The organism is Arthrobacter sp. 08Y14, assembly GCF_002929455.1.
Classification (GTDB): Bacteria; Actinomycetota; Actinomycetes; order Actinomycetales; family Micrococcaceae; genus Arthrobacter_B; species Arthrobacter_B sunyaminii.
The window spans coordinates 290333-403512 of record NZ_PJIX01000003.1 but is presented as its reverse complement, the minus strand read 5'-3'; the positions used below and the strand labels follow the sequence as shown (position 1 = coordinate 403512).

The following is a 113180-nucleotide window of genomic DNA, read 5'->3' as shown; positions in this document are numbered from 1 at the left end:
CGGAAACCGGAGCCAGCTTTGCTGATTCCACGGTCCCCTGCTCCACGGTAATGGCCGGCACGGAGATCGGGTTCACTTCAACGGCGTCCGCCTCCGGGGTGACAACGGCTACCGGCTCGGGAACGGCAGGCTTGGATTCCGCGGCCTTTGAGGCCGGCCCGGATGCTCCCGACCCGCTGCTTTGGACGTCTTCAGCGACGAACGAACACGACGTGAGTGCACCGCCTCCGCCCAGCAGAAGCGTCCCTGCGAGCATGGGACCGACGATCCAGCTCCTGCGCCTTGTTGTGCCCTGTGCCATAACTGCTAACCAATGCTTCCCGGTGCTCTTTGACAGATGTTGGAGCGACCATAGCTCCCCCTGCGTCATTTTACGGTACGGCTGCCGATTACGATGCCACATCGAATGTCTGCCCGGACCCGGCGCGGCACCGGAGCCTAGTAGCGGTAATGGTCGGACTTATACGGTCCCCCCACGTCCACGCCCAGGTATTCCGCCTGGCTCTTGCTCAACTCGGTGAGTTCGACGCCGAGAGCATCCAGATGCAGGCGCGCAACCTTTTCGTCCAGCACCTTGGGCAGCACGTACACCTGGTTGGCGTAGCCCCCGTCCTGGGGTGACTTGCCGTGCTTGGTGAACAACTCGATCTGCGCGATGGTCTGGTTGGCGAAGGAGTTGCTCATGACAAAGGAGGGATGGCCGGTGGCATTGCCCAGATTCAGCAGGCGGCCCTCGGAAAGCACAATGATGCTGTGCTGCGCACCGGTGCCCTCGTCAAACACCCACTCGTGCACCTGCGGCTTGATTTCCACCTTGCGGATCCCGGGAGTCCTGGCCAGGCCGGCCATGTCAATCTCATTGTCGAAGTGGCCCACGTTGCCCACGATCGCCTGGTGCTTCATCTTGGCCATGTGGGAGGCCATGATGATGTCCTTGTTACCCGTGGCGGTGATGAAGATATCGCCCTGGTCCAGGACGGATTCCAGCTTCGCCACCTGGTAGCCGTCCATCGCGGCCTGCAGTGCGCAGATCGGGTCGATCTCCGTCACGATCACGCGCGCGCCCTGCCCGCGCAGGGCCTCGGCGGCACCCTTGCCAACGTCGCCATAGCCGCAGATCACGGCCACCTTCCCGCCGATCAGGGTGTCCGTGGCGCGGTTCAATCCGTCCGGCAGCGAGTGCCGGATGCCGTACTTGTTGTCGAACTTGGATTTGGTGACCGAGTCATTGACGTTGATGGCCGGGAACAGCAGCTTGTCTTCAGCGGCCAGCTGGTACAGGCGCAGGACGCCGGTGGTGGTTTCCTCCGTCACGCCGCGGATGCCCTTGGCGGTTTCGGTCCATTTGCCCGGGTTTTCGGCCAGGGAGCGGCGGAGCACGTCAAGGATGACCGTGTACTCATAGGAGTAGTCGGCGTCGCCCTCCCGGGGGTTCTCCGGCACCGCACCGGCGGCCTCGAACTCCACGCCCTTATGCAGCAGCAGCGTGGCATCGCCGCCGTCGTCCAGGATCATGTTGGGTCCGCCGGAACCCTCCGGCCAGGTGAGGATCTGCTGCGCGGTCCACCAGTACTCTTCCAGGGACTCGTTCTTCCACGCGAAAACGGGAACACCTGCCGGGTCCTGGGGGGTGCCGTTTCCGACCACGACTGCCGCTGCCGCTTCATCCTGGGTGGAGAAAATGTTGCAGGAAGCCCAGCGGACTTCGGCACCGAGCGCGGTGAGCGTTTCGATCAGCACTGCTGTCTGCACCGTCATGTGCAGGGAACCGGCAATGCGGGCTCCTGCCAGCGGCTGGCTGGGGCCGTATTCACGGCGCAGGGCCATCAGTCCGGGCATTTCGTGTTCGGCCAGGCGGATCTGGTGGCGGCCGGCTTCAGCGAGGGACAGGTCGGCGACTCTAAACTCGATGCTCACGCGGTGGAATCCTCACTCTGAAGTGTCGGAAGCTTAGCCGTCCCGCACTGCGGAGGGGGCCAGTAATACGGGGATGCCTTCCTCCAGGACGTAATGGACGAGATTACCGCTGGCGTCCGGGGCAGTCGAGACCAGTCCCGTGTCATCCTGCTCCAGTGCGGAGCCGGTCACGGGGCAGCGCAAAACCGCCATCAGATCGGCAGTGAGTTTAACCATGGATTGCAGCACTTCCTTGGGATACGTCGATGCCGTGCCTGAGAGTAAGAACGCGGCGCTGGCCCCCAGACTATCCCTTTAGGATGCGGCAGTGCAGGTGTCAGACCTCTTCGCGCAGGACCCGCAGGTGGGAGCGCCGGGCGCCGGGGGTCTCTGCCGGGGGTTCCAGGGCGTGCTTGCCGGCGCGCTTGGGTGCCTCAACTGCAGGCTTTTCGGCGGCCTCCCGCACGGCATCCACGAGTGCGGACAGATCGTCGCGGCTGGGAGTGCGCGGCTGTCCGGCCAGATCCAGGCGGACCACTTCCCATCCCAGCGGCACCGTCAGCCGGGCGGCGTGAGCGTTGCACAAATCGTAACAATGGGGTTCGGCGTACGTTGCCAGCGGTCCCAGCACCGCGGTGGAATCGGCGTACACATACGTCAGGGTGGCAACAGCTGCCTCTCGGCACGCTGATCTTGAGCACAGTCGTAAGGATTCCACGGAGGATCACTTTACCTGCCGCGGGCACCCGCAGCGGGCAGGCTCGCCGGGAAGACGGGTCCCATTAACAGTGCTTCCCGGCGGGTACAGCCGTTACAGTACTTGTATGTCCACCGGACCAACTCTCAGGGTGTATCTCGGCCCCGGCGAAGAGCCGTCCGGAAACGGGCCGGATGACGCCGTTTCCTCCGGGGCGGCTGACCCGCGCCCGTTCCGCAGCCGACGCCGGAACCGGCATGGACGCGGCTTGCGCGGTGAGCTTATTCCGGCGCATCTGGCCGGTTTCCGCTCCCGTTCGGAGCGCTTCGACACCTGGGTGCTGGAGTCCGCGCAGCGCCTGGAACGGCTGTGGGGCGAGAGCATCCAGTCCTATCAGTTTGTGGTGCAGGACATCCCCCCGGGACTCGAAGAGCTGGCAGCTGCCCACGGGAACATTCCGTTCGGTGCAGGCACCCCCGCAGCGGGACCAAAGCCGGCCGTCATCACGGTCTACCGGCATCCGATCGAATCCGCCGCCCGTGGCCTGGTGCCGGTCAGCGAACTGATCCACGACGTCGTGGTGGAACAGCTGGCCACACTCATTGGCATGGATCCCGAAACCGTGGACCCCACCTACGGCCGTTTCCGTCCGCTGTAGCCGGCGCCGCGCATAAGGCACGGCAGGGCACCGGCCAGGCTTAGTAGCCCAGGCTCACCGGAACCGAGGTGCCGCCGATGTTCCCCTTGGGCAGCGGCAGCACCGAAACGCCGCCGTCCTTACCCGTGAGGACCTGGGCACCGTACACCGGCTCGCCGGTGGTGCTGATCAGCACTGCCGCAAGACCTGACCCGACGCTCTGCGCCGGGACGTTGACCGTGGAGCCCTCCGGAACCGAGACGATCTGCTCCTCGGCGAGGCTGCCGTCCCTCGCAACGCCGGTCAGCCGCACTTCAGCCGCACCGGCCGGGGCAGCAAAACTCAGCACGGATGTGATGTCCGCGGGCAGCACCGCCAAATGTTCATTGCCCAGGCGCTCTCCCGACGGCGCGACGGCCAGGTCCACCGGTGCGTCAGGCTTGCTGCCCCGGCTGGACACGGTGCCGGCAACCACCGACACATCGGCTGTGACCTCCACCGAGTACGTCCCTTCGGGCAGCGAGTCCAGGGGAAGCTGCCCCACGCTGCCGGCAGGAACGGTGAAGACTCCCCCGCCCGGCAGGGAAACATCTCCGTCCTTGCCCAGGATCCGCACCGACACCACACCGTTGGTGCTGCCGGGAACGGCCACCTGGACCACCGGTGCCGCTGATTCATACCCGCGCTTGGCGGTCAGCGCCTTGGTGGCAGCGGGGCTCTGGATGCGGACGCCGCTGATGACCTGCTGCGGCGACGCCGCGGCTGACGGCTGGATCAGTTCCACGCCTCCGGGCGTCAGTCCCCGCAGGACGCTCTGCTGCACCATTGCCGTGACCGGCCCGCCGGAACTGCGCACCCGGACCGCCAATCCGGGGTCATTCGCCGCCAGGCCGGCCAGGACAATTGCTTTGGTTGCGCCGGGCGGCACCAGGATCCCGCGCGTGCCGGTCCCTTCCACCGGCCCCTTGGAACCGTAAAGCTCCAGGTCCACCGTGGCGGCGCTTTCCGACGGATTGGTGAGGCGCAGCACCGCGGTGGCACCCACCGTGGTTCGTGCCCCCAGAATCCACATGTCGTTGCCCGGAGCCTGGCAGTTTGCCGCGGCGAGACCGGCAAGGTCACCGTCCTCGGCGGAGAAGCCCACCACGGCATTGGCCGTGGCCTGCAGGGTGCCCGAGGGCTCGGCGCTGAGGACCGTGGCCTCAGTGACGTTCTCCTTGGCCAGAACCCCCGCGCTCCTCACGCCGGCCAGTGGCTGCTCTTTCGGAGCACCGTCTGCGATGGTTTTCAGCACGCTCATCCCGTCAGCCTTCAGCAGCGACGACGCCGGAACGGGATTCCCCGCGCCGCTCAGCACCACCGCGCTCAGGTTGGTCGTGGCGGATTCGGATACCGGGCTGAACTGGGGATCAGTTCCCGCAACGGCACCGGACAGCAGCCGCAGCGGCTCCGGGCAGACAGCGGTAAGCGGTCCTGCCGGTACGTCAGCCGCGGCAATCTCCACGGATCTTCCCGCCTTGCCGGATTCAACGGCCTCGGAACCTGCCACCACGGCCGTTGCAGCAGCAAGGATCAGCACGGCAGACCCCGCAGTGACAGCCTGACGGCGGCGGCGCTGCCGCCGCACCCGGGCCTCGGCCCGGCCAGCCGGAAGCGGGCCGGACTTTGACGGCTCCGCACCAGCAGCAACCGGAGAACCAGCCCCGGCGGCAGCATCCCCGGTTGCCCGCTTCCGCGCCCGGCGGTCCGGGGATTCCTTCTTGCGGCTCATCAGCGCTGCCCTTCCGTTGCGCCGGATTTCCCCGAGGCTTTGAGTTCCTCTGTCCGGACCGGCGCACCTGCGCCGACCGTTGCCGTCTTGGACGGTTCCGCCGGCACCGCAGCGGCACCTGGATCTGCCTTTGCGCTGCCTCCGGCAGCACTGCCCCCGTCCGCCGGATCAACCGGTCCGCTACGGCGCGGAAGCTGCCGGCCGGGCAGCCGGACCGCGCCTCTGCGGGAGCGCGTGGGCAGGGCCAGCAGCACCGTCAGCGCAATAACCAGGACTTGAAGTGCACCAAGCCAGGGTTCCCAAACTGTGTCATACCGGATTTCCAGGTCCCCGCCGTCGGCAGGAAGCGTCCAGGCCTGTGCCCAGCTGTCCGCCGTTGCTGCCAGCGGCACACCGTTCAGTGTTGCCTGCCAGCCCGGGTCCGAGCGTTCAGCCAGGACAAGAATGCGGCCTTCAGCTCCGGCGGGGATGGCGGTACGAACGTCTGTGGCCCCGGACTGAACCACGGATTCCACGGAGCCGTCGCCGGCCAGGATGCGGACCCGGGCGGTGTCCTCGGAAAGCTCCTCAGTCCCCTGCTCATCCAGCTGGCCGACAACCCGCCACAGCCAGCCCGAACCGGTCTGGCCCACCGGCGCGAGGCCCGGAACGGAATCCATCTTCCCCGCCAGCAGCTCCGCGGACGTGTCCGACTGTTGAAGGACCACGTAGCCAACACCAAGCCGGGCCAGCTCCGCGCGCGGATCCACTCCGGTCCCGACGGTAATGATGGCCACGGCACGGCGCACGTCTGCCGCGGCGTCGTCGTCGGCCGCGAGTTCCTCGGCATTGACCGCACCCGTGATCGTGCGGGCTGCGTAAATGGCGGACATGCCGTCCATGGTGGTGCCGCCGTGGCGCATCAGTGCCGCAGTGACGTCATCGTTGGCGTCTGTGCGCAGCACCAGGGTGCGGGTGCGCTCGTCGCTGCTGCCCTTGTCCGCTGCGGTGGCGGGCAGCGTGCGTTCTGCTGCCGGGGCTACCAGGGGCTGCGCTCCGTGCACGCCGTTGGCGCCTTCGGCGGTGGTGGAGCCCGTGGCCAGCGGAACGCTCCACAGGGCCAGGCCCGCCGCCGGCCCCATGGCGAGGAGGATTCCCAGCAGGACGGCTACCGGCCGGCCGGCCTTTCGGGGACGTCCGTCCGCGGCATGGTCCGGGGTTGCCTGGCGGTTGAGCAGGGTGTTTCCCGCCAGCAGCGCCGCACACAGCTGCAGGAAGACTGCGGCTGAAACCAGTGGACCGGGGAACGGCGTCACAAGTCCGCCCGGAGCTGCACCCGTGGCGACGAATGCCGAGAGCCAGCTAAGGACAAGCGCGGCGAGGCTCAGGATCCAGGCCAGGCGGGCCAGCGCGGTGCGGGGACCGGCGAAAAGAGCGGCAACGGACAGCAGCAGCACCGGGCCGCCAATGACCAGGGCCAGCACCAGCGGCCAGGGACCGGCCGGCAGGAAGTCCAGCAGGGGAAGTTCCCCGTTGACGTCAAAAGTGAGGGGGAAGCCGAGCAGCTGCTGCCACAGTGCGGCCGGGTCGAAGCCCAGCGGAACCCCGGGGTCTGCGGCAAGCGCACGTGGACGGTCCAGGGTGGAGAGAACCACCGGCAGGAGCAGCGCAGCCGCCGGGATCAGGGACCACCACAGCGTGCGGGCACGGCGGCCCACCCGCAGGGAGACCAGCAGCACCGCAAACGCGGCCAGCACAAAGAGCGTGGGCGCGGACGCCGTGACAACGGCCAGCAGCAGCCCGGCAGCACCGGCAGCGGCCCAGCTGGATTCCTTGCCGGTCCATTGAACCGGCGTGCCCGGAAGAATCAGCCGGTCGTTGACGTTGCGCGGCGCCGTTCCCACGGCCCGCAGCATGGCCAGCACCAGCAGCGGCAGCAGGATGTGCGCAATCAGCGCTCCGAGCCGGCCTTCACCCAGCGCCACCTGGAGCGCGGGTGTGCTGCCCCAGAACAGTGCGGCCCAAAAACGCAGGCCCCGGTGACGGGTCAGCGCACCTGCGGCGAACCAGGCACTGAGCCCGGCGAGCGGCATGGCCGTCAGCACCAGGGTGACGACGGCGATGTTGGTGTTTCCGAGTCCGGCGGCACCGAGCAGCCAGAGGACATAGTCGAAGGGGTCGCCGTGGCCCGGGTAACCGGAGCCCAGATCGATCCACCAGGACGAAGCATTGGACCAAATCTCACCCAGGCTTCCGGAGAGCGGCAGCAGGGACCCGCCGGCCAGCGCGGACGCTCCGATGAAGCGGTGAAGCCCGGCCAGTGAAGCGACGAGCAGCAGCAGCGCTGCCGCGACGGCTCCCACCCCCACCCAGGCACGGGACGGGGCAGCGAGGGCGGCGAAGTCGTGGTTGGAATCACCGCTGGGTTCCAGGGATCCGGCTTCCTGCGCCGTTCCGGCCAGTGCCGCCGTCCCGTGTGTCTGGGTTCCGTGCGTCTGGGTTCCGTGAATCAGCGCGTCGTCGGCGAAGAGCGCCGGTTCCGCCTCAAAGAGTGACCTGCGGTGTTCGCGTACTTCCCGCCGTCGGGTGCGCAGGGCACGGACCGCGCTGCGCGGCCGGGTCCGGGTGGCTGCGGCGGCGCGGCGGGACCGGTACAGGTCCACCGGACGCAGGACAGCGCCGATGCTGGCCGCGAGTGAGCTAAAAGCATAGGCGGGGTCTTTCGCGAGCATCCCCAGGATCAGCCGGCCGAAGCCGCCCAGGACTGCACCAACGGCAAGGAACGGAACCTGCCACAGCGGCGCGTGTTTGAGCCGCAGGAAGATTTCGGCCCGGCGGGAGGCGGCGGCGGTGGCTGCGGTGTTGGGCCGGCGTCCCGCGTGGCGCATCTTGGCTGCGGGGACGACGACGACGCGGTGGCCGGCCAGGCGGTTGCGCCAGCACAGGTCAACGTCGTCACCGGTGCCGGGCAGTGCCGGGTCGAAGCCGCCCAGGGCTTCCCAGACATCGCGCCGCACCAGCATGCCGGCGGAGTTCACGGCAAAAAAGTCGCTTCGCGCGTTGTACTGGCCCTGGTCCAGCTCATCGGCATCGATCAGCGTGAGGCGTTCCGCCCACCGGCTGATCGAGACGCCAACGTCCACCAGCAGCCGCTGGTTGTACCAGTCGACCTGTTTAGCGCCGGCAATAGTGACCGAGGGCGCCCGTTCAACGGCCAAAAGAAGTTCTTCAAGGGCTTCCGGGGCAGGCGCCGAATCATCGTGGAGCAGCCACAGCCAGTCCACGGTATCGCCGGGAGAAACGGGGGCTGATAGTGCGCTCAACCCCGCCTGCACGGCAGCACCGAAACCGGATTTGGCCGGAGCCTCGGCAATGGTGGCTCCGGCCGGGAGGCCGCTGCGCAAAAGGGAAAGGGAATTATCGGCGGATCCGGTGTCAACGCCGACGAATTGGTCAGCCGGCCGGGTTTGCCCGGCCAGCGCGGTAAGTGTTTCGGGGAGGTACTGTGCGCCGTTGTGGGAAACAACAACGGCACAAACGCGAACGTGCGAAGGAATTAGACTGCCTGCTTCCGGAGCCGGCGGCGTTCGCGCTCGGACAGTCCGCCCCAGATGCCGAACCTCTCATCATTGGCCAGTGCGTATTCCAGGCACTGGGACCTTACGTTGCAGGCAGCGCAGACTTTCTTGGCGTCCCGCGTGGAACCGCCTTTTTCCGGAAAGAAGGCTTCCGGGTCCGTCTGTGCGCAGAGGGCGTCGGACTGCCAGCCGAGTTCGCTGTCGTCGTAGTCGCCAAGGCCGGGCAGGCCAATCCAGACCGGCCGGGTGTCTTTCTCCGCGGGGGGAGAAAACAACGCGACGGGCGGGTCCAGGAGCTCTGTTTCCTCAGTGTCCGGGGCGAGGGCTTCGTGGGCGGCCAGGAAGGCCGTTGCCTGGTCCTCCAGACCTGCGGTGTCCTGGCGGTAGCGCTCAGCGGCTCCCGGGTCCGCGGGGTCCACGTACCAGTCCACGGGTACGCCCCGAGCGCCGTAGCTAGCTGATGCCTGCGCGGCGATGGACTGGTCGTGCGTGTATTCTGCCTGCCCCATGGAGGTCCTCCCGGTGTTATTGTCCCTGCAACGGATCTTTGAGCCCTGCGTGGCACAATCAGCCTGCTTGGAATGCATCTTGGTGGTGGATTGCTGGAACAAATCCGATACCTAATTACACGCGTGTAATACGAAGACGTCAAGCTGTTTCGGCATCCTATAGAGTCAACTCCTCAGAACCCGTGCACGCCACGCCCGGATTTTCGGCCTCATCGTCGGCGCGTCGCAGTTGCGCTGTCCCGCCGGGAATCATCTTCTCTCCGCCTTCGGGCGGAGAACTGCCCGGGGCAGGCGCACGCTGTCCCCGTACTCCACAGAAAAGAGCTCCCCATGCCCGCCCAGACCTCCGTTCCCGCCATACTGTCCACGCTGCGCACGCGTCAGGCAACCTCTCCCGCGCTGACCTGGTACGGCCCGGACTCGGAACGGATTGAGCTTTCCGGCAAAGTGCTGGACAACTGGGTCGCTAAAACGTCCAACCTGCTGGTGGACGAACTCGACGCCGAACCCGGGATCCGTCTTCTGCTGGACCTTCCGGTGCACTGGAAAACCCTGGTGTGGGCACTGGCAGCGTGGCAGACCGGATGCACGGTGATTTTGGGCAATAACCCGTCCAATTCCGCGGCTGCGCCGGATATTACGGTCACCGCGTCGCAGGAGTCGCTGGACACGGTGGAAGGCACAGTCGTGGCGGTGGACCTGGGAGCGTTGGCGCTGCGTTTCTCCGGCACCCTTCCGGCTGCCGCGGTGGACTACGCGGCGGAAGTCCGCAGCTACGCGGACACGTACATGGCGGGCGATGAAGCCGGCGAGGGTTTCACCGCACTGCACAGTTCACTGGGAGCCGGGCTGACGCTGACTTACGGGCAGCTCGCGGAAGCAGCCGACGGCGGCGCCGCGCAGGCACTGCTGATTCCGGCGTCGGCGGATCTTCCGTCCGTCCTGGCCGCCTCACTCCGCACGTGGGCCGCCGGCGGCAGCGTGGTCCTTGCTGCAGCGGAAGTGGAGATCACCGAGCGGCTGCTCGCTGCTGAAAAAATTACGGGGCGGCTGGAGGCGTAGGCTCCGCGGCCAGGCGCGGGTTGCCTGCCCCATTGCCGGGTTTGTTGGCGGGCACACCGGATGCGGGGGCAGGCTTCCTGGCGCCGTCGTCGAGCAGTTCATAGTCGTCTTCGAACCCGGGCTCTTCATCCAGGACCGCGTTGAAGACCCAGAACCGGTAGGCGAAGAACCGAAGAATGGTGGCTACGCCAATGCCGACGATTCCGGCAAAGCCAAGCCACTTGGCATCCGTGATGCCCATTGGATACTGGGCAACCCAGGTGAAACCGCTGGAGATGACAATGCCCACGCCGTTGATGATGAGGAACAGAACCAGCTCGCGGGTCACATTGTTCTGGCGGCGGCGCCGAAAGGTCCAGAACCGGTTGGCCACCCAGGAGAACAGGGTTGCCGCAGAGGCACTGATGAGCCTTGCCTTGGTGGCGCTTCCCTCCAGGACACCGTGGTAGAGGAGCCACCACAGCCCGTTGTCCACAACAAAGGCGAATGCGCCCACAGTGCCAAACTTCGCTACTTCCCGCCAGAACAACGAGGCCAGGCCTCTGATGCGCGCAGACAGTGATGAAAACATGTTCCTCCGAGGCCGTTGGTGCGCCGCCGGCCGGGATTGCCGAAGCTGGACACAGTCACCCGCTGCACGTGGAAAGGCAGACGGTAAGACACAATATTACCCCCGTAGTGTGGGAGTTCCCTGAGGGCACAGCCGCTGGACCGTCCTGGGAAAAGGATTTGCGGTCTCTTTTCGGTAACCTAATGTCGTGAGCTTTCCTATAATTGGCGTTGTCGGCGGTGGCCAGCTGGCCCGGATGATGGCCCCCGCAGCAGTGGCCCTTGGTTTCGAACTTCGTGTTCTGGCTGAAGGGCCCGATGTTTCCGCCGTACCCGCCGTTGTCCGTTCAACGGTCGGGGACTACACCGATCTGGAAACGCTGAGCGTGTTCGCCTCCGGGGTTGACGTACTGACCTTTGACCATGAACACGTTCCGGGAGAGCACCTGCACGCCCTTGCCGCCGCGGGCGTCAACGTGCAGCCCTCCCCCGAAGCCCTCATCCATGCCCAGGACAAGCTGGTGATGCGTGCGGCCATTGACCGGCTGGGCCTGCCCAACCCGCGCTGGGCACCGGTATCCGGCGTCGCGGATCTGGTGGATTTCGGAAAGGCCGCCGGCTGGCCCGTGGTCCTGAAGACCCCGCGCGGAGGTTATGACGGCAAGGGCGTACGGATCATCAATGATGCCGAAGAGGCGGCCGCAGCTGCAGACTGGTTCACCGGCGAACCGCTGCTGGCCGAAGAGAAGGTCCCCTTCAGCCGCGAACTTTCCGCCCTGGTGGCCCGGACCCCCCAGGGCAGCTCCCTGCCCTGGCCGGTGGTGCACTCTATCCAGGTGGACGGCGTCTGCGACGAAGTCATTGCCCCGGCCCAGGACCTTGACCCACGGGTCGCAGCGGCCGCACAGGAGGCCGCCCTGCGGATCGCCGATGAACTGGGCGTCACCGGTGTGATGGCCGTGGAGCTGTTCGAAACACCCGGACGCGGTGCCGGCTTCCTCATCAACGAACTGGCAATGCGCCCCCACAATTCCGGCCACTGGACCATGGACGGATCCGTCACCGGACAGTTCGAGCAGCACCTGCGGGCCGTCCTGGACCTCCCGCTGGGCGCCACGGATGTCCTGGGCGGCGTCGTCGTCATGAAGAACTACCTTGGCGGTGCCAACCTGGATCTGTTCAGCAGCTATGCTCAGGCACTGGCTGCCGAACCGGCGGCCAAAATCCACAACTACGGCAAGTCGGTCCGGCCGGGCCGCAAGATCGGGCATGTCAACGTAGTGGGCCGCAGCGCTGCGGACCTGCCCCAGGTGCGCCGCAGCGCTGAACATGCTGCGGCCATCCTCCGTGACGGCACCGATTCCTTGAAGGAGAACTAATGAGCAGCCGCGACACCCCCCTGGTAGGACTCGTCATGGGCTCTGACTCCGACTGGCCCGTCATGGACGCAGCAGCGGCAGCCCTCGCCGAGTTCGGAATTCCGTATGAGGCCGACGTCGTATCCGCCCACCGGATGCCCACGGAAATGATCGAGTACGGCCAGCAGGCACACCGCCGCGGGCTGCGGGTCATTATCGCCGGAGCCGGCGGCGCAGCCCACCTGCCGGGCATGCTCGCTGCCGTTACCCCCCTTCCGGTCATCGGTGTTCCGGTTCCGCTGAAATACCTCGACGGCATGGATTCCCTGCTGTCCATCGTGCAGATGCCCGCCGGTGTGCCGGTGGCAACCGTGTCCATCGGCGGAGCCCGGAACGCCGGACTGCTGGCTGTGCGGATGCTGGCGGCCGGCACGGATCCCCTGGCGGCCAAGCTGCAGCAGCAGCTGCTGGAGTTCGCGTCCGGACTGCGCCAGACCGCCCTGGCCAAGGGCGCCAATCTGCGCACCTCAGTCACCGGCAGCGACTAGGACCCGAGCATGGATCCGAGGAACAGAGAGAATGACGGCGCCGGCCTGCTGACGGATCCCGTGCGGAATCCGCAGTCGGCACCGCCGCACACCCGCACCAAACGGGCATTCATCCTGCTGCTGCTCACACTGGTGCTGCCCGGATCCGCCCAGGTTGTGGCCGGAAACCGCCGGCTGGGCAGGCGGGCCCTGCAGGTGACATTCACGGTCTGGGCCCTGGTCCTCGCCGCACTGGTGCTGGCCATGACCAACCGGATCATGCTGGTGAACCTTGTCACCAACGGCTGGACGTCTTTTGCCCTCATGGTGGTCCTGGGCCTGCTGGCCGTGGGCTGGGCCCTGCTGTTCCTGAACACGCTGCGCATCATCCGCCCGCCCCTGCTGGAGAGGCGGATGCGTCCCGTGATTGCCGGGCTGCTGGCCCTCCTGGTGGTCGGCACCAGCGGCGGGCTGGCTTACAGTGCCTACATGCTCAACGTCGGCCGCCACGCTGTTGGCAGCATCTTCGCCTCCGGCCCGTCGCTGGATCCGGTGGACGGCCGCTACAACTTCATGCTGATGGGCGGCGACGCCGGTGAGGACCGGACGGGCCTGCGCCCGGACAGCATGTCCGTGATCAGCGTGGATGCCAAGACCGGCAAGTCCATCACTTTCAGTCTTCCCCGCAACTTCCAGAACGCGCCGTTCCCGGCTGATTCACCCCTGGCCGAGGTGTATCCGGACGGCTACAACTGCGGAGACGAGTGCATCCTCAACAGCCTCTACCAGACGGTCATGGAAAACTATCCGGACCTCTATCCGGGCTCTGCTGACCCGGGCGCCGAAGCCATGATGGATGCAGCCTCCGGCATCCTGGACCTGGAGGTCCAGGCCTACGTCATCGTGGATATGGAAGGCTTCTCCAAACTCATTGACGCCATGGGCGGCATCACCATCAACGTCGGAGGCTGGGTTCCAATCACCGCCGGGGAAATCCCCGGCACCAACCGGCACTATCCCCCCGACGGCTGGATTGCCCCGGGCACCCAGAAAATGGACGGCTACACGGCGCTTTGGTACGCCCGGTCGCGGGAATTTGTCACCGACTACCACCGGATTGCCCGGCAGCAGTGCGTACAACAGGCCATGGTGGCCCAACTGGACCCCGCCACGCTTCTGACCCGCTTCCAGGCCATCGCCTCCGCCGGAGAGCAGATCGTCAAGACGGACCTTCCCCAGGATCAGCTCGGCAGCTTCCTCGACCTGGCCCTCAAGGCCAAGGGCCAGCCGATGGAGCGTCTCACCATCGGCCCGCCCGACTTCGGCACCGCTGCGGACAACTTTGTCACCTACCCGGACTTTGACCAGATCCATGCCCGCGTGGCAGGGATGATCTCCGGCCAGGCTGCGGAACCGGAACCGGCTGCACCCGCCGAGGCTCCTGCGGAGGAAGCACCTGCCGAGGAAACACCTGCCGAGGACAGCGGTGCCTCCGCACCGGAGACCGGAACGGACACCGGCGCCGATATTGGCACGGAAACGGGTGAGCTGGCGGAACCGGGGGCCAGTGCAGCCGAGCAGCCCGAAATTACCCAGGAGTATCTGCAGTACCTGGCTGAAATCCAGGACGATGCCACGCTGGGAACCCTGCTCAGCAACAATGGGAACTGCAGCCCGGGATAGCACTGCCACACCTGACGACCGCCGAAAAGAGAGCCATGTATCTGCTGAACAACACCCTCCGGCCCTACGCCTGGGGTTCGGTAACCGCCATGGCGGAACTTTTTGGCCGGGAGCCCTCCGGCGAGCCGGAAGCTGAACTGTGGATCGGCGCCCACCCGGGTGCGCCGTCGGCCCTGGTGCCGCCGGTGCCGGAGGCACAGACCCTGGACGAGCTGATCGCGGCGGATCCGCAGCAGATGCTCGGCCGGGAGACGGCGGCCGCCTTCGGCGGAGTCCTGCCCTTCCTTGCCAAGGTCCTGGCCGCGGGATCGCCGCTGTCCCTGCAGGTCCACCCCACCCGGGAGCAGGCGCAGGCCGGTTTTGCCGCCGAGGAGGCCGCAGGTCTGGACCGCGGCGCCTCGGACCGCAACTATAAAGACGAGAACCACAAGCCGGAAATGATCTTCGCGCTGACGCCTTTCGAAGCACTCTGCGGCTTCCGCGAACCGGATGAGGCGGCGGAGATCTTCCGGACCGTGGTCCGCGCAGTTTCCACGCAGAACAGCGGGGTTCCAGAGTTGCTGACCTGGGCGGTAAATGAGCTCTCCAGCGGCCATCCCGCACCGGACCGTCTGCAGCGTGTCTTCCGCGCCCTGATCGAAGGCGGCGAAGAGGTGCGCGAAGCTGTCCGTTTGGCCGCCGCCGCCCTCGATGCCGCCGGCACCGGTGACAGTGCCGCCGGTGACAGTGCCGCCGCCCTCTCCGCCGACGGAGAGCCCGCGCCGTATGCGAAGGAACTGGCCACAGCCGTGGAGCTGAACGCCTACTACCCCGGCGACCCCGGGGTGCTGCTGTCCCTGCTGTTGAACCGCGCGTCCCTGCAGCCCGGCGAGGCGGTGTATCTGCCAGCAGGCAACGTCCACGCCTACCTCAGCGGCCTGGGCATTGAGGTGATGGCATCCTCGGACAACGTGCTGCGCGGCGGACTGACCCCCAAGCACGTGGACGTCCCGGAACTGCTCAAGACGGTGGATTTCCGGCCTCTGGGCATCCCCGCGCTGAAACCGGTGTTCACCCAGATGGGACAGGAGCTTTACCGTCCCCCGTTCGCGGAGTTCATGCTGCAGCGGATCGAACTCGAACAACGCGCACAGGACACGGGTGAGGGCTACTCCCCCGCTGCGTCCATGTCCGGCTCCGATGTGTCGGTGCTGCAAAACGGGCCAACCGTGGTGATCGTGGTGCGGGGCACCGTGGTCCTGGATTCCCCCAAGGGCGACCTCGTGCTGGAGACCGGACAAAGCGCGTTCATCCCGGCCGCCGAAGCGCCGGTCATCGCCAAGCTGTCAGCCCATTCGGCCCAGCATGACGACGGCGCCCTCGCCTTTGCCGTGACTGTGGGCTCCACGGACGCGGACCTGCCCGACCCCGCGGCCCCGCACCTGGACATCTAGCTGCCGCTTCGCGAGAGTTCCCGCATGGGCTCGACACTCGGCGGGCGAGGACACCCTACCGGCGGATTTTGGCCTTGGCCGCTCCGGCCAGTCCGCGCAGCTTCCGCAGGCCGTTCTTGGCCAGCGGCAGGGCCGTGGTGAAGACCGGGTACAGCGGAGAGAGCGGCTTGTCCCAGGTCCCGGCCAGCTGGTTCTCGTGCTTGGCCCAGCCCATCTTGAACTTGGACACGCCGTCATTGAGCAGTCCGTTGAAGTCGTAGCGGATAATGCCGCGTTCCTTCATGTCCCGGATAGCGTGCCACTTCAGCGCATAGTTGGCGCGCAGGTGCTCACCCTCTTCGGTCATGCCGCCATAGAGCTCAAACGAGGTGTGAGCGCTGGTGGACAGCCACAGGAAGGCGACGACGTCGTTCCCGCTGAATGCCGCGTACACCGGCGAATCCTCGCCCAGGTTGTCGAAGATATCCAGGTAATAGCCGTCTTCGTGGATGCCGAAACCTGCACGCTCGGCGGTCTGCTTGTACACCGCAAGGCACTGGGGAATCTCGACCCGCGTCACGCGGCGGTACTCCAGCGCCTCGCGCCCGGACTTGCGGATGTACTGGCGGTGTTTCTTGGACATGTCCGCAAGCAGTTCGTCCTCGGTCCGGGAAAGATCCAGGATCAGGGTGCGGCCAATCAGGATGGTATTGGGGGAAGCCTTGAACCCGGCGCCGGGCAGCCCGGCGGCGATCTCGCCGTCGGCGTCCCAATCCGGTTCAATGCTCAGCGCCACCGGACCGTGGGCTTTCTTGACATAGTCGCTGACCGAACCGAGGACCTCGAGCTCACGGCCGGGAACAGACTGCGGGCCGCGCGGGATGTAGGCGAGTGCCTTGAACGGGAACGGCAGCCGGCGCAGCAGCACCTGCGCGGCGCCCACCACCTTGCCGCCGTCGTCCTCGATCAGCAGCCGGTCCACGCTCCAGTTGTGTTCAGCCTTGGTCTTGCCCCAGCCCCACAACTGCTGCGGATGTCCGTTGAAGCTGTTGACGGCTTCGTTCCAGCGGGCGGAATCGGAACAGGGTGTAACGCGCAGTGTCATGCTTTCCAGCCTACCGGGGGTTGCCGAAGCTCCCGGCGCGCCTCCCCTGTGGTCCCGGCCACTTGTTACGCTCGACTATGACTACTTCAACTCCAGGCACCCGTCCCCCGGCCTCGCGAGGAAATGATCTTGCCCGGCAGCTAACGGTCACTGTCTGCTACGTCATCTGCATAGTCGGTTCCGTCATCGGCGTGGGCGTGTTTGGCGGCACGCCCATCGCCGAGGCGGCCGGCGGCGCACTGAACGCTGACGCCACCTATCTCGCCCCTGCCAGCGGTGCCTTCTCCATCTGGTCCGTGATTTACACCGGCCTGGGCTTGTACACCATCTGGCAGTGGCTGCCGTCCCAGCGGTCCTCCGAACGCCAGCGTTCGCTGGGCTGGCTGGTTGCCGCTTCGCTGGTCCTGAACGCCGCGTGGATCCTGACGGTCCAGGCCGGCTGGGTGGCCGTGAGCGTGCTGGTCATCGTGGCCCTGCTCGTGGTCCTCGCGGTCTGCTTCGCCAGCTACTCCCGGACGCCGGCGGCCAACTGGATTGAGGCCATTGCCGTGGACGGAACCCTGGGCCTGTATCTGGGCTGGGTGGCGGTGGCCACCTGCGCCAACACTGCCGCAGCCCTGACCGACGCCGGTTTCGACGGCTTTGGTCTCGCCCCGGAAGTCTGGTCCGTCGGTATCCTGGCCGTCGTCGCGGCCATTGGCGTGGCGCTGGCAGCCTTCGGCCGCGGACGGCTGGCCCCTGCAGCCGCGCTGTCCTGGGGCCTGTCGTGGATTGCCGTGTCCCGCCTCAACGGCGAACTGCTGTCCACCGGAACAGCCATTGCCGCGATTGCCGCGGCCGCCGTCGTCGCCCTTGCCGCTATTGTGTACCGGGTCATTGGCCGCAACCGGATTCCCGCCGCCGCGGCGGCATCCGGCGCATACCGGTAACCAGCCGCCGGGCAGCAAAAAGCCCCGGAATAGATTCCGGGGCTTCTCGCTGGTGGGCTGCTGCCTACTTCAGGCGGGCGTAGGACTCCCACTTGTGTGACTGGTGCTCGCCGTCCACCACACGGATGGTTCCGGACTTGGAACGCATCACGATGGACTGCGTAAGCACACGGTCCTTGCTGTAGCGCACGCCGCGGACCAGGTCGCCGTCGGTGATGCCGGTGGCCGCGAAGTAGCAGTTGTCGCTGGTGACCAGGTCATTGGTGGTCATGACGCGGTCCAGGTCGTGGCCGGCGTCGATCGCCTTCTGCTTCTCCTCATCCGAGGTGGGCCACAGCCGGCCCTGGATGACGCCGCCGAGGGTTTTGATGGCGCAGGCCGTGATGATGCCTTCGGGGGTGCCGCCGATACCCATCAGGGCGTCGACGTCGGTGCCCTCGCGGGCCGCTGCGATGCCGCCGGCAACGTCGCCGTCCATCAGCATCCGGGTGCGGGCACCGGCGTCGCGGATTTCCTGCACCAGGGGCTTGTGCCGGTCCCGGTCCAGGATCATCACGTTCAACTGGTTGATCTTCTTGCCCTTGGCCTTGGCGATCAGGTGCAGGTTCTGCTTGACCGGCAGGCGCAGGTCCACCATGTCGGCGGCTTCGGGGCCGGTGATCAGTTTTTCCATGTAGAACACGGCGGAGGGGTCAAACATGGTGCCGCGCTCGGCCACGGCCAGCACGGCCACGGCGTTGTTGAGGCCCAGCGCCGTCAGGCGGGTGCCGTCGATCGGGTCCACGGCGACGTCGCACAGGGCGCCGGTGCCGTCACCGACGTGCTCGCCGTTGTACAGCATGGGGGCTTCGTCTTTTTCGCCTTCACCAATAACCACAACACCGTTGAAGTGCACCGTGGAAATCAGGGAACGCATGGCGTCGACGGCAGCGCCGTCCGCCGCGTTCTTGTCGCCGAAGCCCACCCAGTGGCCGCCGGCAATGGCGGCTGCCTCGGTGACCCGGACCAGTTCCAGGGCCAGATTCCGGTCCGGCTCGTCGTCGCCTACTGCCAGGGCGGGGGAAAGTGTGGAGTACTGAGCGCCTTTGGACACGTCTAACCTCATCTTCGAAATTTCGATGCGAACCGCTTGGCGATTAACCAAAAACGGATGATCCTTGCTCCGATCATAGTCGGTGTGGCCTGCACCACCGCCAACCGCGCCACATTTGGCCTGTTGCGTTGACCGGCCCGACTAGGAGTTGCAGGCCCGGATAAGCGATCATGGAAAGGTGAGTGAGCAGCAGCAGGACCAAGAGACGCCCGTAACCCCGGTACTGACCCAGAAGCAGGCCAAGCGTGCCAATGCCACGGTGATCGGCATGCTGATCGCCACCGGCATTACGGTGCTGCTGGTCCTGATTCCGGTGCTGCTGAACCCCGCCCCCAAGATGCAGGTCCGCAGTGTCGACGTAAAGGCAACCGCGTCGCAGGCGGCCGGAGATGCCGGGTACGCACCCCTGGCGCCGGATCTGCCCGAGGGCTGGAGCGCCAACTACGCCCGCTGGGAAGCCACCGGCAGTGCCGGCGTACCCGTCTGGGAAGTGGGTTATGTCACTGAAGGCATGGAATTCATCCGCCTGTCCGAGACCGACGCCGGCAACCCCACCTGGATTGCCCAGACCTCCGGCGATGCGAAGGTTGCCGGAGAGCGCACTGCCGGCGGACAGACCTGGGAGCTGCGGGACTCAGCGGACGGCAAGGCCAGCATGGTGCTGGAGCTGAACGGCTTGACCGTGGTCCTCACGGGCGAGGCAGATCTTGCCGAGTTTGATGTCCTCGCAGAAGCGGTAGTCAGCGACCTTAGTAACGATTAACTGCCCGGTGCGGTGCCGGGGTTACGCTAAGACCTGTGAATGAACCCACCGCTTCAGCAATAACACCCGCCCAGGCCTGGCAGACGCTGCGGGAAGGCAATGCCCGCTTTGTCGCCGGTCAGTCCTCACATCCGAACCAGGACGCCAGCAGGCGCAGCTCCCTCGTCCACGAACAAAACCCCTTTGCCGTCATCTTCGGCTGTTCCGACTCCCGGCTCGCCGCCGAGATCATCTTCGACCTTGGCCTCGGCGACGCCTTCGTGATCCGCACCGCCGGTCAGGTGATCGACGACGCCGTCCTCGGCTCCCTGGAGTACAGCGTCGCCAAGCTCGGCGTGCCGCTCATTCTGGTGCTGGGCCATGACAGCTGCGGCGCGGTGACCGAAGCCAAGCGCACGGTGGACACGGGCGAGATGCCCGGCGGGCACCTGCGCAACCTCGTGGAACGGATCACGCCATCCGTCCTCGCTGCCCAGCGCAACGGACTCACCGAGGTCAACGACATGGTGGTGGAGCACACCAAGCAGACCGCCGCCCGCCTGGTCGAAAGTTCCTCCATCATTTCCGCAGCCGTCGAGGAAGGCCGAACCGCAGTCATCGGTGTCTCCTACCGGCTGGCCGAAGGCGCAGCAGACCTGGTCTCCGGATACGGCGCCCTCACCCACCCCGCCGTCGTGCGTTCACCCGCTTCCTGACCCCAGCGGCCCCGGATCACGGTGCCGGGGACGGAACAAGAGCGGCGTCACCGGACGACCGCGCGTTTCTGCCCCGGCGCCCTCGGATACTAGGCTTGGGACCATGACTTCTGACACTCCTGAATACCGCATCGAACATGACACCATGGGCGAGGTCCGGGTCCCGGTCAACGCCCTGTACCGCGCACAGACCCAGCGCGCCGTCGAGAACTTCCCCATCTCGGGCAAGCCGCTGGACGACGCACACATCGAGGCACTGGCCCGCATCAAGAAGGCGGCCGCCACCGCCAACGCCGAACTGGGAGTGCTCGACGACGAGCGCGCCAAGGCGATTGCTGCTGCTGCCGATGAGGTTGCCGCCGGACAGCACTACGACCAGTTCCCGATCGACGTGTTCCAGACCGGTTCCGGCACGTCCTCGAACATGAACACCAACGAGGTCCTCGCCGAACTCGCCAGCCGCGCGCTCAAGGCCGCCGGGAGCGAGACCACGGTTCACCCGAACGACCACGTCAACGCCTCGCAGTCCTCCAACGATGTCTTCCCCACCTCCGTGCACGTGGCCGCCACCTCGGCCCTGATCAACAACCTGATCCCGGCCCTGGAACACCTGGCCGCTTCCCTGGAGCGCAAGGCTGAAGAGTTCAAGGACGTCGTCAAGTCCGGCCGCACCCACCTCATGGATGCCACCCCGGTGACCCTGGGCCAGGAATTCGGCGGTTACGCCGCTCAGGTCCGCTACGGCATCGAGCGCGTTCAGGCCTCCCTCCCCCGCGTCGCCGAAGTTCCGCTGGGCGGCACCGCCGTCGGCACCGGCATCAACACCCCGGCCGGTTTCCCGCAGCGCGTGATCGAACTGCTGGCTGCCGACACCGGCCTGCCGCTGACCGAAGCCCGGGACCACTTTGAATCCCAGGCCAACCGCGACGCCCTCGTTGAGGTCTCCGGCATGCTGCGCACCATCGCAGTGTCCTTCTCCAAGATCGCCAACGACCTGCGCTGGATGGGCTCCGGCCCCAACACCGGCCTGGGCGAGATCGCCATCCCCGACCTGCAGCCGGGCTCCTCGATCATGCCGGGCAAGGTCAACCCCGTCATTTCCGAGGCCGTCATGCAGGTGGCCGCACAGGTTGTGGGCAACGACGCCGCCATCGCCTGGGCAGGCACCTTCGGCTACTTCGAGCTCAACGTCGGCATCCCCGTCATCGCCTCGAACCTGCTGGAATCGATCCGCCTGCTGGCCAACTCCTCTGTCATCATGGCGGACAAGATGATCGACGGCATCGAAGCCAATGTGGAGCGCGCCCGCTACCTGGCCGAGGCTTCCCCGTCCATCGTGACGCCGCTGAACAAGTACATCGGCTACGAGAACGCTGCCAAGATCGCCAAGTTCGCGGTCAAGGAAGGCAAGACCATCCGCCAGTCCGTCGTCGAACTCGGTTTCGTCGAGCGCGGCGAGGTCACCGAGGAACAGCTTGACGCTGCCCTTGACGTCCTCTCCATGACGAAGCCGCCACAGGCTTAGTCCCGCAGCTTTCCCCAGTAACACCGCAGGTCCGCCGCCCTAAGCGGCAACCGCGCGGCAGCAGGGCATCCGGCCGAGTGGCCGGGTGCCCTGCTGCATGAGTTGGCACAGAACCACCGGGATTGCACTCTGATTCACACGGTGCAAAACTTTACTTTGTGACCGATAGTGCATTAACAGAGGGCGTCGGCCTGCGTGAGCGCAAGCGCACCGCCACCAAGCTTGCCATCATTACCGCTGCCCGCATCCTGACCGCCGAATGCGGCTTTTCGGGTTACACCGTGGAGGAACTCTGCGAGAAGGTCGGCATCTCCCGGCGGACGTTCTTTAACTACTTTCCCGCGAAGGAAGACGCCGTCCTCGGTTCACCGGCGGATGAAATTCCCGCTGATCTTGCCGAGGAATTCATTGCGCGCGGCGCCTCGTCGGGCCGGGACACCATCTCGCCCTCCCTCCTGTCCGACTTCGTGGATTTTGCCGCTGCCATGATGGACCGGATGGTCATGTCCCGTGACCAAATGGTGCAGTTGAAACTGGCCGTCGCCGCCGAGCCCCGCCTCCTGGAAAAGGTACTTCACGGGTCACAGGAAGCCGAGGAGGCGTTCGCCGCCCTCCTGTCGGCGCGGGAAGGGCTTCCACCCGCCGACCCGAAGATCCAAGCCGCCCTGGCACTGTTCACCGCACTGGCCCAACGTGCCGGGCCTGCGTTCTTCGACCCGGGAAACTCCCGCCCCTACCGCGAAATACTCTCCGAAGCCGTCAACGCCATGCACGAAGTGATTTCCGCCGCTTCTCCCCTGCCCCACCCCTCATCCAAGGACCCTTCATGACCGCCACCGACACGCAGGGCTCCGCGCCGCTGCTGTTGACCCAGAAACGCATCTGGATCATTTTCTCCGCGCTGATCGCAGGCATGCTGCTTTCCAGCCTGGACCAGACCATCGTGTCCACCGCCATGCCCACCATCGTGGGCGAACTGGGCGGCGTTGAGCACCAGACCTGGATCACCACCGCTTATCTGCTGGCCACCACCATCGTGATGCCGATCTACGGCAAATTCGGCGACGTGCTGGGCCGGCGCAATCTTTTCCTCTTCGCGATTGCCCTGTTTACGCTGGCGTCCGTCGGCTGCGCCTTTGCCACTGACTTCTGGGGCTTCGTCATCTTCCGCGCCGTCCAGGGCCTGGGCGGCGGCGGTCTGATGATCCTGTCCCAGGCCATCATCGCGGACATTGTGCCGGCCAACGAGCGCGGCAAGTACCTCGGCCCGCTCGGCGGCATCTTTGGCCTCTCCGCCGTCGCCGGCCCCCTCCTCGGCGGGTTCTTCGTGGACCACATGACGTGGCAGTGGGCGTTCTACATCAACATTCCGATTGGCATCATTGCTTTCCTGGTCGCGTTCTTCACCCTGACCCTGCCGAGCAAGAAGGCGACCAAGCGCATTGACGTCGGCGGCGTGGTGCTCCTGTCGATCGCCACGACCTGCCTGATCTTCTTCACCGATTTCGGCGGCCGCGCCGACCACGGCTGGACGGACCCGCTGACCCAGTCCTTCGGCGCCGGCATGCTGGTTGCCGCCGTCCTGTTCGTCATGGTCGAAAACCGGGTGGCGGACCCGATCATTCCGATGAGCCTGTTTCGGAACCCGATCTTCATCAACAGCACCGCCATCGGTTTCACCCTCGGTATGGGCATGTTCGCAGCACTGGCGTTCGTGCCGACCTTCCTGCAGATGTCCACCGGCACCTCGGCAGCCGTATCCGGCCTGCTGATGCTGCCGATGATGGTGGGCATGATGGGCACCTCGATCTACTCGGGGCTGGCCATCACCAAAACCGGCAAGTACAAGAAATACCCGATCATGGGCGCTTCCCTGGTCATTGTCGCGATGCTGTGGATGACCACGCTGTCCGCCGAAACCCCGGTCTGGGTGATCTGCGCCCAGCTGTTCGTTTTCGGCGCCGGCCTGGGCTACATCATGCAGGTGGTGGTCCTGGTGGTGCAGAACTCCGTACCGGTGGATCAGATCGGTACGGCCACTTCCAGCAACAACTACTTCAGGGAGGTTGGCGCCTCCCTGGGCGTGGCCATTTTCGGTGCCATGTTCACCTCGCGCCTGTCCGAAAACCTGATGGATGTGTTCACCAAGGCAGGGTTCGATCCCTCCGCTGCGGACGAGGCCACCGCCACCCTGCAGCCGGCCGTGATGAACGACCTGCCTGAACCGGTCCGGGACGGGATCGTCACCGCTTACGCCGATTCCCTGGCCCCGGTGTTCTGGTACCTCATTCCGTTCCTGGTGATCGCCCTGATCCTGGCACTGTTCCTGAAGCAGATTCCCCTCTCCGATGTAGCCGGCATGGTGGCCCGCGGTGAAGCCGTGGGCGGTGCCGACGCAGACCGCCTCGAAGCCGAGCGATTGGCCGCCCTGCAGGGCGGAACGCCCGGAACCGGGAAGGCATCCGCTGCTACTGACACCGGTCCGGGGTTCCCGTCCGACTCGGGCGCCGGCTCCAATTCCGGCTCCAACCCCACTTCCGGCTCCAATCCAGGCTCCGGTCGCCCTGGCGCGGACTAGTGCCGCCTCCGGCCGTTTCAGGGCGGCAGTCCGCCCCGGGCAAAAGTGACCGGTTTGAGCAAGAGCAACAGGTTTGAGCAAAAGTGACCGGTTTGAGCAAGAGCGACCGTTTTGGGAATGTGCTGCCGCCGCGCACCGGTAGCACATTCCCAAAACGGTCGCGGAAGCCCAGAGCGGGTATGAAAATCCCCCGGGACCGACGGCGTTTAGGCCTCCGTCTCGACCTGTCGAAGCGGCGCTCAGCGGTCAAACGCGGGGACGCCGTCGGCCTTCAGCGCCAGGTCCAGCAGCATCCGGTGCCGTTCACTGAGCTCGGGCAGGTTATCCAGGGCAAACCAGCCGACGTCGGTGGATTCGTCGTCGTTCACTCTCGCCTGGCCGCTCACATAGCGGCAGCGGAACCCCACGTTCAGGAACGTGCACTGATCTCCGTTGGGAAACGTGATGGGTCCGTGGGAGCCAACGTGGATGAGGTGCTCAATTTCCGCTGTGACGCCTGTTTCCTCGTGGACTTCCCGCAGGGTGCCAGCCGCAGGTTCCTCCCCCGGCTCCAGCATTCCGGTGACCAGGGTCCAGCGGCCGTTGTCGGTCCGGCGGACCAGCAGCACCTGGCGGTCCTCGTTCAGGACAACACCGGTAATCCCGGGCAGCCACAGGAGTTCATGGCCGATTTTTTCGCGCAGGGACAGGACAAAATCTGGCGTAGGCATTGTCCTACTGTAGGCCAGGCAGTGCCATGGCGAGCGCGGCGCCGGCCAGCATGAACGGACCGAAAGCGATGGAGGTTTTCGCCGTTCCCCGCTTGGACAGGATCAGCCACATCCCCCACAGCCCGCCCAGGAGGAAAGCAGCAAAGGTGCCTGCCAGCACGTGCCCCCAGCTGAAAAAGCCCAGCCAGAGCCCCAGGACACCGGCCAGTTTCACGTCGCCGAAGCCCAGCCCCGAGGGACTGCCGAACCGCAGCAGGAAGTACGCGCTCCACAGCACGACGCCGGCCAGCACCATCCCGGGGATGCGGGACGCTTCGCCGGCGGCCAGGGCAGCTGCACCCAGCAGGACCGCTGACACGGGATAGGCCGGCAGCACGATCCGGTTGGGCAAGCGGTGGGTGGCCGCATCAACGGCGGCAAGGCGCACCGCCAGCACCACAAAGTACACGGCCGCTGCGCACAGTACCCAGAAGGCAGCTCCGCCCATTGACCAGTATTCCCCCAGGATCCCCACCATGGGCTCACGGTACGCCATCACCGCCGCCTCCGGCCCGGGGCGGTCCCGTCCTGTGGACAAGACCGCGGCGGGTCAGCCGATCTGCCCCTCCTCCAGCAGTTCCGTCACCAGCGCGGCAATCGGCGAGCGCTCGGAGCGCGTCAGAGTGATGTGCCCAAACAGCGGATGGCCCTTCAGCGTCTCAACGACGGCGGCCACCCCGTCGTGGCGCCCCACCCGCAGGTTGTCGCGCTGCGCCACGTCGTGGGTGAGGACCACGCGTGAGTTCTGTCCGATCCGGGACAGCACGGTCAGGAGCACATTCTTTTCCAGTGACTGTGCCTCATCCACGATGACAAAGGAATCATGCAGGGACCGGCCGCGGATATGGGTCAGTGGAAGGACCTCCAGCATGTCCCGGTCCAGGACCTCCTCCAGCACCTCCTTGGACACCAGCGCCTCGAGTGTGTCGAACACTGCCTGTCCCCACGGCCCCATCTTGTCGGCCTCCGTGCCGGGCAGGTAGCCCAGCTCCTGGCCGCCGACGGCATACAGCGGACGGAAGACCACCACCTTGCGGTGTTCCCGGCGCTCCAGCACGGCTTCCAGCCCGGCGCACAGGGCCAGGGCGGACTTGCCGGTGCCCGCGCGGCCGCCGAGGGACACAATTCCCACCTCCGAGTCCATCAGCAGGTCGATCGCCAGCCGCTGCTCGGCCGAACGCCCGTGCAGGCCAAACACATCACGGTCCCCGCGGACCAGCCGCACCTGCTTGTCAGCGCCAACCCGTCCCAGCGCGGAGCCCCTGCCGGAGAGCAGGACCACCCCGGTGTTCACCGGCAGTTCGGCCGCTGCCGGAATGAACACGGGACGGTGTTCATACAGGCCGTCCACGTCGGCTTCGGCAACATCCAGTTCGACGACGCCGGTCCAGCCCGTGTCACGGACAAGATCGCTGCGGTACTCGTCGGTTTTCAGTCCCACGGCGGAGGCCTTGACCCGCATGGGCAGGTCCTTGGAGACGACTGTGATGTTGCGCCCCTCGTCGGCCAGGTTCCGGGCCACGGCGAGGATGCGGCTGTCATTGTCGGTTCCGCGGATGCCTGCCGGAAGGACATCCACCGACACATGGTTCAGTTCCACCCGCAGGGTGCCCCCGGAATCGCCCAGCGGGATGGGCTTGCTCAGCCCGCCGTGCTCAATCCGCAGGTCATCCAACAGGCGCAGGGCGGCCCGGGCAAAATAGCCCAGTTCGGGATCATGGCGCTTTTTCTCCAATTCGGTAATGACGACCAGCGGAACAATCACTTCATGTTCGGCGAAACGCAGGATGGCCCTGGGGTCCGAGAGCAGGACCGAGGTGTCCAGCACATAGCCGGCCTGGTCGACGTCGGGAGCGGTTCGCGGGGAAGAAGAAAGGGCCACGGAGACTCCAGTCAGGGGCAGCGCCCCGGATAGCTGGGCGGGGAGGTCCGCAGGCCGGGAAAGGCCTGGCTGCGGCCTTTCTGCAACACTCTGTTGAGCATCCGGCCTCCGGTTCCATCAGCGGGTCGCTGATCAATAGCACCAAGGTACGCCGCTTAGGTCCCGGGCCGCAGCAGGACACGGCCCGGTTTTTATCTGCCCGCCCGGAGTTAATCTGCTGTTCACACGGCGGCGGTCCGGCGGGTCCGCAACCGGGAAAGGGTCCTTAAGAACCGAAGCGGCGCTGCCGGTTGGCGTAGTCACGCAGGGCACGCAGGAAGTCCACCCGGCGGAAGTCCGGCCAGAGTGCTTCACAGAAATAGAACTCGCTGTACGCGCTTTGCCACATGAGGAACCCGGAGAGCCGCTGTTCGCCCGAGGTGCGGATGACCAGTTCCGGGTCCGGCTGGCCGCGTGTGTAGAGATACTCCGAAATCTGCGTATCGCACAGTTCCTCGGTGATCTCCTCGATCGATTTACCGTGGGCGGCGGCGTCATGCAGCAGTTCTTTGACCGCGTCCACAATCTCCCGGCGGCCGCCGTAGCCAATGGCGACGTTGACGTGCAGCCCGTCGGCGCCGCTGGTGCTGGCGCCCAGTGCGTTGAGCTTTTCGGCGAGGTTGGCGGGGAGAATGTCCAGGGCTCCGACGGCGTTGACCCGCAGGTCCCCCTTCTCTCCCAGCCGGTCCAGGGTGTTGCCAATGATGTCCAGGAGCGGATCGAGTTCGTCCGGGCTCCGGTTCAGGTTGTCGGTGGAGAGCATGTACAGCGTCACCCGGCGCACACCGAGTTCCTGGCACCAGCCCAGGAACTCCAGGATCTTGTCCGCGCCGGCCTGGTGGCCGTCCGCCGTGGGGGCACCTGCCAGTTTCGCCCAGCGCCGGTTGCCGTCCACCATGACGCCAATATGCTCGGGAATGCGGTCCGGGCTGAGGCTTCGGCGCAGCTTGCGTTCGTAGAAGGCATACACAACGCCCGGGAACCTCATGCGGAGCTGCACCTGCCTGTCCTGTCCTGCGGAAAGAAAAACGTCTCCGCGGATGTGGGAGGCGCACTAAAAAGTGTATTCCTAAAAACCCGCGAACAGTTTCGGCGGCTCGGCCGGCCCGGCCGATTCCCCGCTCCCCACCGGTCCGGCGAGCGGCCCGCGGTCCTCCCGGGAGGTGCCCGATGAACCTCCCGCCAACCCGTAACCTACCGGATCGTAGGCTAGGATTTTCTCCATGACATCTTCATCGTCGTCCGCTCCGCCGGAGCACAATCCCAGCTCGCGAAAGGCTCCCGGTCCGGTTGAATCCGCCGTGGAACGAGCCGCGGACATCTTGGAGATCAAACCAAAGCTACGGGGCTGGCTTCATGCCGGTGCCACACCTTTTGTCCTGGCCGCCGGCATCATCCTGATCTGCCTGGCACCCACCAACGGAACCCGGATCGCCTCCGCGGTGTACGCGCTGACCGGGGTGCTGTTGTTTGGCGTTTCCGCCGTGTACCACCGCGGCAACTGGTCCCCCAGGGTCAAAATCATTCTCAAGCGACTGGACCACACCAACATCATGCTGGTCATCGCGGGGTCCTACACACCCCTTGCCTGGTCCCTGCTGCCGCCGGAAAAGGCCAAGGTCCTGCTGTGGTTCATCTGGTGCGGAGCTTTGGCGGGGGTATTGTTCCGGCTGCTCTGGCTGCACGCGCCGCGCTGGGTTTACACCCCGGCCTATATTGTCCTGGGTCTGGCGGCACTGATCTACATTCCGGATTTCTTCAGGATCAATCCCGCAGCGGCCGTGCTGGTGCTGGCGGGCGGGGCCATGTACATTGCCGGCGCCGTCATCTACGCCCTGAAGAAACCCAACCCCTCACTGGACTGGTTCGGTTTCCACGAGATTTTCCATGCCTTCACACTGGTGGGGTTCGCGTGCCACTATGCCGCCATTTTGATGGCAGTGCTCTCAGTCGGCGCTTCCGGCTAATCCGCCTTAGTCCCCGGTTATTCCCCCGTGATCAGTGCCTGCAGCTCAGCGGCTGAGCTGACCGGCCGGCGGCAGACCATCCCCCGGCACAGGTAAGCCACCGCAGGCGCGTCGCCCGGGTCCCGTCCCTGCAGCAGCGGCACCCGGGTTTCAAACACAGCACCCGCAGACCGGGGCGCCGCAATCCGTGAGGCGATCACCAGACCCGGCCCGCCGGCGTCGCGCGCTGCCCGCAGCAGCTCCGCAACGGCCCCAGCATCCGTACCGGTGACAGCCAGTTCCCGGGGCCCGTCCAGCAGGAACTGCAACACCGACATGGCCCATCCGGCGGCCTGCGGCGCCTGGGCGCCCACCACTTCGACATGTTTCAGGAGCGACTGCGCTAGCGCCCGGTGCCGCAGCGATCCCGAATACGCCGAGTATGTCAGCAAGACGCCCGCGAAGAGCGCAGCACCGCTGGGGGTGGGTCCGTCCAGGGGATCGGCAGCGGCCTGCGATCCCTGGGCATTGACCAGCTCGTTGGGCCGGACGGCGGTGTCCTGCAGCCCGCCCGCCGTTCGGAACCGGTTTTCCGCGGCCAGGACCAGGGACTCCGCCTCGGTGTACCAGTGCTCATCGCCGGTGGCGGCGTAGAGCGCGAACAGGCCTTCGGCCACTCCGGCGTAGTCCTCCAGCAGGCCCTCAATGCCCTGTGCGTGCCCGTCGTGGGAGACCCTCCGCAGAGTGGCGCCGGTTCGGTGCACACGCAGCAGGTAGGACGCGGCGTCCCCGGCGGCACGGAGGATACGCCCGGCTTCCCCGGCCTCTCCCGCGTCAGAAAGGACGACGGCGGCGGAGGCCAGCGCTGCAACGGCCAGCCCGTTCCACCCGGCCACTACTTTGTCATCTCGTTCCGGCTGCGGGCGGAGGTTCCGCGCGGCCGCCAGGGACGGCCGGTGCCGAAGCCACAGCCCCTCGTCCGCAGCGCTCAGCACCCGGCCGAAATGAAGGGTGCTGCCGGTGCCGCCATGGGCTGCCATGTTCCCGGATTCCAGGTCCAGCAGGCCCAATACGGCGTCCGCATGCTCCGGATCCAGGACCTCCCTCATCTGCTCCGGCGTCCATACGTAGGTGCCGCCTTCTACACGGTGTCCCTGGATAAGGGTGTCCGCGTCCAGGGAGGAAGCAAAGCCGCCTTCCTCCACCCGCAGGCGGCGGATCATCCAGTCAGCAGTCTCGCGTGTCACGCGCAGTGCCAGCCGGCGGTCCCCTGCACCGAGGGCTGTCCGGGCCCACTGCGCATATAGCGAAAGCAGCTGCACATTGTCGTAGAGCATTTTTTCGAAGTGCGGCACCGCCCAGCGGCGATCCACCGTGTAGCGGGCGAATCCGCCCTCCAGCTGGTCATACAGTGCGCTCCGGGCCATCGCGCCCAGAGTCCGGTCCGCGAGTGCACCGGCTTCGGCTGCCGTGGAGCCTCCGGCGGCGGCGTGAGCCAGCAGGAAGCGCAAAACGGTGGAGGGCGGAAATTTGGGTGCTCCGCCAAAGCCGCCGAACTGCCGGTCCTCAAGACCGGCCAGCGTCTCAACGGCGGCGGACAGAACGTGCTGCGCCGCCGTCGCGTCGGCTGCGTCGTCTCCTGCGTCCAGGCCGGTATCCAGGACCGGGCCGAGCAGCCGCCGGTTCCCCTGCTGGGCCGAGGCCAGGTGTGCCGCCAGCTGGGCAGCGCTTTCCCGGACCTCGCCGGGACGGTCATTCCACGCGGAGGCTACGGCTTCCAGGACGTCCCGGAAGGACGGCATTCCCTGGACCGGCCGGGGCGGGAAGTACGTTCCCGCATAAAAGGTCCGGCCGTCGGGAAGGGTGAAGACACTCATGGGCCATCCGCCCTGACCGGTCATGGCCTGGGTGGCTGCCATATACACGGCGTCCACATCGGGGCGCTCCTCGCGGTCCACCTTGATGGAAACGAAGTTCTCATTCAGGTAGGCGGCGGTAACGGGATCCTCGAAGGATTCATGTGCCATCACGTGGCACCAGTGGCAGGCGGCGTACCCCACCGAGATGAAGACAGGCACGTTCCGGCGCCGTGCCTCGGAAAAAGCCTCATCCCCGAACGGCCACCAATCCACGGGGTTGCCGGCATGCTGGCGCAAATAGGCCGAAGCCTCTCCCTGCAGTCTGCCGGCCATGGGTTGCTCCTATCCGCGCTTGTAGTAACCCGGGGTGGTGTCTGACCCGTCGGCTGCGGTGGTTGAAGCGGACACCCCGCCGGATTCTGCGGCTTTGCCGGCTTCGGCAGCCTTCACATCTTCAGTGCTGGGAATGAAAACGTCGGTGCCAACACCGGTAAGTGCCTGCTCGCGGTAGCGGACCCGGCGGATGCGCTTCACCATGTCACGGATGAGGAACACCACTGCCAGCGCCAGGAAGAGGGTCGCCAGGAAGCCGAGCAGGCCCGGGGTCACATCGGCAATGCTCAGTCCGGTTTTCAGCTCGCCGTCCTCGGGGCCGGGGGGAACGGTCAGGGGCAGGCTGTACAGGAAGTTCACGGTGATTCTCTCTCTTGGCAGCGGACGGCTGTGCGCCGTCCCTGCCCTCTATCGTAGGCCAGCGAACAGATCCGTTTCAGGAAGCTTGGTGTCCACCCTGGACATGATCAGCGAATAATCTTCCCAGGGCCAGATCCTGCGCTGGGTTTCGGCGTCAACGGCGAAGAAGAATCCGTTGGGGTCCACCTGGGTGCGGTGGCTCTTGAGTGCCCGGTCCCGGGTTTCAAAATAGTCTCCGCACGGGATCTGCGTGGTGGTCGGGTGGGTTGGGGCCGGCAGCTGGTGGCCCTCGGCGTCGGCTTCCTGCCAGGCGGCAATGCGCTCGGCGTAGGGAGAGTCCACGCCTGCTTCCATGAGGGCATTATGCAGAGCGGTGAAACGCTCCGGATTGAAGGCGCGGTCGTAGTACAGCTTCAGCGGTTCCCAGGGCTCGCCCGTGCCCGGGTACCGGTTCGGATCCCCGGCAGCATTGAAGGCCTCCACAGCCACCTTGTGCGCCATGATGTGGTCCGGGTGCGGGTAGCCGCCGTTCTCGTCGTAGCTGATGATGACGTGCGGGCGGAACTCGCGCACCAGCTTGATCAGGGGTGCCGCGGCCCGCTCGAGCGGCTCCAGCGCGAAGCATCCAAAGGGCAGGTCAGGCAGCGGATCGCCTTCCGGAAGGCCGGAGTCCATGAATCCCAGCCAGCGGTGCTGCACGTTCAGCTCACGCTGTGCATTGGCCATTTCGGTTCGGCGAAGACCGGCAAGGTCCCGCTTCGCTGCAGCGTTGTCCTCGAGTGCGGGATTCAGCACACTGCCACGTTCACCGCCGGTGCAGGTGGCGACCATAACGTCCACGCCCCGGGCGGCGTAGAAAGCCATCATGGCCGCGCCTTTGCTGGCTTCGTCATCGGGATGAGCATGCACGGCGAGCAGCCGCAGCGGTTCCTGGCGGCTGGAATTATCAAGCGGGGCGGTCGGCACGAAGCAGCTCCTGAGAAGGTTGGCGAAAATCGGACGGGGAAACTCGGATAAAATGAAGCAGTGAGCACTGAGGAAGGTCCTGTTAAGCAGCCCGCCCCCGAGCAGACCCCGGATGATTTTCCGTCCGCATCAAGATTAGCCAATCGTTACGGCGCGCCCAAGCCGGGCTGGTCCCGGCGAGCCAAGACCATTGCCGGCAGCGCCGCCGTCCTGCTGGCCTGCGGAGCGGCCGCTCTCATGGCGATGCCTTCCCCGCGCGGCGAAGTGAGTTTCAAGGATGTGGGCTTCAGCATTGCCGATGCCACACATGCCAGCGTGGACTTCCAAGTCACCAAAGACCCTGAAGACAGCGCGTCCTGCGCCGTTCAGGTCCTCAGCTCGAGCTACGCCGTGGTGGGGTGGAAACAGGTCACCATCGGCCCGTCTGAAGAAGCAACCACCGGGCACCGGCTGGACATACGTACCGATTCCCTGGGCGTTACCGGCGGAGTGAACGCCTGCTGGCTCCTTGACGACTAGGGCTGAAAACACGCTCTAGGCTTAACTTCACGGGCGCATTCTCCCGGTTCAGCGGCGCGCCTTCCGGTTCCGCTGCGCCGCGTTCCCGGCCGCCGGGGTGCAGGATTGGCCCGTTCCGTCAAATCCGGCGGGTTCTTGGGTAATTCGCTCTGGCTGACTAGTATGGAGCCTACGTTATGCCCCGCCAGGTGATCATCCCAGTGAACGGTCACCGCCCGGCGGGGTCTTTGCTTGTCAGGCCGTTCCGGCCCCGAAGCAATATCAGCCTGCCGAACCAGATTCAGTGGTTTGGTCGTCACTTAAAAGGAGAGACCCGTGTCTACCAACAGCGCACCTGCCGCTTGGCTCACTCAGGAGTCTTATGACCGCCTGAAGGCGGAACTGGATCACCTGTCCGGCCCCGGCCGCACGGAAATCGTTGCCCGCATTGAGCAGGCACGTTCCGAGGGCGATTTGAAGGAAAACGGCGGGTACCACGCAGCTAAGGAAGAGCAGGGCAAGGCTGAGGCCCGCATCCGCCAGCTGACGCAGCTCCTGGAAACCGCCCACGTGGGCGAAGCTCCGGCAGATGACGGCGTCGTTGAACCCGGCATGCTGGTGGAAGCCAAGGTTGCCGGCGACGTGGAGACCTTCCTGCTGGGAAGCCGTGAAATCGCCGGCGACTCGGACATCGACGTTTACAGCGAAAAGTCTCCTCTGGGCGCCGCAATCCAGGGCATGAAGGCAGGAGACAGCGTCACTTACAAGGCCCCGAACGGCAAGGAGATCTCAGTGGAGATCATCTCGGCCAAGCCTTACGCCGGCTAGTTTTCCGCACTGCCTGGTTTTCTGCGCTAGAGCGGGTCTTCCCAACGGGAGGGCCCGCTTTTGCTTGTGCGCCTGTTCTGCCGGTTGCGGCTCAGCAGCACCGCCGCCAGCACACCGCCGGCGGCACCGAAGAGGTGCGCCTGCCAGGACACACCAATGTTCACCGGCAGCACGCCCCACAGCAGTGACCCGTAGATCAGGAAAAGCACTCCGGCCAGCAGCAGCTGCAGGATGTCCCGGTTGTAGATTCCGCGGACCATCAGGTATGCAAACAATCCGAAGACAACCCCTGATATCCCCACGGTCAGCCCGCCGCCGAAGAGCCAGACACCCAGCCCTGACGCCAGCCAGGATGAGGCGATCACCACGGCATACCGCCGAACCCCTTCCAGCAATGTCAGGAAGGAAAAGACCACCAGCGGCAGGGTGTTTCCCAGCAGGTGGTTGAGGCCGGCATGCAGCAGCGGGCCAAACAGGATCCCGTCCAGCCCTTCGAGCCGCCGTGGCAGAACTCCGAACTCCCGCAGGGATGACGGGCCTATGAGCAGGGCAACGAAATAGCACGCCCAAATGAGTGCGGCCAGGCCGAGGGAAATGTACAGGGCCGTCCTGGCCCGCTTGGCGAGCATCGCCTACCCGTGCAGCACTATGGGTTGGAAGCCGGAGGCGCGGAGGTTGTTCAACACCAGTTCACAGTGCTCATGCCCCTTGGTTTCCATGTTGATGGTGATGGCCACATCCCCCATGCTGATGGAGCCGCCCACCCGGGTGTGGTCGACGCCGGTGACGTTGGCATCGGATTCGGCAATGATCCGGGAAATGGTGGCCAGCGAACCGGGACGGTCATCGAGCAGGATCCGCACAACCAGGTACCGGCCTGCGGCGGCCAGACCGCGCTGGATCACTTTGAGCATCAGCATCGGGTCGATGTTGCCGCCGGAGAGAATCACGGCGGTGTTCCCCGGGTTTTCAATCTTGCCGTCCATGAGCGCCGCCACGCCCACGGCTCCGGCCGGTTCCACCACCATCTTGGCGCGTTCCAGCAGGAAGATCAGTGCCCGTGCCAGCGAGTCCTCGCTAACGGTCACCACGTCATCCACCAGTTCCCTGATGATGGAGAAGGGCAGCTGGCCCGGGCGCCCGACGGCGATGCCGTCGGCGATCGTGGACACCTTGGTCAGCGGGACGAGGGCATCGGCGGCGAGTGAGGGCGGATAAGCAGCAGCGTTCTCGGCCTGGACTCCGATGATGCGCACTTCCCGGCCCAGTTCCTTGGCCCTCGCCTTGATGGCAACCGCGACGCCGGCCAGCAGCCCGCCGCCGCCCACGCCCATCAAGACGGTGTCCAGGTCAGGGATCTGGTCGAGCAGCTCCAGGCCGATGGTCCCCTGTCCGGCCACTACGTCCACGTTGTCGAACGGGTGCACAAACACGGCACCGGTCTCGTCCGAATACCGCTTGGCTTCCGCCAGCGCTTCATCCACGTTGTGGCCGTGCAGCACTACCTCGGCGCCGTGGCTCTGCGTGGCTGCCAGTTTCGGCAGTGCCACGCCGAGCGGCATGAAGATCCGGGCTTTGATGCCCAGCCGCGCAGCCGCAACCGCCACGCCCTGCGCGTGGTTGCCGGCGGAGGCCGCCACCACGCCCCGGTCCCGGTCGGACGGTGAAAGCTTGGCCATCCGGACATAGGCGCCGCGGACCTTGAAAGACCCGGCCCGCTGCAGGTTCTCACACTTGAAGTAGACATTGGAACCGGTTTGGCGGCCCAGTGCCCGGGAAACCTCAATGGGAGTGCGGGCAACCACACCGTCCAGCAGTTTGGCGGCTGCCTCGATGTCGTCCAGTGTCACGGGCAGGTCGGACAGATCGGTCACAGTTGTTTCTCTTCTTCTGCGTTGTCTTCCAACGCCTCAATGGATTCATTTGTTCTCGGTACCGGTCCGCCCGCAGCTCCGAAGACGGGGTCTGCGGCCAGCGCCGGGTCCTGTTCCCATCCTCGGGAGGCGATGTAGCGCACCACGGTGTTCAGGATGGCCAGCAGCGGTACGGAGAACAGGGCTCCGGGGATTCCGGCGGCCAGGGTGCCGCCGGTGACGGCAAGGATTACGGCCAGGGGATGCAGGGAGACGGCGCGGCCCATGATCAGCGGTTGCAGGATGTGGGACTCGAGCTGCTGGACGAGCAGCACAATGCCCAGCATGATCAGCGCATTGACCCAGCCGTTGGCGACGAGGGCAAGCAGCACAGCTACGAATCCGGTGACGAAGGCGCCCAGCAGCGGCACGAAGGAGCCCAGGAACACCAGGACCGAAAGCGGCAGCGCCAGCGGCACTCCGATGATGGCGGCGCCGGCTCCAATTCCGACGGCGTCGATGAACGCTACGAGCAGCTGCACCCGGACATAGTTGACCATGGATTCCCAGCCGTGGAGTCCGGCTCCGTAACCAGCCGGGCGGGCGCGCCGCGGCAGGAGTCCTGTCACGAAGCGCCAGATGCGCCGGCCGTCCAGCAGGAAGAAGACCAGGGCGAAAAGTGTCAGCAGCACGCCCGCGGCGAAGTGCCCGGCTCCGGTGCCGACCGACAGCGCCCCGGAAACGATGTTTGCAGAGTTCGACTGGAGCGCGTTGGTGGCTTCGCCCAGCAGGGAATCCATCTGGGTTGTGGTGATCTTCAGCGGCCCGTCTGCAAGCCATTCCTGAACCTGGTCCACGCCGGCAAGGGTCTCATCCCAGAGGTCACGGAACCCCAGCGCCAGCTGCCGGCCCACCAGAGTCAGGGCGGCCACGATCAAGCCCAGGAAGGTGACAATGGTGACGGCCACGGCCAGACCGCCGGGCACCTTGTTGCGCCGCAGCCACTCGGTCACCGGAGAGAGCAGGCCGGCCAGCAGTCCGGCGATCATCAGGGGAATGAGCAGCAGGGAGAAATCACGCAGGACCCAGATGAGCCCTGCCGCGACAATCAGCACCACACCCAGGCGCCAGGCCCAGGCTGCGCTGACGCGCAGGGCGTACGGGACGTCGTCGTTGCCCCGGCTGGAGCGGACAGCCGCAGCCTGCACCGCTTTGGGCGCGGCAATGCTGCGTGCGTGAGGTCTCATGGGGTCATCTTTCCACACTCGATGGCTGTTGTTCCCACCTTTACGTCCGCCTCTCAGCCGTCCAGACCGGGACGGATCCCCCACTCTGCGGCGAAGGAGTTTCCCGAGTCCAGCCAGCGCAGCCCCTCACCGGAATTCAGGGCATTGGCCGGTGCAGTCATGGGTTCGAGGGCAACGGCCCGGCTCCGTCCGGGAAGCTGGTCTGTGAGGAAAACATGGACGTAACCAAACTCGGGAGCGCTCCACAGGGTGACGCTTCTGCCGTCCGGTGCGGCCAGGCGGTGCCGGTGCTGCCCTTCCACCAGCTCCAGTCCGGTGAAGGCGCTGTCCAGCGCCTGGTCTCCGATCCGGCGGCCGGCCCGGAAGTCATAGTCCCCGGCAACCGGCTCCCGCCCTACGGGGATCAGACGCTCGTCAGCCGTTATCCGGGTTTCCGCAGCCACGGTAAGCGTCAGGTCTTCCACCGGTACCGAACCGATCCGCAGGAACGGATGCGCGCCGAGGGCAAACGGCGCCCGTTCCTCCCCCACATTGGTGAGGCTTTGGCGCACCCGCAAGCCGGCGTCGTCGTCCAGGCTGTAAGTGACCTGGTGGATGAGGTGGAACGGATAGCCGTGCTGGGGGAAGATCTCGGCCTGCAGGGTCAGGCTGTCCTGCCCGGCCGTGTCGCCGGCGGGCCGGTAGCCGGTGTTGCGAAGGAGCCCGTGGCTGGCGTTCCCCCGGGAAGGTTCGGTGATATCCAGCTGCTGGACCTTGCCGTCCAGGGTCCATTGGCCTCCGGCCACGCGGTTTGGCCAGGGTGCCAGCAGGATGCCGCAGGCCGACGGCGGCAGCGAGGTGTCCGGGTAGGTCTCGACGTACCCCGTCCCGGCCACGCTGTAGCTGCGCAGCCCTCCCGCAAGCGCCGCAATGCGGGCTTCGGCCCGGCCGCCGGGAGTCTGGCGTGTGATCTGGTACTGGGTGCCGGTGGCAGGATTTGGAACTGCGCCCGTGGCTGGGAAGCTCATCGTTCCAGCGTACCAACCGCTTACTCTTCGAAGTGGGTGCTCACCCGGTCTGAAACCACCGCGACCACACCGGCCGCGATGTCCCGGACCTTGACGTTGCGGCTGTTGGACACGCTGCGCAGAATGTCCACGGCGCTCTGCTGGCTGCAGTTGTTCTGGGCCATGATGATGCCGGCGGCGAGATCCACCACCGTCCTGGACTCCAGCGCCGCCTGCAGGTTCTCCGCGCGGTGTGTCAGGGCGTCCAGGCGCAGGGCGAGCGCCACTGCGGCTGCCGCCTCCGCGGCGGCACGCTCGACTGCCTGCACGGCCTCCGGCCCGAAGGCCCCCGGATGCTCCGAATACACGGTGAGCACCGCTCCCCCGGCCCCGGCCCCGGCGAGGGGAACCGGGACCGGAACCGAGGCAAAAGCCGCCGCGTCCGCGCCCGGTACAGCGCCGGGTGCAGCTGTCTGTCGCATTCGTCCGCCCAGATGTCGCACCACCACCGGCAATCCTGTCGTTAGGACGCCGGACGCGGGATCCGCAGCGGACTGTCCACTGGCTGAAACTCCGGGACCACTGCCCGCGTGGACCGTCTGCCGCCGGGGCCGCACAACGGTGATGGAGGCGCCGGAGACATCCCATTCCGCCAGATGGCCGGCAAGGTCACAGGCCAGCGCGGCCAGGAAGCCGTCGAGTGCAGGATGCTCCAGCAGCAGTTCCTGGAGACGCACCGGAGACAGTTCGGTTGTGGCGGGCTCTGGCACGGCAGCCCCTCCCCTCAGCACCTGGATCTCAAGACGTGCCAGAGCCTACGGTCCGGGGAGAGTGGTGCACAGGGTGATGGCCGTCTTTTCTCCGGGAACGGCGGATCCACTACTCCCGGGATTAAACGACAGAGGCCGGCAGGTCAATGCCTGCCGGCCTCTGTCGTTTACTCGCATGCCATCCGGACTAGCCGGAGAGGCAGCTCAGAGTTAGTCGTCGCCGCGGAGAATGGCGAGGATACGGATGATTTCCACGTACAGCCAGACCAGCGTGACGGTCAGGCCAAACGCTGCGGTCCAGGAATAACGCACCGGAGCGCCGGCCTGCACACCCTGCTCGATGGACGTGAAGTCCATGATCAGGGAGAACGCGGCGAGACCGACGGCGAACAGGCCAATGAGAACGCCCAGCGGGATGCCCATGATGGTGACCGAGTCGCGCACGCCGAACATGGTGTCAGTGGCGCCGAAGATCATCAGGCCAACGTTGACCAGGGAGAACACGGCGTAGCCGATCATGGCGATCATGAAGAAGCGCATGGCCTTGGGGGTGGCGCGGACCTTGCCGCTCTTGAACAGCACCAGCGTCACGGCGAAGACGGAGAGCGTACCGAGGACGGCCTGCAGGCCGATGCCCGGGAACATGTTGTCCAGCACCAGGGTCAGGCCGCCGAGGAACAGACCCTCCAGCGCGGCGTAGGCCAGGATCAGCGCCGGAGCGGGTTCACGCTTGAAGGAGTTCACCAGACCCAGCACGAAGCCGCCCAGGGCGCCTACGATCATGAGCGGTGCAGCCGCACCGGGGAGCACCAGCATCGGAATGGCAGCACCCACCAGTACCACGGCCAGGCAGGCGAGGGTCTTCATGATCACGTCGTCGTAAGTCATCCGGCCCGTCTGGGCGGGACCTGCGGAGGGAGCGGTGTAGAGCTCCTGCAACTGCTCCGGCGTCATTTGTCCATGGGGCTGGGTGGCCAGGGAACCCTGGTTCATCCTGCCGCCGCGAACCTGGGAATTGAAATTCTTTCCGTTAAAAACCGGATTACCGCCAAGTGCCATGAAATGTCCTCCATCTGGGGGGGGCTGTTTACCTAGAGCCTACCAATGTCAACGGCTGCGGGGCACTGAAGATTCCCTGCGGCAGGGTGAGCTGGGATAACAGTTCCGCATACCCGGCCCCTTCCGAAGCTCCGGCACTGGCATTCTGCGGCTTCACGATAAGTCGTTACCCGATCGCGACATTCGAGCCGGGCCAAACGTCACTGCATGAAACATTTCGTAGGTAGCATGATCCCCAGTCCGTGACAGACGTCACAATCAGATCCGCCTAAGTGCCGATTTCCTCGGTGCGCACGGCCTTGGCGTGGAGGTTTTCGAATTTGCTAAGAACATCGGCGCTGACCAGGTATCTGGGGATGCTGGCGGCGGTGGCGGCGATGTTCGCCGCCCTGCTGTTCTCCGCTCCTGCCGTCCACGCAACAACAGCCACACCGGCGCCGTCGCCGTCGGGGAGCACATCCGCAACTGCTGAAGGCCAAGATCCTGATGCTCCAACGGACGGTTCTGAATACAGCGACCGGATTAGCGGGGTGATCCGCAACGCGGGCGTTCCCCTCGAGGGAGTGAAAGTCACCGCCACCGGCAACGGCTATGAAGGCGAAACACTAACCGCAGCGAACGGTTCCTGGTCCATCGGTGTTCCCGAACAGGGTGCGTTTGAAGTGGAACTGGACGAATCCACGCTTCCGGACGGTGTGGCGCTGGCAGAAAACCAGCAGAACCCGCGCACCGTCACCTTTGCCGGCACCTCCAACATCACCACGCTGTTTCTGCTCGGCGAGGGCATTGTCTTACAGCAGGACAGCTTCCTTTCCACACTGACTGAGCGTGCCGTGGCCGGTTTGAGCTTCGGGATGCTGCTGGCGCTGAGCGCAGTGGGTCTCTCCCTGATCTTTGGCACCACCGGCCTGACCAACTTCTCCCACGGCGAGATGGTGACCCTGGGCGCAGTCCTGGCCTTCGGGTTCTCAGCTCTGGGCCTTTCCGCCTGGTTGGCGCTGCCACTCGCCGTCCTTGGCGGGGCGGCGTTCGGGTATCTGCAGGACGGGGTGCTGTGGAAACCGCTGCGGCGGCGCGGCACCGGCCTGGTGCCGATGATGATCGTCAGCATTGGTTTGGCGGTGGCCGTCCGCTACACCGTCCTCTTCTTCTTCGGCGGTGCCATGCAGCAGCTGCCCGGAGCGCAGAGCCCCACCCTCGAGCTCGGGCCCGTATCCATACCCCGGAACACCCTGATTTCCCTGTTTGTCTCGCTCGTGGTCATCCTGATCATCGCCGTTCTCCTGCTGCGCACCCGGATCGGCAAGGCCACCCGGGCGGTCGCGGACAACCCGTCCCTGGCCGCGGCCTCCGGTATCGACGTGGACCGCGTGATCCGTCTGGTCTGGGTAACCGGCGGCGCCCTTGCCGCCATGGGCGGCATCCTGTGGGCCTATTACCGGCCCGGAGTTTCCTTCAACATGGGCCAGCAGATTTTGCTGCTGATCTTTGCCGGCGTGACGCTCGGCGGACTCGGCACGGTCTTCGGAGCCCTGATCGGCTCCATCATTGTTGGGCTCTTCGTGGAGATCTCCACTATCTGGCTGGACGCGGACCTCAAATATGTGGGTGCCCTGGTCATCATGATTCTTGTCCTCCTCGTCCGGCCGCAGGGAATCCTCGGCCGCCGCGAGCGCATAGGTTAGGGGCTTAGCAGCGATGGACTTTGCAAATATTTTCCTGGGGGCTCTCAACGAGATCATCAGCCCCACGACGGCCGCCTACGCACTGGCAGCCCTCGGCCTCGCGGTACATTTCGGCTACACGGGGCTGCTGAACTTCGGGCAGGCCGGTTTCATGGCCGTCGGGGCCTACGGTTTCGCTGTTCCCATCCTGTCCTTCAACGCCCCGCTGCCGGTTGCGGTGCTGATCGCGCTGGCGGCATCCGCCGTCTTTGCCGTCATCTTGGGCATACCCACCCTGCGCCTGCGGGCCGATTATCTGGCCATCGTGACGATCGCCGCCGCGGAAATCATCCGTTACATCGTTACCACCAACAGCATGACGGCGGTCACCGGGTCAGCCAACGGACTGTCCGCCTTCACCGGAGACTTCTATGCGCTGAACCCCATTCCCCCGGGAAGCTACAACCTGGGACCGTTCGGCATGAATGAACGCGATGTGTGGGTTCGCATCGTCGCCTGGACCCTGGTCGTCGTTGCCTGCCTGCTGGTGTGGATGCTGATCCGCAGCCCGTGGGGCCGGGTGGTGAAAGGCATCCGCGAAGACGAGAACGCCGTCCGGGCCCTGGGCAAGAACGTCTATGCCTACAAGATGCAGGCCCTGATCCTCGGCGGCCTGCTGGGCTCCATCGCAGGCATCGTCTTCACCCTCCCCCGCGATGCGGTACAACCGGCCAACTACGGCACCGAGCTGACCTTCTACCTCTATACCGCTCTGTTGCTGGGCGGCATGTCCACGGTGCTGGGCCCCGTGATCGGCGCCATGCTCTTCTGGGTTCTGCTGTCCCTGACCCAGGGTCTCCTCTACGGAGCCATTGAAGCCGGCTACATCACGTTCATTGACACTTCCCAGGCAGGGCAGGTTCGCTACATCCTTGTGGGTGTGGCACTGATGCTGCTGATGATCTTCAGGCCCCAGGGCATCCTGGGCAATAAGAAGGAGCTGGCGTTCGCATGAGTTCCCAGTCAAACGAACCGCAGCGCGCAGAGCGTCCCCGCGGCGCGCACGCTGCTGAACCGGCAGAGGTTTCCCCCGTCGGCGCCAGTGATCCCGGCGCCAGTGATGCCGGCGCCACTGAGGCGCCAGCAGACCCGCTTGCGGCCAACGAGTATATGGCGGACAACCGTCCCATCGCCGAGGGCGCCGTGGAACCGGGGTGCCGCAAGCGCGATCCCATCCTGGTGGCACGCAACGTCACGCGGACCTACGGCGGAATCAATGCCGTGGATGTGGCGCATGTGGAGATTCCGCGGCACAAGATCACCGCCCTGATCGGTCCCAATGGTGCCGGAAAGACAACACTGTTCAACCTGCTCACCGGGTTCGACACTCCTCAGTCCGGCGACTGGCAGTTTGAGGGGCGGGACCTGGCCGGAGTCTCCGCCTACAAGGTGGCACGGCTGGGGATGGTCCGCACCTTCCAGCTGACCAAGGTCATGGGCAAGCTCACCGTCATTGAGAACATGCGCCTGGGCGCCGCGTCCCAGCCGGGCGAATCGCTGTGGCGGGCGTTCCTGCCGCCGTTGTGGCGCGGCCGTGAACGGGAGATCACCCAGCAGGCCGATGTCCTGCTGGCCAAGTTCAAACTGGACGCCAAGCGCAGCGACTATGCCGCCTCCCTCTCCGGCGGCCAGCGGAAGCTGCTGGAAATGGCCCGGGCCCTGATGGTCAAACCAAAACTGGTCATGCTGGACGAGCCCATGGCCGGCGTGAACCCCGCGCTCACGCAGTCTCTGCTGGACCACATCAAGAACCTCAAGGCCGAGGGCATGACCGTTCTCTTCGTGGAACATGACATGCACATGGTGCGCCATATTGCCGACTGGGTCATCGTCATGGCTGAAGGAAAGGTGGTTGCCGAGGGTCCGCCGGATGTGGTCATGAAGGACCAGGCCGTCATTGACGCTTATCTGGGGGCACACCATGACGTGGACCTGGGTGATTCCGAGGGCTTTGAAAAGCTGGAAGCCGAGCTGGAGCATGACCCCGAATCTTCAGTGGGAACCGAGCCTGACGGTGTTGTCGGCAGGCGTATTGATGAACGGAAGGGACAGGCATGAGCGCCGATGAATTCGACGGCGATTCCGTCGTCAAGGTAACCGATCTGGTGGCCGGCTACATCCCGGGCGTGAATATCTTGAACGGATGCAGCATCGAGGCCCGCCGCGGCGAGCTGATCGGGATCATCGGGCCCAACGGTGCCGGCAAGTCAACCCTGCTCAAGGCCATGTTCGGCCTGGTCAAGGTGCACTCGGGAACGGTTGTGGTCCGCGGTCAGGACATCACCGGGCTGAAGGCCAACAAGCTGGTCAGCCGGGGCGTGGGCTTCGTGCCGCAGAACAACAACGTCTTCCCGTCCCTGACCATTGAAGAGAATCTGCAGATGGGCCTGTACCAGGCACCGAAACGCTTCGAAGAGCGGTTTGATTTTGTCTCGACGCTGTTCCCGGAACTGCGTCAGCGGCGGGCGCAGCGCGCGGGCTCGCTCTCCGGCGGTGAACGCCAGATGGTGGCCATGGGCCGGGCGCTGATGATGGAGCCGGCCGTGCTGCTGCTGGATGAACCCTCCGCGGGTTTGTCCCCCGTCAAGCAGGACGAAGCGTTTTTGCGGGTTCATGAAATCAACCGCGCCGGCGTTTCGGTGATCATGGTGGAACAGAACGCACGCCGGTGCCTGCAGATCTGCGACCGCGCCTACGTCCTGGACCAGGGCAAGGACGCCTACACGGGGACCGGCCGGGAGCTCATGAAGGATCCCAAGGTCATCCAGCTTTACCTCGGAACCCTCGCCGACACCGCCTGAGCTCCGCCGACGGCGCCACCCCCCCCCCACACACACAAAAGCGACCCCCGCCGAACAAAAGCAATCCCCGCCAACAAAAGCAACCCCCGCCGGTACCGACCGGCGGGGGTTGCTTTGTGCGGTGCTGAAGGGGGTTCCCTAGAGCTTGCCCTCTTCTGAACGGCTCGGCACCGGCTTGTTGTCGGCGTCGAACTGGTAAATGCCGATGAACGCTTCGGTCGGGTCGCCGTTCTCATCGAAGGTCACCGGTCCGGAGTAACCGTCGTAGTCGATGTCGCCGCCGCCCCGCAGGATCGTGACGCAACCTGCGTAGTCGAAGCACTTCTCGCCTTCGGCGGAGACGCCCTGCAGCTCGGCTGCAATGGCAGCTCCCTCGGTGCTGCCCGCAGCTTCAGCGGCCAGCGCCGTCATGGTGACGGCGTCATAGCTCTCCCCGGCGTAGGACCAGTTCTTCAGGGTCGGGTCAAGCGCCAGCAGGGATTCCTTGAAGTTGTCCGAGGCGAACGGGCCAGGGATGGTTCCCTGGGCGCCTTCGAGGGTTCCCGGATCGAGGTCCTCGCTGAAGTCCGAGGTGTTGCCGTCCACGAAGAACAGCTGTGTGGGGTCAACACCCTTGGCCGTCAGGAGGGGAATGATGCTCGTTGCCTGCTGGAAGCTGATGACCACGATGGCGTCCGGCTCAGCGGCAGCGACGGCGTCAACCTGGCTGCTGAACTGAGAGTCACCTTCGTTGAACATCTCTTCCTCGATGATCTGGCCGCCCGCGGACTCCACCGAGCTGCGGATGTTGCTGGCCAGCCCGGTGCCGTACGCATCATTGAGGACAATCATGCCCACGGTCTGCGCGCCGCAGCTCATGATGTAGTTACCGAGGGTGCGCCCCTGCAGGACGTCCGAGGGCGCGGTGCGCCAGTACAGTCCGTTGTCATCCCAGGTCGTGAAATCAGGGGACGTATTGGCCGGCGAGAACTGAATGACGCCGGCGCCGGTGATCTGGCCGATGACGGTCTTGGACACCCCGGAGGACGCAGCACCGATGATCGCGCTGACGCCCTGGCTGAGCAGGTTGGTCACGGACTGGGTGGCAATGTCGGTCTGGGTGTCGCCGGAGTCGCGGTGAATGATTTCCACCGGCTTGCCGAGGACGCCTCCTGCCGCATTGATCTCCTCGACGGCAAGGTTGGTGCCCGCTATCTCGGGCGGACCGAGGAACGCGAGCTCGCCGGTGGTGGGCAGCAGGGTGCCGATTTTCAGCGGGACCTCGGTGGTGCCGGTGCTGGCCGGAACCGCAGTGGGATCGCCCTTCTCCCCCGGATCCGTGCCCTTGCCGCCTTCGTTTTCCGGGCAGGTCACGGCTCCTGCCGCCGCGGCGTCAGCGGAGGAGGACGACGGCGCTGCCGATTCATTCGAATCGGTCCCCGAGTCTCCCCCGCTGCAGCCGGAAGCGAACAGCGCAAAACCGAGCCCCAGCGCCGCGATCTTGGCCGCCCGGCTGTAACCTTCCAGGCCGGGGCGGCCCGTGGTGCGTAGTGCAGTCATAGATAATCTCCCAGATCGAAAGGCGGAGGCCTTTGATGCCGTTGTCAGGTGTTCCTGACCTAGGAGAAAAGCTAGTTGAATAATGAGTCAAAGATAAGAGTTTAGGGTTACGTCCTTGTAACACTCGTCACAGGGAAGACCCTAACCACTTGCTTCACGGGAGTCACTCAGGTTAGAACGTGACCCCGCTGCGCAGCATGACATTGGCGAAGGGAGTGGCCTCCCCCGTCCGCACGATCAGCCGTGCGGACGGGAGGAGAGCCTTGAACTCTTCATGGCTTACTGTTTCGGGCTTCAGCCCGGCCGACACGAGCGACTGCTCGACGCCGGTGCCTCCGGCTTCCTCCGCCATGAGCGCCCCTTCAACCTCGATGTCCTCCAGCAAGGCAGACAGCACCTGTTCAAAGGACGGAACGCCTTTTACCAGGGCAAGGTCGACGGCGGGCACACCGGCCGGGATGGGCAGGCCGCAGTCCGCCACCACCACCAGGTGGCCGTGGCCGAGTCCGGCGATTGCGGCGTTCAGGGGCGCGTTGAGGATGCCGGTTTTTTTCATGAGGCGAAATCAGCCACGTTCTCGGTGTTCACGGTGGTGACCGGAACGGGGATGGTGGCTTCAACAGTCTCACCGTTGAGCAGCTGGGCGAGGACCTCGACGGAGCGCTTGCCCAGTTCGGCGGGCTGCTGGGCGATGGTGGCAGTGAGGGTGCCGTCCTGGATGGCCGCAAAGCCGCCCTCGGTGCCGTCGAAGCCCACCACGGAAACCTCGGTGCCGGCGCGGTCACCCAGGGCCTGGATGGCGCCCAGGGCCATTTCGTCGTTTTCAGCGAACACACCGGTGACGTTGGGGTTCGCCTGCAGCAGGTTGGTGGCCACGTTCAGGGCTTCTGCACGGTCAAAGTTGGCCGTCTGCTGCGCTGCCACCTTGATGCCGGGGTAGGCCTTCAGACCTTCAGCGAAGCCGGCTCCGCGGTCGCGGCTGGCCGAGGTTCCCGCAACGCCCTGCAGGATGATGATTTCACCTTCTCCGCCCATGGCCTTGGCCAGTTCTTCCGCTGCCTGGCGTCCGCCGGCCACGTTGTCGCTGGAGACCAGGGACTGCACTTCGGCACCGTTCACCGTGCGGTCCGCAGCAACAATCGGGGTTTCGTTGGCCAGCAGCGGGCTGATGGACGCCGCTGCCGCATCGGAGTCCACCGGATTGATGATCACGCCGTCGGTGCCGGATGTGGCAGCCGTGGCCAGCTGGTTGGTCTGGGTCGCCGAGTCGTTCTGGGCATCAAGGACGTCAAGGTCCAGGCCGGCGGCTTCGGCTGCGGACTGCGCGCCGTCGCGGAGCTCAACGAAGAACGGATTGTTCAGCGTGGAGACGGCCAGGGTGATGTTGCCGCCCTCGGCGGAGGCGTCGTCGCCGCGGTTGCAGGCGGTGGCGGTCAGCAGCAGGCCCAGGGATACGGTCAGTGCCGCAGTCTTGCGGGCGGAGGAGAACTTCATTGTTGTTTCCTTTGAATGGGAGGGTGAACCGATCCGGTGCAGGTTCAGCGCCGGACCGCGGGGAGGGAGGAAAGAGGGGTCAATGGGTGGAGTTTTTGCGCCGCAGGGCATCTGCGCCAACGGCCAGGGCAATCACGAGGCCGATGACAACCTGCTGCCAGAACGAGGAGACGTTCAGGAGGTTCAGCCCGTTGCGGATTACCACCAGGACCAGGGCGCCGATGAGGGTTCCGCTGATCCGTCCGATGCCGCCGGCAAGGGAGGCACCGCCGATGACGACGGCGGCAATGGCGTCCAGCTCATAGCCGGAGGCGGCCTGCGGCTGGGCCGAATCGAGGCGACCGGAGAGCAGGAGCCCGGCCAGTGCGGCGAAGAGCCCGGACAGTGCGAAGACGGTCACCAGGACACGGCGCACGGGGATGCCGGAGAGGCGTGCAGCTTCGGTGTTGCCGCCGACGGCGTACATGTAGCGGCCAATCACGGTGTAGTTCAGGATCAGGGCGGCCACTATGCCGGCAATGATCAGGACCACGATGGGCATGGGGATCGGTCCCACGTTGCCGCCGAGGAAGGAAACCTCATCCGCGGTGGGAATCGGCCGTCCGTCGGAGAGGACCAGCGTCAGCCCGCGGGCAATGCTCAGCATGGCCAGGGTGGCGATGAACGAGGGCAGCCGGCCGTAGGCCACGGCGAAACCGCTGACCGCACCGCTCAGGGTACCGATCAGCAGGCCGCCCACCAGGGCCACCCAGCCCGGCAGGTTGCCCTGCGTGAACATCCAGGCCGATCCCATGGCGGACAGTGCGGCCACCGAGCCGACGGAAAGGTCGATTCCGGCAGCCACGATCACGAACGTCATGCCGAAGGCCAGCACCGCGATCACGGAGGCCTGGATACCGATGTTCAGGAGGTTCGGACCTGTCAGGAAGTCCGGGGTGGCAATGAAGAGCGCCAAACCCAGGACGACGAGTCCCACCAGGGCTCCGTTGTCGGCAAGAAACTTCTTGACCCGTGCACCTTTTGTCGGTGCCTGCTTCCGCACACCCGTTTCCGGTGTCTGCACCGCTGCCTTGTTCATGATCCGTCCTTCATCAGTTCGTCTTCCAGGTCACGCTGTATATCCCGCACCGCCAGTGACATCACGGCGTCCTGCGTGGCGCCGTCGGCATCGAGTTCACCGGCAATGTGTCCGCCGCTCATCACGAGGATCCGGTCGCTCATTCCCAACACCTCGGGAAGTTCGCTGGACACCATGAGGACGGCGCCGCCGGCTGCAGTGATGGCGTTGATCAGTTCGTAAATCTCCACTTTGGCGCCCACGTCCACGCCGCGGGTGGGTTCGTCCAGCAGCAGCACGGTGGACTCGGCGACGATCCAGCGGCCAAACACCGCTTTCTGCTGGTTGCCGCCCGAGAGTGAGCCCACTGCCTGGTCCAGGTTGTGCATGCGGATCTGCAGCCGGTCCGCCACGTCCTGCGCACGACGGCGCTGGCCGGCGAAGTCCACTACTCCCCCTTTGGCGGTGGAAGCCAGGGTGGCGTAGCCGATGTTGTCATTGACTGCTGCGCCGAGCACCAGGCCCTGGACTTTGCGGTCTTCGGGCACGTGTCCGATGCCGGCGCGGATTGCGGCTCCGATGTCGCCCTTGGGCAGCACCGTGCCGCGGACCTTTACGGTGCCGGAGGCATAGGGGTCGGCTCCGGCAATGGCACGCACCACCTCGGTGCGTCCCGCTCCCATCAGGCCGGCCAGCGAGACAACCTCACCGGCGCGGACCGAGAAGGAGACGTCATGGATCAGTCCCTTCGTGGAAAGCCCCTGCACCTCGAGCAGGGTCTGCTGCGGTCCGTCGTAATCACGGCGGCGCGGGAACTGCTGGCTGATTTCGCGTCCCACCATCAGGCGCACCAGCTCGTCTTCAGGGGTGTCGGCAGGCACTTCGGCAATGAACTTGCCGTCGCGCAGCACCGAAACGGAGTCGCCGATAGTGGCAATTTCGTCCAGGTGGTGGGAAATGAACACCATGCCCACGCCCTTGCGGCGCAGGTCTTCGACAACGGCGAAGAGCGAGGCAATTTCACGGTTGGTCAGTGCCGCCGTCGGCTCGTCCAGGATGAGCATCCGGGCGTTCAGGCTCAGCGCCTTGGCGATTTCCACCAGCTGCTGGCGTGCGATGCCCAGCTCCCCCACCGGCTGGTCGAGGTCAACGTCCAGGCCGATCAGGTTCAGCGCGGCGCGTGCCCGGGACTTCATGGCGCGGCGGTCCACGAGTCCGAATTTGCGCGGCATCCGGCCCAGGCAGATGTTTTCCGCCACGGACATGGATCCCACGAGGTTGAGTTCCTGGTGAATGGTGGCAATGCCCAGGGCTTCGGCGGCGTTGGTATCTGGCAGCGTCACCGGCTTGCCGTCTACGAGGATCCGTCCGCCGTCGGGCTGGTAGACCCCGGACATCATTTTGATCAGGGTGGATTTACCGGCACCGTTTTCGCCCAGGAGCACCTGGACCTTGCCCGGGCGCACATGGACTGTGACGCCGTCGATCACCGTCACCGGCCCAAAGGACTTGGTGACGCCCTCCAGCGTCAGGATGGATTTCTCGCTCATTCTGGGCTTCCTTCTGAAAGGCTCGGAGTCGAGCCGCGGATGATGAGCCTGCTGGGGAGCACCACGGACTGGGGCGATTCCCCGGCAATTTCCGCGATCAGCAGGTCAACGGCCAGACGCCCCATGGCGTGGACGTCGTGGGCTATGACCGTCAGCGCCGGGTTGACCAGCGTGAAGGCTTCAATGTCGTCGTAGGCCACAAAGGCGAGGTCGCTGCCGATGGAGAGCGTGCGTTCATTGCAGACTCCCACGGCTCCAATGCTCATCAGGCTGTCCGCTGCCAGCAGGGCGGCAGGCGGATTCTCCAGGTCCAGCAGGAAGCGTGCTCCGGCTGCACCGCTGGCGGCCTGGAAATCACCGAAGTACACGAGATCGGCGTCCTGGTCGCTTCCGGTTTCGAGGACGGCGGCGCGGAAGGCTTCCAGCCGCTCGCGCCCGGTGGAGGTGGCCTGGGGCCCGGCAATGTAACCGATCCGGGTGTGGCCGAGTCCGGCGAGATGGCGGACGGCGTCGGTGATTCCGCCGGCATTGTCCGCGGTGACGGTGGGGACCCCGGCGCCGTCGATGACGCGGTCCACAAACACTGTGGGCACCTCACCGGCGAGGAGGCCGGACAGGTCCCGGGCCTCGCCCTGCGGGGCCGCGATCAGGCCGTCGACGCGCTGCGAGAGCATCACGTCCACGTAGCTGTCCTGCTGCTCCTGGCTTTCGTTGGCATTGCCGAAGAGGGTGAGGTAGCCAAACTCGCGGGCCCGCTGCTCGACGGCGTGGGCCAGGTCGGCGAAGAAGGGGTTGCGGATATCAGGCAGCAGCAGGCCGATGGTCTGGGTGCTGGTCTTGCGAAGGGACCGCGCCTGCGCGTTGGGACGGAAACCCAGTTCTTCGGCTGCCGTGCGGACGGCCTGACGGGCTTCCTCGGAGGTCGCAGAATGACCCGAGAGTACGCGGGAAGCAGTTGCCGCGGAGACGCCGGCTTTCTCTGCCACGTCCTTGATCGTCGTTGACCGCACACTGCTCCCTACACCGTTGTGGAATCGATTCCATGGAATCGATTCCAACTATGAGGCAGACCATGGTGTGGTGTCAAACACGGTTAGGGAGGGTGCTGATTATCAGCGGGCTTCCCGGAAGCAGCTCTCCGGTCCGGGGCACCGTCCCGCCGCACACAGGGATGGACGGATCCGCCCATCCATACACCCTCCGCCTCCGAATAGCCTGCATGATTGAACAGCACGGCAGCAGTCAGAGGGAACCCCCGCTTCGGGAGTGGTCCGGCACGTACGGCGGCTTCTATCTGCTCCCGGAGGACGCCTGGGGCGTGTCGGTGGCAGCGGACGGAACGCCGCATGCCAGGTGCTGCTCCTGCAGCTGGGAATATGACGTGGACACGGAGGAAGAGGCAGTCCGCATGATCACGGCGCACCTGCGGGTGGCACATCCGGATGAGACGGGGGTGGTGGATCCGGGCGGCCGCACGGGGCGAACGTTGTAGGCCCCCCGGTACCCCAGGTCGGACTCGAACCGACAACACGCAGATTTTAAGTCTGTTGCCTCTGCCATTGGGCTACTGGGGCTGAAGCAAAAGCTTCTGCTCAAGCCTACTGGATGGACGCTGCACCCCGGAAACAACGACGGCGGCCCCTCCGCTAAGGAGGAACCGCCGTCGTACGCGTTGCTGGACGCTCAGGCCTACTTGCCGGCCATTTCCTTCTTCTTCGGCGGCGTAGCGGCAGCCTTGAAGGTGGAACGCGGGTTCTTCAGGTTGCGCAGATCCGTCAGGTCGCGGCGGAACGCGACGTTCAGGATCCAGCCGGAGATGACGCGGGCCTTGCGCTCGAACATGGGCATGGCCATGCCGTGGTAGCCGCGGTGTGCCAGCCAGGCCGGGAAGCCCTTCATGCCGAAGCCCATGATGTTGGCAACGCCCTTGAACTGGCCCAGGCCCGCCACGGCGCCGAGGCTCTTGTGGTTGTACTCTTCGATGCTGCCCTCGCCGTAGCGTGCGGCCACGATGTTCTTGGCAAGCAGCTTGGCCTGACGCACCGCGTGCTGGGCGTTCGGAACGCAGAAGCCGCCCACGCCGCCGCCGGAGAGGTCCGGAACAGCGGAGACGTCGCCGGCAGCCCAGGCACCTTCAAGGGGGCCGTCGTCGCCGGTGATGCGCAGTTCAGCGTTGGCACGGACGCGGCCGCGCTCGTCGATCGGGAAGTCGGTGGCGCGGACCATCGGGTTGGCCTGCACGCCGGCGGTCCAGATCAGGGTGTCGGTAGCGAATTCACCGGCCGGGGACTTGTCCGCCATGTTGATGAGCTTCAGGACGCCGTCCTCGGCGGAGGCCAGCGAGGTATTCAGCAGCACCTCGATGCCGCGCTCGCGCATGCTGGAGACAACCCACTCAGCCTGGTCGGGCTTGACCTCGGGCATGACGCGGCCCATGGCTTCGATCAACACAAAGCGAAGGTCTTCACGCTTCAGCCGGTCATTGAGCCGTGCGGCGTCGCGGGCCATGTCCTCAAGTTCGGTGAGGGTTTCGATGCCGGCAAAGCCGCCGCCGACGACGACGAACGTCAGGGCGCGCTCGCGCTCCGGTCCGGCGGGCATCAGGGAAGCGGTTTCGATCCGCTCCAGCACGTGGTTGCGGGTGGCGACGGCTTCTTCAATGCTCTTCATACCGATGCCGGCCTCGGCGAGGCCCGGAATCGGGAAGGTGCGGGTGATCGAGCCTGCGGCCAGGACAACGTCCTGGTAGGGAAGCTCGAACGGCTCTCCGCCGTCAGCCGGCTCAACCATGGCCGTGCGGGCGGCATGGTTGATGGAAATAACCTTGCCGGTGATCAGTTCGGTGTTCTTCAGGTGCATGCGGTGGGATACAACAGCGTCGCGGGCCTCAATGGTGCCAGCTGCAACCTCGGGGAGGAACGGCTGGTACGTCATATACGGCAGCGGGTCCACAACGGTGACGATGCCACCCTCAGCCTTGACCTTATTCTGGAGGTTCTTGGCTACATAGAGACCTACGTAGCCACCGCCTACCACCAGGACGCGCGGACGGTCTGAAAACTGTGTTGTAGATGCCATATCCTCATGGTACCCGAGTTTGTGAAAACCTTCACGAGAGTTTGGAAGACTCCAGCTCCCCGGTGTCCACGTCCTCCGAAGCGGGGCATTCCGCCTCCCGGCGACGTGCCCGGACAACGGCCACCGTGCCCGCCGACGCCACAGCCAGCGTTAGTCCAGCGAAGCCCAGGACAAGGGTTCCGGGCAGTAAATCGGTCTTCGTTCCGGGCGCCAGCGCTTCCGGCACGGTGGGTTCGGGCAGGTTCGGTGCAGTCGGTTCCACGGCAACCGGAGCGTCCACTGCCGGAGCCGTGGAAGCGTCCCGGCGATGAATGCGGATCCAGTCAGCGATGTTGCCCAGCGGGTTGGCGGTGACGGACGGAACATCGGAGGTCAGCGCCGCCCCTGCATCCAGGATCCCGTAGCCGTACAGGGTGTCCTGTCCCGGAGCCCCGGCGTCACGTGCTGTGCTGATGATGCGGTTGATGACCTCTGCCGCACTCAGTTCGGGGTACGCGGAACGGATCAGCGCCGCGGTGCCCGCCACCAGAGGCGCTGCACCGGAGGTTCCGCTCCAGCCCGCATACCGGGCAGGACCTCCCGGCAGGCCGCCCACCAGGTTCTCCGCCGGAGCCGCAACCCCGATGCTGATCCCCTCGGAGGACGAATCCCAGCTTGCCTCACCGTTGCGGTCCAACCCGGCCACTGTCAGCACACCGGGGATGGTGGCGGGAGCTCCCACCTGAACTATGCCCACACCGCGGTTGCCGGCGGCGACAACCACCACCACGTCCTGCTGCTCGGCGTAGAGGAAGGCGTCGTCCCAGCTTTCCGGCCAGGAGGTGGAGCTGCTGCCCAGGGACATGTTGATGACTTTTGCGCCGTTGTCCACGGACCACCGGATGGCGGCCGGAATTTGGTCCTCAATAGGAATTCCGGCCGGATTATCCGCTCCGATCCAGGCCGATACCGCCAGCAGCTCAGCCTTGGGCGCCACGCCGATGATGCCTTCGGAGTTCTTCTTCTCCTTGGCGGGCGCCGGCTCCTTCTTCTCGTCCTTGTCCCCGTCCTTCTTCGGTGCGGGGGTTGCCGGCGGCTCGTCGGGAGCATGGCCCCGTCCGGCCAGCAGTGTTGCCACCAGCGTCCCGTGCGAGGGATTGTCGCCCAGCCCGCTGCTTCCGGCCGGGTCTCCGGCACCGGAAACGTCGGTTCCCCCGGTAACAGCACCAATAAGGTCCGGGTGGGTGGGATCAATTCCGGTGTCGATGACCGCCACCTTCACGCCCTCGCCCTGGCTCACGGCCCAGGCGTCGTCGAAGCCATAGTCCGCCAGCCAGTACTGTTTGTCCCGCCATTCGTCAGCAGAGGCCGGGGCAGCCGGAACGAGGGTAAGCGCCAGCAGGGCCGCCACCAGGATTCCACCCCGCCCCTTCCGCTGCCGCAGTCCCAAAACCGCCGACCCTGCGGTCACCGCGCGGCGCTCAGGGCTATGCCGTCCAGGATGTCGTGCTCGCTGGTGATCGCCGAGGAGACCTTTCCATCCGTCAGTTCTGACACGCGGTCCACAATGGTCTGCCAGATCAGTGCACCGGCACCGATCACGTCCACCCGGCCCGGGTGCATGTACGGCAGCGCCGCCCGTGCTTCCCGGTCCATGCGCAGCAGCTCCCGGGCGGCCTGGTCGATGCGGGAAATGTCCAGCTCGGTGCCGTGAATCGCCTCGGCGGAGTATTCCGGCAGGCGGAGGGCGTGCGCGGTCACCGTGGTGATGGTGCCGGCAACACCCACCAGCCGGTCGGCCTCGGCCAGCGGAACAGTGGAGAGCACCTGGGCAATCATGTCCAGGACGTCTCCGCGCGCCAGCGCAATCTGGGCATCGGTGGGCGGATTGGAGGTGAGATGGCGTTCGGTGAACCGCACGCATCCCATGTCGGTGCTCTTAGCCGCCAGCACACGGTCCGAGGTGCCGAGGACAAATTCGGTGCTGCCGCCGCCGAGGTCCACCACCAGCGTTTTGGCACCATTGCCGGCGCCCAGGACGCTGGTGGCCCCGGCGAAGGAAAGTGCGGCCTCTTCGTCTCCGCTGATGACCTCGGGCTCCACACCCAGCCGTTCGCGGATTCCCGCCACGAATTCCTCGCGGTTCTCGGCGTCGCGGCTGGCGGAGGTGGCCACGAACCTGATGCGTTCGGCACCGTGCTCGCGGATGAGGGCAGCGTATTCATCCGCTGCCTCGAAGGTGCGCTGCAGTGCCTCAGGTGCCAGCCGTCCGGTGGCGTCCACGCCCTGTCCCAGGCGGTTGACCCGCATCAGGCGGACGACGTCGGTCAGCTTGGTTGCGCCTTCGTCCTGAGTCACGTCGGCGATCAGCAGGCGGATGGAATTTGTTCCGCAGTCAACGGCGGCAACCCTTACGGCCGGCCGCCCGGTGGCCGCTGAGCCGGCTTCGGTGTCCGGCTGCTGTGGTGCGCTGCTTTGTTCCTGCACGGCATCCCCCTGATGTTCGGCGTTGGCTGCGGCCTCGACGGCCTCGCGTCGGGCGGCACGCTTGGCATCCAGCTCCTGAGGGGACAGCCCCTGGGTTTTGGTGTGCCGGCTCAGGTCACGGCTGGGCGCCGCACCCGTGGTGTCCCACGCGCCCTCACAATAGCAGCGATCCGCGGTCCACCATTCAGAGATGCGCTCGAGGGCTTCGTCGCCCAGCGGGTTCACCCCGGGGCCTGCGGCCAGCGAGTGGCCCACCAGCACATGCAGGCATTTAACCCGGGTGGGCATGCCGCCGGCGGAGACGCCGTCGATCTCGGGAACGGGACCAACGCCGGTGCGGGCACCAATTTCATTGCGCACCTGAAGATACGCCTCATGCGCCTTGCGGTAGCGGGCTGCGAGCTCCGGATCCCGCTCCAGCCGCTCGGTCATTTCGGTCATGAGACCGGAGGCTTCAAGGCGGGAAACGGCTGCCGTGATGACCGGGTGCGCCAAGTAGTAGGTAGTGGGGAAGGGAATGCCGTTGCTCAGGCGCGGAGCCGTGGTGGCAACGAGGGGATTCCCGCAGACACAGCGGGCACCGATTTCGACGACGTCGCGTGCCGGCCTGCCGAGCTGCCGGCTCAGGGTCTCCAAGTCTTCGGAGGTGGGGGTGAGCTGCTCCTGGGTCATGCCGGAGGTTCCTTCCTGAGGGCCTGGACGAGGCCCGGGCTATTGATAACTGCGCTTCTAAGATTACTGTGCGCAGAAAGCCGCGGCAGCCGCGGCGTCCGGAACCGCCGGAGCGGCGGCATGCTTAGGGCGCGTTGGCTGCTGCCTTGACGGAGTCCCAGAGTGCATCAACCCACCGCAGGTCCTCAACCTGTTCCTGGGCTTCCTGCTCCACGTCCTCCACGCCCTGCTCGCCCTTGACCAGATACCGGGTCTCCCCCGGCATGACCAGGAAAATCCGTTCCCGGGCCTGCTGCTTGATGTAGCTGGGGTCCTCCCAGCGCTGGAGCTGGGCTTGAAGGGCGCCGGAGGTTTCCTTCTGCTCGGCGATTTCGGCTTCCAGGGCTGCGATGTCCGAGCGCTGGTGCAGGTAGGTGTTCACCGACGGCGCCAGCAGGACCGTGACCACCAGCGTGACCATGGCCAGGACCAGCAGCCGGCCGGAGAAGGCCTTCGCCGGAACCGGACGCAGCTCATCCGAGGACTCCGCCGGGGATCCTGTGGTGCCGCTGTCTTCGGACAGGATCCGGGAACGCCGCCGCAGCCTGCCGGCAGCGGCAGCCGCTTTGCCGGGCGCCGCTGCATCGTCGACGGAACGCGCAGTTCCCGATTTGGAAGGCTGTTTGCCGGTGTCCCGGGATTTGGTGGTTTTCGGAGCTGCGGTTTTGGCGGACGGGGCCTTGGCGGACGCTTTGGATGACGACGCTGATTGAGCCCGAGACCGGGACACCCCTATGCCAGCGTCCGAGGCACCCTCCACCGGTTTTGTGGCGCTAATGATGTCCGGATCCGCAGCGGCGTTCCGCTTACGGGCTGGCTTTTGTGCACTTCGGCTGGTGCGCCCCCCGGTGCTGGAGCCGTCCCCGCCGGATGCCTTGGGGACTTTCGGACGTCGGGTGGGCATGGAACTCCTTGATAATGCGGACTGGCCTGAAGCGCAGCTATTTCGATAACACAGGGCTTAAACACAACTGGCGGGCACCCTCGTTAACGAGGGTACCCACCAGCAGCAGGCTTACTCTGCCGTGAAACGCGGGAACGCGCTGCGTCCTGCGTAACGGGCGGCGTCGTCGAGCTCTTCTTCGATGCGCAGCAGCTGGTTGTACTTGGCTACGCGCTCGGAACGGGCGGGGGCGCCCGTCTTGATCTGGCCTGCATTGGTGGCCACGCAGATGTCAGCGATGGTGGTGTCCTCAGTTTCGCCGGAGCGGTGCGAGGTGATCGTGGTGTAACCGGCACGCTGGGCCATGGTGATGGCGTCCAGGGTTTCGGTGAGCGTACCGATCTGGTTGACCTTGACCAGCAGGGAGTTGGCGGCGTTCATTTTGATGCCGGTCTCCAGGCGGGTGGGGTTGGTGACGAAGAGATCGTCGCCAACGAGCTGCACCTTGTCGCCCAGGCGCGCGGTCAGGGCAACCCAGCCGTCCCAGTCGTTTTCGTCCAGCGGATCTTCGATGGAAACCAGCGGGTAGTCGCGGACCAGTTCTTCGTAGTACGCGGACATTTCCTCGGCGGTGCGGTTCTGTCCCTCGAAGAGGTACGCGCCGTCCTTGAAGAACTCCGAGGAGGCAACGTCCAGGGCCAGGGCGATGTCCGTGCCCGGCGTGTAGCCGGCGCGGGTGATGGCCTCGAGGATCAGGTCCAGGGCTGCACGGTTGGAGGGCAGGTTCGGAGCGAAGCCGCCTTCGTCACCCAGACCGGTGGAAAGGTTCTTTTCCTTCAGCACGGACTTGAGGTTGTGGTAGACCTCAACACCCCAGCGCAGGCCCTCGGAGTAGGTCTGGGCGCCCAGGGGAACAATCATGAATTCCTGGATGTCGACGTCGGAGTCCGCGTGCGAGCCGCCGTTGAGGATGTTCATCAGCGGCACGGGCAGGATGTGCGCGTTGGGTCCGCCGAGGTAGCGGTACAGGGGCAGGGCGGCGGATTCGGCGGCGGCACGGGCCACGGCCAGGGAAACGCCGAGGATGGCGTTGGCGCCCAGGCCGGACTTGTTCTCGGTGCCGTCCAGGTCAATCATGGCCTGGTCGATGGCGCGCTGGTCGGCGGCGTCGAAGCCCAGCAGGGCGGGCTGGATCTGCTCGATGACCGCTTCAACGGCCTGCAGGACACCCTTGCCCTGGTAACGGGTCTTTTCACCGTCGCGGCGCTCATTGGCTTCGAAGGCTCCGGTGGAAGCTCCGGAGGGAACCGCTGCGCGGCCAAACGTGTCATCATCCAGCAGAACCTCTACCTCAACGGTGGGGTTTCCGCGGGAATCCAGGATTTCGCGGGCGTGAATGGCATCAATGATTGCCATGGGAATGCTCCTGTTCGTTGGAACCTAGGGGAAACTTGAGCCCGGCCTATGAAACGGGCCACGCTGTCTGCTTCCAGCCTAGTTGAAACCGGCGCCGTAGTAAGGCCCTTGGGTGCCATTCCGACTTATACCCGGTTGCACTCAAACGCTGAGCGCCCTATTGCCCGGCCGTGAAGCGGCGCACTGCGGCGCGTAAAGCGGTTTCCGCGTCAAGGCCCTGCGCCTGTGCCTGGCGCACGACGTCGAACAGGTGGTCTCCCAGCTCGTCCGAATCCCGCCATATACGCTCCGGGGCTGTGCCGGGGGCGGCAGGCAGGGCCTCCCGCCCGGCACGCCGGGCCCGGTCCAGGGTTTTGGCGGCCAGCAGGAGTGCAGGCAGTCCTGCCGGGATGCCGTCGAACGGCGAGGTCCGGCCGGGTTTCTCCCGTTTTTTGACCTCGTCCCAGGCTCGTTCAATTTCCCCGGGATCGTCTGTGGTTTCCGTTCGGACGGAACCGTCGGGGGCAAACACGTGCGGATTGCGGCGGATCATTTTGGCGGTCAGCGAATCCACCACGTCCCCGATCCCAAAATGGCCGGATTCTTCCTGCAGGCGGGCATGCAGCAGTACCTGGAATAGGACATCGCCCAGCTCTCCGGCGAGCTCACCGGCATCCTGCGGACCTGTGTGACCTGCTTCCACTGCCTCGACAACCTCGTAGGCTTCTTCGACGAGGTACTCCAGCAGGGACTCGTGCGTCAGCGCGGCCGTCCACGGGCAGCGTTTCCGCAGGAGAGCGATGATCCCGGCCAGGCGGGTGAACCGCCGGCCCAGGTCATCGCCGTCGCTGTTTGGCGCTAAATCAGCCACGGGCCTGATTGAAGCCTTCCGTCACGTAGGCAGCCAGCGCGTCGCGTTCCTCCAGCGGAAGGAACGCGGCATCCACGGCGTTCATGGTGAGTTCCAGGATATCGTCCAGGTCATAGTCGAAGGCCTCAGCCAGCAGTTCGAACTCGCCGGTCAGCGTGACACCGCTCATCAGCCGGTTGTCGGTGTTCACCGTGACCTGGAAACCCGTCTGGTACAGCAGGTCGATCGGGTGCGATTCGATGTCCTCACCGAAGGAGGCAATGGCGCCGGTCTGCAGATTTGAGGAGGGGCAGATTTCCAGCGGAATGCCGCGGTCACGAACCCAGCCTGCTACCTGTCCAATGGTCACCATGCCCACCGCAGTGTCGTCTCCGAGGCCGTCTGCCGCGCTGCCGGCGTCTTCTGTGTCGTCGTCGAATTCAACCTCGATGTCCTCGGCGATCCGCACACCGTGTCCCAGGCGAAGCGCGCGCCCGTGCACCAGGGCGTCCTTGATGCTCTGGACCCCGGCAGCCTCGCCGGCATGCACAGTAACGGGGAACTGGTTTTCCGCGAGGTATGTGAAAGCGTCTGCGAAGCGGGAGGCCGGAAATCCGTCCTCGGCTCCCGCGATATCAAAGCCCACGGTTCCGTTGTGGCGGTGCCGGACGGCCAGTTCGGCAATTTCCATGCCGCGGTCGCCATGGCGCATGGCAGTGAGGAGCTGGCCCACCTGGATTAGGCGCCCCTGCGCTTCCACTGCCTCCACTCCCGCGTCCAGACCATCCTGGACCGCTTCCACGGCCTCGTCCAGGCTCAGTCCGCCCTTGAGGTGCTGCTCCGGTGCCCAGCGAATTTCGGCGTAGATCACGCCGTCGTCGGCGAGGTCCTCAACGAATTCACGGGCCACCCGCGCCAGGCCCTCACGGGTCTGCATAACGGCAATCGTGTGGTCAAACGTTTCAAGATACCGGACCAGGGAGCCTGAGTCCGCCGACTGGCGGAACCACTCCCCCAGCGCCACCGGATCGGTGGAGGGCAGTTCGTGTCCGGCCTGTGCGGCCAGCTCGATGATTGTTGCGGGACGCAGCCCGCCGTCAAGATGGTCGTGCAGCGAAACCTTGGGCAGGTTGCGGATGTCGAGGGTCAGGTCAGAGGCAGGAAGAAGAATAGGCTCAGTCACGGTTCCAACTCTACGTGAGCTGCGGCACTGTTCCGGGCGGGCCGGTTCAGGGTGTTTCGGCCCGGTTTTCGATGTCCTGCCTGGTGTCATCGGCATGCCTGGCACCGTCGGTGCCGCCGTCGGTCCGGCGGGCGCTGGAAGACTGGGATGCGCTTGCAGACTGGGCTGCCCGCGCCGCTTCGACACGCAACCGGGCCGCGTCCCGGTTGGTCTGCAGCGGTGTGGGGCCGCGGAGCCTGGTGATGACCCGGTCGATGATCAGGCCCAGGACCATGGCCACTGCAATGGCCACCACTACGCCCAGCAGGTGGTTGTCCTTGAACCAGGCGCCGGCCACTGCTCCAACGGCAACACTGTATGCCGCCCACAACACTGCGGACATCGCGGTCAGGCCCACAAAGAGCCGCTGCGGGAAACCGGTCGCTCCGGCGGTGAGGTTGACGACCACACGACCGATGGGAATGAAGCGGGCCACCAGGATCAGGGACACAGCACGCTTGTCCAGCTCCTTGCGGGCCCAGACGAATCCGCGCTGCATCCGGGGTCCGCGCATCCACCGGAACCGGTCAATGCCGATCCCCCGCCCCATCAGGTACGCCAGGTTGTCACCCAGGAATGCGCCGCCCGCAGCAGCGGCCATCAGCAGCCAGGGATTGGGGCCGGCACCGGTGGCCACCAACGCGGCCAGCCCCACCACAATGGATTCACTCGGCACGGGGGGAAAGAACCCGTCGATCAGACAGAAGGTAAACAGAACCAGGTAGACCCACCAAGCGTCAGCGGAGGTCAGGATGAAGTTGTTAATACTGTCCATTGCGGCGCTCAGCACGGGCAGGCTGCTCTCCTCTGAATCGGTCTCTGGTACCTACAACGATGCCATCAGTGCATTGGTGCCCGCCAACCCCGAAGCCTGGCGGACAGTGGGGGATGGCGGGCGGATATCCGGCGTCAGCTGATGCGGTCGATGATCAGCTTCTGCGCGGGGCGGGATCCTTCGGGACCAATGACAACGGCGTCGGCCAGGGCTTCTTTGGCACGCTCAAATTTTTCCGGCGTGTCCGTCAGCAGCGTCAGGAGCGGCTGGCCTGCCCGGATTTGGGCGCCGGGCTTGGCGTGCATGCGGACACCGGCACCGGCCTGGACTGCGTCTTCCTTCCGCGCCCGTCCTGCTCCGAGCCGCCATGCAGCGACACCCACGGACAGGGCATCCAGTTCCAGCAGCACACCGTCAGCAGGTGCGTAGATGGTCTCCGATTCGCGTGCCTGCGGCAGCGCCGCATCGGGGTCGCCGCCCTGCGCGGAGATCATGCGCCTCCACACGTCCATGGCACGGCCGTCCTTCAGCGCGGCTGCCGGGTCGGCGTCGGGCAGGCCGGCGGCGGCCAGCATTTCCTCGGCCAGCCGCACGGTCAATTCCACCACGTCTTCCGGTCCGCCGCCGGCCAGGACGTCAACGGATTCCTGCACCTCAATGGCGTTTCCGGCAGTGAGGCCCAGCGGCGTGGCCATGTTGGTCAGCAGTGCAACCGTGTTGACACCGGCGTCCTGGCCAAGCGCCACCATAGTTTCGGCAAGCTCGCGGGCATTCGCCTCGTCCTTCATGAACGCTCCGGAACCCACCTTCACGTCCAGGACCAGGGAGCCGGTGCCCTCGGCGATCTTCTTGCTCATGATCGAGGAGGCAATCAGCGGGATGGCTTCCACTGTTCCGGTGACGTCGCGCAGGGCGTAGAGCTTCTTATCCGCCGGAGCCAGGCCCGCGCCGGCGGCGCAGATGACTGCGCCGACGTCGGCCAGCTGCTTCATCAAGTCCTCGTTGGACAGATCGGCACGCCAGCCGGGAATGGCTTCGAGCTTGTCCAGGGTTCCGCCGGTGTGGCCCAGGCCGCGGCCGGAGAGCTGCGGAACGGCGACGCCGAACACGGCGACCAGGGGTGCCAGCGGCAGGGTGATCTTGTCCCCCACGCCGCCGGTTGAATGCTTGTCGGTGGTCGGCTTGCCCAGGGAGGAGAAGTCCATCCGCTCCCCGGAGGCAATCATGGCTGCGGTCCACCGGGAGATCTCGGAGCGGGTCATGCCGTTGAGGAGGATGGCCATATTCAGTGCGGCCATCTGTTCATCAGCGATGGCCCCGCGGGTGTAGGCATCAATGGTCCAGTCAATCTGTTCCGGCGACAAAACGCCCCGGTCCCGCTTGATTCCAATAATGTCCACGGCGTCAAACTTCTCAGCACTCATGGTGGTTATCCTTCCAGATGTTGGGGGCCGAAGGCGTCAGGCAGGACCTGGTCCATGGTCTTGATTCCGCTGACAGTCAGCAGCTGCATGCCCGGTGCGCGGAATTCGTACAGCAGCTGCCGGCACCGGCCGCAGGGCATCAGGATTTCCCCGGCCCCGTCCACGCAGACAAACGCCGCCAGGCGACCTCCCCCGGTCATGTGCAGGGAGCTGACCAGCGCGCATTCGGCACAGAGGGTCAGCCCGTAGGAGGCGTTTTCCACGTTGCAGCCGGAGATGATCCGGCCGTCATCCGTCAGGGCCGCGGCTCCCACCGGGTACTTCGAATACGGGACGTAGGCGTGTGCCAGAGCCGCACGGGCCGTGTCCGTGAGGGCGGCCCAGTCAACGGGTGCGGGAGTTTCAGTGTTCTCAGTCATTGTTTCCTCGCTTCAAGCAGTTTTGCCGGTTCAAGCAGTTTTGCCGGTTCAAGCAGTTATGCCGGTTTAGGCCGGCGGCCTGTGGTTGTGCGGATTAACCGAAGGCGCCCCTCCCGGCAGCAATAGCCGGAAAGGGCGCCTTCGCGCCGCTAGCCCTTGATGTACGGTATGCCGCCCGCGGCGGGGCCGCGCGACTTCCCCACCACGCCGGCGACGGCGAAGATGGTCACCACATAAGGCAGCATGGCCAGGAACTGGTTCGGAACCGGGGTGCCGAGCAGGCTCAGCACCGACTGCAGGTTGGAGGCAAAGCCGAAGAGCAGCGCTGCGAACAGCGCCCCGATCGGGTTCCACCGCCCGAGGATGAGCGCCGCCAGGGCAATGTACCCCTGGCCGGAAGTCATGTCCCGGTTGAAGGAGGAAACAGCCACCAGGGTGAAGAACGCGCCTCCCACGCCGGCGACGGCACCGGCGAGCAGAACGTTCATGAACCGGGTGCGGTTGACGTTCACGCCGAGGGTGTCAGCTGCCTTGGGGTGCTCGCCGACGGCGCGCGTGCGCAGGCCCCATTTGGTGTGGAACAGGCCAAAGTAGATGGCCGCCACGGCAATGTACATCAGGTAGCCGATCACGGACTGGTTGAACAGGATCGGTCCGATGATGGGGATGTCCGCCAGCAGCGGGATCCGAATGGACGGCAGGCGCGGCGGGGAATTCCACTTGTCCGCGTCCGTAGCCAGGACCGTGGAGAACAGGAAGCCCGTGAGGCCGGAGACCAGCACGTTCAGGACGACGCCCACAATCACCTGGTTCACGATGTACTTGATGCTGAAGACAGCCAGCACCAGGGACACCAGCACACCGGCAACGGCTGCGGCGAAGAGTCCCACAAAGGCATTGCCGGACAGCGAACCTGCCACGGCGGCGGCAAAAGCTCCGAAGAGCAGCTGTCCCTCAATGGCAATGTTCACCACGCCGGAGCGTTCGCAGAGCACCCCGGAGAGTGAACCGAAGATCAGCGGGAAAGCCAAGGTGAAGGACCCTGCCAGCAACCCGTAAAGGGCAACGCTGGGGCTGCGGGCGCTGCCAATGGACCAGGTCAGGAAGGCTGCGATGAAGAACACCGCAAACACGGCAATGAGCCAGACGGGAATGCGCTGGTACCGGCTGACCAAAACGGCTGCGTAAGCCGCCGAGGCCAGCAGAACCACCGATGCGATCCAGCCCAGGACGGGCGCCGAGACCACGATGTTGGGCAGCTGGATGGCTGCGTTGTCCTCGGTAAGCCGGAATGTGACGTCGGAAGACGGTGCTTCCAGCCCGAAGAGGATGAAGCCGAGGATTGCCAGGACGCCCAGAATAATGGGTGTCTTCCAGCTGCGGATGGCCTCGGATGCGGCCGGACGGCCGGTGGAGGCGGGTGCGGTTGCGGTGCTCATGCTGCTCCTCCGGCTGCGTTGGCTTTCTTGGTGCTGCGTTTGCCGGCTGTCTTGAAGGCACCGGGCGGCGGAATCCGGAAGATGGAACGGACCAGCGGCGGTGCAGCAATGAACAGGACGATCAGCGACTGGACCACCAGCACAATGTCGATGTTGGTGCCGGTGCTGGTCTGCATGGTGACACCGCCGGCGCGGAAGGCGCCGAACAGCAGGCCTGCGGCGAACGTTCCCCACGGGGAGGAGCGGCCGAGCAGCGCCACGGTGATGGCATCGAAGCCGAAGCTTGCGGCCACCCCGGAGGTCAGCACCTTTTCGGTGCCGGAGACCTGCGCGACGCCGGCGAGACCGGCCAGTGCACCGGCAATGAGCATGACGATGACGTAGCCCTTGGTGGTGCTGATGCCGGCGTTCCGCGCAGCGGCAGGGTTTGCGCCCACTGCGCGCAGTTCAAAGCCAACGGTTGAGCGGTTCAACAGCCACCAGATGAAGACGGTGGCTGCGATGGCCATGATGAAACCCCAGTGCAGACGGAAGCCGCTGCCCAGCAGCGGCGGGAACATGGCGGTGTCGTCAAGCTGCGGGCTGATCGGGTTGGTGGATCCCGGGCGCTGGAAACCCGGAGTGGTCAGCAGGAAGAGCACCAGCTGGATCGCGATGTAGTTGAGCATGATGGTCACGATGACCTCGTGCGCGCCGGTGCGTGCCTTGAGCAGGCCGGCAATGCCGCCCCAGACCGCGCCGCCGATGGCACCGGCGAGGATGACCACTATCAGGTGCAGGCCAACCGGCAGGTGCCAGCTGAAGCCAACCCATGCGGCCAGGGTGGCGCCAATGATGATCTGGCCCTGCGCACCGATGTTGAACAGACCGGCCCGGAAGGCCAGGGCCACGCCGAGTCCGGCACAGATCAGCGGTGTGGCAACCGTCAGGGTCTGGGTCAGCGGATAGATCATCCGCGAGAAGGAATCGGCTTTAAAGTTGAAGATTGATCCCTGGAACAGGGCGGCATAGGCGCCGGAGGCAGCCGACCAGGCAGCACCCAGCAGGTCCCCGGGCCGCGAGAAGAAGTACCCCGCTGAATCGGCAACGTCCTCGTCAGTGAGCGCGATGAGCAGCCCGCCGACGATCAGCGCCATCACCACTGCCAGCACTGAAACCAGTGCGTCGCCCGTGACGATGCGGTGCAGGACCGAGGCCTGGCGTTCTTCGGGATGCAGTTCTGTTGCCGGGACCGGCACGGCCGGCGGCGGCAGCACCCCGCCGGCGGTTTCGGCAGCGGCCAGCAGCCGCGTGTCGTCAGCCTCTGCTTCCTCTTTCCGGTGGGCGGGTTCGCCCGGCTGCCTGTTTGTTTCCTCCGGGCTCACTGCGCCCCTCCCTTAGTCTCGCGTTCGTGCGAAAGTGCTTCGTCAGCGCGCATCCCGGCCATCATGAGGCCCAGTACGTCGCGTGAGGTGTTGCCCGGGACAATGCCCATGACTTTGCCGCCGTACAGCACGGCGATGCGGTCGGCCAGTTCCAGAACCTCGTCGAGTTCGGTGGACACAATCAGGACCGGGGTTCCGCCGTCGCGCTCCGCCACGATCCGCTTGTGCAGGAACTCAATGGAGCCGACGTCGACGCCGCGGGTCGGCTGGGAGGCAATGAACAGCGACAGCGGACGTGACAGCTCACGCGCCATGACCACCTTCTGCTGGTTGCCGCCCGAGAGCGTTCCCGCTGCGGCCTCGGCGGACTGGGTCCTGATGTCGAACTCGTCGATCTTTTCGGCGGCGTTGGCGGCCACGACCGCCGGCCGCATGGACAGCCCGCGTGCAAACGGGGGCTTGTTGTAGCGGTTGAGGATCAGGTTCTCGGCCACGGTGAAGGTGCCAACCAGGCCGTCGATGCTGCGGTCTTCGGGCACAAAGCCCACACCGGCTTCAATGACCTGCTCAACCCTGCGTCCCACGAGTTCGTTGCCGTCCAGCATGATGGAGCCCGTGACATGGTTCTGCAGGCCCATGATGGCCTCGGTCAGTTCGGTCTGCCCGTTGCCCTGGACACCGGCGACGGCGAGGATTTCGCCCTTCGCGATGTCAAGGCTGACGTGGTCGACGACGGCCTGTCCGGTGTCGGAGCGCACCACCAGGTCGCGGATGGAGAACGTATTGGCGCCGGGTTCTGCGGGAGCCTTGTTGAGGTTCAGGCTGACCGAACGGCCCACCATCATCGAGGCCAGCTCAGTGGTTGAAGCACTGGGAGGCGCGTCACCCACCACTTTGCCGCGCCGGATCACGGTAATGACATCGGAAACTGCCTTCACCTCACGGAGCTTGTGCGAGATGAAGACCACCGATTTTCCGTCGTCGCAGAGCTGCCGCATGATGGCCAGCAGCTCGTCGGTTTCGCGCGGGGTGAGGACGGCGGTGGGCTCGTCAAGGATCAGGACTTCAGCGTCCCGGATCAGCGCCTTGATGATTTCCACGCGCTGCTGCACGCCCACCGGCAGGTCTTCCACCACCGCGTCGGGATCAACGTCGAATCCGTACTGGTCTGAGATCTGCCGGATGCGGGCGCGGGTGGCTTCAAGATTCAGTGTGCCGGCGAACTTGGTGCTTTCATGTCCCAGCGCCACGTTTTCGGCAACGGTGAAGACCGGCACCAGCATGAAGTGCTGGTGGACCATGCCGATTCCGGCCGCCATGGCGTCGCCGGGACCGGAGAAGACAACGGGTTTGCCGTTGATGAGGATTTGGCCTTCAGTGGGTTCGTAGAGGCCGTAGAGGACATTCATGAGCGTGGATTTGCCCGCGCCGTTTTCCCCGAGGAGGCTGTGGACCTGACCCGGTTCGATGACCAGGTCTATGTGGTCGTTGGCAACCAGGGTGCCGAAGCGCTTGGTGATGCCCTTGAGTTCGAGTTTCACAACCCCAACCAATCTGTTTGTGTCTGAGTGTGTGGGCTTCCCCGAAGGAGATTACCCGGAACAAAATGAACCGCCGCCCACCCGCTGCAACGCAGCCGGACGAACGGCGGTTCAGTTGCCGCTTACCCCTGTTTACTTGGGGCTGGCAGCAGAATCAACGGTGATCTCACCGGAGATGATCTTGGCCTTGATTTCATCCACTGCTGACTTGACGTCTGCGGGGACTGCATCTTCCTGGTCGTGGTACGGGGCCAGGGCCACGCCGCCGTTTTCCAGGGTGCCGATGTACGGAGCGGCGTCGAAGCTGCCCTCAACGTCGGTGGAGATGACCTCTTCAACGGCTTCGCCCATGAGCTTCATGACCGAGGTCAGGATGTACTCGGTGCCCTTGTCGTTCGTCTCGAAACCGTCGGAGTCGACCCAGATAACCTTGTTGCTGCCGCCATTGGCGTTGGCTTCGACAACGGCGTCCAGTGTGCCGTCGCCAACCGGGCCGGCAACCGGCATGATGATGTCGGCGCCCTCATTGAGGAAGCTCTGAGTGGTGGTCTTGCCGGCCACGGTGTCCGTGAAGTTACCCACGAAGGATCCGGTCTGGTCGGCCTTGTTCCAACCGAGCAGCGCAACATCGGCGTCATTCTGTTCGTTGTAGTACTCCACGCCGTCAGCAAAACCGTCCATGAAGATGGTCACGGTGGGGATATTGATGCCGCCGTAGGTGGCCACCTTGCCGGTTTCGGAGGTGCCTGCCGCTACGTAGCCGGCCAGGAAGGCTGCCTCGGCCGTGTCGTAGATAATCGGCTTGACGTTGTCCAGATCGATGCTGTTGTCATCGACGATGGCGAAGTTGCGGTCCGGGTTGGCCTCTGCCACGGACTTGGTGGCGTCTGCCAGCAGGTAGCCGACCGTCACCGTGAGGTTGCAGCCTTCGCTGATCATGGAGTCCAGGTTCGGAAGGAAGTCAGTCTCGGACTGGGACTGGGCTTCGCGGACCGTGACGCCCAGATCCTTCTCTGCAGCCTTCAGACCCTCATAGCTGGACTGGTTGAACGAGCGGTCATCGAAGCCGCCCTCATCGGAAACAATGCAGGCGGTGAAGTCGCTGTTCTCGCTGCCCGCGGCCTCGGAGGAGCTGTCCTCTTCTTCGGGGGCGGCGCCGCAGCCGGAGAGCAGGAGCGCCGAAACGCCCAGCATGGCGGCGGAAACGCCGGCGTTGCGCTTGAAGCTGCGCGGGAAGTTCTTCAATGTTCCTCCAGGAAAGAAAATGGGGTCCACACGCAGAGTCACTCTGTTCCTGCCCGCTCCGGGGAGAAGCGGGCCATCGCGTGGCGCAGCGCTCCGTCCATCGGTGGATCGCGGCAAGGCTATCCTATGTCCTGTAACACACACCGTGATGCAAATAACGCTCAGGAGATGAATTTGTTTACATGTTGTTATTATTTGCAAGCAAATGACGCGATACGTCTGCCGGGCACCTGCAATAAGGGGGCAAGCCTGGGGCTAGTGCCGTAATCTCCGCGCGGCCCGTACCGCGGCCGCTGCCATCACGCTGACACCGGTGCTGATTGCCAGCTCATCAGGGTCATAGTCGCCGCGGTGCAGGTCATAGGTTTCGCCGCCGGGAGTGCGCGTCCCCAGCCGCATCAGAGCACCGGGCACGGCCTGCGTCATCCAGGCGAAGTCCTCGCCGCCCATGGACTGCGGCGCCAGGACGATGGAGTCCTCCCCCAGTTCCGCGCGTGCTGCGACCTCGATCAGGCTCGTCTCCGCGTCAGTATTAATGACCGGCGGCACTCCCCGGGTGTGTTCCAGTGTCACATCCACGCCGAAGGGCGCAGCTATCTGGCGGACGACGTCGTCCAGCAGTTCCCCGGCTGCGTACCAGGCTTCAGCGTCCAGGCAGCGCATGGTTCCTGCCATAAAGCCGTGTGCGGGAATAGCGTTGGGTGCGGAACCGGCGTGCATTTGGCCCCAAACAACCGACACCCCGCTGCGCACGTCGATGCGGCGGGACAGCACGGCAGGGACGCTGACGGCGATCTCCGCCAGCGCAAAGACGAGGTCCTCGGTGAGATGCGGCCGGGAGGTGTGGCCGCCGCGGCCGGTCAGTTCAATGCGGATGGTGTCCGATGCCGAGGTAATGGCCCCAATCCGGGTGCCCACCTGCCCAACGTCGATCCGCGGATCGCAGTGCAGCGCGAGGATCCTCGGCATGCCTTCCAGGACACCCTGGTTGATGACGCCCAGCGCACCGCCGGGCATGACCTCTTCAGCGGGCTGAAAAACAATCCGGACCCGTCCGCCGAGGGCGCCGGCAGCATTGAGCTTGGCCAGGATCGATGCCACACCCACCATGACCGTTGTATGGATGTCGTGGCCGCAGGCGTGGGTGATGCCGGTGTTCACGGAAGCGTACGGCAGTCCGGTTTCCTCGAGCACCGGCAGCGCATCGATATCGGCGCGCAGGCCAATCAGCAGCGGCCCGTCCCCGATGTCAACGTAGGCGCCCGTGCCTTCCAGCCGGACCGGGTGCAGGCCTGCCGCTTCCAGGGCCTCAACGATGCGGTCCGTAGTGCGAAATTCCTTCGTCGACAATTCCGGGTGCTGATGGAGGTCCCTGCGGAACGTGATTAGCTCACCCAGAATCGGTGCGACGCTCCCCCGCATGGACGGAACCGATGAACTGTGCAATGGAATGGTAGACACATTTTCTAGGGTAGTCACTGAGGCTCCCGTTACGGGAACCGTGTGACGATGTTCTGTGTTACGCGTCCAAATGAAGCCCGTTACAGGACGTCGGTGTCCCCGCTGGCCTTCAAATGTTCCACAGCCTTTTTCACTTCCTGGGCGTGCTCCTTCGTGGTGACGAGCAGTGCATCAAGGGTGTCGACGATGACAACGTCCTCAATGCCGATCAGGGCGATCACCCGCTTGGTGTCGGAGACCACGATCCCGGATGCGTTTTCCGAGTACACGCGCGCACCCTCACCCATCACCTTGAGGTCACTGTTCTCGGCAGCGGGATTGAGCCGTCCGATGGCAGCGAAGTCCCCGACGTCGTCCCAGTTGAAGATGCCCGGGATCATAGCTACGTCCCCGGCCGCCGCTGCCGGTTCCGCCACGGCATAGTCAATTGCCGTCTTGGGCAGGGTGGGCCAGACACGGCGCACCACTTCGCGCCGCTTCGGCGTATCCCAGGCCTCGGCGATCTCTGTCAGACCGGCATACAGTTCCGGCTCGTTCGCTTCCAGATGCTTGAGCATGAGGTCCACCGGAGCCACGAACATTCCGGCGTTCCAGCTGTAATGCCCGTTTTTCAGGTAGGTGCGAGCTACCTCTTCCGAGGGCTTTTCCACGAATTCGACGACGGAGTGCGCACTGGGGGCACCGGCAATCTCCAGCGGATCTCCCGCACGGATGTACCCGAATCCGGTGGCGGCATGGGTGGGATGGATACCGATGGTGACGATGTATCCCTGTGCTGCCGTATGGATCGCTTCCCGCACCGCGTCCTGGAAGACGTCCACCGGGGCAATAACCTGGTCCGCTGCAAAGGAACCCATGATGATGTGCGGATCCCTTTTAAAGAGGATCGCTGCCGCGAGCCCGATGGCAGCGGCGGAATCCTTGGGTTCCAGCTCCAGCACCAGGTTCTCACTGGAGATTTCAGGCAGCTGCTTGCGCACGGCCTGGCGGTGCAGCGTACCGGTCACCACCATGACGCGGTCACCGCTGAGCGGACGCAGCCGGTCATAGGTTGCCCGGATCAGCGTGGAGCCTGACCCGGTCAGGTCATGGAGGAACTTGGGGGCTGCGGCCCGGGACAGCGGCCATAGGCGCGTACCTACGCCGCCGGCGGGAATCACGCCGTAAAAGCGGTCGAAGGCCGCGGCGGAAGTATCAGGGTCAGTCGGTTCTGTATTCATCAGAGCCAAGATTAGCCGACGGCGGCCGCCGCAGCCCGGAGGAACGCTGGATTGATCAAACATGCGTTGCGCAGCCGCGTCACGCAGTGTAACGAGGGTCACATGATAGGGCCACCTAAATTGAAAGCGCTCAGCAGGGGACCTAGATTATGCTTGAGCTTATATTGCTGTCGCACCGGCGTCATCACTGCGTGGAAGACACGCCAGCGCCGCTGCGTTGCAGGGAGGAAAATTCAGTGTCGAAGTTACCAGCAGGCACTCTCTACCGCGGCCGTGAAGGCCAGTGGTCGTGGGTAGCCCACCGCATTACCGGCGTGGTGATTTTCTTCTTCCTGTTGGTCCACGTTTTGGATACCTCACTGGTGCGCGTTTCACCTGAGGCCTACAACGTCGTGATCGGCGCGTACAAGAACCCCGTCATGGGCCTCGGCGAGCTCGGGCTCGTCGGCGCCATTGTGTTCCACGCCTTCAACGGCGTGCGCGTGATCCTGATCGATTTTTGGAAGAAGGGCCCCAAGTACCAGCGCCAGATGCTGTGGAGCGTCGTCGGCCTTTGGGTGATTACCATGATCGGTTTCTCCATTCGCCACCTTCCCATCGTTTTCGGGGGTCACTAAGCCATGAGTACATCAACCAACGAGGCCGTCTCCGTCGAGGCTCCGCGCTCCGGCCGCATCTCCCCCAAGTACGCCCGCACCGCAGGCGGCAAAGGCAACTTCGAGATGCTCGCGTGGCTGTTCATGCGCGTCTCCGGTGCCATCCTGATCGTGCTGATCTTCACCCACCTGTTCGTCAACCTCATGGTGGGCGACGGAATCCATGCCGTTGACTTCGGTTTTGTGGCCGGCAAGTGGGCCAGCCCCCTGTGGCAGGTCTGGGACCTGGTCATGCTCTGGCTGGCTATGCTGCACGGCACCAACGGTGTCCGCGTAATCATCAACGACTACGCCGACAAGAACACCACCCGGATGACGCTGAAGAGCATTCTCTACATTGCTTCCGTGGTCATCATCGTTCTCGGCACCCTGGTGATCTTCACCTTTGATCCGTGCCCGGCCGGTGCCCCCGCAGACATGATCGCGGACTTCTGCAAGGCATAGCCGCAGGGTCCGCGCCCTGCGGGCCACCCCACAGTTTTTCAAGTTTCAACAGAAAGAGCATCTGGTATGCAGGTCCATAAGTACGACGTCGTAATTGTCGGCGCCGGCGGCGCCGGTATGCGTGCCGCCATCGAATCCGGCCAGCGCGCACGTACGGCGGTACTGACCAAGCTGTACCCCACGCGTTCGCACACCGGTGCGGCACAGGGCGGCATGTGCGCAGCACTGGCAAACGTCGAAGAAGACAACTGGGAATGGCACACCTTTGACACCGTCAAGGGCGGCGACTACCTGGTGGACCAGGACGCAGCGGAGGTCATGGCCAAGGAAGCCATCGACGCCGTGCTCGACCTGGAAAAGATGGGCCTGCCGTTCAACCGCACGCCCGAAGGCCGTATTGACCAGCGCCGTTTCGGCGGTCACACCCGCGACCACGGCAAGGCCCCGGTCCGCCGTGCCTGCTATGCCGCAGACCGCACCGGCCACATGATCCTCCAGACGCTCTACCAAAACTGCGTCAAGCACAACGTGGAGTTCTACAACGAGTACTACGTCCTGGACCTGCTGACGGTCGAGGACAGCTTCGGCCAGAAGCGCGTTGCCGGCGTCGTGTCCTACGACCTGGCCAGCGGTGAACTGCACGTCTTCCAGGCCAAGTCCGTGGTGTTCGCCTCCGGCGGCGCGGGCAAGGTCTTCAAGACCACGTCCAATGCACACACCCTGACCGGTGACGGCATGGGCATCGCGTTCCGCCGCGGCATCCCCCTGGAAGACATGGAGTTCTTCCAGTTCCACCCGACAGGCCTTGCCGGCCTGGGCATCCTGCTTTCCGAAGCTGCACGCGGCGAAGGCGCCATCCTGCGCAACTCGGAGGGTGAGCGCTTCATGGAGCGTTACGCCCCCACCATCAAGGACCTTGCTCCCCGTGACATCGTGGCCCGCTCCATGGCCAACGAGGTCCGTGAAGGCCGCGGCTGCGGCCCGAACAAGGACTACGTCCTGCTGGACCTGACGCACCTGGAGCCGGCGCACATTGACGCCAAGCTCCCGGACATCACGGAGTTCGCCCGCACCTACCTCGGCGTGGAGCCGTACACGGAGCCGGTGCCGGTCTTCCCGACCGCGCACTACGCCATGGGCGGCATTCCCACGAACATCAAGGCCGAAGTCCTCCAGGACAACGACACCGTGATTCCCGGCCTGTACGCCGCCGGTGAAGTGGCCTGCGTGTCGGTGCACGGCTCCAACCGCCTGGGCACCAACTCCCTGCTCGACATCAACGTTTTCGGCAAGCGCGCGGGCATCTACGCCGCCGAGTACGCCCTGGGCGCTGATTTCGTGGACCTGCCGGAAAACCCGGAAGCCGCCACCATCGAGCTGCTGGACCTGGTCCGCAACTCTGAGGGAACGGAGCGGGTTGCCGAGATCCGCCGCGACCTGCAGAACACCATGGATGCCAACATGCAGGTGTTCCGCACCGCGGACACGCTCAACCAGGTGCTGACCGACATTGCCTCGCTCGAGGAGCGGTACAAGAAGATCAGCGTCCAGGACAAGGGCAAGCGCTTTAACCTGGACCTGCTGGAAGCCGTGGAACTGGGCTTCCTGCTGGAACTGGCCAAGGTCATGACCGTTGCGGCCCTGCACCGCGAAGAGTCACGCGGCGGACACTTCCGCGAGGACTTCCCGGAACGTGACGACGAGAATTTCATGAAGCATTCGATGGCGTACAAGGTAGATGAAGCCGCCAATGACGAGCACACCGCCGGCATTCGGCTGGACACCAAGCCGGTCGTCTTCACGCGCTACGAGCCGATGGTGAGGAAGTACTAATGACAACGGAAATCGCGGAGCCAGCCTCCAAGATCGAACTCCCGGAATCTGTGGGCGGGGACATCCCCTCGTTCGAGATCACGCTCAAGGTTCGCCGCTACAACCCCGAGGTATCTGACGAAGGATACTGGGATGAGTGGAAGCTGACCATGTACGGCACGGACCGCGTGCTGGACGCCCTGCACAAGGTCAAGTGGGAGCATGACGGCTCGGTCTCGTTCCGCCGCTCCTGCGCCCACGGCGTGTGCGGCTCCGATGCCATGCGCATCAACGGCCGCAACCGGCTGGCCTGCAAGACCCTGCTGAAGGATCTGGACACGTCCAAGCCCATCCTCGTGGAGCCCATCAAGGGCCTCCCCGTGGAGAAGGACCTGATTGTGGACATGGAACCGTTCTTCCAGTCCTACCGCGAGATCATGCCGTTCCTGGTCACCAAGGGTCACGAGCCCACGAAGGAACGCCTGCAGTCCGCAGAGGACCGCGAACGGTTCGACGACACCACCAAGTGCATCCTGTGTGCTGCGTGCACGTCCTCCTGCCCGGTGTTCTGGACCGACGGCCAGTACTTCGGCCCGGCCGCCATTGTGAACGCCCACCGCTTCATCTTCGACTCGCGCGACGACGCCGGAGACATGCGCCTGGAAATCCTCAATGACAAGGAAGGCGTGTGGCGCTGCCGCACCACCTTCAACTGCTCCGAAGCTTGCCCCCGCGGCATTCAGGTGACCAAGGCAATTGCCGAGGTCAAGCAGGCTATCCTGAGCCGCTCCGTCTAGCACTCACGTTTCGCCGCCGGAGGCGGCGTCTGGCAGCCCGAAAGGGCAGCCGGACGCCGCCTCTGTCCATTTGATGTATAGGTTGTTTCCATGCCCGTCTTCGAGTCCGTGTCTTTTCCCGGCGTCAACAACACCACCCTTGCCGGCACCATTGACGTGCCCGACGGCGATGTCAGGGCCTGGGCGGTGTTCTGCCACGGTTTCACGCTGGGCAAGAACAGCGCGGCTGCTTCCCGCATCTCCAAGGCCCTGGCCGGACACGGCATCGGGGTCCTGCGCTACGACGCGGCCGGGTTGGGCGGATCCAGCGGTGCGTGGGAGGACGGAACATTCAGCACCAAGGTGGCCGACGTCAGCAGCGCCGTTGAGTTCATGCGCGGGCAGGGGCATGAAGTGTCGCTGCTGATCGGCCATTCCCTCGGCGGAGCAGCCGTCCTGGCGGCGGCGGGGAGCCTTCCGGACATCGACGCCGTTGTCACGATCGCCGCTCCGTTCCAGCCGTCCCATGTGGTTCATCTGTTCGAGGATGAGAGGGACACCATCCTGCAGGAAGGTTCGGCGAAGGTGGACCTGGGCGGACGCAAAATGGAGATCAGGGAAGAGCTGATGAACGACCTTGAATCCCATGACCTCACCGGGTGCATCAGGGAACTGCACCGCCCCCTGCTCGTCATGCACTCCCCCACCGACAACACCGTGGGCATCGACAATGCCAGTGAGATTTTCTCCACGGCGCGCCATCCGCGGAACTTCATTTCCCTGGAGGGCAGCGATCATTTGATGGTGGACCGTGCCCAAACCAGCCGGGCTGCGGACATCATCGCCGCCTGGTCCGCCGTGTATCTGTCATCGGGAGCGGACAAGGCCGCCGCCGGGAGCTAGCCCCGGAGCTCGACCTCTTCGCGCATCTTCCACAGTCCGCTCACATCATGCTCGTAGAGGCCGACGGTACGGACAGTGAACCGTGCCTCGTAGTTCCGCAGCGAGTGCATGGCCCGGTCCATGCCGGCATCGCTGACGTCGTGTGCCACGGTGACGTGGGGATGGTAGGGAAAGGGCAGATCCCGTGCCAGGGGGCCGCTCTGCATTTCCTTGTGCAGGGCTGTGCACTCTTCGTAGCCTTCGTCCAGCTGGACGTAGACCACCGGGGACACGGGACGGAACGTGGCAGTCCCCCGCAGGGTCACATCAAAAGCTCCATGACCTTTGGCCACCCTGCGCACGTGCGCTGCCATCGTCTCCCAGTCATCGGTTTCCGTGGTGGTGACCAGAGTGATGTGGGCCGGAATAACAGCGGCCATGGGGTCCCCGAATGATGCCCTGGCCCGCCGCAGTTCCGTGGCCATGGGCTCCGGCACCCCGATGACAATCCCGACGCCGGTGCACTCAGGCACGTCCATTACCCCGCCGTCACCAGGGACGGCGGCTTCTTGGATCAGCGGATTCCGGATTCTCATCGGTCAGACCGCGGAAGAGCCTAGGGGCAGGAAACCCACTTTGCTGTACACATCGGCCAGTGTAGCTGACGCGGTTTCCCGTGCCTTTGCGGCGCCGACGGCGAGGAGCCGGTCCAATTCGGCCGGATCTTCCAGCAGGTACAGTGCCCTCTCCCGGATGGGACGGACGTGTTCCGTGACTACCTCGGCCAGATCCACCTTGAGGTGTCCGTACATCTTGCCCTCATATTCCTTCACCAGCGTGTCGACACTGCGGCCGGAAATCAGCGAGTAAATGGACAGCAGGTTTGAGACGCCGGGCTTGGCCTCCCGGTCAAAGCGGATTTCCGTACCGTCATCCGTCACTGCGGATTTGATGCGCTTGGCGATGACCTTGTCCGGGTCCAGCAGATTGATCAGTCCGGCGGGAGAGGCTGCCGACTTGGACATTTTGGCGGCGGGGTTCTGCAGGTCGTAGATCTTCGCCGCTTCCTTCTGCACAAAGACCTCGGGGATGACGAACGTCTCGCCGAAGCGTGAGTTGAACCGCTTGGCCAAATCCCGGCTGAGCTCCACATGCTGGCGCTGGTCCTCTCCCACCGGAACGCCGTGCGGGTTGTAGAGGAGGATATCCGCGACCTGCAGGATCGGATAGGTGAAGAGTCCCACGGAAGCGGCGTCCGCACCGAACCGCTGCGACTTGTCCTTAAACTGCGTCATGCGGGAAGCCTCACCGAAGCCGGTCAGGCAGTTCAGGACCCAGGCCAGCTGCGCATGCTCGGGAACCTGCGACTGGACAAACAGTGTTGCCTTATCCACGTCCACACCGCCGGCAATGTACTGCGCTGCGGTGACCCGGGTGCGCTGGCGCAGGTCAGCGGGATCCTGCGGCACGGTGATGGCGTGCAGATCAGGAATGAAGAAATAGGCGTCGTACTGATCCTGCAGCCGGACCCAGTTCACCAGCGCGCCAAGATAGTTGCCCAGGTGCAGGGAATCCGCGGAGGGCTGCATCCCGGAAAGGATGCGCTGGCGGGCGGCGGGAGTGGAAGTGCTCATGGTTTTCAACCCTTAGAACTGGTAGTCGACCACTACGGGAGCGTGGTCTGAGAAGCGGCTGTCATAGGTGGGCGCGCGGTCGACGACGGCGGTAACGGCGCGTTCGGCCAGCTCGGGAGTGGCCAGGTGGTAGTCAATGCGCCAACCGCTGTCATTGTCGAAGGCCTGCCCGCGCCAGGACCACCAGGTGTACGGGCCCGGCACGTCGCCGGCCAGTTTGCGGGCCACATCGGTGTAGCCGATCTCATCGCTGAAGAAGCGGTCAAAGTAGGCACGCTCGTCCGGCAGGAACCCTGCCCGCTTGACGTTGCCCTTCCAGTTCTTGATGTCCAGGGTCGTGTGGCCCACGTTGAGGTCACCCACCACCAGGACAAAGTCGCTCTGCTGCTTCAACGCGGGCAGGCGTTCGGTCATCACATCCAGGAAACGGTACTTGTCAGCCTGCTTGGGGGTGTCCACTTCACCGGAATGAACGTAGGCACTGACCACCGTGAGCATCTTCTCCGCACCGTCTTCGGTCACCTTGAAGTCCGCTTCCACCCAGCGACCGGACAACGCGAAGTAGTCATCGCCGATGTGCTCACGCGTGGCAACCGGCTCAATCCGGGACGCGATGGCCACCCCGGCCCGGCCTTTGGCTTCCGCTTCGGCGTGCAGGATATGCCATTCCTCACCGAGGAGTTCACGGACCACCGCATCGGGCGCTCGAACTTCCTGCAGGCAGAGGATGTCAACGTCCCGTTCCGCCAGCCACTGCGCCATTCCGCGCTTGTAGGCGGCACGGATGCCGTTCACGTTCACTGTCGCAATGCGCAGCGCCTTTGCCGAAGCGGCTGATTCTCCTGCTGATGCCAAACTCACGCGAATAACCATACTCCTCAGTAGCATGCGGTTCATCTTGGAGCGCGGGGCGCGTTGCGTCCGCGCAGCGGTTCCGGTTCCCCGGGTCCGGGGCGTCAGTCCACCAGGGTGCCTTCCACCGGACCGCTGTCGTCCTTCTTGATCATGGAACGGGCGTTGTGGGAGGTGATTTCGATGGTCTCCAGGGCGCGGCTCACCTGGTCCTCATCTTTGCCCAGGTTCTCGCGGATGACGCGGGCCTGCACCTGGACGATCTTGAAGCTGTGGTCCAGTTTCTGGTCCCGGACGGTGGTGGCCTCGTCAATGACCTGCACACTCGGCGTTCCGCCGGCGGCCCGGTTGAGGGTGTCCTGTGCCTCGGCCAGCTTCGCGCCGGCCTTGCGGGCGGCTCCGCGGACGCTGAAGACCACAACCGTGAACAGGCACAGCCAAAACAGCGAAATAATGGCCACAATCCAGCCAACGACGTCGTTCTCATTGGCCGCGAACAAGACGGCAACCAGGAAAACGAACAGCATCAGGGTCATGCCGTAGGATGCCATTTTCTGGCTCACCCCGCGGCGGGGCTTGGACGAGGGCTGCGGCTTGTTGCCGTGAGGAAGCGACTGCATGGCTTCATTGTCTCAAACTCGGGACCGAAGCCGTTAAACCGTCCTCCTCCGGCGAAACCGGCAGCGGACCCGGTTACCAGGCCACGAGGCAGAACGGATGTCCGGCGGGGTCGAGAAACACCCGGAAGGATGCGCTCCCGCTGTCCATGCTGGTTGCCCCCAGCGCAAGGACCTGGGCTTCGGCGAGATCCAGGTCAGGCACCCGGACGTCCAGGTGCAGCTGCTGCGGATTGTCCTGCCCCGGCCACTGCGGCGGGGTATAACCGGAGACCTGCTGGAAGGCGAGCGCCGGGCGGTCCGGGGCATCCCCGATGGTCACCCATGAGCCGTCATCTTCATGTTCTACGCGGATCATGCCCAGAAGGGATTCGTAAAAGGAGGCCAGCGAATCAGGGTTGGGGCAGTCAATCACTGTCGCGTGCCATGAGCCGATCATTGCGTTCCTTCCTATTGGGTGGTGTACGCGCCGTCCACGGCGTACTGGGCGCCCGTCACAAAGGCTGCCTTGTCTGAGAGCAGGAAAAGGACCACCTGCGCCACCTCCTCGGCAGTGCCGAGCCTGCCCGCCGGATGCAGCCCCACCAGCGAGGCATAGACCTCCTCAGGCAGGTTTGCCAGGAGCGCAGTGTCAATGTAGCCCGGATGCACCGAGTTCACCCGGATGCCCTGGTTGGCGTATCCCAGGGCTGCCGCCCGTGTCATGCCGGTGACGCCGTGCTTGGCCGTCACATAGGGAACGGCGGTGGCTGAACCAACCACACCCAGGATGGAGGACATGTTCACGATGGCGCCTCCCCCGGCCTTCTGCATTTCTGGGATTTGGTAATACATCCCGTAGAACACGGAGTTGAGGTTCACATCGATGACCCGGCGGTAGCCCTCCAGGTCGATATCGGTCAGCAGCCCCAACGGCCCGCTGATACCGGCGTTGTTGAAGGCAAGGTGCAGGCCGCCGAACTCGCTGACCGCGGTTTCCACGGCGCCCTTTACGTCTTCGGCGGATCCAACATCGCCAACCGAGGGGACGGCGGTGCCGCCCGATTCCAGAATCGAGTTCACCACGTCCTGCGCCGCCTCCAGGTCCAGGTCATTGACGACGACGTTCGCGCCTTCCGCCGCGAGCGCCACGGCCGCTGCCCGCCCGATTCCCGAACCCGCCCCTGTCACCAGGGCAGTCCTTCCCTCAAACTGATCAGCCATTGGAACTCCTCCCGTTGTTCCCGGCGCCGCCGGGCCTCACGCTGGTGTGGATCCGGTTGTACTGATCCCGGTCCGTCCTTCGGTTCCATGATCCTGTCCCGCCTGCCGATGCGGAAGGTCCCCGAGCGGGCAGGCATCTGTTCCCGGCGAACTGGCGGGAGGGCGGGCGCAGTGCCAGACTGGCCGCATGCAGATCACTATCTCCACCGGAGACATCACGGACAGCACGGCAGACGCCATCGTGAATGCGGCCAATTCCTCCCTGCTGGGCGGCGGCGGCGTGGACGGCGCCATCCACCGTGCTGCGGGACCGGGCCTGCTGGCGGCCTGCCGGGAGCTGCGGTCCGAGGCCTATGCGCAGGGTCTTCCCGCCGGAGACGCCGTGGCCACCCCCGGCTTTGATCTGCCGTCCCGCTGGGTCATCCATACCGTGGGACCTAATGCCCGTGCGGGACAGACCGACCCCGCACTGCTGGCATCATGCTTCCGGTGCTCTCTCGAAATCGCCGAGGAACTCGGGGCTGAAACCGTGGCCTTTCCCGCAGTCAGCGCCGGGGTGTACGGCTGGGACGCTGCCGTCGTAGCGGACATCGGCCTCCGAACCGTCCGGGACTTTCCGGCCCGGTCCGTGCGAGCGGTGGAATTTGTGCTCTTTGACCGCGGCACCGAACGGATCTTCCGGTCCGCATGGCAGGATCTGGAGAGGTCTCCGGGAGGGGCTACTTCAGGAACAGGGCCCGAAGACGCCCGGTAGTCACCACCAGTCCCAGCGCGATCATCACGACGAAGTACAGCAGGTGGCCCGCGGTGGCCCAGGTGAGCATGCCAACGCTGAGCTGCCTCATCATTTCCACTCCGTGCCACAGCGGCATCGCCTGGATGACCCACTGGAGGCCCTGCGGGTACACGCTCAGCGGATAGAAGGTCGCCGAGAACAGGAACATGGGCAGCATGACAAAGTTCACCCACTCCAGCTGCTGGAAGGTCTTCATGTAGCTGGTGATTGCCATGCCGAAGGAGGCGAACCCGAAGGCCACCACCACGGCGGCTGGAATCATCAGCAGCGCCCAGGGAGTGGTCACCAGCCCCATGGCTGCCATGACGGCCGTGAAGCCGGTGGCGTACATGGCACCGCGCAGCAGGGCAAGCAGGATTTCGCCGAGGGCGACGTCGAGCGGGCCCAGCGAGGTGGCGAGCATGCCTTCGTAGAGCTTTGCGTAATTCAACTTGAAGAACACGTTCATGGTGGAGTCATAGACCGCACCGTTCATCGCGGACACGGCCAGCAGCGCCGGGGCGATGTAGTTGGCGTAGCCGATCTGTTCACCGCCGGGTCCGGCCACGGTGCCGATCAGGGAGCCAAGTCCGATGCCCATCGCCACCAGGTAGAGCACCGGTTCCACGAACCCGCTGATCATGACGGCATAGTTGCTGCCCCACGTGGCCTTCAGCCCGCGGGCGAAGACTGCACGGATGTTCCTTGCATAGAGTGACCCCAGGAAACGCCCCTTAGGGTCCAGCTGTGCGGGGGCCAGACGCGGCGCCGTCGTCGTGTGTTCCATACTCATTTTCCCAGCCTCCGGGTGAAGTTCCGGCGTGCCAGGACCCAGCCGACAAAACCGAGAAGCAGCAGATACGCCACATGGACCACTGTGAGTGCCGGAACCTCGGCGTAGCCGTAGCTGAGGATCCGGCCGAGCTCGGTGGAGTGCCACAGCGGGGAAATCCAACCGATCCAGCGGATGGCTCCGGGCAGGGACTCCAGCGGAAAAAACGTGCCGGAAAACAGGAACAGCGGCATCACGATGAAGCGCTGCACCATGGCGAACTGCCCCTTGTCCTCCTCCAGTGACGCACTGTAGGCCATCAACGGCATGCCGAAGGCCACACCGCCAAGAGCTGCGGTGAAAATCATGAGCCAGGCCGTCCCCGGCTGCTCGACAGCACCGAAGAGCAGCAGGAAGAGAAAGTACGGGGCGGTGGTGATCAGCATCCGGACCGAGAAACCGATCAGGTGTCCGTCCACCAGCTGATTACTGGAAAGCGGCGAGGCATTGGGACCGTAGTAGGTGCGGTGCCATTTGAAGCCACCCATCACCATGTAGGTGTTTTCTTCGGCCGCCACCATGATGGCGGCGGTGGCCAGCAGGGCCGGAGCCACGAAAACGAGGTAGGAGACCGTGGTCCCGTCGCCGGCGTCGAACGCCGCGTCGCCGGTGTCCACCAGCGACGCCAGCCCCACGCCCATACCGAAGAGGTACACCAGCGGGGTGCCCACCGCCGTCATGAGCACGGTCCACCCGTAGCCGCGCATGCGCCGGATCCAGTGCTCGGCGTAGTAGATGGCGCCAAAGCGGCGGGTCCGGGACGCGGTCTGCTCCGGTGTCAGCGGCGAGCGCAGCCCCAGCACGGCATGCCGGTTTGCCTCTGCATCCCCCACCGGGGCGCCTGATAGCTGGTGCTCAGTCAATGAGGCTCCTGCCGGTCAGCCGGAGGAACACGTCTTCCAGGGACGAGCGGCGCACCAGCGAAGTGATGGGTTGCAGCCCGCGGGCGCTGACCGCTTCCAGGGCGGCCTCGCCGTCGTCGGCGTAAATCAGGACGCGGTCCGGAAGGGTTTCGATCCGGCTGCCGATTCCCTGCAGTTCGCCTGCCACCGTGGTGTTGCGATCGGAGCCAAAGCGCAGTTCCAGTACTTCCCTCGTGGAGTGCTCTCGGATCAGGGCAGCAGGAGATCCTTCCGCCATGATTTTCCCCTTGTCCACCACCACCAGGCGGTCGCAGAGCTGTTCCGCCTCATCCATGTAATGGGTGGTCAGGATCAGCGTGACCCCTGCTTCCTTGAGCCGGAACAGCCGGTCCCAGAGGATATGGCGCGCCTGCGGGTCAAGCCCGGTGGTGGGCTCATCCAGCAGGAGGATCTTTGGATCATTGATCAGTGACCGGGCGATGGTCAGCCGCCGCTTCATGCCGCCGGAGAGGGATTCAATCCGGTCCTTGGCCTTGTCCGTCAGCTGGGCGAATTCCAGCAGCTCGTCAGCCTTGGGACCCAGGTAACTCTTGGGCAGGCCGAAGTAGCGGCCGTAGGCCAGGAGGTTCTCGCGCACGCGAAGGTCTTCATCGAGGTTGTCCTGCTGCGGCACCACCCCCAGGTGGGCGCGCACCTCGGGCCCGAACCGGTCCGGGTCCAGCCCCATGACGGTGAGGTCCCCGGAGGTGCGCGATGACACGCCGCCGATCATTTTCATGGTGGTGGACTTGCCGGCACCGTTGGGGCCGAGAAGTCCAAAGGACTCCCCCGCCGGGACGTCAAAGCTGATGCCGTCCACGGCATTAAAATCGCCGTAGGTCTTGCGGAGGTTCCGGGCCGAAATGACGGTGGAGGAGGCGGTCTTGGGGACAGTCGGGGCTGATGTGATCTGCGGCACTGGAACAGCCTAGTGCACCAGCCCCGACCCGAGGAACAGTTAGGCGAGAATGCCTGCTGCGCGCTCCGCGGCCTCCACTACGTTGGACAGCAGCATGGCCCGGGTCATCGGTCCCACTCCCCCGGGGTTCGGTGAAATCCAGGACGCGACGTCGGCGGCCGCCTTCTCCACATCGCCGGTGAGGGTGGTCTTGCCGGTGTCCGGGTCGGTGACCCGGGTGACCCCAACATCCAGCACAATGGCGCCGGGCTTGAGGTCCTCGGCCTTGATCATTTCCGGGAACCCGGCAGCGGCCACCACCACGTCGGCCTCGCGCAGGTGCTCGAACAGATCCAATGTTCCGGTGTGCGCGAGGGTTACCGTGGCGTTGATCGGGCGGCGCGTGAGCAGCAGCCCCAGCGGGCGGCCCACTGTGACGCCGCGGCCCACGACCAGGACCTTCTTGCCGGTCAGGGAAATTCCGTTGCGCACAAGCAGCTGCACGATTCCGTGCGGAGTGCAGGGCAGCGGCGACGTCATCGGTTCGCTCACGTTCAGGACCAGCCGGCCGAGGTTCACCGGGTGCAGGCCGTCAGCGTCCTTTTCCGGACTGATGCGTTCCAGGATGGCGTTCGTGTCGATGTGTGCCGGCAGCGGCAGCTGCACAATGTAACCGGTGGTGGACGGATCCTCATTCAGTTCGTCGATGACCTTTTCCAGGTCCGCCTGGCTGATGTCGGCGGGCAGGTCGCGGCGGATGGAGTTGATGCCCACCTGGGCACAGTCCTTGTGCTTGCCGCCCACATAGGAGTGGCTGGCGGGGTCATCGCCCACCAGCACAGTCCCCAGCCCGGGGGTGATCCCGTGCTCATCCTTGAGCACCTGCACGCGCTGCGCGAGTTCATCCTTGATCTCCCGCGCGGCCTTGCGCCCGTCGAGGATCTGTGCGGCCACCGGGGTGCCGAAATCGGTTCGCTCCTTCTTCTCCCATCCCAGGTTGACGCTGTCATTCTCGGGGGTTTCCGTGACGGAACCTTCCATGTTGTTGCCCTTCTCCATGTTCGTTACCACTCTTCCTGTCCGGGATACAGCGGGAAATTTTCGGCGAGCGCGGTAACCCGTGCCCGCAGCGCTTCGACCTCCGGGGCCGGTTTCAGTGCAGCGGCAATAATTTCTCCCACCTCAGTGAACTCATTGGCACCAAAGCCGCGGGTGGCCAGCGCCGGCGTGCCGATCCGCAGACCGGAGGTGACCATGGGCGGGCGGGGATCGAACGGCACGGAGTTGCGGTTCACCGTGATGCCCACCGAGTGCAGGAGGTCCTCCGCCTGCTTGCCGTCCAGCGCCGAGTGGCGCAGATCCACCAGAATCAAATGCACATCGGTGCCGCCGGTGAGCACTGAGACTCCGTGCTCCGCGACGTCGGGTGCGTTCAGCCGCTCGGCAATGATCCGGGCTCCTTCCAGCACGCGCTCCTGGCGTTCGCGGAATTCCTCGGAACCGGCGATCCGAAACGCCACGGCCTTGGCGGCGATGACGTGCATCAGCGGTCCGCCCTGCTGGCCCGGGAACACACTGGAGTTCAGCTTCTTGCCGTACTGCTCCTTGGCCAGGATCATCCCCGAGCGCGGGCCGGCGAGGGTCTTGTGCACGGTGGAGGTCACGACGTCGGACGCCGGCACCGGGTTCGGGTGCAGGCCCGCGGCCACCAGGCCGGCGAAGTGCGCCATATCCGTCCACAGGTAGGCGCCAACCTCATCGGCAATGGAGCGGAAGGCATCGAAGTCCAGCTGGCGCGGGTATGCAGACCAACCGGCAATGAGGACCTGCGGCCGTTCGGCCAGAGCCTGTTCACGGACCTTGTCCATGTCCACCCGGTAGGTTTGTTCATCCACTCCGTAGGCTGCCACTTCATAAAGCTTGCCCGAGAAGTTCAGTTTCATGCCGTGGGTCAGGTGCCCGCCGTGGGCCAGGTTCAGGCCCATGAGCTTGTCACCCGGCTGAAGGAGCGCAGCCAGCGCCGCAGCGTTGGCCTGCGCACCGGAATGGGGCTGGACGTTGGCGAACTCGGCGCCGAACAGGGCCTTTACCCGCTCGATGGCCAGGTTTTCCGCCACGTCCACATGTTCACACCCGCCGTAGTAACGGCGGCCGGGGTACCCCTCGGCGTACTTGTTGGTCAGGACAGACCCCTGAGCCTCGAGGACGGACCGCGGAGCAAAGTTCTCCGAGGCGATCATTTCCAGGGTGTTGCGCTGACGTGCCAGTTCATCGTTGAGGACGGCGGCAATTTCCGGATCGACGTCGGACAGCTTGGCGTCCGTGACGGGCTGGGTGGATAGTCTCACAAGGATCTCCTGGGGAAGGGGGTTCTATGGGTCAGGCTATCTGCCGGGCACCCCCGGCCTCTGTTCGAAAAAACAGTTCGGGCATGACAACAGATGAAGGCTTGACCTTCGGCCCAGGCGTGCGATCCGTGGTCTGTGCTGCTGTGCCGCTCCCTGGTGGTGACCCACCTAACGCCAGTTGCGACCTAACCATCGTAGCGGACCCTGCTCCTGCGCGGCCGAATGTTTCCTCGGTATCGGCGGCGGCTGGGCAACTGAGGAATAGCACGGGCAAGGAAGCGGTTGGAGGTAGAAACATGCAGGGTTTTCCCTTCAGGAGGGGATGTGATGGTGGCGGACCGCGAAGTTGACGTGGCGGTGATCGGTGCCGGGCAGGCTGGCCTGAGCGCAGCGTATTACCTTGCACGCCGGGGCCTTATCCCGGAATCCGGCTTTGTCGTGCTGGACGCCAATGAAGGGCCCGGCGGCGCATGGCGGCACCGCTGGGATTCGCTCACACTGGGTTCCGCCCACGGCATCCATGACCTGCCGCGCTTTCCCCTGGGCACCCCCGATCCCCGGGAGCCGGCGTCGTCCGTGGTAACCAGGTATTACGGCGCCTACGAAGCCGAATTTGGGCTCCGCGTGCAGCGGCCGGTGCGGGTCCGGAAGGTTTCACGTACGGCAGGGAACCGGCTGAGGATAACCACGGACAGCGGCGTATGGCTGGCCCGGTTTGTCATCAACGCCACCGGAACCTGGGACAAACCGTATTGGCCCGCCTATCCCGGGCAGCAGGACTTCCGCGGGATTCAGCTGCACACCCGCGACTTTCGCAGCGCAGCGGACTTTGCCGGCCGCCGCGTCCTGGTGGTGGGCGGCGGCACCTCTGCCCTGCAGTTCCTTCTCCAGCTCCATGAGGCCGGCGCCCAAACCGCATGGTCCACGCGCCGGCCGCCCGAATTCACGCGCCGCCCCTTCGACGCCGAGTGGGGACGCGGCGTCGAGCGTGCCGTCAGCGAGCGCACCCGCGCCGGGCTGCCCCCGCTCAGCGTGGTGGCCGCAACTGGGCTGCACCTCACGGCCCAGTACCAGAAGGGGATTGACGACGGCGTCCTCATCTCACGGGGCCCCCTGGTCCGGCTCACCCCGGCGGGCGCCGTATTTGAGGACGGCAGCACCGCGGCTGCGGATGTGATCCTCTGGGCCACCGGGTTCCGCGCGTCCCTGGGCCATCTGGCGTCCCTGCATCTGCGCGAACTGGGCGGCGGCATCCGCATGGATGGTCCCCGAGTGGTGAGACTCCCCCAGTTGTTCCTGGTCGGTTACGGAGAGTCTGCCTCAACGCTCGGTGCCACCCGGGCCGGGCGGGCAGCGGCGCTCGCTGCGCTGGCCGCCCTTCAGGGCTGGTCCACGTCCTCCCAGACGAACTCCGTCATGGTTCCCCGCTCCCAGTCACGGCGCAGCACCGCATAGGTGACGGAGGCAACCCACTGCCCGTCATCCAGCGGCCAGTCCTCCCGGTAGTGCGCTTCCTTAAGGAAGCCGGACCGGAGGAAGGTCTTGCGCATGGCTATGTTGTCTTCCCGCGTCCGCCCCGCAAAACGGTGGGAGCCGGGCCTGTCCGTAAAAACCAGATCAGTCAGGGCCTGCAGCACGGGAACGCCGCTGCCCTGTCCCCGGGCTTCTTCCACCAGGCGAAGGTCGAAGGTGGGACACTGGCTTTCCAGCCGCTCCAGAATGACCAGTCCGAGGCGCTGGTTGTCGCCAAATACCCAATAGGTGCAGACGCCGTCGGCATCAAACCGACCCTCCAGGATCAGCTGCCGGACCAGTTCCTCGGATGGTGCAGTAATGCGGTGATAGGGAAAGCTGTTGGTGGTCAGGAACTTGACCAGCTCCTCAGCGTCCTTATCGGAAAGCGGCATGAAGGTTACGTCCATTTCCTTAGCCTAAGCGAGCCCTCCCCGGACGGGTAACCTTGATTCCGTGACTGATTCTTCCGCCGCCCCCGCCGCTGACATGATTCCCGGCGCGTCCGCGTTTACCCTCACCCTGTCCTGCCCCGACCAGCCAGGCATTGTCCATGCCGTCTCCGGCGGCCTGGTGGCTGCCGGCGGAAACATTACGGAATCCCAGCAGTACGGCAGCCCGGAAACAGGCTCTTTCTTCATGCGCGTGGACTTCACGGCCCCCGGAACCGAGGCGCAGGTCCGGGAAGCACTTGCCCCGGTGGCCGCCGCGTTTGGGATGGACTGGCAGCTGCATCCCGCCGGCGCACCTGTACGCACGCTCATCATGGTGTCCAAGTCCGGCCATTGCCTCAACGACCTCCTCTTCCGGCAGCGCGCCGGCACGCTGAACATCGACGTCCCGGCCATTGTCTCCAACCACAGGGACCTGGCGGAGCTCGCAGCGTTCTACGGCATCCCCTTCCACCACATTCCGGTCACGCCGGACACCAAGGAGGACGCGGAGCACCAGCTGCGTACGCTGATACAGGATCTCGACATTGAACTGGTGGTACTTGCCCGTTACATGCAGATCCTCAGCAATGAGCTGTGCCGTGACCTGTCCGGACGCGCCATCAACATCCACCATTCCTTCCTCCCCTCCTTCAAGGGCGCCCGGCCCTATCACCAGGCCCACGCCCGCGGCGTGAAGCTCATCGGAGCAACGGCCCACTACGTCACGTCCGACCTCGATGAAGGCCCCATCATCGAACAGGAAGTCATCCGCGTGGACCATTCCCGGTCCGCTCCGCAGCTGGCCGCACTGGGCAGCGACGTCGAAGGCAGGACCCTTTCCAAGGCCGTGCAGTGGCATGCCGAGCACCGGGTGCTGCTGGACGGAAAGCGCACGATCGTCTTCAACTGAGGACTTTCCCCGGCTCCGCCGCCGCGGCCGGTCGTCCTGAGTACGGCTAGGCTGGCCCCATGGCACACGTAATCACATTCCGGGGCAAGACCCCGCAGGCAGATCCGTCCGTTTTCCTCGCCCCCACGGCCTCGCTCATCGGCGACGTCGTCATGGAGCCGGAGTCCAGCGCTTTCTACGGCGTGTGTGTCCGCGGCGATTCCAACGCCATCCGGGTAGGCGCCGGGACCAACCTGCAGGACAACGTGGTGCTGCACGCGGATCCGGGCTTCCCCACCACCGTGGGACAGCGTGTCAGCGTTGGCCACAGTGCCGTAGTTCACGGCTGCACCATCGAGGACGACTGCCTGATCGGCATGAGCGCCACGATCATGAACGGTGCCGTAGTAGGCGCCGGGTCGCTGGTGGCGGCCGGCGCGGTGGTTCTGGAAGGAACCCTCATCCCGCCCCGGTCTCTGGTGGCCGGAGTCCCGGCCAAGGTCCGTAGGCAGCTGAACGATGAGGAGTACGACGGCGTCCGCCAAAATGCGGCTCATTATGTGGAGACAGCAGCCGCGCACCGCGAAGCAGTGCACACGGACTGACCGCAGCTGGAAGCGGAGCGGCCGGTCCTCGCCGGCCGCTCTTTTTCCGTCGAGACGGCTGCATGGCAGCTGTCCCCTAGATTGATGCACTGTCTGTGATTACAGTGGGTGATCTTCGGAAAAGAGGACCATGGATTCCCCGTACATTCCCACGCCGCCGTGTGTTTTCAAGGGGGCTCCCAGCCCGGTTCAGAAAACCGGCCGCGTGCTCCGGTGGGGCGTGGTTGCCACAGGAAACATCTCTGCGAAGGTCACTGAAGACATCGCAAGGCTTGAAGATGCGGTGCTGCACGCCGTAAGTTCGCGCAACCTGGATTCCGCGGAGGAGTTTGCAGACCGTTTCGGATTCACCCGCTCCTACTTCGACGATGACCGGGGAAAGGGTTACCACCACCTGATCGACGATCCGGAGGTCGATGTCGTTTATGTTGGGGCCCCGCACGCCCAGCACTACGAGATCTCCCGCGCTGCGCTGCTCGGCGGAAAGCATGTGCTCTGCGAAAAGTCCCTCACCATCAATGCGCGCGAAGCCGAAGACCTCATAGCGTTGGCTTCCTCCCGTGGATTGTTCCTCATGGAGGCGGTCTGGACGCGCTTTCTGCCGTGTATCAACCGCATCTGGGAGATCCTGGCCAGCGGCGAACTGGGGGAAGTGCGCTGGGTGCAGGCGGATCTGGGGTTCCCCTCGCAGCCTGACCCGGCAAGCCGGCTTTGGAACCCCGAGTCCGGCGGCGGAGCCCTGCTTGACCTGAGCGTGTATCCCCTGACGCTGGCAACGGGAGCGCTGGGCTTTCCGGATGGTGTTACAGCCGTCGGCGCCGTGAACGGTGACGGCATTGATACTCAGAACGCCCTGCTCCTGAGCTATCGGTCAGGAGCCTCGGCCCAGTTACTGTCTTCCCTGGTGTCCGCGCACACCCGCACCGGCACCATCGCGGGGAGCAAAGGCTGGCTGCGGACTGGCGCACCGCTGCACAACCCGGTGGAACTGACCATCCAGCCCCATCTGGGTGAGCGCAGGGTGGAAAGATTCCGCCAAGTGGGCAACGGGTACACCTACGAATTGCGGGAAGTCACCCGCTGCATCCAGTCCGGCCTGCTGGAATCCCCGACCATGAGCTGGGAGCATTCCCTGGCTTCCATGCGTCTGTTCGACGAAGCCCGGAGCCAGATGGGCGTGCGCTACCCGAACGATTCTCCGGCGAGGACTCTCTAGCCGGTCACAGGAAAACGCCCGCACAGAAACAGCGGCCCCGCAAATATGCGGGGCCGCTGTGTGCGTCTGCTTCAGTCCGGTGCATTGCGCACCGGTTGAGGGATTAGGCGCCGCGAACGTTGTCCTTCGCATCCGCTGCCTTGTTTTTTACGTCGCCGGCAGCACTCTGGCCCTCTTGCTGCACGTTCTGCGCCGCTTCGGTGGCCGTTGCCTTCACGTTTTCCATGGCTTCCTGCGCCGGCTCCTTGAGTCCCTGGGCAACGTTCTTGGCCGCGTCGGCAACCTGGTTGGTCAGGGGCTCCGCCGCTGTCTTCAGGTTGTCCGCAGCGACGCGTTCCTTCTCGCTGGCAGGAATAAGGGAGGCTGCCAGCAGTCCGGCGCCGAAGGCAATGAGTCCTGCTGCCATCGGGTTGCCCTGGGCTTTGCCGGCAAGCTTGTGCGGGGCATCGCCAACTGCGGAGCCTGCGCGGCTCATGCCGTCCGATGCCGTACCTGTACCGGACTGTACTTTGTCAGTCATCTGATCTGCTGCTCCCATCACTTTGTCCTTCACACCGAACACCGCGTCCTTCACCTTGTCCGTCTGTCGCTGGACAATGTGGGACGGGGTCACCTTATCGGCCACGGCATCCACGTTGCTTCCGAGCCGGCGGCGGGTTTCTTCAATGTCTGCGCGTATTGCGTCGGGATTTTCGCTCATCGTGCGTCCTCATTCGGTTTCAGGGTTCCGGGAATTTCCTGCAGCGTCTCCGAGGTCTGCGGCATGCCTTTGATCTTCCGCATTTCCGTGCGGCCGCGCATGGCCAGAATGGCTGCGACGATTGCCCAGATCACGGCAACGACGAGCGCCGACCAGCCAAGGCCGATCAGGTCGCCGAGCGCCTGCCAGAGGGTGATCGACAGAAACAGCAGGACGAAGTATCCGGCGAGTGCGGCGCCGGCAAACATGCCTGCTCCCTTGCCTGCCTTGGTGGCAGACTGCTTGAGTTCAACCTTGGCCAGCTCAACTTCCTGGCGCATGAGGGTCGACATATCAGCGGTCACTTGGCCAAGGAGGTCACCCAGGGAGGTGCTTTCGGCTTTTGTGGGGGGCGGTTCGGGGATTTCGGTACTCATCAGTGCCGACCACCGCTAAACGGATCACTGGCCTGGGTTCCGCGGTTTCCGGCACCGGGCAGCTGATCATCGGATACCGGGGGCAATCCTGCCGGAACGGTGGGTTCCGTGGTAAAGGCATCATCGACAACACCGCCGGGATTTACATCTCCGGTGCCTGCCGCGTAAGTGGGCTGTACGGGGGGCTCCGGCGGGTAGATCGTTTCCGGGGTAGTGACGGTTCCGGCGGGACGGGTCCCTGCAGCCGGGTGTGCTGCGGCTGAATCCGGCACTCCGGCGCTCAGTCCCTTGTTTATGCGGCCCGCAAGGAAACCGGCGCCCGCGGCAAGGGCAAGGAAGGCAACCGGACGCTGCCGCGCGAAGCCCTTGACCTCGTCAACCAGCGAGCCGGGAGTGCGGTTGTCCAGCCATGAAGCGACCGATGATGAACGGTCCGCTGCCTGACGGACCAGATCAGTGGCCACGCCGGACTGGTCCGAGTTGTCTGCCATGGACTGCAATTCGCCCGCCATGGTGCGGAGACCTTCGGCCACCTTCTGCTGCTGGGCGCCGGCCTGCTCTGTGAGGTCGCTGCGCGCCTGATTCAGAAGGTCCTTGGCGCTTGCTGCTGCTTCAGAAGCAACTCCGGCAGCTTCCGACTTAGCGGTTTCTGCTACATGCTGAGCGCTCCCGGCAGCATCCCGGGCAACTCCGGCAGCCTCGTCTTTGGCCGCTCCCGCTTTCGCGGACTTGGTGTCAGCCGACCCGCCCTGCATGGGGCTGGCGGCGTGGCTTCCTTCTTTGGGCCATACGTTGTCTGTCATCGTCACTCTTTCTCCTGAATCGCTATGGATGAAGAATCAGAATCCTGTAGAAGGGGATCATCTCTACTGGCTGCCCCAATCATAAGCACACTTAGTATGGGCAAGTAAAGTGGAACTAAGCCACCTTAGTACCGTTTGATGCGGTTGCCCTTGTGCATATTCACGGCTGCATGATTCGCTGGCCGGATGGCCGCCGCCCGCTCAACGCCTGGGCGACACCTGCTTCGAGCCGACAGGTTCGACCGTACGAAATCCGACATCAAAGGGAGATTCCAGTGGCAGGAAATTTGTTTGCCCGGTCCGTGCATGACCTCACGGCAGGCGCCTGGTTTGGCGGTTCGCTGATGGGGGCGGTCGGCCTCAACGGCGCCGCAGCAGAAGCCAAGGACCCGGCGGAGCGCACCCGGCTTTCCAGCCTGGGATGGAAAAAATGGGCTCCGCTGCAGTCGGCCGCCATCATCGGCCACTTTTTGGCCGGTTTGGCCATCATCGGAGAGAACAAAGGCCGCGTTGCCAAGCAGGACGGCGTGGGTACCCTCACCGTCTATAAGACTGCCGTGACCGTTGTGGGGGCACTGGCAACCTTCTACGCCGGCTTGCTGGGGCGGAAGGTTGACAAGTACTCCGAAGAAGGCGCTGCCGGCGCCACCGAGCCAAACCCCGGCACCTCCAAGGAACTGCAGTCAGCCCAGCGGCAGCTGAAAGTTGTCCAGTGGTGCATTCCCGTCTTTTCGGGAGCTGTCATTGTGATGGGCGCGCAGCACGGCGAAATGCAGCGTACTTCCAACGTCCTGAAGGGCCTGCTGCAGTCCTGACCCCAAGGGGATGGGGATGCCGTTTGGCGCGCCGCGCCAATTCGTCTCATCTCTCGGCCCACGCTATACATCCTTCGGCGCCCATGGTTATCTTCAGACGATGGGCGCCGAAGTCAATAACAAAACGTACAGCAGGGAGCAGCGGACGAGGTACCGCCAGCGGCTCCTTGAAAACCTCGACCGATTTGCCGGATACCTCTCAACGGCGTCGTTCGCTGATACCGCCAGCATCGGTCTCGAGCTGGAGTTGAACCTGACAAATCAGGATTTCTCCCCCGCGCTGCGCAATGCAGCCGTGCTGGAACAGATTGCCGATCCCGCATTCCAGACCGAAATCGGTGCCTTCAACATCGAAATGAACCATCCGGCGCTGGCCATTGGCGGTTCCGGCCTGAGGGAGCTTGAGGACAGCCTGCGGATGCAGCTCAACCGGGCTGATGCCCGGGCGGCGGAGGTCAAAACCGAAATCCTCATGACCGGAATTCTGCCGACGCTGCGCCCCAATCTGCTGGAGAACAAGGAATGGCTAAGCGCCGGCAAGCGCTACGCCGCGCTGAATACTTCGGTGCTTCAGGCCCGCGGGGAAGACGTGCATATTGATCTCCGCGGGGAGGAGTCGCTGGCTTTCTATGCCAAGAACATTGCCCCTGAAGCAGCGTGCACCTCGGTGCAGCTGCATCTGGAAGTGACCCCGGAGAACTTCGCCCCCGCCTGGAACGCCGCCCAGATCATTGCCGCACCGCAAATTGCCCTTGCGGCCAACTCCCCCATCTTTATGGAACATGTCCTGTGGCATGAGACCCGCGTGGAACTCTTCAAGCAGGCCATAGATACCCGCCCGCCGGAGATGCGCAATCAGGGCGTCCGCCCCCGGGTTTGGTTTGGGGAACGGTGGATCACCTCAATCTTTGATCTTTTCGAAGAGAACGTGCGGTATTTTCCCGCACTGCTTCCGGAGCTCTCGCGCAGCAGCGGAGGTTCCACCCCGGCCGGCGCGCCGCTGCTCCCGGAACTCCGCCTGCACAACGGCACGGTCTACAGGTGGAACCGGCCGATTTATGACCCCGGCGAGCACACACCCAATCTTCGCTTGGAAAACCGGGTCCTCCCCGCCGGTCCTACGGTCCTTGATGTGGTGGCCAACGCCGCATTCTTTTACGGCATGGTCCAGCATCTGCGCACGGCCGAACGGCCGTTGTGGACCAGGCTCGCCTTCAAGAGCGCCGCAGACAACTTTCTGTCCTGCGCCCGCAATGGTTTGGAAGCAACGGTCTACTGGCCCGGCATCGGCGAAATTCCCGTCGCTGAACTGGTCATCAGGCATCTGGTCCCTCAGGCTGCCCTGGGACTGCGCGAACTGGGGGTGGATCAGGAGCTGATCGAGCGCTATCTGGATGTTATCCGCGAACGCGCCCGCACCGAGCAGAACGGGGCCTCCTGGCAGATCTCGTACCTGCGCCGGCTGGAGAGCGAGGGCCTGGAACGCAGGGCCGCACTGGCTGAGCTCACCCGGAAATACTGGGAAAACATGCATTCCAATGCTCCTGTCCACGAATGGCCGGTCGATTAACGGGGCACAGGCCTCCATCACCAATTACGGGCTGCTCGCGACATTTTTCGTGTTTGGTTCTGGCACTCATTAAGGGTGAGTGCTAACCTAATTTCATCCTTGAGTCGAGGTGACTCAAGTTATCGACCCTTCTGAAGTTCCGAAAAATGATTCGCCTGCCCAGCAGGTGGGCGTAAAAGGAGTTGATGATAATGGCCATGAAGTTCGATCCGTTCCGCGAGCTTGACCGGATGGCAGGAGCCCTGCTGGATCCCCGGCAGCGGCTGCGGCTGATGCCCATCGATCTTTACCGCGAGGGCGACCACTACATCCTGAATGCCGATCTTCCGGGCATCGATCCGGGCTCGGTTGACGTGGATGTGGACGGCCAGCTGCTGACCATCCGGGCAGAGCGCACCATCCAGGCTTCCGACACCGTCACCTGGCTGACCCGGGAACGGGAATCCGGCACCTTCCTGCGCCAGCTCAACCTTGGGCAGGGAATCGATATTGACGGCATATCCGCCAAGTACGAGAACGGTGTGCTCAGCGTCCTGATTCCGGTCAGCGAGCGGGCCAAACCGCGCAAGATTGAGGTGTCCTCCTCCTACAAGGACGCGAACACCATCAGCGGCCAGTCCAGCTCCGAGTCGGTGGCCTCGTCAACCTCGAGCAGCTCCGGGTCCGTGGGCTCGGGATCGTCCGGCGGCTCCATGGGCTCCGGTTCCATGGGCTCCGGTTCCTCCGGTTCCTCCGGGTCCTCGGGCGACCAGGGCTCCGGCATTTAGTGAAGCCCTGACCTGAACGACGACGGCGCCCCACCTGCGAAAGGTGGGGCGCCGTCGTCGTTCTGCGCTGAAAATGCCGAGTATTAGCCCAGGCGGGTCTTCAGGTTGGCATCCAGCTCAGCGAGGAATTCCTCGGTGGTCAGGTATGCCTGGTCCGGGCCAACCAGTGCAGCCAGGTCCTTGGTCATCTTGCCGGACTCGACCGTCTTGATGACAACGTCTTCAAGGGTCTCGGCGAAGTTGATGACCTCGGGGGTGTTGTCCAGCTTGCCGCGGTGCATCAGGCCACGGGTCCACGCGAAGATCGAAGCGATCGGGTTCGTGGAGGTGGGCTTGCCCTGCTGGTGCTGGCGGTAGTGACGCGTCACCGTGCCGTGTGCAGCTTCGGCCTCAACGGTCTTGCCGTCCGGGGTCATCAGCACGGAGGTCATCAGGCCCAGCGAGCCGAAGCCCTGTGCAACGGTGTCGGACTGGACATCGCCGTCGTAGTTCTTGCAGGCCCAGACGTAGCCGCCTTCCCACTTCATCGCGGAGGCAACCATGTCATCGATCAGGCGGTGCTCGTAGGTGAGGCCGGCTGCTTCGAACTGGTCCTTGAACTCGGCGTCGAAGACTTCCTGGAACAGGTCCTTGAACTGGCCGTCGTAGGCCTTCAGGATGGTGTTCTTCGTGGAGAGGTACACCGGGTAGTTGCGCTGCAGGCCGTAGGCGAAGGAAGCGCGGGCGAAGTCCTTGATGGAATCGTTGAAGTTGTACATACCCATGGCGACGCCGCCATCTTCGTTGTACGTAACAACCTGCTGCTTGATTTCTTCGCTGCCGTCGGCCGGCGTGTAGGTCAGCGTCAGGGTACCGGCACCGGGAACCTTGAAGTTCGTGGCCTTGTACTGGTCGCCGTGGGCGTGGCGGCCGATGATGATCGGCTTGTTCCAGCCCGGGACCAGGCGCGGGATGTTGGAGATGATGATCGGTTCGCGGAAGACCACGCCGCCCAGGATGTTGCGGATGGTTCCGTTCGGGGAGACCCACATCTTCTTCAGGCCGAATTCCTCGACGCGTGCTTCGTCAGGGGTGATGGTGGCGCACTTGACGCCTACGCCGTGTTCCTTGATGGCGTTGGCAGCGTCAATGGTGACCTGGTCATCGGTTGCATCGCGGTTCTGAATGGAGAGGTCGTAGTACTTCAGGTCTACGTCCAGGTACGGGTTGATCAGGCGATCCTTGATGAACTGCCAGATGATGCGGGTCATCTCGTCGCCGTCGAGTTCTACTACAGAACCCACAACCTTGATTTTCTCAGCCACACGGTCTCCTTGTGTGTTGGTGGGCACCGGCCATGTCTTGTGGCATGACGGAACCCGTCTTTTTGGCTTGTATTTGAGTCCCACTATGCCACAGCGCACTATCTGCGCCCTAAACTGCGGGACGGCGCATTACCCGCACCGTCCCGCGTTTCAGCGCCCGCTAATAGCAGTGCCGGCACAAGTGTTAATGGAAGAAGTGGCGTGCCCCGGTGAAGTACATGGTGACGCCGGCAGCGTTTGCTGCTTCGATGACCTCGTTGTCGCGGATGGATCCGCCGGGCTGGACCACGGCGCGGACGCCGGCGTCAATCAGGATCTGCAGGCCGTCGGCGAACGGGAAGAACGCATCCGAGGCCGCCACGGAACCGCGGGCCCGCTCCTCCCCGGGTCCACCCAGGGTATTGGCCCGCTCCACGGCGAGCCGGCAGGAATCCACCCGGTTGACCTGGCCCATGCCCACTCCCACCGAGGCACCGTTGTCCGCCAGCAGGATGGCGTTGGACTTCGCGGCACGCACGGCAGTCCAGGCAAAGGCAAGGTCCGCCAGCGTGGCATCATCGGCAGCCGGGCCTGAAACCAGCGTCCAGTTCTCCGGGCTGTCCCCTTCTGCCTGCATCTTGTCCGACTTCTGGATCAGCATGCCGCCGGAGACCTGCCGGAACTCGGCAGCACTGCGCCCGTAGCCGTCCGGCAGGGTCAGCAGGCGGATGTTCTTCTTGGCGGAGAGGATCTCCACGGCTTCAGCATCGAAGTCCGGTGCGATAACCACCTCGGTGAAGATGTCCTTGACCGTGTTGGCCATGCCGGCGGTGACTGTGCGGTTGGCCGCGATCACGCCGCCGAAGGCCGAAACCGGGTCGCAGGCATGCGCCTTGGCATGGGCATCGGCAATGGGATCGGCGGCGTCCCCCGAGGCCACTGCCACGCCGCACGGGTTCGCATGCTTGACGACGGCGACGGCCGGCTCGTGAAAGTCGAACGCGGCGCGCAGTGCGGCATCGGCGTCGACATAATTGTTGTAGGACATGGCCTTGCCGTGCAGCTGGTCCGCCTGGGCCACGCCCGGCTGTGCGCTCTTGTCCGCGTAGAGGGCAGCGGCCTGGTGCGGATTTTCGCCGTAGCGCAGCACCTCGGACCGCTCCAGTGCCAGACCCGTATAGGCGGGCCAGGTGGCACCTTCCTCGGTTCCGTCACCAAACTGCTCGGCGGTCCAGGCCGCCACGGCGGTGTCATAAGCGGCGGTGGAGGCGAAGGCTTCCGCTGCAAGGCGGCGGCGCTGGTCCAGGTCAAAGCCGCCTTCGGCAGCCGCCGTGACCACGTCGCTGTACTTGGCCGGGTCCACGACGACGGCTACGGACGGGTGGTTTTTTGCGGCGGCACGGACCATGGACGGCCCTCCGATGTCGATCTGTTCCACGACCTCGTCCCGGCTGGCGCCGGACTTCACGGTTTCCACGAAGGGGTAGAGGTTCACCACCACCAGGTCAAAGGGTTCAATTTCCATTTCCTCGAGCTGGGCCACGTGGTCCTCCCGGCGGCGGTCAGCCAGGATGCCGGCGTGGACACGGGGATGCAGTGTCTTGACCCGCCCGTCCAGGCATTCTGCAAAGCCGGTGACCTCGGAGACTTCAGTGACGGGAACGCCCGCAGCAGCAATCTGCTTGGCAGTTGAACCGGTGGACACGATGGCCACCCCGGCGGCGGAAAGGCCCTGAGCCAATTCCGTCAAGCCGGTCTTGTCATAGACCGAGATCAGGGCCCGGCGGATTGGTACACGGTTCAGCGGCTGAGAGCTCACGCAATATCTCCAAAGTAAGAGTGTGTCGGTGGCTACAGTTTAGGTCACGGCGTCCTGCCGGGCAGAGTGTGAAGCCAAGACTGGCTTAACACAGCTGGGTCTGCCGGATCATGACACTGCACCTGTCGTGCCTGGAAGCGGCGGTGCGGTGGAGCGGTACATGTGGCCCGTTGGCGTAGTGATTGTGACGCTGTGCCGGCCCGTCCCGCCGTTGCCGGCGAGCGCTCCGGGCACTCCTTCGCACCGGACTGTCCAACCCGGTGCTTCTTTGGCCTGGTTGCAGGCCTCGCATAGCCCCTGAATGTTTTCTGCACTGGTGGGACCTCCCTCGCGGAAGGGTTTGATGTGGTCATAATGCCGGATCGGCGCCCCGCACCACGGCGTCCGGCAGATCTGATCGCGTGCAGCGATCAGCCGCGCCAAACCGTCCGGAACCAACCGGGCACGGGAGTCCATGGCAGTGAGGCGGCCGCTGTCCGGTGCCGCGTAGAGCCGGCGAAGCCACACCTCCGTGCGTGGTGCTCTCCGGCTAGGCCGGAGCCGGTGCGGGACCGCACTGCTGCCGTCCCTTCGGATCAAATCCCGCGCCCACTGTGCGGGAACAATTCCGTACCCGGTCAGCACGGCAGGTTCCGCACCGTCGGGAACGAACGACTGAGCCGATCCACCCGGCCGGCCACAGACTGCCCCGGGTAAATCACCGGAATGATCGGCATCGCTGTCTCCGGCATCAGTGTGACCGGAGACGACGGGCGGAAGGACGCCATGCAGCAGAGTCCTGTCCGTCATGATCAGCTGCACTTCCACCCGCAGATCCTCAGCCCGTTCCTGGCCGGTCAGCAGTTCAACGAAGGTGTCGGCCATAACCTGCCCCTTTGAGCGGGGATCTCCGGCGGCACGGGCCCGATCGGCCGTGCGCATCAACGCGGCCATCACTCCCACACCCTGAGCCACCGGCAGCAGCGCGGTCACGTACGCCATGGTGTCCGGTGCCGGACGGCAGGAAACAAACCGATCCGAAGCAGCCTTTGCGGCGCGGTTGACCACGCTGTGCGGATCCAGTCCGTAGGACACGGACTTGATCGCGGCAATCAGTTTGCGGTCTCCAAGCTGCGCCAGCCGCTCCTGGTCCCCGGCGACCAGCTCGTCCACCTTCTGCCGATCAACCAGTCTCAGGCACGCGGTCTCCCGCACCAGAATGGTGGCCCGCCATTCGCTGATGGCACCGCGGCTCAACGCACGCAGGGTATGCGGCATCTCCGTGCTGAGGACTCGCGCCAGCCCAAGCAACCGGGCGCCCTTGTTCGGGGATTCGCGCCGGGCCAGCGCAACCTGCGCCGCAACACCCCGGCCAAGCTGATCCCTTTTCACACCCGCACGAGACTGGCTGCGCCTGGATGATTCATCAAAAACGGCGGCCGCACGAGCCTGCGCAGCACAGATACTCCCCTTGAGTTCCTCCAACGCCCGGATGTGATCGATCAGCTGCACTCTGAGCGCGGATTCAGCCGCGTCCACCTCGGCCGCGTCCACTTCGGCGGCCTCCAGCCCGGCCGCGGCCACTTCCCCAGTCTCCGGGTCCCGCTCGGCGGCCGAACCCAATGTGTCTGACGGACCGCAGCGTTTACCGACCGCCACGGAGGCTAAACCCGGTTTGGTACTGCCCCGATCGGGAGCTGATGAGTAGTACATGTCTTCTAGTCTAGTGACCTAAGTCATTTAATGGGCTGCTTCGGATACGGGAGAATAAACAAGAAACACCCGAATGTTTTCGCCGACTACCTGCCCCGAAGCGGATTTCAGCGGAAGCCGCTGGGCCCGGAAAATAGCTGCCCCCTGATCTCCGTTGCTGCACCCCGCAGGCCGGCAGCTGGGTTCACTGCGGTTTGCCACATCGTCCAGCCCGCGATGTACAGTTTCTTCGGACCTGCCGCGAGGCCCGGCCACTCCCCGCATCCGCCGCCTGGAAGGCCATTCCCATGACAACAACGAACACCCTGCCCACGGGTGACCAGGTGGTTCAGGATCTGCCCTGGAAATGGAAGGTCCAGGGACGGATCTTCATTATCGGCGGCCTGGGCTTCATGTTCGATGCCTGGGACGTGACGCTGAACGGCGTCCTGATTCCTCTTCTGTCCAGCCACTGGGATCTCGAGCCGGCGCAGGCAGCCTGGATCGGCACTGCCAATCTGCTGGGCATGGCCATCGGCGCATTTGTGTGGGGTTCCATCGCCGACGCCATTGGACGCAAGAAGGCCTTTACCGCCACCCTGCTCGTCTTTTCCCTCTTTACCGTCCTGGGCGCGTTCTCTCCGGACATCATCTGGTTCTGCATCTTCCGGTTCATGGCGGGCTTTGGCCTGGGCGGCTGCGTTCCCGTGGATTACGCGCTGGTGGGCGAGTTCACACCGCGCAAACAACGCGGCAGGGTGCTGACGGCGATGGACGGCTGGTGGCCGGTAGGGGCTGCGCTCTGCGGGGCCACCTCAGCACTGATTATGGCCACGCTGGCCGACTGGCGCTTCACCATGCTCATCATGGTGCTGCCGGCCCTGCTGGTTTTCTGGGTCCGGCGCTCCGTTCCGGAATCCCCGCTGTTCCTGGTCCGCAAGGGACGCACCGAGGAAGCGGAAACCGTCATCAACGAGCTCATTCAGAGCACCGGTTCCACCGTGACCAACTGGCGGCTTCCGGATCCCGAGGAGCCGGCCAAACTGTCGCTGCACGCCGTCGGAACCCAGCTGAGCGATCTCTGGCGGTACAGCTGGAAGATCACGGTGTCCGCCTGGTCGCTGTTCTTCACCATCCTCCTGGTGTACTACCTGGCGCTGACCTGGATGCCAAAAATCCTCGTGGATTCCGGCTTCAAGGAATATGCGGCGTTCCTGACCACCTCGGGAATGGCCGCCGTCGGGCTCTTGGGAGTCATCGCGGCCGCTCTGCTCGTGGAACGGGTGGGACGCAAATGGATCCTGGCGGTCACCGGTCCGCTATCAGCGCTGATCCTGATCATTGTTGCCCTGGTACTGGACGTGCCGGCGGCCGCCACCGGCTGGCTGCTGGCCTACGGGTTTGTGGTGCAGGTGGCCATTCCGGTGCTCTATGCGTACGTGTCCGAGCTGTACCCCACGGAACTGCGCGGCAGCGGATTTGGGTGGGCCTCCACCGTGAGCCGGATTGGTGCCGGTTTCGGGCCGCTGATCTTCGTTTCCATCGCGTGGCCGTATCTGGGCCTGCCCCTGTCCTTCGGGCTGGCCGGTGTCCTGGTGGTGCTGGCAATCGCGTGGATGATGCGGTTCGCGCCGGAGACCCGGGGCGCTGCCCTGGACTAGGCCTAGAGCGCAGGCAGCCCGCGCGCGCTGATCCGGGCCAGGGTTTCGATCAGCAGCCGGCGTTCCTGGACCTTGATCCGCTCGTGCAGGCTTTCCTCGGTGTCGTCGTCCAGTACTTCCACGGCGGCTTGTGCGAGGATCGGCCCGGTGTCCACGCCGGCGTCGGCGATGTGCACGGTGCAGCCGGTGACCTTTACCCCGTAGGCCAGCGCGTCCCGCACGCCGTGCGCCCCAGGGAACGAGGGCAGCAGTGCCGGGTGCGTGTTGAGGTAGCGCCCCTCGAAGGTATTAATGAAGTGCTCATCAACGATCCGCATGAAACCGGAGGACAGCACGATGTCCGGGGAATAGGACGCCACCTTCTCCGTCAGGGCCGCGTTCCACTCGGAGCGCACGGCATAGTCGCGGAAGTTCACCACAAAGGTGGGATACCCCGCATCGGCCGCCCGCTGGACCCCCCGGGTGCCGGGACGGTCCGCGCCGACGGCGGCGATATCGACGTCGAGCTTCCCTTCCGCCACTGCGTCCAGGACGGCCTGAAGATTGGATCCGGTGCCGGACACGAGAACAACGATGCGCATGCGTCAACCTTAGGCTTCACCGTCGCCTAGGGTTAAACCATGAACAACGACGGCCGCGCCCCTCATCAGACTCCCCCGCCGTTGCAGCAGTCACCCGAAAAGACCGCTGCCACCGACGAGCAGAAGCGAAGCGTCCGCGGATATCTGCGGATTTTCGTGGCTTTGGTTGCTGCCGTGCTGCTTACCTCGGGGCTTGCACTGCCGTGGAAGGTGGTGCCGTTGGCGCTGGGAGTTGCCGCCATCGCCGTCGGCATTGTGACGCTGGTGAAGGTGGTGCGCTACAACACCGGGCCAGCGCAGGTGTTTGTGACCGCCCTGGGCCTGGTCGCATCCGTGGTGATGACTTTGGGTCTGGGACTGGCAGTTGCCACTTGGGACAGCACGGAAAAACTTGAAAGCTGCCTGGCCAGCGCGCTGACCATTTCGGCTCAGGATGAGTGCCGGGACCAGTTCACCACCGGGCTGCTGCCGCGCTGAAAAGGCGCCTCAGGCTCATTCCGTTAATGGGGAAGCTGGCCGCAGCCTGCATCCTCGTCACGCTGGTGGGGCTGGCGGCCGGACCGGCGATCGTCGGCCTGCGCCCGCTCACCGTCCTGACCTCCTCCATGGAACCGGACCTGCGTCCGGGGGATGTGGTGCTGGTCCGGGCGGTGGATCCGGCGGACGTCCAGGTGGGCGACGTCCTTACATATCTGCCGGCCGGGAGCACACCCGGATCATTCCCGGTCACTCACCGGCTGGCCGGTTTCACATCCGGCCCGGACGGGTCACAGCAGCTGGTACTTCAGGGCGATGCCAATTCGCTGGCCGATCCGGCCGTTCCCGCCTCCGCTCTGCAGGGGCGGGTGGCAGCAACGATCCCCTATCTGGGCTATCCGAACCTGCTGTCGCAACGCTGGCAGCTGGGCTGGGTCCGACCGCTGCTCGGCACTGCATTGTTCGGTTATGCCGCGCTGCTGTTCTTCCAGCACTTCCGTCAGGCGCGTTCCTCGCGCTCCAGCCAAGGCCCGACGGCGTAACCCACCACCACGCCCACGGCCACTTCGGCTGCAATCCAAAGACCCGTCCACAGCGGATCCGCTCCCACTTCCACGAACCGGCCGATGCCTGCTGATCCGCTCGAGATCAGTACCGCGGCGGCCGCCAGTATTCCGGACACCAGGCCCACAAAAACGCCCAGCAGCACGGTTGAGACCGGGGCCGTGAACCAGCGGGCACGGACCTTCAGGGACAACCACTCGTCGAAATGGTTCTCTCCTTCGCGCAGGAACCACCAGCCCGCCAGGAACCCGGCGGCCACAGGCAGTGCGAGGGCGGCTACGGCGTACTCGGAGCCGCCGGCCGGCAGTGCAGCAAACACGGGAACGGCGGGCAGCGGGCCCACCGTGGTTTCCAATGGACTGATCAAGCTGCCCGTTCCGAGGGAAAAACCCGCACCCGAGGTCCAGCCCAGTGCCCAGCCCATAAAGTTGGGCATCATCCCCAGCTCGACGACGGTCAGCACCACGCCTCCGATGATTCCGGCATCCAGATGCTGGTAAACGGCCACAATCTCAGCCCAGCTCATGGCCAGGGCCGCGGTCACCAGCAGGGCCGAGAAGCCCAGCGCCGCGGTAATACCCACCACGCCGGCCCGGATCACGGCCCAGACGTAGGATCCGGCCCAGCGGGAGTGCTGGCTGGTGCGGGAAATCCAGTCCGTTAGATCCACACCGATCAGCCGCACCCAGGACCCGGCCTCGCGCCGGGCACCGATAAAGAGTCCCAGGCCCGCCGAGATCAGCGGAATCAACGCGCCTGCGGTCACAGAAATGGAAACGTCTTCATTTCCGGAGAAATGGGCGGCGGCCGCGCCGAGAAGGGCGTAGGTTCCCAGCGCCCCCAGCAGCGCCTGCCACAGCTGGTCCGTGTAGGAAGCCTTGGCCAGCCTGCGCCCGGCGCGCCAGGACAGGAAGAACGGGATGAGCGTCAGACCCAGTGGAAACAGGGACAGAAGGCCGGACGTAGCGCCGCTGGCCAGCGTTCCGGCGGGGAAGGTCAGGGTCAGCGGGACACCGTGGATCAGGAGCCACCCCTGCCCGCCCAGCCGGGCCAGCGACGCGAAGTTCCGGTCGGTGAAGCCGTCGGCGAACCAGACGCCAATGAGGGGCAGGAATACCAGCAGGGCGGAAAGGACTGCAGCCTGGCCGAATTCGACCACTCCCTGCAGCCACAGGGGCATCGGTAGGACGCCCGGGGTTTTGGGGCGGGTAAAGAGTTTCATCGCTTCTATCGTCCCATCCGGTGCGCGGCGGACGGTTCAGGAGGTGCCGTGAGTCGGATGCGGCGGTTGGTGCAGACGGGTGGTTCCGGCTGATGGCAGGGACCGGTGGTGCAGGCGGGCGGCTCAGGCGGTTGGTGCAGGCGGGCGGCTCAGGCTGCGAGGTCGAAAATGCCCTTCGCCAGCGCGGCCGCGGCGCCGAAAAAGGCTATGACTACTACGGCTGCACGGGCCTGCTCATCGCGGATGAAGCGCTGCAGCTTCTCGCCGGTGTAAATACCGCCAATGATCATCAGGGCAATGAGCGCCCATGCCCACGGCTGGAACGGCGGCATCTGCCCCGGGTCCAGGGACAGCTTGGCGGTCAGGGTGACAATGGCAATGGTGACGAAGAACGGCTGCAGGGTCGCGGCGAAGGGCCGCTGCGGCCAGCGTGCCATCAGCGCGTAGGCACTGACCGACGGTCCGCCCACGCCGGCCACCGCGTTGGTCACCCCGGAGAGGAAACCCGCGACCACCTTGGGCCCGTTGCCGGTCACGGTCACCGACGTACGCTGCATGACCAGCGACGCGGTCAGGGCCACCAGAACGACGGCGCCCATCACCACCGCCATGGGAGCCGCGGGCAGGTATACGGCCGCAACCGAAGCGGGGATGCTGCCGCAGACGGCCGGGACGGCCAGCCAGCGGTACATGCTCCAGTCAATGTCCTTCCGGACCCGCGTCATGATCAGCGCCGAGGACACCAGGCCGCAGACGTTCACCATCAGCACTCCCCCGTGGGAACCCAGCAGGATCACCAGGAACGGAGAAATGAGCAGGGCAAAACCCAGGCCGGCAATCCGCTGCGCGATGGCGCCGATAAAGATTGCCACGAGTACAACGATGAGCAGTCCGGTAGTCACTCGAACACACTACGCTGAACAAATGATCTCCCCCGTCACGGTCCTGCAGACAGCGGATTGGCGCCAGCGCGTCTTCGGGCTCTACGCCCAGGTGCGCCTCACCGCCCAGGAGGTGTCGCCGTCGTACGCCCACGATCTGTGGCGTGCGGAGCGGGACCGACTCTTCGCCGAGCATCCCGCGTCGCCGTTGAGGCCTCGCGCCCGGCAACGCTTCCGCGGACTGGACGTGGCCGCCTACAACCCTGAGCTGCGCTGCGATGCACTGATCGAGGACGACGGCGCCGGCCAGCGGATGGACGTACCCACCGGCACGGACGGCGTGGTTCCGTTTGTGCGGCTGGGCACCGTGGCGGCCGACGGCGTGGGCCGGCTGGCGGTGTGGCGGCTGGCTTCCTACGGGGGCGGGATCTTCCTGCCCGTGCGAGACGCGCTGTCCGGCACCGACGGCGGAAGCTACGGCGGCGGCCGGTACCTGCTCGACACGATCAAGGGTGCGGACCTCGGGCAGGGTGCGGCTCCGGGCAGCCTGGTCCTGGACTTCAATTTTCTGTACAACCCGTCATGTGCCTATGACGAGGCGTGGGCCTGCCCGCTGCCCGGGCCGGATAACCGGACGGATGCGGCTTTGCGGGTAGGGGAAATGTACGCGGAGTACTGACTCCGGGATCCTTTTGCCGCCAGCGCATGGGGACGACTGCCGGGCATCCTTCGTGCAGATGCCGGGCCCAAACCCGCCTCCTTCCAATCCTTCGTGCAGATGCCGGACCCAAACTCCCCAAAAACGTCCATTTAAGCCCCTGATGTGCACGAAGGATATTCGCAAAGCCCAAGATCTGCACGAAGGATTGCGCTTTCTCGTGCCTAAGCTGGATTCGTGACCGTTTCCGTTACTTCAGCAGCTCCCGCCGACGCCCCGGAGCTGGCCGCTCTTGCTGCACTGACCTTTCCTCTCGCCTGTCCGCCGCAGGTGACCGCCACGGACAGCGCGGCGTTCGTTGCCGAGAACCTGTCCGAAGACGCTTTCTCTCAGTATCTTGCCGACGACTCGAAACAGGTCTTGGCCGCCAGACAGGACGGCAACCTGATTGGCTACGCGCTGCTGGTGTTCTCCCCGCCAAGTGACCCGGAGGTCGCTGACGCCCTGCGGCATTTGCCCGCTCCGGCCGCGGAGCTGTCCAAGTGCTATGTCCATCCCGCCGCCCACGGCACCGGGGCTGCTGCCGCGCTGATGCGGGCAGCCGTGGACACCGCCGTCGCGTCCGGATACCGCGCCCTGTGGCTGGGCGTGAATGACCTCAACCTGCGTGCCCAGGCGTTTTACCGCAAATCGGGGTTCAGCGAGATTGGCCGACGGAACTTTACGGTCGGCGGACACGTGTTCCGCGACTTCATCCTTGCCCTGACCCTCTCCCCCAACGACGGATGACACACTGAGTCCGTGCAGACGTTCCTTCCCTATGACAGCTTCAGCCGCAGCGCCGCGGTCCTTGACCAGGCGCGCTTGGGCAAACAGCGCGTGGAAACTCTGCAGGTACTGCGCGCCCTCGTCATTCCGGACTACGGCTGGCAGAGTCATCCGGCCATGCGGATGTGGATGGGTCACATACCGGCGCTGACCGCCTATGGGCTGGCGATGACCAATGAGTGGACGTCGCGGGGGCATGCCGACACTGTCTACCCGCAGCTGCTGGAGTTCGCGCCGGAAGCTGCGGATGACGACGTCGTGCTTCCTCCCTGGTTTGGGGACGCCGCCCTGCACGAGAGCCACCGCTCCAACCTGATCACGAAATCTCCCGACTTCTACGCACCGCTCTTCCCTGAAACGCAGGGAGGGCTGCCCTATGTCTGGCCGGAGCCCGAGCATCCTGCGCTTCCCTCGGAACCTGCAGGTGACGCTGTGTGGGTTGCCCGGCCGCTGGTGGACAAAGCGAACGGTGAACCGGTGATCGAGTTGCCCATGCTGAATGGAAAAGGCACACCAATCAAGGGAAAACGGGCCCGCGAGCTGGTGCGGTTCCTTGAGGACATGGAGGACGGCGACGACGTCGTCCTGCCGGGTGCCGATCGTTCGGTCCTGGGTGTCGGCACTGTTGGACCGGTGTCCCTGACCAACGACACGGCGAAGAGGACCGTTTCGATCTCCGGGACCATCCCCCGTACGGCGTTTACGTACCCGGCGTTGCTGCAGGACCCTCGAACCCTGTTCAGGGTCCCCCGGCCTGCTGCTCTCCGTTCTTCCCCCAATCAAAGTCTTTACTAGATTCCACTACTGGAAATGCACCTAATGTTACCCATAAAGAATAAAACCGAGACCAGAGATAAAACCGGGACGATCCGCCGCCAATGATTTCGTGTCTTATAGGCTCACATGACTACTAAATGCCCTCAACAAGATCGACAACCCAGCGCCCCTCCACGTAGGTTGCCTCCATGATCTGGGCGAATGAATCCTTACTGGGAGTATGCTCCCTGTAGATCACCCCCTTAGGTCCGCGATCATTGCCTGGAGCCGACTTGATTGAAAGGATTACTTGATATCGTCCTTTCGGTGTTTCGACAAACTTTGTTCCCAAAGCTACAATTGATAACGTTCCACCTTGGACCCAATTTTCACCCGCATATCCCTTTTCCATCGCCACATAGAATGCCTCGCACAGTTCGCATTCCGGACCGCTTAATTCTTCCACTCGAGAAGTATCTCCAGTTTCATACCCATAATTTACCAAGCTAAACCAGTACTCCGCGAAAGCCTCAAGGCCTTCCTTGGACTCCTCCTTCGCCAACTCCGACATCACAGGCAACGGCACATTCTCCGCAGGGCCCTCAGCGGTCGCCGGCTTATAGGAAGGAGTCTGTGTCGGGGTTGGCGTCGGAATTGCAGGCGGGCTTGGACTGGCACTCGCGCTGGCGGCGGCGCTGGCTGAGACCTTTTCTACCCCCTCGGCCTCAGTCTCCATGGAAGCGGAGCACCCTCCCAGCGCCAGGACAGCAGCCAAACCGGCCGCACCGAGGCGGACAGAAACAGGTACGGCGGAACAGACGCCAGTGCGGAACATCGGAAGACCCCCGGGGCATAAATGGTGCGGGATTTGGACGTGACGCCAACAGTACGTTGTTGCGCCACCACTCCCGAGAGTTGTCCACAGCACTCAAGTGGTACTAAGGAATCGCCTGGTTCAACAGAACCACCAGCGTCACTCGTATAGCTAAGAAGTTGCTCCTACGCTTACTAGGAGCAGGGTGCTCAAAAAGAGCGGCCTTTCGAAGCATGGCGATCACTATTTACCCGATTGAAACAGGACGGCGTTCTCAGTGCGCCAACCATCATTTACATATGCAGCTTCTATCATATGGATACTCGGGGGATTTATGCCCGCATTTACACTATAAAGGACTTTTCCTTGTCCTCGATACTCAAGTGGATCCTGTTCGACTTGAATTAGGACCTGGTACATGCCCTTCTGTGTCAGTGCATAATCCGTTTGGACACCAAGTGTGTTGAATTTGCCTCCCAAAACCCAATCATCATTTTCATAACCATTTTTAATCATTCGATACAAGTTCACGCAGAGTTCACAATCGGGCTCACTGATACTCTCGAGCAGGGTGGCATCGCCTGTTTCGAGACCGTAGCTTCCGGCCGCATACCAGTACTCCGCAAAAGCTTCGAGCCCTTCCTTCGACTTCTCCTTCGCAAGTTCCGGCATCACGGGCAACGGAACATTCTCCGCAGGACCCTCAGCGGTCGCCGGCTTGTAGGCAGCCATTGGCGTTGGGGTCGGCGTTGCCGTCGGATTGGCAGTCTGGCTTGGGCTTACACTCCCGTTTGGCGAAGCACTGGAAGAACCGTTTTCGGCAGCCCCAGCCTCTCGATCTCCGGAGCCGGAACAGCCTCCCAATACCAGGACAGCTGCAACCGCGGCGGCGCCCAGGCGAACAAAAACTGGTACGGCAGAACGAGCGCGGAACATCAACATACCAATGACCTAGAACTAATTAATAGTGACCACATTGTGGGCAAACCAGGATCCGCGTTGAAATGTCGATTCAATCATCTGTACAGTCGAAGATGAAACTCCTTCATGCTTTCCATATAAAACTTTATTGGGCCCTCGATATTCGTAGTCGTCCTGCTTACTTGCACCAATATCTGATACTGCCCCGTACTGGTAGTTTCATAGCTTGACTTAGTATTCAGCACTGTCATGGAACCGCCCACCATCCAGTCTTCGCCCTCGAAGCCGCTTGAGAGCATCATATAAACGTTGGAGCATACAAGGCATCCAGGACCACTAATATTCTCCAAAGGCACACGGTCTCCCGTTTCAAATCCATAGTTGATGAGTGAATAGAAGTATTCTGCGAAAGCTTGGAGGCCCTCCTTGGACTCCTGCTTCGCGAGCTCTGGCATCGCCGGCAAGGGAACATTCTCAGCTGGCCCCTCTGCGGTCGCCGGCTTGTTGACAGGCATAGTGGGCGTGGCTGTCGGAATCACCATTGGAGTGCCAGTCTCACCGGAGCTGGCATTCCTGATCGGAGACGAAGTTGCTGGTCCCTTCTCGGCGGCTTCCGCCTCTGGACCCCGAGAGCCAGAACAGCCTCCCAGCAAAAGGACAGCAGCCACCGCGGCAGCACCCATACGGACAGAAATGGGTGTGCAAAGATGTTCGCGAATATTGAACACTGGATCCCCTGACGGAAATTATGCGGTACGGCGTACCAGTACATTACCTATTTGATAGTCACCACATGAGTAGCAACCCAATGATCCCCTTGATATGACCCTTCGATCATTTGAACGGTAACTTCTTCAATTCCTTCGTCAACTTCGTAAAGTGTGTTGGCAGGACCCCGATAGTGAAGTTCATCCTGCCGTATGTTGACCAAAACCTGGTACATTCCGTCAGTCGTTTTGATGAAGTCAGAATGATTGGCAACTATCTCGATCTCTCCGCCAACTATCCAGTCCTCGCTGGCGTAACCATTGTTTACCATTCGATAGAAGCTTCTGCATACGACGCAGTCGGACCCGCTAATCATTTCGATTGGTTTTACGTCCCCAGTTTCGAATCCGTAGTTGATCAGTGAGTACCAGTACTCCGCGAAAGCTTCGAGACCTTCCTTTGAGTTCTCCTTCGCAAGTTCCGGCATTACGGGGAGCGGGACATTCTCCGCAGGGCCCTCAGCGGTCGCCGGCTTGTAGACAGCCGTAGGAGTTGGCGTCGCGGACTCGCTGGCGGTTGCGCTCGCAGTAGGCGAAGCGCTGGAAGGACCATGCTCCGCGGCCTCAGCCTCGGGCTCCCCGGATCCGGAGCAGCCGCCCAAGACCAAGACAGCAGCCACTGCGGCCGCACTTAGACGGGTAGAACCGGGTATGGCAGAACAGGCACGGGTGCGGAACATCTAAATACCCCCAGGGCAGAAATGGTGCGGGACTGGACGTGACGCCAACAGTACGTGGCTGCGCCACAGCATACGGAGTTATCCACAGCACGCCAGAGAAAGCAGGAGTCGTTACAAATTGTGGAAACGTGCAGACGTCCATTCACATATTCTTGAGGAGGAACGGCTTAACAGCCGAAGCCGCTTGGGTTCCGGAGACAGTCATCCGCCACATTACGCGACTCGGACTGCCAAACGCTGATTGTCTGCGCTGGGGGAAATGTCAATGCACGTCCATCAATGGGAATCATTGGCCCACCATTTATCGAGTACTTTCCGGAAAAGTAAATTGCAACTGAGACGAAATAATCGCCTGGCTGCACGTAGACGTGGCTAGTTTCAGTTGCTTCGCCGATGAGCTCCTCTGGAAGCGGATTCCCGGGCCAGGCTGCGGGACCATATATGGTTCCATCTCCATAATTCCACTCGTACTCCGTGGGCGTCACCTGGATATGCACGCTCTGCCCTAGCAGCGTCATGTCGAATGTCTGCTCCCATGCCTCGGCATATAGATTTGTCGGCATATTGACCAACGAATAGGGACTAGGCTGCAGCGTGAAAGTGCCAGGATCAATGGGAGCTGTCTGGAACTCCTCGAGAACCAGTCCAACCAACTCGGCAGCGACTTCGTCAGGATCTGAGGTGTAGATACAAGTTGGAGTGTCTCCATATCTGGGCCAGGTCTCACGAGGAGTTGCCTTCAGCCCGCTGTGCCACCACACGTACTGCCCGTTGGGTGCCGCATCACATTCTACGGTTTGACCAGCCAAACAATCGATGTCTCCATTGTTCTCATCGAAGCAGACGGGGCGATAATAAAACCCGAACAGACTATCGGGCGTACCCACATTTACCGGGACTATATTCCCTGTCTCTGGGTCCTTTTCACGTACGATTCCTTTAACACCACCCGGAGCCCAAGCACCTTCACCGTCCGTGGCATTCGCACTCAACATCGAGACGCTATCAATCGCAAGAAGCAACAAAACTATAAAGCTTATGGTCGATCCTCGCCGTGACATTTCGTTTCTCACATCTCTAGAGTCTCGAGAGTCACTACATACCAGCCCTCAGTGGTGAACACGGCCTCCATTAACTGGACAGCTGGCGAGCTAGTCCCCTGATCCGTCCCTAAGTGCCCTGCCGGACCGTAGTATTGCAGGTCATCCTGGAGAATTAGTATCGTTGCTTGGAATGCTCCTTCATCTGTTTCAACATAATTTGAGCTGAGATCTTGTAGGTGCAATTTTGCCCCCACCATCCACTCATTTTCTGAATAGCCATTTTTGAGGACCGCGTAATAACTCTCGCACGCAAAGCATGTATCGGCACTGACAGCACGAAGTGGACCAGGATCCCCTGTTTCATACCCGTAGTTGATCAGGGAGTACCAGTACTCCGCAAAAGCTTCGAGCCCTTCCTTGGACTTCTCCTTCGCGAGTTCCGGCATCACAGGCAGCGGCACATTCTCCGCAGGACCCTCAGCGGTCGCCGGCTTGTAGGCAGCCGTCGGCGTTGGGGTCGGCGTTGCAGTCGGAGTGACAGTCTCGCTGGGGGTTGCACTCCCAGTCGGCGAAGCACTCGAGGAGCCATTCCCCGCGGCCTCAGCCTCTGGATCTCCAGAGCCGGAACAACCTACCAACACCAGGACAGCTGCCACCGCGGCAGCACCCAGGCGGACAGAAACGGGTACGGCAGAACAGGCGCGGGTGCGGAACATCTAAATACCCCCAGGGCAAAAATGGTGCGGGACTGGACGTGACGCCAACAGTACGTGGCTGCGCCACAGCATACGGAGTTATCCACAGCACGCCAGAGAAA

At 64.4% G+C, this 113180-nt stretch carries 113 protein-coding genes, 1 tRNA gene and 2 pseudogenes (1 of these 116 cut by a window edge); 40 read left to right on the top strand and 76 right to left on the bottom strand.

What is annotated here, in order from left to right:
• The 4 genes from CXR03_RS14320 to CXR03_RS14305 form a co-directional block, all read right to left on the bottom strand.
• Positions 1 to 256, bottom strand: the 5' portion of a protein-coding gene (locus CXR03_RS14320; RefSeq protein ID WP_181034620.1) for an Ig-like domain-containing protein. It extends 944 nt beyond the left edge of the window; the window shows 256 of its 1200 coding nt (coding positions 1-256); its start codon is at positions 254 to 256; its stop codon lies beyond the left edge, outside the window.
• 182 nt (positions 257 to 438) lie between these two features.
• Positions 439 to 1917 (bottom strand): adenosylhomocysteinase, encoded by a 1479-nt coding sequence (gene ahcY, locus CXR03_RS14315; RefSeq protein ID WP_104104417.1) that lies wholly within the window; start codon positions 1915 to 1917, stop codon positions 439 to 441.
• Positions 1918 to 1950: 33 nt separating this feature from the next.
• Positions 1951 to 2133 carry a hypothetical protein gene (locus CXR03_RS14310; protein WP_104055198.1) on the bottom strand — a complete coding sequence of 61 codons (183 nt, stop codon included), beginning with the start codon at positions 2131 to 2133 and terminating at the stop codon, positions 1951 to 1953.
• Positions 2134 to 2233: 100 nt separating this feature from the next.
• Positions 2234 to 2614 (bottom strand): DUF3499 domain-containing protein, encoded by a 381-nt coding sequence (locus CXR03_RS14305; protein ID WP_104104416.1) that lies wholly within the window; start codon positions 2612 to 2614, stop codon positions 2234 to 2236.
• A 106-nt stretch (positions 2615 to 2720) separates the two neighbouring features.
• Between CXR03_RS14305 and CXR03_RS14300 the strand changes: the two genes are divergently transcribed.
• Positions 2721 to 3251 carry a metallopeptidase family protein gene (locus CXR03_RS14300; protein WP_104104415.1) on the top strand — a complete coding sequence of 177 codons (531 nt, stop codon included), beginning with the start codon at positions 2721 to 2723 and terminating at the stop codon, positions 3249 to 3251.
• 40 nt (positions 3252 to 3291) lie between these two features.
• Here CXR03_RS14300 and CXR03_RS14295 read toward each other — a convergent pair whose 3' ends face one another.
• From CXR03_RS14295 to CXR03_RS18695, 3 genes are read right to left on the bottom strand one after another with little or no spacing between them, the layout of a single operon-like run.
• Positions 3292 to 5001, bottom strand: coding sequence for a DUF5719 family protein (locus CXR03_RS14295; protein ID WP_219816255.1), 1710 nt, complete (start codon positions 4999 to 5001; stop codon positions 3292 to 3294).
• Positions 5001 to 8537 (bottom strand): glycosyltransferase family 2 protein, encoded by a 3537-nt coding sequence (locus CXR03_RS14290; RefSeq protein ID WP_258073700.1) that lies wholly within the window; start codon positions 8535 to 8537, stop codon positions 5001 to 5003. The genes CXR03_RS14295 and CXR03_RS14290 overlap by 1 nt, the downstream gene beginning before the upstream one ends.
• Positions 8537 to 9067, bottom strand: a complete 531-nt coding sequence (locus CXR03_RS18695) for a WhiB family transcriptional regulator (RefSeq protein WP_104055193.1) — start codon at positions 9065 to 9067, stop codon at positions 8537 to 8539. Before CXR03_RS18695 ends, CXR03_RS14290 begins: the two co-directional genes overlap by 1 nt.
• Before the next feature lie 330 nt (positions 9068 to 9397).
• Between CXR03_RS18695 and CXR03_RS14280 the strand changes: the two genes are divergently transcribed.
• Positions 9398 to 10129: a TIGR03089 family protein gene (locus CXR03_RS14280; RefSeq protein WP_104104413.1), complete on the top strand. Its 732-nt coding sequence runs from the start codon at positions 9398 to 9400 to the stop codon at positions 10127 to 10129.
• Here the strand turns inward: CXR03_RS14280 and CXR03_RS14275 are convergent.
• The gene (locus CXR03_RS14275; RefSeq protein ID WP_104104412.1) at positions 10107 to 10700 is read right to left on the bottom strand and encodes a GtrA family protein; all 594 of its coding nucleotides are present in this window, start codon (positions 10698 to 10700) and stop codon (positions 10107 to 10109) included. The two genes, CXR03_RS14280 and CXR03_RS14275, sit on opposite strands and share 23 nt — an antisense overlap.
• Before the next feature lie 187 nt (positions 10701 to 10887).
• Here CXR03_RS14275 and CXR03_RS14270 point away from each other — a divergent pair, with 187 nt between their 5' ends.
• From CXR03_RS14270 to manA, 4 genes are read left to right on the top strand one after another with little or no spacing between them, the layout of a single operon-like run.
• Positions 10888 to 12057 (top strand): 5-(carboxyamino)imidazole ribonucleotide synthase, encoded by a 1170-nt coding sequence (locus tag CXR03_RS14270; protein ID WP_104104411.1) that lies wholly within the window; start codon positions 10888 to 10890, stop codon positions 12055 to 12057.
• The gene (gene purE, locus CXR03_RS14265; RefSeq protein WP_104055190.1) at positions 12057 to 12584 is read left to right on the top strand and encodes a 5-(carboxyamino)imidazole ribonucleotide mutase; all 528 of its coding nucleotides are present in this window, start codon (positions 12057 to 12059) and stop codon (positions 12582 to 12584) included. Before CXR03_RS14270 ends, purE begins: the two co-directional genes overlap by 1 nt.
• A gap of 9 nt (positions 12585 to 12593) precedes the next feature.
• A complete protein-coding gene (locus CXR03_RS14260) occupies positions 12594 to 14246 on the top strand; it encodes an LCP family protein (RefSeq protein WP_104104410.1) in 1653 nt (550 codons plus the stop codon).
• A 35-nt stretch (positions 14247 to 14281) separates the two neighbouring features.
• Positions 14282 to 15679 (top strand): mannose-6-phosphate isomerase, class I, encoded by a 1398-nt coding sequence (gene manA / locus CXR03_RS14255; RefSeq protein WP_104104409.1) that lies wholly within the window; start codon positions 14282 to 14284, stop codon positions 15677 to 15679.
• A gap of 55 nt (positions 15680 to 15734) precedes the next feature.
• On the opposite strand, the gene CXR03_RS14250 is transcribed toward manA, so the two are convergent.
• Complete coding sequence (locus tag CXR03_RS14250; RefSeq protein WP_104104408.1) at positions 15735 to 16763, bottom strand: peptidoglycan bridge formation glycyltransferase FemA/FemB family protein; 1029 nt, start codon at positions 16761 to 16763, stop codon at positions 15735 to 15737.
• Between the two features lie 77 nt (positions 16764 to 16840).
• Between CXR03_RS14250 and CXR03_RS14245 the strand changes: the two genes are divergently transcribed.
• On the top strand, positions 16841 to 17692 hold the full coding sequence (locus CXR03_RS14245; RefSeq protein ID WP_104104407.1) for a tryptophan-rich sensory protein: 852 nt from the start codon (positions 16841 to 16843) through the stop codon (positions 17690 to 17692).
• A 64-nt stretch (positions 17693 to 17756) separates the two neighbouring features.
• On the opposite strand, the gene glpX is transcribed toward CXR03_RS14245, so the two are convergent.
• Positions 17757 to 18797: a class II fructose-bisphosphatase gene (glpX, locus tag CXR03_RS14240; RefSeq protein ID WP_104055186.1), complete on the bottom strand. Its 1041-nt coding sequence runs from the start codon at positions 18795 to 18797 to the stop codon at positions 17757 to 17759.
• Between the two features lie 166 nt (positions 18798 to 18963).
• Here glpX and CXR03_RS14235 point away from each other — a divergent pair, with 166 nt between their 5' ends.
• From CXR03_RS14235 to CXR03_RS14215, 5 genes are all read left to right on the top strand, one after another.
• A complete protein-coding gene (locus tag CXR03_RS14235) occupies positions 18964 to 19548 on the top strand; it encodes a DUF4245 domain-containing protein (protein ID WP_258073663.1) in 585 nt (194 codons plus the stop codon).
• Between the two features lie 35 nt (positions 19549 to 19583).
• Positions 19584 to 20243, top strand: coding sequence for a carbonic anhydrase (locus CXR03_RS14230; RefSeq protein ID WP_104104406.1), 660 nt, complete (start codon positions 19584 to 19586; stop codon positions 20241 to 20243).
• A 103-nt stretch (positions 20244 to 20346) separates the two neighbouring features.
• Positions 20347 to 21768, top strand: a complete 1422-nt coding sequence (locus CXR03_RS14225; RefSeq protein WP_104104405.1) for a class II fumarate hydratase — start codon at positions 20347 to 20349, stop codon at positions 21766 to 21768.
• Positions 21769 to 21926: 158 nt separating this feature from the next.
• Positions 21927 to 22598 carry a TetR/AcrR family transcriptional regulator gene (locus CXR03_RS14220; protein WP_181034619.1) on the top strand — a complete coding sequence of 224 codons (672 nt, stop codon included), beginning with the start codon at positions 21927 to 21929 and terminating at the stop codon, positions 22596 to 22598.
• A complete protein-coding gene (locus tag CXR03_RS14215; protein WP_104104403.1) occupies positions 22595 to 24346 on the top strand; it encodes an MDR family MFS transporter in 1752 nt (583 codons plus the stop codon). Before CXR03_RS14220 ends, CXR03_RS14215 begins: the two co-directional genes overlap by 4 nt.
• Positions 24347 to 24585: 239 nt before the next feature.
• Here the strand turns inward: CXR03_RS14215 and CXR03_RS14210 are convergent, their stop codons facing one another.
• From CXR03_RS14210 to CXR03_RS18330, 5 genes are all read right to left on the bottom strand, one after another.
• Entirely contained in the window at positions 24586 to 25056 is a 471-nt protein-coding gene (locus CXR03_RS14210; protein ID WP_104104402.1) for an NUDIX domain-containing protein, read from the bottom strand.
• A 4-nt stretch (positions 25057 to 25060) separates the two neighbouring features.
• Positions 25061 to 25573 (bottom strand): A24 family peptidase, encoded by a 513-nt coding sequence (locus tag CXR03_RS14205; RefSeq protein WP_104104685.1) that lies wholly within the window; start codon positions 25571 to 25573, stop codon positions 25061 to 25063.
• A 72-nt stretch (positions 25574 to 25645) separates the two neighbouring features.
• Positions 25646 to 26977 (bottom strand): PhoH family protein, encoded by a 1332-nt coding sequence (locus CXR03_RS14200; RefSeq protein WP_258073662.1) that lies wholly within the window; start codon positions 26975 to 26977, stop codon positions 25646 to 25648.
• Between the two features lie 265 nt (positions 26978 to 27242).
• Positions 27243 to 28004, bottom strand: coding sequence for an isoprenyl transferase (locus tag CXR03_RS14195; RefSeq protein WP_104104684.1), 762 nt, complete (start codon positions 28002 to 28004; stop codon positions 27243 to 27245).
• Positions 28005 to 28085: 81 nt separating this feature from the next.
• A complete protein-coding gene (locus CXR03_RS18330; RefSeq protein WP_181034618.1) occupies positions 28086 to 28241 on the bottom strand; it encodes a hypothetical protein in 156 nt (51 codons plus the stop codon).
• Here CXR03_RS18330 and CXR03_RS14190 point away from each other — a divergent pair.
• Positions 28240 to 28983 carry a hemolysin III family protein gene (locus CXR03_RS14190; RefSeq protein WP_104104400.1) on the top strand — a complete coding sequence of 248 codons (744 nt, stop codon included), beginning with the start codon at positions 28240 to 28242 and terminating at the stop codon, positions 28981 to 28983. The two genes, CXR03_RS18330 and CXR03_RS14190, sit on opposite strands and share 2 nt — an antisense overlap.
• 17 nt (positions 28984 to 29000) lie before the next feature.
• On the opposite strand, the gene CXR03_RS14185 is transcribed toward CXR03_RS14190, so the two are convergent.
• From CXR03_RS14185 to mca, 3 genes are read right to left on the bottom strand one after another with little or no spacing between them, the layout of a single operon-like run.
• Entirely contained in the window at positions 29001 to 31154 is a 2154-nt protein-coding gene (locus CXR03_RS14185; RefSeq protein WP_104104399.1) for a thioredoxin domain-containing protein, read from the bottom strand.
• A gap of 9 nt (positions 31155 to 31163) precedes the next feature.
• Positions 31164 to 31514 (bottom strand): hypothetical protein, encoded by a 351-nt coding sequence (locus CXR03_RS14180; RefSeq protein ID WP_104104398.1) that lies wholly within the window; start codon positions 31512 to 31514, stop codon positions 31164 to 31166.
• 48 nt (positions 31515 to 31562) lie between these two features.
• A complete protein-coding gene (mca, locus tag CXR03_RS14175) occupies positions 31563 to 32480 on the bottom strand; it encodes a mycothiol conjugate amidase Mca (RefSeq protein WP_104104397.1) in 918 nt (305 codons plus the stop codon).
• 60 nt (positions 32481 to 32540) lie between these two features.
• Between mca and CXR03_RS14170 the strand changes: the two genes are divergently transcribed.
• Entirely contained in the window at positions 32541 to 32999 is a 459-nt protein-coding gene (locus tag CXR03_RS14170) for a DUF4307 domain-containing protein (protein WP_237688667.1), read from the top strand.
• 315 nt (positions 33000 to 33314) lie between these two features.
• Positions 33315 to 33806, top strand: coding sequence for a transcription elongation factor GreA (gene greA / locus CXR03_RS14165; protein WP_104055175.1), 492 nt, complete (start codon positions 33315 to 33317; stop codon positions 33804 to 33806).
• A 26-nt stretch (positions 33807 to 33832) separates the two neighbouring features.
• Here the strand turns inward: greA and CXR03_RS14160 are convergent, their stop codons facing one another.
• The 7 genes from CXR03_RS14160 to CXR03_RS18690 form a co-directional block, all read right to left on the bottom strand.
• Positions 33833 to 34435, bottom strand: coding sequence for a rhomboid family intramembrane serine protease (locus tag CXR03_RS14160; protein ID WP_104104396.1), 603 nt, complete (start codon positions 34433 to 34435; stop codon positions 33833 to 33835).
• 3 nt (positions 34436 to 34438) lie between these two features.
• Positions 34439 to 35680, bottom strand: a complete 1242-nt coding sequence (gene ilvA / locus CXR03_RS14155) for a threonine ammonia-lyase (protein ID WP_104055173.1) — start codon at positions 35678 to 35680, stop codon at positions 34439 to 34441.
• Positions 35677 to 36906 carry an AI-2E family transporter gene (locus CXR03_RS14150; protein WP_104104395.1) on the bottom strand — a complete coding sequence of 410 codons (1230 nt, stop codon included), beginning with the start codon at positions 36904 to 36906 and terminating at the stop codon, positions 35677 to 35679. The genes ilvA and CXR03_RS14150 overlap by 4 nt, the downstream gene beginning before the upstream one ends.
• Positions 36907 to 36959: 53 nt before the next feature.
• Positions 36960 to 37913 (bottom strand): aldose 1-epimerase family protein, encoded by a 954-nt coding sequence (locus CXR03_RS14145; RefSeq protein WP_104104394.1) that lies wholly within the window; start codon positions 37911 to 37913, stop codon positions 36960 to 36962.
• Positions 37914 to 37933: 20 nt separating this feature from the next.
• Entirely contained in the window at positions 37934 to 38662 is a 729-nt protein-coding gene (locus tag CXR03_RS14140; RefSeq protein ID WP_104104393.1) for an ANTAR domain-containing protein, read from the bottom strand.
• A gap of 210 nt (positions 38663 to 38872) precedes the next feature.
• Entirely contained in the window at positions 38873 to 39721 is an 849-nt protein-coding gene (locus CXR03_RS14135) for a Bax inhibitor-1/YccA family protein (RefSeq protein ID WP_104104392.1), read from the bottom strand.
• A gap of 268 nt (positions 39722 to 39989) precedes the next feature.
• Positions 39990 to 40178, bottom strand: a complete 189-nt coding sequence (locus CXR03_RS18690) for a hypothetical protein (RefSeq protein ID WP_258073712.1) — start codon at positions 40176 to 40178, stop codon at positions 39990 to 39992.
• Between CXR03_RS18690 and CXR03_RS14130 the strand changes: the two genes are divergently transcribed.
• From CXR03_RS14130 to CXR03_RS14115, 4 genes are all read left to right on the top strand, one after another.
• Positions 40099 to 41406: a branched-chain amino acid ABC transporter permease gene (locus CXR03_RS14130; protein ID WP_258073699.1), complete on the top strand. Its 1308-nt coding sequence runs from the start codon at positions 40099 to 40101 to the stop codon at positions 41404 to 41406. The genes CXR03_RS18690 and CXR03_RS14130 overlap by 80 nt on opposite strands.
• 13 nt (positions 41407 to 41419) lie before the next feature.
• Complete coding sequence (locus CXR03_RS14125) at positions 41420 to 42400, top strand: branched-chain amino acid ABC transporter permease (RefSeq protein WP_104104390.1); 981 nt, start codon at positions 41420 to 41422, stop codon at positions 42398 to 42400.
• A 155-nt stretch (positions 42401 to 42555) separates the two neighbouring features.
• Positions 42556 to 43503, top strand: a complete 948-nt coding sequence (locus CXR03_RS14120) for an ABC transporter ATP-binding protein (RefSeq protein ID WP_104104683.1) — start codon at positions 42556 to 42558, stop codon at positions 43501 to 43503.
• Positions 43500 to 44246 (top strand): ABC transporter ATP-binding protein, encoded by a 747-nt coding sequence (locus CXR03_RS14115; RefSeq protein ID WP_104104389.1) that lies wholly within the window; start codon positions 43500 to 43502, stop codon positions 44244 to 44246. The genes CXR03_RS14120 and CXR03_RS14115 overlap by 4 nt, the downstream gene beginning before the upstream one ends.
• Before the next feature lie 138 nt (positions 44247 to 44384).
• On the opposite strand, the gene CXR03_RS14110 is transcribed toward CXR03_RS14115, so the two are convergent.
• The 6 genes from CXR03_RS14110 to CXR03_RS14085 all read right to left on the bottom strand — a co-directional run bounded on the left by CXR03_RS14110 (position 44385) and on the right by CXR03_RS14085 (position 50872).
• Complete coding sequence (locus CXR03_RS14110) at positions 44385 to 45785, bottom strand: ABC transporter substrate-binding protein (protein WP_104104388.1); 1401 nt, start codon at positions 45783 to 45785, stop codon at positions 44385 to 44387.
• Between the two features lie 172 nt (positions 45786 to 45957).
• Positions 45958 to 46341, bottom strand: a complete 384-nt coding sequence (rbsD, locus tag CXR03_RS14105; RefSeq protein ID WP_104104387.1) for a D-ribose pyranase — start codon at positions 46339 to 46341, stop codon at positions 45958 to 45960.
• Positions 46338 to 47279 carry a substrate-binding domain-containing protein gene (locus CXR03_RS14100; RefSeq protein WP_104104386.1) on the bottom strand — a complete coding sequence of 314 codons (942 nt, stop codon included), beginning with the start codon at positions 47277 to 47279 and terminating at the stop codon, positions 46338 to 46340. Before CXR03_RS14100 ends, rbsD begins: the two co-directional genes overlap by 4 nt.
• A 79-nt stretch (positions 47280 to 47358) precedes the next feature.
• A complete protein-coding gene (locus tag CXR03_RS14095; RefSeq protein WP_104104385.1) occupies positions 47359 to 48357 on the bottom strand; it encodes an ABC transporter permease in 999 nt (332 codons plus the stop codon).
• The gene (locus CXR03_RS14090) at positions 48354 to 49886 is read right to left on the bottom strand and encodes a sugar ABC transporter ATP-binding protein (RefSeq protein WP_104104384.1); all 1533 of its coding nucleotides are present in this window, start codon (positions 49884 to 49886) and stop codon (positions 48354 to 48356) included. Before CXR03_RS14090 ends, CXR03_RS14095 begins: the two co-directional genes overlap by 4 nt.
• Complete coding sequence (locus CXR03_RS14085; RefSeq protein WP_258073661.1) at positions 49883 to 50872, bottom strand: LacI family DNA-binding transcriptional regulator; 990 nt, start codon at positions 50870 to 50872, stop codon at positions 49883 to 49885. The genes CXR03_RS14090 and CXR03_RS14085 overlap by 4 nt, the downstream gene beginning before the upstream one ends.
• 233 nt (positions 50873 to 51105) lie before the next feature.
• Here CXR03_RS14085 and CXR03_RS14080 point away from each other — a divergent pair, with 233 nt between their 5' ends.
• On the top strand, positions 51106 to 51378 hold the full coding sequence (locus CXR03_RS14080; protein WP_104104382.1) for a hypothetical protein: 273 nt from the start codon (positions 51106 to 51108) through the stop codon (positions 51376 to 51378).
• Positions 51379 to 51387: 9 nt separating this feature from the next.
• Here CXR03_RS14080 and CXR03_RS14075 read toward each other — a convergent pair.
• The 10 genes and pseudogenes from CXR03_RS14075 to CXR03_RS14035 form a co-directional block, all read right to left on the bottom strand.
• Positions 51388 to 51460 (bottom strand) — tRNA-Leu (locus CXR03_RS14075).
• 115 nt (positions 51461 to 51575) lie between these two features.
• Positions 51576 to 52964, bottom strand: coding sequence for an NAD(P)/FAD-dependent oxidoreductase (locus CXR03_RS14070; RefSeq protein WP_104104381.1), 1389 nt, complete (start codon positions 52962 to 52964; stop codon positions 51576 to 51578).
• 31 nt (positions 52965 to 52995) lie between these two features.
• Positions 52996 to 54387, bottom strand: coding sequence for a S8 family serine peptidase (locus tag CXR03_RS14065; protein WP_258073698.1), 1392 nt, complete (start codon positions 54385 to 54387; stop codon positions 52996 to 52998).
• A 23-nt stretch (positions 54388 to 54410) separates the two neighbouring features.
• Positions 54411 to 55502 carry an exopolyphosphatase gene (locus tag CXR03_RS18685; RefSeq protein WP_368784663.1) on the bottom strand — a complete coding sequence of 364 codons (1092 nt, stop codon included), beginning with the start codon at positions 55500 to 55502 and terminating at the stop codon, positions 54411 to 54413.
• 30 nt (positions 55503 to 55532) lie between these two features.
• Positions 55533 to 56102, bottom strand: a pseudogene (locus tag CXR03_RS18680) (DUF501 domain-containing protein); the annotation flags it as partial.
• Positions 56103 to 56226: 124 nt separating this feature from the next.
• Entirely contained in the window at positions 56227 to 57045 is an 819-nt protein-coding gene (locus tag CXR03_RS18675; protein WP_258073660.1) for a septum formation initiator family protein, read from the bottom strand.
• Positions 57046 to 57156: 111 nt separating this feature from the next.
• The gene (gene eno, locus CXR03_RS14050; RefSeq protein WP_104104379.1) at positions 57157 to 58440 is read right to left on the bottom strand and encodes a phosphopyruvate hydratase; all 1284 of its coding nucleotides are present in this window, start codon (positions 58438 to 58440) and stop codon (positions 57157 to 57159) included.
• A 157-nt stretch (positions 58441 to 58597) separates the two neighbouring features.
• Positions 58598 to 59290 (bottom strand): MazG nucleotide pyrophosphohydrolase domain-containing protein, encoded by a 693-nt coding sequence (locus CXR03_RS14045; RefSeq protein WP_258073659.1) that lies wholly within the window; start codon positions 59288 to 59290, stop codon positions 58598 to 58600.
• Positions 59283 to 60452 (bottom strand): adenosine deaminase, encoded by a 1170-nt coding sequence (locus tag CXR03_RS14040; RefSeq protein WP_104104378.1) that lies wholly within the window; start codon positions 60450 to 60452, stop codon positions 59283 to 59285. Before CXR03_RS14040 ends, CXR03_RS14045 begins: the two co-directional genes overlap by 8 nt.
• A gap of 214 nt (positions 60453 to 60666) precedes the next feature.
• Positions 60667 to 61266 (bottom strand): annotated as a pseudogene (locus tag CXR03_RS14035) (DedA family protein); the annotation flags it as partial.
• On the opposite strand from CXR03_RS14035, the gene CXR03_RS18480 reads away from it, so the two are divergent.
• Entirely contained in the window at positions 61244 to 61408 is a 165-nt protein-coding gene (locus CXR03_RS18480) for a hypothetical protein (protein WP_219816254.1), read from the top strand. The pseudogene CXR03_RS14035 and the gene CXR03_RS18480 overlap by 23 nt on opposite strands.
• Here CXR03_RS18480 and CXR03_RS14030 read toward each other — a convergent pair.
• The 8 genes from CXR03_RS14030 to CXR03_RS13995 all read right to left on the bottom strand — a co-directional run bounded on the left by CXR03_RS14030 (position 61401) and on the right by CXR03_RS13995 (position 71379).
• Positions 61401 to 62690: a thymidine phosphorylase gene (locus tag CXR03_RS14030; protein ID WP_104104377.1), complete on the bottom strand. Its 1290-nt coding sequence runs from the start codon at positions 62688 to 62690 to the stop codon at positions 61401 to 61403. The two genes, CXR03_RS18480 and CXR03_RS14030, sit on opposite strands and share 8 nt — an antisense overlap.
• 5 nt (positions 62691 to 62695) lie before the next feature.
• The gene (locus CXR03_RS14025) at positions 62696 to 63109 is read right to left on the bottom strand and encodes a cytidine deaminase (protein WP_104104376.1); all 414 of its coding nucleotides are present in this window, start codon (positions 63107 to 63109) and stop codon (positions 62696 to 62698) included.
• A gap of 149 nt (positions 63110 to 63258) precedes the next feature.
• Entirely contained in the window at positions 63259 to 64548 is a 1290-nt protein-coding gene (locus tag CXR03_RS14020; RefSeq protein ID WP_104104375.1) for an ABC transporter permease, read from the bottom strand.
• Positions 64545 to 65801, bottom strand: coding sequence for an ABC transporter permease (locus tag CXR03_RS14015; protein ID WP_258073696.1), 1257 nt, complete (start codon positions 65799 to 65801; stop codon positions 64545 to 64547). Before CXR03_RS14015 ends, CXR03_RS14020 begins: the two co-directional genes overlap by 4 nt.
• Before the next feature lie 107 nt (positions 65802 to 65908).
• Positions 65909 to 67453 carry an ABC transporter ATP-binding protein gene (locus tag CXR03_RS14010; protein WP_104104373.1) on the bottom strand — a complete coding sequence of 515 codons (1545 nt, stop codon included), beginning with the start codon at positions 67451 to 67453 and terminating at the stop codon, positions 65909 to 65911.
• 132 nt (positions 67454 to 67585) lie between these two features.
• Positions 67586 to 68647: a BMP family protein gene (locus tag CXR03_RS14005; RefSeq protein ID WP_104104678.1), complete on the bottom strand. Its 1062-nt coding sequence runs from the start codon at positions 68645 to 68647 to the stop codon at positions 67586 to 67588.
• A gap of 306 nt (positions 68648 to 68953) precedes the next feature.
• Entirely contained in the window at positions 68954 to 70120 is a 1167-nt protein-coding gene (locus CXR03_RS14000) for an amidohydrolase (RefSeq protein WP_181034650.1), read from the bottom strand.
• A 119-nt stretch (positions 70121 to 70239) separates the two neighbouring features.
• Positions 70240 to 71379, bottom strand: coding sequence for a mannose-1-phosphate guanylyltransferase (locus CXR03_RS13995; protein WP_104104371.1), 1140 nt, complete (start codon positions 71377 to 71379; stop codon positions 70240 to 70242).
• Between the two features lie 236 nt (positions 71380 to 71615).
• On the opposite strand from CXR03_RS13995, the gene sdhC reads away from it, so the two are divergent.
• The 5 genes from sdhC to CXR03_RS13970 all read left to right on the top strand — a co-directional run bounded on the left by sdhC (position 71616) and on the right by CXR03_RS13970 (position 75970).
• Complete coding sequence (gene sdhC, locus CXR03_RS13990; RefSeq protein WP_104055153.1) at positions 71616 to 71996, top strand: succinate dehydrogenase, cytochrome b556 subunit; 381 nt, start codon at positions 71616 to 71618, stop codon at positions 71994 to 71996.
• A gap of 3 nt (positions 71997 to 71999) precedes the next feature.
• Positions 72000 to 72479 (top strand): succinate dehydrogenase hydrophobic membrane anchor subunit, encoded by a 480-nt coding sequence (locus CXR03_RS13985; RefSeq protein WP_104055152.1) that lies wholly within the window; start codon positions 72000 to 72002, stop codon positions 72477 to 72479.
• A gap of 66 nt (positions 72480 to 72545) precedes the next feature.
• Entirely contained in the window at positions 72546 to 74312 is a 1767-nt protein-coding gene (sdhA, locus tag CXR03_RS13980; RefSeq protein ID WP_104104370.1) for a succinate dehydrogenase flavoprotein subunit, read from the top strand.
• Complete coding sequence (locus CXR03_RS13975) at positions 74312 to 75088, top strand: succinate dehydrogenase iron-sulfur subunit (RefSeq protein ID WP_104055150.1); 777 nt, start codon at positions 74312 to 74314, stop codon at positions 75086 to 75088. Before sdhA ends, CXR03_RS13975 begins: the two co-directional genes overlap by 1 nt.
• Before the next feature lie 90 nt (positions 75089 to 75178).
• Positions 75179 to 75970 carry a S9 family peptidase gene (locus tag CXR03_RS13970; protein WP_104104369.1) on the top strand — a complete coding sequence of 264 codons (792 nt, stop codon included), beginning with the start codon at positions 75179 to 75181 and terminating at the stop codon, positions 75968 to 75970.
• Here CXR03_RS13970 and CXR03_RS13965 read toward each other — a convergent pair.
• The 6 genes from CXR03_RS13965 to CXR03_RS13940 all read right to left on the bottom strand — a co-directional run bounded on the left by CXR03_RS13965 (position 75967) and on the right by CXR03_RS13940 (position 80255).
• Positions 75967 to 76545 (bottom strand): 2'-5' RNA ligase family protein, encoded by a 579-nt coding sequence (locus tag CXR03_RS13965; RefSeq protein WP_258073658.1) that lies wholly within the window; start codon positions 76543 to 76545, stop codon positions 75967 to 75969. The two genes, CXR03_RS13970 and CXR03_RS13965, sit on opposite strands and share 4 nt — an antisense overlap.
• Positions 76546 to 76548: 3 nt before the next feature.
• Positions 76549 to 77583 carry a tryptophan--tRNA ligase gene (gene trpS, locus CXR03_RS13960; RefSeq protein ID WP_104104367.1) on the bottom strand — a complete coding sequence of 345 codons (1035 nt, stop codon included), beginning with the start codon at positions 77581 to 77583 and terminating at the stop codon, positions 76549 to 76551.
• Positions 77584 to 77595: 12 nt separating this feature from the next.
• Positions 77596 to 78444: an exodeoxyribonuclease III gene (locus CXR03_RS13955; protein ID WP_258073657.1), complete on the bottom strand. Its 849-nt coding sequence runs from the start codon at positions 78442 to 78444 to the stop codon at positions 77596 to 77598.
• A gap of 95 nt (positions 78445 to 78539) precedes the next feature.
• Positions 78540 to 79055 (bottom strand): hypothetical protein, encoded by a 516-nt coding sequence (locus CXR03_RS13950; protein WP_104055145.1) that lies wholly within the window; start codon positions 79053 to 79055, stop codon positions 78540 to 78542.
• A 73-nt stretch (positions 79056 to 79128) separates the two neighbouring features.
• Positions 79129 to 79491: a VOC family protein gene (locus tag CXR03_RS13945; protein WP_104055144.1), complete on the bottom strand. Its 363-nt coding sequence runs from the start codon at positions 79489 to 79491 to the stop codon at positions 79129 to 79131.
• An 11-nt stretch (positions 79492 to 79502) separates the two neighbouring features.
• On the bottom strand, positions 79503 to 80255 hold the full coding sequence (locus CXR03_RS13940) for an SDR family NAD(P)-dependent oxidoreductase (RefSeq protein ID WP_104104365.1): 753 nt from the start codon (positions 80253 to 80255) through the stop codon (positions 79503 to 79505).
• Positions 80256 to 80442: 187 nt separating this feature from the next.
• On the opposite strand from CXR03_RS13940, the gene CXR03_RS13935 reads away from it, so the two are divergent.
• Positions 80443 to 81009 carry an O-acetyl-ADP-ribose deacetylase gene (locus CXR03_RS13935; RefSeq protein ID WP_104104364.1) on the top strand — a complete coding sequence of 189 codons (567 nt, stop codon included), beginning with the start codon at positions 80443 to 80445 and terminating at the stop codon, positions 81007 to 81009.
• On the opposite strand, the gene CXR03_RS13930 is transcribed toward CXR03_RS13935, so the two are convergent.
• The 5 genes from CXR03_RS13930 to glyA all read right to left on the bottom strand — a co-directional run bounded on the left by CXR03_RS13930 (position 80975) and on the right by glyA (position 86016).
• Positions 80975 to 81823, bottom strand: coding sequence for an ABC transporter permease (locus tag CXR03_RS13930; RefSeq protein ID WP_258073656.1), 849 nt, complete (start codon positions 81821 to 81823; stop codon positions 80975 to 80977). The genes CXR03_RS13935 and CXR03_RS13930 overlap by 35 nt on opposite strands.
• Positions 81820 to 82725, bottom strand: a complete 906-nt coding sequence (locus CXR03_RS13925; protein ID WP_104104362.1) for an ABC transporter permease — start codon at positions 82723 to 82725, stop codon at positions 81820 to 81822. The genes CXR03_RS13930 and CXR03_RS13925 overlap by 4 nt, the downstream gene beginning before the upstream one ends.
• On the bottom strand, positions 82718 to 83683 hold the full coding sequence (locus CXR03_RS13920) for an ABC transporter ATP-binding protein (RefSeq protein ID WP_104104361.1): 966 nt from the start codon (positions 83681 to 83683) through the stop codon (positions 82718 to 82720). Before CXR03_RS13920 ends, CXR03_RS13925 begins: the two co-directional genes overlap by 8 nt.
• A 39-nt stretch (positions 83684 to 83722) precedes the next feature.
• Complete coding sequence (locus tag CXR03_RS13915; RefSeq protein WP_258073695.1) at positions 83723 to 84616, bottom strand: bifunctional methylenetetrahydrofolate dehydrogenase/methenyltetrahydrofolate cyclohydrolase; 894 nt, start codon at positions 84614 to 84616, stop codon at positions 83723 to 83725.
• A 110-nt stretch (positions 84617 to 84726) separates the two neighbouring features.
• Positions 84727 to 86016, bottom strand: coding sequence for a serine hydroxymethyltransferase (gene glyA / locus CXR03_RS13910; RefSeq protein ID WP_104104360.1), 1290 nt, complete (start codon positions 86014 to 86016; stop codon positions 84727 to 84729).
• A gap of 321 nt (positions 86017 to 86337) precedes the next feature.
• On the opposite strand from glyA, the gene CXR03_RS13905 reads away from it, so the two are divergent.
• The gene (locus tag CXR03_RS13905; protein ID WP_104104359.1) at positions 86338 to 87465 is read left to right on the top strand and encodes an FAD-dependent oxidoreductase; all 1128 of its coding nucleotides are present in this window, start codon (positions 86338 to 86340) and stop codon (positions 87463 to 87465) included.
• Here CXR03_RS13905 and CXR03_RS13900 read toward each other — a convergent pair.
• On the bottom strand, positions 87390 to 87932 hold the full coding sequence (locus tag CXR03_RS13900; RefSeq protein WP_104104358.1) for a GNAT family N-acetyltransferase: 543 nt from the start codon (positions 87930 to 87932) through the stop codon (positions 87390 to 87392). The genes CXR03_RS13905 and CXR03_RS13900 overlap by 76 nt on opposite strands.
• Before the next feature lie 79 nt (positions 87933 to 88011).
• On the opposite strand from CXR03_RS13900, the gene purU reads away from it, so the two are divergent.
• The 3 genes from purU to CXR03_RS13885 all read left to right on the top strand — a co-directional run bounded on the left by purU (position 88012) and on the right by CXR03_RS13885 (position 90666).
• Positions 88012 to 88866 (top strand): formyltetrahydrofolate deformylase, encoded by an 855-nt coding sequence (gene purU / locus CXR03_RS13895; protein ID WP_104104676.1) that lies wholly within the window; start codon positions 88012 to 88014, stop codon positions 88864 to 88866.
• Between the two features lie 59 nt (positions 88867 to 88925).
• Positions 88926 to 89450, top strand: coding sequence for a gamma carbonic anhydrase family protein (locus CXR03_RS13890; RefSeq protein ID WP_104104357.1), 525 nt, complete (start codon positions 88926 to 88928; stop codon positions 89448 to 89450).
• A gap of 130 nt (positions 89451 to 89580) precedes the next feature.
• Complete coding sequence (locus tag CXR03_RS13885; RefSeq protein ID WP_104104356.1) at positions 89581 to 90666, top strand: Gfo/Idh/MocA family protein; 1086 nt, start codon at positions 89581 to 89583, stop codon at positions 90664 to 90666.
• A 103-nt stretch (positions 90667 to 90769) separates the two neighbouring features.
• Here the strand turns inward: CXR03_RS13885 and CXR03_RS13880 are convergent, their stop codons facing one another.
• Genes CXR03_RS13880 through CXR03_RS18325 form a run of 3 tightly spaced genes read right to left on the bottom strand, consistent with a single transcriptional unit; the run spans position 90770 to position 92585 of the window.
• The gene (locus CXR03_RS13880; RefSeq protein ID WP_104055133.1) at positions 90770 to 91366 is read right to left on the bottom strand and encodes a DUF3618 domain-containing protein; all 597 of its coding nucleotides are present in this window, start codon (positions 91364 to 91366) and stop codon (positions 90770 to 90772) included.
• Positions 91363 to 91782, bottom strand: a complete 420-nt coding sequence (locus CXR03_RS13875; protein WP_104104355.1) for a phage holin family protein — start codon at positions 91780 to 91782, stop codon at positions 91363 to 91365. The genes CXR03_RS13880 and CXR03_RS13875 overlap by 4 nt, the downstream gene beginning before the upstream one ends.
• Positions 91782 to 92585, bottom strand: a complete 804-nt coding sequence (locus CXR03_RS18325; RefSeq protein WP_181034617.1) for a hypothetical protein — start codon at positions 92583 to 92585, stop codon at positions 91782 to 91784. The genes CXR03_RS13875 and CXR03_RS18325 overlap by 1 nt, the downstream gene beginning before the upstream one ends.
• Before the next feature lie 275 nt (positions 92586 to 92860).
• On the opposite strand from CXR03_RS18325, the gene CXR03_RS13865 reads away from it, so the two are divergent.
• The 3 genes from CXR03_RS13865 (at position 92861) to CXR03_RS13855 (ending at position 95737) form a co-directional block, all read left to right on the top strand.
• Positions 92861 to 93400: a hypothetical protein gene (locus tag CXR03_RS13865; protein WP_104104354.1), complete on the top strand. Its 540-nt coding sequence runs from the start codon at positions 92861 to 92863 to the stop codon at positions 93398 to 93400.
• A gap of 100 nt (positions 93401 to 93500) precedes the next feature.
• A complete protein-coding gene (locus tag CXR03_RS13860; RefSeq protein ID WP_104104353.1) occupies positions 93501 to 94970 on the top strand; it encodes a glutamate--cysteine ligase in 1470 nt (489 codons plus the stop codon).
• Positions 94971 to 95161: 191 nt separating this feature from the next.
• A complete protein-coding gene (locus CXR03_RS13855) occupies positions 95162 to 95737 on the top strand; it encodes an Hsp20/alpha crystallin family protein (protein ID WP_104104352.1) in 576 nt (191 codons plus the stop codon).
• 83 nt (positions 95738 to 95820) lie between these two features.
• On the opposite strand, the gene CXR03_RS13850 is transcribed toward CXR03_RS13855, so the two are convergent.
• The 3 genes from CXR03_RS13850 to CXR03_RS18670 all read right to left on the bottom strand — a co-directional run bounded on the left by CXR03_RS13850 (position 95821) and on the right by CXR03_RS18670 (position 100531).
• A complete protein-coding gene (locus tag CXR03_RS13850; RefSeq protein ID WP_104055128.1) occupies positions 95821 to 97041 on the bottom strand; it encodes an NADP-dependent isocitrate dehydrogenase in 1221 nt (406 codons plus the stop codon).
• Between the two features lie 184 nt (positions 97042 to 97225).
• Entirely contained in the window at positions 97226 to 98839 is a 1614-nt protein-coding gene (gene purH, locus CXR03_RS13845; protein ID WP_104104351.1) for a bifunctional phosphoribosylaminoimidazolecarboxamide formyltransferase/IMP cyclohydrolase, read from the bottom strand.
• A 108-nt stretch (positions 98840 to 98947) separates the two neighbouring features.
• The gene (locus CXR03_RS18670; protein WP_181034616.1) at positions 98948 to 100531 is read right to left on the bottom strand and encodes a DUF222 domain-containing protein; all 1584 of its coding nucleotides are present in this window, start codon (positions 100529 to 100531) and stop codon (positions 98948 to 98950) included.
• A gap of 287 nt (positions 100532 to 100818) precedes the next feature.
• Here CXR03_RS18670 and CXR03_RS13835 point away from each other — a divergent pair, with 287 nt between their 5' ends.
• Entirely contained in the window at positions 100819 to 102171 is a 1353-nt protein-coding gene (locus CXR03_RS13835; RefSeq protein WP_104104350.1) for an MFS transporter, read from the top strand.
• 2 nt (positions 102172 to 102173) lie between these two features.
• On the opposite strand, the gene purN is transcribed toward CXR03_RS13835, so the two are convergent.
• On the bottom strand, positions 102174 to 102752 hold the full coding sequence (gene purN, locus CXR03_RS13830; RefSeq protein ID WP_104104349.1) for a phosphoribosylglycinamide formyltransferase: 579 nt from the start codon (positions 102750 to 102752) through the stop codon (positions 102174 to 102176).
• 39 nt (positions 102753 to 102791) lie between these two features.
• On the opposite strand from purN, the gene CXR03_RS13825 reads away from it, so the two are divergent.
• A complete protein-coding gene (locus tag CXR03_RS13825; protein ID WP_104104348.1) occupies positions 102792 to 103229 on the top strand; it encodes a hypothetical protein in 438 nt (145 codons plus the stop codon).
• A gap of 26 nt (positions 103230 to 103255) precedes the next feature.
• On the top strand, positions 103256 to 103771 hold the full coding sequence (locus CXR03_RS13820) for a signal peptidase I (RefSeq protein WP_104104347.1): 516 nt from the start codon (positions 103256 to 103258) through the stop codon (positions 103769 to 103771).
• On the opposite strand, the gene CXR03_RS13815 is transcribed toward CXR03_RS13820, so the two are convergent.
• Positions 103729 to 105015, bottom strand: a complete 1287-nt coding sequence (locus CXR03_RS13815; RefSeq protein ID WP_104104346.1) for a DUF6350 family protein — start codon at positions 105013 to 105015, stop codon at positions 103729 to 103731. The two genes, CXR03_RS13820 and CXR03_RS13815, sit on opposite strands and share 43 nt — an antisense overlap.
• Positions 105016 to 105164: 149 nt before the next feature.
• Complete coding sequence (locus CXR03_RS13810; RefSeq protein ID WP_104104345.1) at positions 105165 to 105917, bottom strand: sulfite exporter TauE/SafE family protein; 753 nt, start codon at positions 105915 to 105917, stop codon at positions 105165 to 105167.
• Between the two features lie 22 nt (positions 105918 to 105939).
• On the opposite strand from CXR03_RS13810, the gene CXR03_RS13805 reads away from it, so the two are divergent.
• From CXR03_RS13805 to CXR03_RS13795, 3 genes are all read left to right on the top strand, one after another.
• Complete coding sequence (locus CXR03_RS13805) at positions 105940 to 106575, top strand: DUF1684 domain-containing protein (RefSeq protein WP_258073655.1); 636 nt, start codon at positions 105940 to 105942, stop codon at positions 106573 to 106575.
• A gap of 216 nt (positions 106576 to 106791) precedes the next feature.
• Entirely contained in the window at positions 106792 to 107343 is a 552-nt protein-coding gene (locus CXR03_RS13800) for a GNAT family N-acetyltransferase (RefSeq protein WP_104104343.1), read from the top strand.
• A gap of 12 nt (positions 107344 to 107355) precedes the next feature.
• Positions 107356 to 108177, top strand: coding sequence for an MSMEG_6728 family protein (locus tag CXR03_RS13795; protein ID WP_104104342.1), 822 nt, complete (start codon positions 107356 to 107358; stop codon positions 108175 to 108177).
• Between the two features lie 115 nt (positions 108178 to 108292).
• On the opposite strand, the gene CXR03_RS13790 is transcribed toward CXR03_RS13795, so the two are convergent.
• The 6 genes from CXR03_RS13790 to CXR03_RS13775 all read right to left on the bottom strand — a co-directional run bounded on the left by CXR03_RS13790 (position 108293) and on the right by CXR03_RS13775 (position 113079).
• Positions 108293 to 108874 carry a DUF6318 family protein gene (locus tag CXR03_RS13790; protein ID WP_146070525.1) on the bottom strand — a complete coding sequence of 194 codons (582 nt, stop codon included), beginning with the start codon at positions 108872 to 108874 and terminating at the stop codon, positions 108293 to 108295.
• A 321-nt stretch (positions 108875 to 109195) separates the two neighbouring features.
• Complete coding sequence (locus CXR03_RS18180) at positions 109196 to 109894, bottom strand: DUF6318 family protein (protein WP_146070524.1); 699 nt, start codon at positions 109892 to 109894, stop codon at positions 109196 to 109198.
• Positions 109895 to 109968: 74 nt separating this feature from the next.
• Positions 109969 to 110388, bottom strand: a complete 420-nt coding sequence (locus tag CXR03_RS13785) for a DUF6318 family protein (protein ID WP_146070523.1) — start codon at positions 110386 to 110388, stop codon at positions 109969 to 109971.
• A 260-nt stretch (positions 110389 to 110648) separates the two neighbouring features.
• Positions 110649 to 111320 (bottom strand): DUF6318 family protein, encoded by a 672-nt coding sequence (locus CXR03_RS13780; protein ID WP_258073654.1) that lies wholly within the window; start codon positions 111318 to 111320, stop codon positions 110649 to 110651.
• Positions 111321 to 111487: 167 nt separating this feature from the next.
• On the bottom strand, positions 111488 to 112393 hold the full coding sequence (locus tag CXR03_RS18175; RefSeq protein WP_181034615.1) for a hypothetical protein: 906 nt from the start codon (positions 112391 to 112393) through the stop codon (positions 111488 to 111490).
• On the bottom strand, positions 112390 to 113079 hold the full coding sequence (locus CXR03_RS13775) for a DUF6318 family protein (RefSeq protein WP_258073653.1): 690 nt from the start codon (positions 113077 to 113079) through the stop codon (positions 112390 to 112392). The genes CXR03_RS18175 and CXR03_RS13775 overlap by 4 nt, the downstream gene beginning before the upstream one ends.
• Between the last annotated feature and the right edge of the window lie 101 nt (positions 113080 to 113180).

Bases quoted from the DNA above. Each gene is read 5' to 3' on its own strand.
- CXR03_RS14185 (WP_104104399.1), bottom strand. From the start codon at position 31,154: ATGGCCGGCAGACTGCAGGGAGAGGCTTCGGCCTATTTGCGCCAGCAT.
- CXR03_RS14080 (WP_104104382.1), top strand. From the start codon at position 51,106: ATGATTGAACAGCACGGCAGCAGTCAGAGGGAACCCCCGCTTCGGGAG.
- CXR03_RS14000 (WP_181034650.1), bottom strand. From the start codon at position 70,120: ATGCGGGGGAGCGTCGCACCGATTCTGGGTGAGCTAATCACGTTCCGC.
- glpX (WP_104055186.1), bottom strand. From the start codon at position 18,797: ATGAGGTTAGACGTGTCCAAAGGCGCTCAGTACTCCACACTTTCCCCC.
- CXR03_RS14120 (WP_104104683.1), top strand. From the start codon at position 42,556: ATGGCGGACAACCGTCCCATCGCCGAGGGCGCCGTGGAACCGGGGTGC.
- CXR03_RS14100 (WP_104104386.1), bottom strand. From the start codon at position 47,279: ATGAAGTTCTCCTCCGCCCGCAAGACTGCGGCACTGACCGTATCCCTG.
- CXR03_RS14280 (WP_104104413.1), top strand. From the start codon at position 9,398: ATGCCCGCCCAGACCTCCGTTCCCGCCATACTGTCCACGCTGCGCACG.
- CXR03_RS14245 (WP_104104407.1), top strand. From the start codon at position 16,841: ATGACTACTTCAACTCCAGGCACCCGTCCCCCGGCCTCGCGAGGAAAT.
- CXR03_RS13985 (WP_104055152.1), top strand. From the start codon at position 72,000: ATGAGTACATCAACCAACGAGGCCGTCTCCGTCGAGGCTCCGCGCTCC.
- CXR03_RS14130 (WP_258073699.1), top strand. From the start codon at position 40,099: ATGTTCGCCGCCCTGCTGTTCTCCGCTCCTGCCGTCCACGCAACAACA.
- CXR03_RS14005 (WP_104104678.1), bottom strand. From the start codon at position 68,647: ATGCTGGGCGTTTCGGCGCTCCTGCTCTCCGGCTGCGGCGCCGCCCCC.
- CXR03_RS18480 (WP_219816254.1), top strand. From the start codon at position 61,244: ATGAAGTTGTTAATACTGTCCATTGCGGCGCTCAGCACGGGCAGGCTG.
- eno (WP_104104379.1), bottom strand. From the start codon at position 58,440: ATGGCAATCATTGATGCCATTCACGCCCGCGAAATCCTGGATTCCCGC.
- CXR03_RS13855 (WP_104104352.1), top strand. From the start codon at position 95,162: ATGGCCATGAAGTTCGATCCGTTCCGCGAGCTTGACCGGATGGCAGGA.
- CXR03_RS18675 (WP_258073660.1), bottom strand. From the start codon at position 57,045: ATGCCCACCCGACGTCCGAAAGTCCCCAAGGCATCCGGCGGGGACGGC.
- CXR03_RS13780 (WP_258073654.1), bottom strand. From the start codon at position 111,320: ATGTTCCGCACCCGTGCCTGTTCTGCCATACCCGGTTCTACCCGTCTA.
- CXR03_RS14020 (WP_104104375.1), bottom strand. From the start codon at position 64,548: ATGAGCACCGCAACCGCACCCGCCTCCACCGGCCGTCCGGCCGCATCC.
- CXR03_RS14215 (WP_104104403.1), top strand. From the start codon at position 22,595: ATGACCGCCACCGACACGCAGGGCTCCGCGCCGCTGCTGTTGACCCAG.
- CXR03_RS13965 (WP_258073658.1), bottom strand. From the start codon at position 76,545: ATGAGAATCCGGAATCCGCTGATCCAAGAAGCCGCCGTCCCTGGTGAC.
- CXR03_RS14090 (WP_104104384.1), bottom strand. From the start codon at position 49,886: ATGAGCGAGAAATCCATCCTGACGCTGGAGGGCGTCACCAAGTCCTTT.
- CXR03_RS14135 (WP_104104392.1), bottom strand. From the start codon at position 39,721: ATGGCACTTGGCGGTAATCCGGTTTTTAACGGAAAGAATTTCAATTCC.
- CXR03_RS13825 (WP_104104348.1), top strand. From the start codon at position 102,792: ATGAACAACGACGGCCGCGCCCCTCATCAGACTCCCCCGCCGTTGCAG.
- CXR03_RS13950 (WP_104055145.1), bottom strand. From the start codon at position 79,055: ATGCAGTCGCTTCCTCACGGCAACAAGCCGCAGCCCTCGTCCAAGCCC.
- CXR03_RS18670 (WP_181034616.1), bottom strand. From the start codon at position 100,531: ATGTACTACTCATCAGCTCCCGATCGGGGCAGTACCAAACCGGGTTTA.
- CXR03_RS14225 (WP_104104405.1), top strand. From the start codon at position 20,347: ATGACTTCTGACACTCCTGAATACCGCATCGAACATGACACCATGGGC.
- CXR03_RS13890 (WP_104104357.1), top strand. From the start codon at position 88,926: ATGGCACACGTAATCACATTCCGGGGCAAGACCCCGCAGGCAGATCCG.
- CXR03_RS13875 (WP_104104355.1), bottom strand. From the start codon at position 91,782: ATGAGTACCGAAATCCCCGAACCGCCCCCCACAAAAGCCGAAAGCACC.
- CXR03_RS14250 (WP_104104408.1), bottom strand. From the start codon at position 16,763: ATGACACTGCGCGTTACACCCTGTTCCGATTCCGCCCGCTGGAACGAA.
- sdhA (WP_104104370.1), top strand. From the start codon at position 72,546: ATGCAGGTCCATAAGTACGACGTCGTAATTGTCGGCGCCGGCGGCGCC.
- CXR03_RS14195 (WP_104104684.1), bottom strand. From the start codon at position 28,004: ATGAGGTTCCCGGGCGTTGTGTATGCCTTCTACGAACGCAAGCTGCGC.
- CXR03_RS14160 (WP_104104396.1), bottom strand. From the start codon at position 34,435: ATGCTCGCCAAGCGGGCCAGGACGGCCCTGTACATTTCCCTCGGCCTG.
- CXR03_RS14145 (WP_104104394.1), bottom strand. From the start codon at position 37,913: ATGAGCTTCCCAGCCACGGGCGCAGTTCCAAATCCTGCCACCGGCACC.
- CXR03_RS14300 (WP_104104415.1), top strand. From the start codon at position 2,721: ATGTCCACCGGACCAACTCTCAGGGTGTATCTCGGCCCCGGCGAAGAG.
- CXR03_RS13880 (WP_104055133.1), bottom strand. From the start codon at position 91,366: ATGAGCGAAAATCCCGACGCAATACGCGCAGACATTGAAGAAACCCGC.
- purU (WP_104104676.1), top strand. From the start codon at position 88,012: ATGATTCCCGGCGCGTCCGCGTTTACCCTCACCCTGTCCTGCCCCGAC.
- CXR03_RS14115 (WP_104104389.1), top strand. From the start codon at position 43,500: ATGAGCGCCGATGAATTCGACGGCGATTCCGTCGTCAAGGTAACCGAT.
- CXR03_RS13930 (WP_258073656.1), bottom strand. From the start codon at position 81,823: ATGAGTATGGAACACACGACGACGGCGCCGCGTCTGGCCCCCGCACAG.
- rbsD (WP_104104387.1), bottom strand. From the start codon at position 46,341: ATGAAAAAAACCGGCATCCTCAACGCGCCCCTGAACGCCGCAATCGCC.
- purE (WP_104055190.1), top strand. From the start codon at position 12,057: ATGAGCAGCCGCGACACCCCCCTGGTAGGACTCGTCATGGGCTCTGAC.
- CXR03_RS18695 (WP_104055193.1), bottom strand. From the start codon at position 9,067: ATGGGGCAGGCAGAATACACGCACGACCAGTCCATCGCCGCGCAGGCA.
- CXR03_RS18325 (WP_181034617.1), bottom strand. From the start codon at position 92,585: ATGACAGACAACGTATGGCCCAAAGAAGGAAGCCACGCCGCCAGCCCC.
- CXR03_RS14260 (WP_104104410.1), top strand. From the start codon at position 12,594: ATGGATCCGAGGAACAGAGAGAATGACGGCGCCGGCCTGCTGACGGAT.
- CXR03_RS14030 (WP_104104377.1), bottom strand. From the start codon at position 62,690: ATGAGTGCTGAGAAGTTTGACGCCGTGGACATTATTGGAATCAAGCGG.
- CXR03_RS14095 (WP_104104385.1), bottom strand. From the start codon at position 48,357: ATGAACAAGGCAGCGGTGCAGACACCGGAAACGGGTGTGCGGAAGCAG.
- CXR03_RS14110 (WP_104104388.1), bottom strand. From the start codon at position 45,785: ATGACTGCACTACGCACCACGGGCCGCCCCGGCCTGGAAGGTTACAGC.
- CXR03_RS13940 (WP_104104365.1), bottom strand. From the start codon at position 80,255: ATGGCTGATCAGTTTGAGGGAAGGACTGCCCTGGTGACAGGGGCGGGT.
- CXR03_RS13885 (WP_104104356.1), top strand. From the start codon at position 89,581: ATGGATTCCCCGTACATTCCCACGCCGCCGTGTGTTTTCAAGGGGGCT.
- CXR03_RS13790 (WP_146070525.1), bottom strand. From the start codon at position 108,874: ATGGAGACTGAGGCCGAGGGGGTAGAAAAGGTCTCAGCCAGCGCCGCC.
- CXR03_RS13785 (WP_146070523.1), bottom strand. From the start codon at position 110,388: ATGCCTGTCAACAAGCCGGCGACCGCAGAGGGGCCAGCTGAGAATGTT.
- CXR03_RS13835 (WP_104104350.1), top strand. From the start codon at position 100,819: ATGACAACAACGAACACCCTGCCCACGGGTGACCAGGTGGTTCAGGAT.
- CXR03_RS13970 (WP_104104369.1), top strand. From the start codon at position 75,179: ATGCCCGTCTTCGAGTCCGTGTCTTTTCCCGGCGTCAACAACACCACC.
- CXR03_RS13935 (WP_104104364.1), top strand. From the start codon at position 80,443: ATGCAGATCACTATCTCCACCGGAGACATCACGGACAGCACGGCAGAC.
- purN (WP_104104349.1), bottom strand. From the start codon at position 102,752: ATGCGCATCGTTGTTCTCGTGTCCGGCACCGGATCCAATCTTCAGGCC.
- CXR03_RS14295 (WP_219816255.1), bottom strand. From the start codon at position 5,001: ATGAGCCGCAAGAAGGAATCCCCGGACCGCCGGGCGCGGAAGCGGGCA.
- CXR03_RS14205 (WP_104104685.1), bottom strand. From the start codon at position 25,573: ATGGTGGGGATCCTGGGGGAATACTGGTCAATGGGCGGAGCTGCCTTC.
- CXR03_RS14125 (WP_104104390.1), top strand. From the start codon at position 41,420: ATGGACTTTGCAAATATTTTCCTGGGGGCTCTCAACGAGATCATCAGC.
- CXR03_RS13905 (WP_104104359.1), top strand. From the start codon at position 86,338: ATGGTGGCGGACCGCGAAGTTGACGTGGCGGTGATCGGTGCCGGGCAG.
- trpS (WP_104104367.1), bottom strand. From the start codon at position 77,583: ATGAGCACTTCCACTCCCGCCGCCCGCCAGCGCATCCTTTCCGGGATG.
- CXR03_RS18180 (WP_146070524.1), bottom strand. From the start codon at position 109,894: ATGTTGATGTTCCGCGCTCGTTCTGCCGTACCAGTTTTTGTTCGCCTG.
- CXR03_RS14025 (WP_104104376.1), bottom strand. From the start codon at position 63,109: ATGACTGAGAACACTGAAACTCCCGCACCCGTTGACTGGGCCGCCCTC.
- CXR03_RS13805 (WP_258073655.1), top strand. From the start codon at position 105,940: ATGATCTCCCCCGTCACGGTCCTGCAGACAGCGGATTGGCGCCAGCGC.
- CXR03_RS14210 (WP_104104402.1), bottom strand. From the start codon at position 25,056: ATGCCTACGCCAGATTTTGTCCTGTCCCTGCGCGAAAAAATCGGCCAT.
- manA (WP_104104409.1), top strand. From the start codon at position 14,282: ATGTATCTGCTGAACAACACCCTCCGGCCCTACGCCTGGGGTTCGGTA.
- CXR03_RS14070 (WP_104104381.1), bottom strand. From the start codon at position 52,964: ATGGCATCTACAACACAGTTTTCAGACCGTCCGCGCGTCCTGGTGGTA.
- CXR03_RS13995 (WP_104104371.1), bottom strand. From the start codon at position 71,379: ATGAATACAGAACCGACTGACCCTGATACTTCCGCCGCGGCCTTCGAC.
- CXR03_RS13820 (WP_104104347.1), top strand. From the start codon at position 103,256: ATGGGGAAGCTGGCCGCAGCCTGCATCCTCGTCACGCTGGTGGGGCTG.
- CXR03_RS13815 (WP_104104346.1), bottom strand. From the start codon at position 105,015: ATGAAACTCTTTACCCGCCCCAAAACCCCGGGCGTCCTACCGATGCCC.
- CXR03_RS14310 (WP_104055198.1), bottom strand. From the start codon at position 2,133: ATGGTTAAACTCACTGCCGATCTGATGGCGGTTTTGCGCTGCCCCGTG.
- CXR03_RS14190 (WP_104104400.1), top strand. From the start codon at position 28,240: ATGACATCTTCATCGTCGTCCGCTCCGCCGGAGCACAATCCCAGCTCG.
- CXR03_RS13900 (WP_104104358.1), bottom strand. From the start codon at position 87,932: ATGGACGTAACCTTCATGCCGCTTTCCGATAAGGACGCTGAGGAGCTG.
- CXR03_RS13775 (WP_258073653.1), bottom strand. From the start codon at position 113,079: ATGTTCCGCACCCGCGCCTGTTCTGCCGTACCCGTTTCTGTCCGCCTG.
- CXR03_RS18330 (WP_181034618.1), bottom strand. From the start codon at position 28,241: ATGGAGAAAATCCTAGCCTACGATCCGGTAGGTTACGGGTTGGCGGGA.
- CXR03_RS14275 (WP_104104412.1), bottom strand. From the start codon at position 10,700: ATGTTTTCATCACTGTCTGCGCGCATCAGAGGCCTGGCCTCGTTGTTC.
- CXR03_RS13860 (WP_104104353.1), top strand. From the start codon at position 93,501: ATGGGCGCCGAAGTCAATAACAAAACGTACAGCAGGGAGCAGCGGACG.
- CXR03_RS13945 (WP_104055144.1), bottom strand. From the start codon at position 79,491: ATGATCGGCTCATGGCACGCGACAGTGATTGACTGCCCCAACCCTGAT.
- CXR03_RS13975 (WP_104055150.1), top strand. From the start codon at position 74,312: ATGACAACGGAAATCGCGGAGCCAGCCTCCAAGATCGAACTCCCGGAA.
- CXR03_RS14150 (WP_104104395.1), bottom strand. From the start codon at position 36,906: ATGAGACCTCACGCACGCAGCATTGCCGCGCCCAAAGCGGTGCAGGCT.